This window comes from Halobacteriovorax sp. RT-2-6 (genome assembly GCF_047085025.1).
GTDB lineage: Bacteria > Bdellovibrionota > Bacteriovoracia > Bacteriovoracales > Bacteriovoracaceae > Halobacteriovorax_A.
In genome coordinates, this window is sequence record NZ_JBKIYH010000001.1 from 1,450,492 (window position 1) to 1,565,834 (window position 115,343).

Annotated in this window: 105 protein-coding genes and 2 tRNA genes (2 of these 107 only partly in view); 40 read left to right on the forward strand and 67 right to left on the reverse strand. The window is 36.1% G+C overall.

Annotated features, from left to right (window positions below; translation table 11 throughout):
* From ACMAYS_RS06840 to ACMAYS_RS06930, 19 genes are all read right to left on the reverse strand, one after another.
* Positions 1–420, reverse strand: the 5' portion of a protein-coding gene (locus tag ACMAYS_RS06840; RefSeq protein WP_392990805.1) for a FliI/YscN family ATPase. The gene continues 951 nt to the left of window position 1, outside the view; only the first 420 of its 1,371 coding nucleotides appear in the window; its start codon is at positions 418–420; its stop codon lies beyond the left edge, outside the window.
* The gene (locus tag ACMAYS_RS06845; protein WP_103218951.1) at positions 407–1,222 is read right to left on the reverse strand and encodes a FliH/SctL family protein; all 816 of its coding nucleotides are present in this window, start codon (positions 1,220–1,222) and stop codon (positions 407–409) included. Before ACMAYS_RS06845 ends, ACMAYS_RS06840 begins: the two co-directional genes overlap by 14 nt.
* A gap of 20 nt (positions 1,223–1,242) precedes the next feature.
* Positions 1,243–2,274, reverse strand: a complete 1,032-nt coding sequence (gene fliG, locus ACMAYS_RS06850) for a flagellar motor switch protein FliG (RefSeq protein WP_021266524.1) — start codon at positions 2,272–2,274, stop codon at positions 1,243–1,245.
* A 45-nt stretch (positions 2,275–2,319) separates the two neighbouring features.
* Positions 2,320–3,981, reverse strand: coding sequence for a flagellar basal-body MS-ring/collar protein FliF (gene fliF / locus ACMAYS_RS06855; RefSeq protein ID WP_103218950.1), 1,662 nt, complete (start codon positions 3,979–3,981; stop codon positions 2,320–2,322).
* A gap of 68 nt (positions 3,982–4,049) precedes the next feature.
* Positions 4,050–4,412 (reverse strand): flagellar hook-basal body complex protein FliE, encoded by a 363-nt coding sequence (fliE, locus tag ACMAYS_RS06860; RefSeq protein ID WP_199177570.1) that lies wholly within the window; start codon positions 4,410–4,412, stop codon positions 4,050–4,052.
* A gap of 26 nt (positions 4,413–4,438) precedes the next feature.
* The gene (gene flgC / locus ACMAYS_RS06865; RefSeq protein WP_021265925.1) at positions 4,439–4,882 is read right to left on the reverse strand and encodes a flagellar basal body rod protein FlgC; all 444 of its coding nucleotides are present in this window, start codon (positions 4,880–4,882) and stop codon (positions 4,439–4,441) included.
* 14 nt (positions 4,883–4,896) lie between these two features.
* Complete coding sequence (gene flgB, locus ACMAYS_RS06870) at positions 4,897–5,304, reverse strand: flagellar basal body rod protein FlgB (protein WP_021266076.1); 408 nt, start codon at positions 5,302–5,304, stop codon at positions 4,897–4,899.
* Between the two features lie 9 nt (positions 5,305–5,313).
* Complete coding sequence (locus ACMAYS_RS06875; RefSeq protein WP_103218949.1) at positions 5,314–6,246, reverse strand: sigma-54-dependent transcriptional regulator; 933 nt, start codon at positions 6,244–6,246, stop codon at positions 5,314–5,316.
* Between the two features lie 42 nt (positions 6,247–6,288).
* Positions 6,289–8,964: a tetratricopeptide repeat protein gene (locus ACMAYS_RS06880; protein ID WP_103218948.1), complete on the reverse strand. Its 2,676-nt coding sequence runs from the start codon at positions 8,962–8,964 to the stop codon at positions 6,289–6,291.
* Positions 8,965–9,201: 237 nt separating this feature from the next.
* On the reverse strand, positions 9,202–10,743 hold the full coding sequence (locus ACMAYS_RS06885; RefSeq protein ID WP_412462983.1) for a sigma-54-dependent transcriptional regulator: 1,542 nt from the start codon (positions 10,741–10,743) through the stop codon (positions 9,202–9,204).
* Between the two features lie 152 nt (positions 10,744–10,895).
* On the reverse strand, positions 10,896–11,126 hold the full coding sequence (locus ACMAYS_RS06890) for a hypothetical protein (protein ID WP_103218946.1): 231 nt from the start codon (positions 11,124–11,126) through the stop codon (positions 10,896–10,898).
* Positions 11,127–11,184: 58 nt separating this feature from the next.
* Complete coding sequence (gene metK / locus ACMAYS_RS06895) at positions 11,185–12,351, reverse strand: methionine adenosyltransferase (protein WP_103218945.1); 1,167 nt, start codon at positions 12,349–12,351, stop codon at positions 11,185–11,187.
* Positions 12,352–12,470: 119 nt separating this feature from the next.
* A complete protein-coding gene (locus ACMAYS_RS06900; protein WP_103218944.1) occupies positions 12,471–14,165 on the reverse strand; it encodes a hypothetical protein in 1,695 nt (564 codons plus the stop codon).
* On the reverse strand, positions 14,149–15,573 hold the full coding sequence (locus ACMAYS_RS06905) for a UDP-N-acetylmuramate--L-alanine ligase (protein ID WP_412462984.1): 1,425 nt from the start codon (positions 15,571–15,573) through the stop codon (positions 14,149–14,151). Before ACMAYS_RS06905 ends, ACMAYS_RS06900 begins: the two co-directional genes overlap by 17 nt.
* A gap of 73 nt (positions 15,574–15,646) precedes the next feature.
* The gene (locus ACMAYS_RS06910; RefSeq protein ID WP_392990791.1) at positions 15,647–19,492 is read right to left on the reverse strand and encodes a hypothetical protein; all 3,846 of its coding nucleotides are present in this window, start codon (positions 19,490–19,492) and stop codon (positions 15,647–15,649) included.
* Between the two features lie 14 nt (positions 19,493–19,506).
* On the reverse strand, positions 19,507–21,189 hold the full coding sequence (locus ACMAYS_RS06915; protein WP_412462985.1) for a hypothetical protein: 1,683 nt from the start codon (positions 21,187–21,189) through the stop codon (positions 19,507–19,509).
* Positions 21,190–21,275: 86 nt separating this feature from the next.
* Positions 21,276–22,163, reverse strand: coding sequence for a hypothetical protein (locus tag ACMAYS_RS06920; RefSeq protein ID WP_412462986.1), 888 nt, complete (start codon positions 22,161–22,163; stop codon positions 21,276–21,278).
* The gene (ppdK, locus tag ACMAYS_RS06925; RefSeq protein ID WP_412462987.1) at positions 22,163–24,814 is read right to left on the reverse strand and encodes a pyruvate, phosphate dikinase; all 2,652 of its coding nucleotides are present in this window, start codon (positions 24,812–24,814) and stop codon (positions 22,163–22,165) included. Before ppdK ends, ACMAYS_RS06920 begins: the two co-directional genes overlap by 1 nt.
* Positions 24,815–24,878: 64 nt before the next feature.
* Positions 24,879–26,198 carry a glycine--tRNA ligase gene (locus ACMAYS_RS06930; protein ID WP_304466325.1) on the reverse strand — a complete coding sequence of 440 codons (1,320 nt, stop codon included), beginning with the start codon at positions 26,196–26,198 and terminating at the stop codon, positions 24,879–24,881.
* Positions 26,199–26,513: 315 nt separating this feature from the next.
* Here ACMAYS_RS06930 and ACMAYS_RS06935 point away from each other — a divergent pair, with 315 nt between their 5' ends.
* The 6 genes from ACMAYS_RS06935 to ACMAYS_RS06960 all read left to right on the forward strand — a co-directional run bounded on the left by ACMAYS_RS06935 (position 26,514) and on the right by ACMAYS_RS06960 (position 31,493).
* Entirely contained in the window at positions 26,514–28,967 is a 2,454-nt protein-coding gene (locus tag ACMAYS_RS06935) for a DUF3656 domain-containing U32 family peptidase (protein WP_412462988.1), read from the forward strand.
* Positions 28,967–29,227, forward strand: a complete 261-nt coding sequence (locus tag ACMAYS_RS06940; protein ID WP_103218936.1) for a GIY-YIG nuclease family protein — start codon at positions 28,967–28,969, stop codon at positions 29,225–29,227. Before ACMAYS_RS06935 ends, ACMAYS_RS06940 begins: the two co-directional genes overlap by 1 nt.
* 64 nt (positions 29,228–29,291) lie before the next feature.
* Positions 29,292–29,813: a redoxin family protein gene (locus tag ACMAYS_RS06945; RefSeq protein ID WP_412462989.1), complete on the forward strand. Its 522-nt coding sequence runs from the start codon at positions 29,292–29,294 to the stop codon at positions 29,811–29,813.
* Between the two features lie 2 nt (positions 29,814–29,815).
* Positions 29,816–30,193, forward strand: a complete 378-nt coding sequence (locus ACMAYS_RS06950) for a hypothetical protein (protein WP_412462990.1) — start codon at positions 29,816–29,818, stop codon at positions 30,191–30,193.
* Positions 30,193–30,624: a FixH family protein gene (locus tag ACMAYS_RS06955; protein ID WP_412462991.1), complete on the forward strand. Its 432-nt coding sequence runs from the start codon at positions 30,193–30,195 to the stop codon at positions 30,622–30,624. Before ACMAYS_RS06950 ends, ACMAYS_RS06955 begins: the two co-directional genes overlap by 1 nt.
* Positions 30,606–31,493: a hypothetical protein gene (locus tag ACMAYS_RS06960; RefSeq protein ID WP_412462992.1), complete on the forward strand. Its 888-nt coding sequence runs from the start codon at positions 30,606–30,608 to the stop codon at positions 31,491–31,493. The genes ACMAYS_RS06955 and ACMAYS_RS06960 overlap by 19 nt, the downstream gene beginning before the upstream one ends.
* On the opposite strand, the gene recO is transcribed toward ACMAYS_RS06960, so the two are convergent.
* Together recO and ACMAYS_RS06970 are read right to left on the reverse strand one after the other, a co-directional pair.
* On the reverse strand, positions 31,488–32,285 hold the full coding sequence (recO, locus tag ACMAYS_RS06965) for a DNA repair protein RecO (RefSeq protein ID WP_103218931.1): 798 nt from the start codon (positions 32,283–32,285) through the stop codon (positions 31,488–31,490). The genes ACMAYS_RS06960 and recO overlap by 6 nt on opposite strands.
* Complete coding sequence (locus ACMAYS_RS06970) at positions 32,273–33,235, reverse strand: DEAD/DEAH box helicase (RefSeq protein WP_412462993.1); 963 nt, start codon at positions 33,233–33,235, stop codon at positions 32,273–32,275. Before ACMAYS_RS06970 ends, recO begins: the two co-directional genes overlap by 13 nt.
* A 61-nt stretch (positions 33,236–33,296) precedes the next feature.
* Here ACMAYS_RS06970 and ACMAYS_RS06975 point away from each other — a divergent pair, with 61 nt between their 5' ends.
* Together ACMAYS_RS06975 and ACMAYS_RS06980 are read left to right on the forward strand one after the other, a co-directional pair.
* The gene (locus ACMAYS_RS06975) at positions 33,297–34,001 is read left to right on the forward strand and encodes an RsmE family RNA methyltransferase (protein WP_392990773.1); all 705 of its coding nucleotides are present in this window, start codon (positions 33,297–33,299) and stop codon (positions 33,999–34,001) included.
* A gap of 1 nt (position 34,002) precedes the next feature.
* Positions 34,003–34,257, forward strand: a complete 255-nt coding sequence (locus ACMAYS_RS06980) for a NifU family protein (RefSeq protein ID WP_021266260.1) — start codon at positions 34,003–34,005, stop codon at positions 34,255–34,257.
* 40 nt (positions 34,258–34,297) lie between these two features.
* Here ACMAYS_RS06980 and ACMAYS_RS06985 read toward each other — a convergent pair whose 3' ends face one another.
* The 3 genes from ACMAYS_RS06985 to ACMAYS_RS06995 form a co-directional block, all read right to left on the reverse strand.
* On the reverse strand, positions 34,298–34,480 hold the full coding sequence (locus ACMAYS_RS06985; RefSeq protein ID WP_103218928.1) for a hypothetical protein: 183 nt from the start codon (positions 34,478–34,480) through the stop codon (positions 34,298–34,300).
* 96 nt (positions 34,481–34,576) lie between these two features.
* Positions 34,577–35,383, reverse strand: a complete 807-nt coding sequence (locus tag ACMAYS_RS06990; protein ID WP_412462994.1) for a nitrilase-related carbon-nitrogen hydrolase — start codon at positions 35,381–35,383, stop codon at positions 34,577–34,579.
* Positions 35,383–36,696: a UDP-glucose dehydrogenase family protein gene (locus ACMAYS_RS06995; RefSeq protein WP_103218926.1), complete on the reverse strand. Its 1,314-nt coding sequence runs from the start codon at positions 36,694–36,696 to the stop codon at positions 35,383–35,385. The genes ACMAYS_RS06990 and ACMAYS_RS06995 overlap by 1 nt, the downstream gene beginning before the upstream one ends.
* Before the next feature lie 80 nt (positions 36,697–36,776).
* Between ACMAYS_RS06995 and ACMAYS_RS07000 the strand changes: the two genes are divergently transcribed.
* Positions 36,777–37,769: a lysylphosphatidylglycerol synthase transmembrane domain-containing protein gene (locus tag ACMAYS_RS07000; protein WP_412462995.1), complete on the forward strand. Its 993-nt coding sequence runs from the start codon at positions 36,777–36,779 to the stop codon at positions 37,767–37,769.
* Between the two features lie 5 nt (positions 37,770–37,774).
* On the opposite strand, the gene ACMAYS_RS07005 is transcribed toward ACMAYS_RS07000, so the two are convergent.
* From ACMAYS_RS07005 to ACMAYS_RS07025, 5 genes are all read right to left on the reverse strand, one after another.
* Positions 37,775–38,395 (reverse strand): hypothetical protein, encoded by a 621-nt coding sequence (locus ACMAYS_RS07005; RefSeq protein ID WP_103218924.1) that lies wholly within the window; start codon positions 38,393–38,395, stop codon positions 37,775–37,777.
* 2 nt (positions 38,396–38,397) lie between these two features.
* Positions 38,398–40,221 (reverse strand): translation elongation factor 4, encoded by a 1,824-nt coding sequence (gene lepA, locus ACMAYS_RS07010; RefSeq protein WP_146037906.1) that lies wholly within the window; start codon positions 40,219–40,221, stop codon positions 38,398–38,400.
* Positions 40,222–40,310: 89 nt separating this feature from the next.
* On the reverse strand, positions 40,311–41,543 hold the full coding sequence (locus ACMAYS_RS07015) for a HAMP domain-containing protein (RefSeq protein ID WP_103218923.1): 1,233 nt from the start codon (positions 41,541–41,543) through the stop codon (positions 40,311–40,313).
* 30 nt (positions 41,544–41,573) lie between these two features.
* Complete coding sequence (locus ACMAYS_RS07020; RefSeq protein WP_021266154.1) at positions 41,574–42,269, reverse strand: potassium channel family protein; 696 nt, start codon at positions 42,267–42,269, stop codon at positions 41,574–41,576.
* Positions 42,270–42,289: 20 nt separating this feature from the next.
* Positions 42,290–44,020 carry a TrkH family potassium uptake protein gene (locus ACMAYS_RS07025; RefSeq protein ID WP_158246933.1) on the reverse strand — a complete coding sequence of 577 codons (1,731 nt, stop codon included), beginning with the start codon at positions 44,018–44,020 and terminating at the stop codon, positions 42,290–42,292.
* A gap of 65 nt (positions 44,021–44,085) precedes the next feature.
* Here ACMAYS_RS07025 and ACMAYS_RS07030 point away from each other — a divergent pair, with 65 nt between their 5' ends.
* The 3 genes from ACMAYS_RS07030 to ACMAYS_RS07040 all read left to right on the forward strand — a co-directional run bounded on the left by ACMAYS_RS07030 (position 44,086) and on the right by ACMAYS_RS07040 (position 47,273).
* On the forward strand, positions 44,086–45,234 hold the full coding sequence (locus ACMAYS_RS07030; protein WP_412462996.1) for a class I SAM-dependent RNA methyltransferase: 1,149 nt from the start codon (positions 44,086–44,088) through the stop codon (positions 45,232–45,234).
* Positions 45,235–45,331: 97 nt separating this feature from the next.
* The gene (locus tag ACMAYS_RS07035; RefSeq protein WP_158246932.1) at positions 45,332–46,135 is read left to right on the forward strand and encodes a tetratricopeptide repeat protein; all 804 of its coding nucleotides are present in this window, start codon (positions 45,332–45,334) and stop codon (positions 46,133–46,135) included.
* 16 nt (positions 46,136–46,151) lie between these two features.
* Positions 46,152–47,273 (forward strand): helix-turn-helix domain-containing protein, encoded by a 1,122-nt coding sequence (locus tag ACMAYS_RS07040; RefSeq protein WP_103218919.1) that lies wholly within the window; start codon positions 46,152–46,154, stop codon positions 47,271–47,273.
* Here ACMAYS_RS07040 and ACMAYS_RS07045 read toward each other — a convergent pair.
* Positions 47,270–48,451 (reverse strand): LptF/LptG family permease, encoded by a 1,182-nt coding sequence (locus ACMAYS_RS07045; protein WP_412462997.1) that lies wholly within the window; start codon positions 48,449–48,451, stop codon positions 47,270–47,272. The two genes, ACMAYS_RS07040 and ACMAYS_RS07045, sit on opposite strands and share 4 nt — an antisense overlap.
* Before the next feature lie 101 nt (positions 48,452–48,552).
* Here ACMAYS_RS07045 and ACMAYS_RS07050 point away from each other — a divergent pair, with 101 nt between their 5' ends.
* Together ACMAYS_RS07050 and ACMAYS_RS07055 are read left to right on the forward strand one after the other, a co-directional pair.
* Positions 48,553–50,061 (forward strand): leucyl aminopeptidase, encoded by a 1,509-nt coding sequence (locus ACMAYS_RS07050; RefSeq protein WP_412462998.1) that lies wholly within the window; start codon positions 48,553–48,555, stop codon positions 50,059–50,061.
* Between the two features lie 12 nt (positions 50,062–50,073).
* Entirely contained in the window at positions 50,074–50,550 is a 477-nt protein-coding gene (locus ACMAYS_RS07055) for a tRNA (cytidine(34)-2'-O)-methyltransferase (RefSeq protein WP_233189732.1), read from the forward strand.
* Here the strand turns inward: ACMAYS_RS07055 and ACMAYS_RS07060 are convergent.
* From ACMAYS_RS07060 to ACMAYS_RS07105, 10 genes are all read right to left on the reverse strand, one after another.
* Complete coding sequence (locus ACMAYS_RS07060; protein ID WP_412462999.1) at positions 50,547–51,533, reverse strand: hypothetical protein; 987 nt, start codon at positions 51,531–51,533, stop codon at positions 50,547–50,549. The two genes, ACMAYS_RS07055 and ACMAYS_RS07060, sit on opposite strands and share 4 nt — an antisense overlap.
* 68 nt (positions 51,534–51,601) lie before the next feature.
* Positions 51,602–52,477 carry a hypothetical protein gene (locus ACMAYS_RS07065; protein WP_392990760.1) on the reverse strand — a complete coding sequence of 292 codons (876 nt, stop codon included), beginning with the start codon at positions 52,475–52,477 and terminating at the stop codon, positions 51,602–51,604.
* A 110-nt stretch (positions 52,478–52,587) separates the two neighbouring features.
* Positions 52,588–53,568, reverse strand: a complete 981-nt coding sequence (locus ACMAYS_RS07070) for a hypothetical protein (RefSeq protein ID WP_412463000.1) — start codon at positions 53,566–53,568, stop codon at positions 52,588–52,590.
* A 61-nt stretch (positions 53,569–53,629) separates the two neighbouring features.
* On the reverse strand, positions 53,630–54,625 hold the full coding sequence (locus ACMAYS_RS07075; protein WP_412463001.1) for a hypothetical protein: 996 nt from the start codon (positions 54,623–54,625) through the stop codon (positions 53,630–53,632).
* Between the two features lie 102 nt (positions 54,626–54,727).
* A complete protein-coding gene (locus ACMAYS_RS07080; protein WP_392990757.1) occupies positions 54,728–55,690 on the reverse strand; it encodes a hypothetical protein in 963 nt (320 codons plus the stop codon).
* 161 nt (positions 55,691–55,851) lie between these two features.
* The gene (locus ACMAYS_RS07085) at positions 55,852–56,817 is read right to left on the reverse strand and encodes a porin (RefSeq protein ID WP_412463093.1); all 966 of its coding nucleotides are present in this window, start codon (positions 56,815–56,817) and stop codon (positions 55,852–55,854) included.
* A 183-nt stretch (positions 56,818–57,000) separates the two neighbouring features.
* Positions 57,001–58,182 (reverse strand): hypothetical protein, encoded by a 1,182-nt coding sequence (locus ACMAYS_RS07090; RefSeq protein ID WP_412463002.1) that lies wholly within the window; start codon positions 58,180–58,182, stop codon positions 57,001–57,003.
* 153 nt (positions 58,183–58,335) lie between these two features.
* Complete coding sequence (locus ACMAYS_RS07095) at positions 58,336–59,472, reverse strand: hypothetical protein (RefSeq protein WP_103218909.1); 1,137 nt, start codon at positions 59,470–59,472, stop codon at positions 58,336–58,338.
* Positions 59,473–59,600: 128 nt separating this feature from the next.
* Positions 59,601–61,130, reverse strand: a complete 1,530-nt coding sequence (locus ACMAYS_RS07100; RefSeq protein ID WP_103218908.1) for a lytic transglycosylase domain-containing protein — start codon at positions 61,128–61,130, stop codon at positions 59,601–59,603.
* A gap of 155 nt (positions 61,131–61,285) precedes the next feature.
* Positions 61,286–62,542, reverse strand: coding sequence for a dicarboxylate/amino acid:cation symporter (locus ACMAYS_RS07105; protein WP_392990753.1), 1,257 nt, complete (start codon positions 62,540–62,542; stop codon positions 61,286–61,288).
* Between the two features lie 47 nt (positions 62,543–62,589).
* Here ACMAYS_RS07105 and ACMAYS_RS07110 point away from each other — a divergent pair, with 47 nt between their 5' ends.
* The gene (locus ACMAYS_RS07110; RefSeq protein ID WP_412463003.1) at positions 62,590–63,132 is read left to right on the forward strand and encodes a hypothetical protein; all 543 of its coding nucleotides are present in this window, start codon (positions 62,590–62,592) and stop codon (positions 63,130–63,132) included.
* On the opposite strand, the gene ACMAYS_RS07115 is transcribed toward ACMAYS_RS07110, so the two are convergent.
* Complete coding sequence (locus ACMAYS_RS07115) at positions 63,129–63,938, reverse strand: hypothetical protein (RefSeq protein ID WP_103218905.1); 810 nt, start codon at positions 63,936–63,938, stop codon at positions 63,129–63,131. The two genes, ACMAYS_RS07110 and ACMAYS_RS07115, sit on opposite strands and share 4 nt — an antisense overlap.
* A 245-nt stretch (positions 63,939–64,183) precedes the next feature.
* Between ACMAYS_RS07115 and rplU the strand changes: the two genes are divergently transcribed.
* The 5 genes from rplU (at position 64,184) to ACMAYS_RS07140 (ending at position 66,803) form a co-directional block, all read left to right on the forward strand.
* Positions 64,184–64,489 carry a 50S ribosomal protein L21 gene (gene rplU / locus ACMAYS_RS07120; protein WP_103218904.1) on the forward strand — a complete coding sequence of 102 codons (306 nt, stop codon included), beginning with the start codon at positions 64,184–64,186 and terminating at the stop codon, positions 64,487–64,489.
* A gap of 26 nt (positions 64,490–64,515) precedes the next feature.
* Positions 64,516–64,770, forward strand: coding sequence for a 50S ribosomal protein L27 (gene rpmA, locus ACMAYS_RS07125; protein WP_021266471.1), 255 nt, complete (start codon positions 64,516–64,518; stop codon positions 64,768–64,770).
* A gap of 89 nt (positions 64,771–64,859) precedes the next feature.
* Complete coding sequence (gene obgE, locus ACMAYS_RS07130; protein WP_103218903.1) at positions 64,860–65,861, forward strand: GTPase ObgE; 1,002 nt, start codon at positions 64,860–64,862, stop codon at positions 65,859–65,861.
* A 3-nt stretch (positions 65,862–65,864) separates the two neighbouring features.
* On the forward strand, positions 65,865–66,329 hold the full coding sequence (gene rsfS, locus ACMAYS_RS07135) for a ribosome silencing factor (RefSeq protein WP_103218902.1): 465 nt from the start codon (positions 65,865–65,867) through the stop codon (positions 66,327–66,329).
* Positions 66,330–66,335: 6 nt separating this feature from the next.
* Positions 66,336–66,803 carry a 23S rRNA (pseudouridine(1915)-N(3))-methyltransferase RlmH gene (locus ACMAYS_RS07140; RefSeq protein WP_103218901.1) on the forward strand — a complete coding sequence of 156 codons (468 nt, stop codon included), beginning with the start codon at positions 66,336–66,338 and terminating at the stop codon, positions 66,801–66,803.
* A 3-nt stretch (positions 66,804–66,806) separates the two neighbouring features.
* Here the strand turns inward: ACMAYS_RS07140 and ACMAYS_RS07145 are convergent, their stop codons facing one another.
* A complete protein-coding gene (locus tag ACMAYS_RS07145) occupies positions 66,807–67,814 on the reverse strand; it encodes a tryptophan--tRNA ligase (RefSeq protein WP_199177574.1) in 1,008 nt (335 codons plus the stop codon).
* A 111-nt stretch (positions 67,815–67,925) separates the two neighbouring features.
* A complete protein-coding gene (locus ACMAYS_RS07150) occupies positions 67,926–68,228 on the reverse strand; it encodes a hypothetical protein (RefSeq protein ID WP_393022161.1) in 303 nt (100 codons plus the stop codon).
* 143 nt (positions 68,229–68,371) lie between these two features.
* Here ACMAYS_RS07150 and ACMAYS_RS07155 point away from each other — a divergent pair.
* The 3 genes from ACMAYS_RS07155 to ACMAYS_RS07165 all read left to right on the forward strand — a co-directional run bounded on the left by ACMAYS_RS07155 (position 68,372) and on the right by ACMAYS_RS07165 (position 71,026).
* Positions 68,372–68,447 (forward strand) — tRNA-Met (locus ACMAYS_RS07155).
* A gap of 89 nt (positions 68,448–68,536) precedes the next feature.
* Positions 68,537–69,751 carry a sensor histidine kinase gene (locus ACMAYS_RS07160; protein WP_412463004.1) on the forward strand — a complete coding sequence of 405 codons (1,215 nt, stop codon included), beginning with the start codon at positions 68,537–68,539 and terminating at the stop codon, positions 69,749–69,751.
* A 48-nt stretch (positions 69,752–69,799) separates the two neighbouring features.
* Positions 69,800–71,026, forward strand: a complete 1,227-nt coding sequence (locus ACMAYS_RS07165; RefSeq protein WP_412463005.1) for a sensor histidine kinase — start codon at positions 69,800–69,802, stop codon at positions 71,024–71,026.
* Here the strand turns inward: ACMAYS_RS07165 and ACMAYS_RS07170 are convergent.
* The 3 genes from ACMAYS_RS07170 to alaS form a co-directional block, all read right to left on the reverse strand.
* Positions 71,023–71,322 carry a hypothetical protein gene (locus ACMAYS_RS07170; protein ID WP_103218896.1) on the reverse strand — a complete coding sequence of 100 codons (300 nt, stop codon included), beginning with the start codon at positions 71,320–71,322 and terminating at the stop codon, positions 71,023–71,025. The two genes, ACMAYS_RS07165 and ACMAYS_RS07170, sit on opposite strands and share 4 nt — an antisense overlap.
* A 65-nt stretch (positions 71,323–71,387) precedes the next feature.
* Positions 71,388–71,741 (reverse strand): hypothetical protein, encoded by a 354-nt coding sequence (locus ACMAYS_RS07175; protein ID WP_412463006.1) that lies wholly within the window; start codon positions 71,739–71,741, stop codon positions 71,388–71,390.
* Positions 71,742–71,877: 136 nt separating this feature from the next.
* Complete coding sequence (alaS, locus tag ACMAYS_RS07180) at positions 71,878–74,448, reverse strand: alanine--tRNA ligase (protein WP_412463007.1); 2,571 nt, start codon at positions 74,446–74,448, stop codon at positions 71,878–71,880.
* 232 nt (positions 74,449–74,680) lie between these two features.
* Here alaS and ACMAYS_RS07185 point away from each other — a divergent pair, with 232 nt between their 5' ends.
* The 8 genes from ACMAYS_RS07185 to ACMAYS_RS07220 all read left to right on the forward strand — a co-directional run bounded on the left by ACMAYS_RS07185 (position 74,681) and on the right by ACMAYS_RS07220 (position 82,927).
* The gene (locus ACMAYS_RS07185; RefSeq protein ID WP_392990744.1) at positions 74,681–76,264 is read left to right on the forward strand and encodes a phosphoenolpyruvate carboxykinase (ATP); all 1,584 of its coding nucleotides are present in this window, start codon (positions 74,681–74,683) and stop codon (positions 76,262–76,264) included.
* On the forward strand, positions 76,264–76,800 hold the full coding sequence (locus tag ACMAYS_RS07190; RefSeq protein WP_103218892.1) for a CopD family protein: 537 nt from the start codon (positions 76,264–76,266) through the stop codon (positions 76,798–76,800). Before ACMAYS_RS07185 ends, ACMAYS_RS07190 begins: the two co-directional genes overlap by 1 nt.
* Positions 76,800–77,045 carry a DUF1653 domain-containing protein gene (locus ACMAYS_RS07195; protein ID WP_103218891.1) on the forward strand — a complete coding sequence of 82 codons (246 nt, stop codon included), beginning with the start codon at positions 76,800–76,802 and terminating at the stop codon, positions 77,043–77,045. The genes ACMAYS_RS07190 and ACMAYS_RS07195 overlap by 1 nt, the downstream gene beginning before the upstream one ends.
* Positions 77,042–77,836 carry a 2-oxo acid dehydrogenase subunit E2 gene (locus ACMAYS_RS07200; protein ID WP_392990742.1) on the forward strand — a complete coding sequence of 265 codons (795 nt, stop codon included), beginning with the start codon at positions 77,042–77,044 and terminating at the stop codon, positions 77,834–77,836. Before ACMAYS_RS07195 ends, ACMAYS_RS07200 begins: the two co-directional genes overlap by 4 nt.
* Positions 77,837–77,967: 131 nt before the next feature.
* Complete coding sequence (locus tag ACMAYS_RS07205) at positions 77,968–79,773, forward strand: phospholipase D-like domain-containing protein (protein ID WP_412463008.1); 1,806 nt, start codon at positions 77,968–77,970, stop codon at positions 79,771–79,773.
* 41 nt (positions 79,774–79,814) lie between these two features.
* A complete protein-coding gene (locus tag ACMAYS_RS07210) occupies positions 79,815–80,369 on the forward strand; it encodes a hypothetical protein (protein ID WP_412463009.1) in 555 nt (184 codons plus the stop codon).
* Between the two features lie 64 nt (positions 80,370–80,433).
* Positions 80,434–81,555 (forward strand): hypothetical protein, encoded by a 1,122-nt coding sequence (locus ACMAYS_RS07215; protein WP_412463010.1) that lies wholly within the window; start codon positions 80,434–80,436, stop codon positions 81,553–81,555.
* Position 81,556: 1 nt separating this feature from the next.
* Positions 81,557–82,927 carry a hypothetical protein gene (locus tag ACMAYS_RS07220; RefSeq protein ID WP_412463011.1) on the forward strand — a complete coding sequence of 457 codons (1,371 nt, stop codon included), beginning with the start codon at positions 81,557–81,559 and terminating at the stop codon, positions 82,925–82,927.
* On the opposite strand, the gene ACMAYS_RS07225 is transcribed toward ACMAYS_RS07220, so the two are convergent.
* Positions 82,928–84,664 (reverse strand): ABC-F family ATP-binding cassette domain-containing protein, encoded by a 1,737-nt coding sequence (locus ACMAYS_RS07225; protein WP_412463012.1) that lies wholly within the window; start codon positions 84,662–84,664, stop codon positions 82,928–82,930.
* A 65-nt stretch (positions 84,665–84,729) separates the two neighbouring features.
* Here ACMAYS_RS07225 and typA point away from each other — a divergent pair, with 65 nt between their 5' ends.
* Both typA and ACMAYS_RS07235 read left to right on the forward strand, forming a co-directional pair.
* Positions 84,730–86,571 (forward strand): translational GTPase TypA, encoded by a 1,842-nt coding sequence (typA, locus tag ACMAYS_RS07230; protein ID WP_103218884.1) that lies wholly within the window; start codon positions 84,730–84,732, stop codon positions 86,569–86,571.
* 224 nt (positions 86,572–86,795) lie between these two features.
* Entirely contained in the window at positions 86,796–87,497 is a 702-nt protein-coding gene (locus ACMAYS_RS07235; protein ID WP_103218883.1) for a response regulator transcription factor, read from the forward strand.
* Here the strand turns inward: ACMAYS_RS07235 and ACMAYS_RS07240 are convergent.
* The 17 genes from ACMAYS_RS07240 to ACMAYS_RS07320 all read right to left on the reverse strand — a co-directional run bounded on the left by ACMAYS_RS07240 (position 87,486) and on the right by ACMAYS_RS07320 (position 105,841).
* The gene (locus ACMAYS_RS07240) at positions 87,486–88,553 is read right to left on the reverse strand and encodes a UDP-N-acetylglucosamine--N-acetylmuramyl-(pentapeptide) pyrophosphoryl-undecaprenol N-acetylglucosamine transferase (protein WP_158246928.1); all 1,068 of its coding nucleotides are present in this window, start codon (positions 88,551–88,553) and stop codon (positions 87,486–87,488) included. The two genes, ACMAYS_RS07235 and ACMAYS_RS07240, sit on opposite strands and share 12 nt — an antisense overlap.
* A gap of 7 nt (positions 88,554–88,560) precedes the next feature.
* Entirely contained in the window at positions 88,561–89,718 is a 1,158-nt protein-coding gene (locus tag ACMAYS_RS07245; protein ID WP_412463013.1) for an NAD(P)/FAD-dependent oxidoreductase, read from the reverse strand.
* Positions 89,719–89,722: 4 nt separating this feature from the next.
* Complete coding sequence (locus ACMAYS_RS07250) at positions 89,723–91,534, reverse strand: DEAD/DEAH box helicase (RefSeq protein ID WP_392990730.1); 1,812 nt, start codon at positions 91,532–91,534, stop codon at positions 89,723–89,725.
* A 170-nt stretch (positions 91,535–91,704) separates the two neighbouring features.
* Positions 91,705–92,397, reverse strand: coding sequence for a hypothetical protein (locus ACMAYS_RS07255; RefSeq protein ID WP_103218879.1), 693 nt, complete (start codon positions 92,395–92,397; stop codon positions 91,705–91,707).
* Positions 92,398–92,471: 74 nt separating this feature from the next.
* Positions 92,472–92,861 (reverse strand): hypothetical protein, encoded by a 390-nt coding sequence (locus ACMAYS_RS07260; protein ID WP_103218878.1) that lies wholly within the window; start codon positions 92,859–92,861, stop codon positions 92,472–92,474.
* Between the two features lie 166 nt (positions 92,862–93,027).
* Positions 93,028–93,417, reverse strand: coding sequence for a hypothetical protein (locus tag ACMAYS_RS07265; RefSeq protein ID WP_103218877.1), 390 nt, complete (start codon positions 93,415–93,417; stop codon positions 93,028–93,030).
* Between the two features lie 127 nt (positions 93,418–93,544).
* Positions 93,545–94,384: a hypothetical protein gene (locus ACMAYS_RS07270; protein ID WP_412463014.1), complete on the reverse strand. Its 840-nt coding sequence runs from the start codon at positions 94,382–94,384 to the stop codon at positions 93,545–93,547.
* On the reverse strand, positions 94,326–95,045 hold the full coding sequence (locus ACMAYS_RS07275) for a LysM peptidoglycan-binding domain-containing protein (protein WP_103218875.1): 720 nt from the start codon (positions 95,043–95,045) through the stop codon (positions 94,326–94,328). The genes ACMAYS_RS07270 and ACMAYS_RS07275 overlap by 59 nt, the downstream gene beginning before the upstream one ends.
* A 48-nt stretch (positions 95,046–95,093) precedes the next feature.
* Positions 95,094–96,143: a hypothetical protein gene (locus ACMAYS_RS07280; protein ID WP_412463015.1), complete on the reverse strand. Its 1,050-nt coding sequence runs from the start codon at positions 96,141–96,143 to the stop codon at positions 95,094–95,096.
* A gap of 237 nt (positions 96,144–96,380) precedes the next feature.
* Positions 96,381–96,464: transfer RNA gene (locus tag ACMAYS_RS07285), tRNA-Leu, on the reverse strand.
* An 83-nt stretch (positions 96,465–96,547) separates the two neighbouring features.
* Complete coding sequence (locus ACMAYS_RS07290; RefSeq protein WP_412463016.1) at positions 96,548–98,599, reverse strand: hypothetical protein; 2,052 nt, start codon at positions 98,597–98,599, stop codon at positions 96,548–96,550.
* Positions 98,600–99,430 carry a hypothetical protein gene (locus ACMAYS_RS07295; protein ID WP_146037904.1) on the reverse strand — a complete coding sequence of 277 codons (831 nt, stop codon included), beginning with the start codon at positions 99,428–99,430 and terminating at the stop codon, positions 98,600–98,602.
* 108 nt (positions 99,431–99,538) lie between these two features.
* Positions 99,539–100,411 (reverse strand): ABC transporter permease, encoded by an 873-nt coding sequence (locus ACMAYS_RS07300; RefSeq protein WP_412463017.1) that lies wholly within the window; start codon positions 100,409–100,411, stop codon positions 99,539–99,541.
* Between the two features lie 8 nt (positions 100,412–100,419).
* Positions 100,420–101,361: an ABC transporter permease gene (locus ACMAYS_RS07305; RefSeq protein WP_103218870.1), complete on the reverse strand. Its 942-nt coding sequence runs from the start codon at positions 101,359–101,361 to the stop codon at positions 100,420–100,422.
* 115 nt (positions 101,362–101,476) lie between these two features.
* Positions 101,477–103,240 carry an ABC transporter substrate-binding protein gene (locus tag ACMAYS_RS07310; RefSeq protein WP_103218869.1) on the reverse strand — a complete coding sequence of 588 codons (1,764 nt, stop codon included), beginning with the start codon at positions 103,238–103,240 and terminating at the stop codon, positions 101,477–101,479.
* A gap of 106 nt (positions 103,241–103,346) precedes the next feature.
* The gene (locus ACMAYS_RS07315) at positions 103,347–104,057 is read right to left on the reverse strand and encodes a hypothetical protein (RefSeq protein WP_412463018.1); all 711 of its coding nucleotides are present in this window, start codon (positions 104,055–104,057) and stop codon (positions 103,347–103,349) included.
* On the reverse strand, positions 103,976–105,841 hold the full coding sequence (locus tag ACMAYS_RS07320; RefSeq protein WP_412463019.1) for a tetratricopeptide repeat protein: 1,866 nt from the start codon (positions 105,839–105,841) through the stop codon (positions 103,976–103,978). Before ACMAYS_RS07320 ends, ACMAYS_RS07315 begins: the two co-directional genes overlap by 82 nt.
* Before the next feature lie 491 nt (positions 105,842–106,332).
* On the opposite strand from ACMAYS_RS07320, the gene ACMAYS_RS07325 reads away from it, so the two are divergent.
* The 6 genes from ACMAYS_RS07325 to ACMAYS_RS07350 are packed head-to-tail and all read left to right on the forward strand — an operon-like array spanning position 106,333 to position 111,794.
* Positions 106,333–106,722 carry a polyhydroxyalkanoate synthesis regulator DNA-binding domain-containing protein gene (locus ACMAYS_RS07325; RefSeq protein ID WP_103218866.1) on the forward strand — a complete coding sequence of 130 codons (390 nt, stop codon included), beginning with the start codon at positions 106,333–106,335 and terminating at the stop codon, positions 106,720–106,722.
* Positions 106,723–106,767: 45 nt separating this feature from the next.
* Positions 106,768–107,418, forward strand: coding sequence for an outer membrane beta-barrel protein (locus tag ACMAYS_RS07330; protein WP_103218865.1), 651 nt, complete (start codon positions 106,768–106,770; stop codon positions 107,416–107,418).
* The gene (locus ACMAYS_RS07335) at positions 107,418–108,230 is read left to right on the forward strand and encodes an ArsA-related P-loop ATPase (RefSeq protein WP_412463020.1); all 813 of its coding nucleotides are present in this window, start codon (positions 107,418–107,420) and stop codon (positions 108,228–108,230) included. Before ACMAYS_RS07330 ends, ACMAYS_RS07335 begins: the two co-directional genes overlap by 1 nt.
* 17 nt (positions 108,231–108,247) lie before the next feature.
* Positions 108,248–109,249 (forward strand): ArsA family ATPase, encoded by a 1,002-nt coding sequence (locus ACMAYS_RS07340; protein ID WP_392990715.1) that lies wholly within the window; start codon positions 108,248–108,250, stop codon positions 109,247–109,249.
* A complete protein-coding gene (locus ACMAYS_RS07345; RefSeq protein ID WP_103218862.1) occupies positions 109,246–110,628 on the forward strand; it encodes a pyridoxal-phosphate dependent enzyme in 1,383 nt (460 codons plus the stop codon). Before ACMAYS_RS07340 ends, ACMAYS_RS07345 begins: the two co-directional genes overlap by 4 nt.
* Positions 110,628–111,794 (forward strand): trans-sulfuration enzyme family protein, encoded by a 1,167-nt coding sequence (locus tag ACMAYS_RS07350; RefSeq protein WP_412463021.1) that lies wholly within the window; start codon positions 110,628–110,630, stop codon positions 111,792–111,794. Before ACMAYS_RS07345 ends, ACMAYS_RS07350 begins: the two co-directional genes overlap by 1 nt.
* On the opposite strand, the gene ACMAYS_RS07355 is transcribed toward ACMAYS_RS07350, so the two are convergent.
* Together ACMAYS_RS07355 and ACMAYS_RS07360 are read right to left on the reverse strand one after the other, a co-directional pair.
* Positions 111,791–112,453 (reverse strand): hypothetical protein, encoded by a 663-nt coding sequence (locus tag ACMAYS_RS07355; protein WP_412463022.1) that lies wholly within the window; start codon positions 112,451–112,453, stop codon positions 111,791–111,793. The genes ACMAYS_RS07350 and ACMAYS_RS07355 overlap by 4 nt on opposite strands.
* A complete protein-coding gene (locus ACMAYS_RS07360; RefSeq protein ID WP_103218859.1) occupies positions 112,434–113,504 on the reverse strand; it encodes a hypothetical protein in 1,071 nt (356 codons plus the stop codon). Before ACMAYS_RS07360 ends, ACMAYS_RS07355 begins: the two co-directional genes overlap by 20 nt.
* Positions 113,505–113,689: 185 nt before the next feature.
* Here ACMAYS_RS07360 and ACMAYS_RS07365 point away from each other — a divergent pair, with 185 nt between their 5' ends.
* Positions 113,690–114,502, forward strand: a complete 813-nt coding sequence (locus ACMAYS_RS07365) for an HD-GYP domain-containing protein (protein WP_412463023.1) — start codon at positions 113,690–113,692, stop codon at positions 114,500–114,502.
* On the opposite strand, the gene ACMAYS_RS07370 is transcribed toward ACMAYS_RS07365, so the two are convergent.
* Positions 114,499–115,343, reverse strand: partial view of a hypothetical protein gene (locus tag ACMAYS_RS07370; protein ID WP_412463024.1) — the 3' portion only. The gene runs 634 nt beyond the window's last position; the window shows 845 of its 1,479 coding nt (coding positions 635–1,479); its start codon lies off the right edge, out of view; the stop codon is at positions 114,499–114,501. The two genes, ACMAYS_RS07365 and ACMAYS_RS07370, sit on opposite strands and share 4 nt — an antisense overlap.

Genomic DNA, 115,343 nt, shown 5'->3' on the forward strand with positions numbered 1-115,343 from the left:
TAATGGATTAATAGACTCACCAAAAATAGATCTCACTTCATTAGATCTTTTAATCGGGCCCTTTCCATCGATTGGGTTTCCTTGGAAGTCGATAACACGACCTAGATATTGCTCTCCAACGTTAACCTTTGTAACAAGCTCTTTTAAGTATACTTTTGTTTCTGAGTTAATCCCTGCGATTTCAGAATAAGGCATTGTTAAACATTTTGGGCCATCGATTGAAACAACCTCTCCAAGACAACGATCACCAAATTCAGTAACAAACTCGACGTTTGAACCAATAACGGCACGTGATAGGTTTACTTCATAAAGCATACCCTTTGATGCACAAACCTTCCCTACTTTTTGGTAAGGAGTTGCGTATTCATATGCCTTATGAATTGCTTCAAGGTCTAATGTTGAAAAATTATTGTGATTCATCCGAGTCGTCCTCTGAACTTGCTAAGCCTACTGCTTCAAATAACTTATCTAGACTATCAAGTTGAGTCTTTAAGCTACCATTGACAATACCGTTTTGAGATTCAACGACAATACCAGGTGCCTCGATATCAAAGTCAATTTCGACACGAGTGTTAGTAAGCTCTCCAAGTTTTGCTTGAACAACTTCTAAAACCTCTGGCATTTGTTCGAAATGCTTTTCATTGACTCTAATAAGAAGGTTTTCTTTTGTTTGTGCTTCGACAATAAGCTTTTCAAGAAGACGAATAATATATTCCCCATCATCTTTAAGCTCTTTTAAAACAATCCACTTTGCGATTGTTCTAAGTAGTGTATATGTTTGCATTTTCTGTGCAGAAAGAAGTCCTACTTGAGTACTAAGAACTTCTGAAACCATATCGTTTAAAAGAAGAATCTTCTCTTCCGCTGCTCCAGCAAGTTCAACCTTAACTTCTTCACGTCCTTGCTCTCGTCCAAGCTCTAACCCTTCACGATAAGCGTCCTCTTTAACAGCTTCAACTTGACGGGCCACTTCTTCTTGTACGGCCCTAGCAAAATCATCTTCTTCCTGTGCTCGCACACCTCTATGCTCGTGAACAATTGGATTTAAGTCAAAACCAGTATCTTTGGCCATTTGTCTTTCAACGCGAATAATCTTTTGCTTCTCTTCGATTTCACGAATCGACATTCCTTCGAAATCTTGAAACTCAAAATCCTCAACACTAGAGTTCAGAGGTTTTTGAGAGAAAGAGTGAAATTCATATTCTTTTACTTCACGAGTCATACTAAGCTACTAACCTTATCTTATACAAGGGCATCGCCATCTCCACCACGTGAGATAAACGCCTTACCTTGTTGTTCAAGTTCTTTACATTTGTGAACGATCTCTGCTTGAGCTTTTTCAACATCAGAAAGTTTTGTCGGTCCGAGAGCATCCAAATCTTCCTGTAGAAGAGTTGCTGCACGGTTAGACATATTTCTAAACAGCTTCGCTTTAATTTCTTCAGGTGCCGTTTTAAGAGCAATAACAAGTTTTTGCTGATCAACTTCTTTAAGAAGTGCTTGAATACCACGATCATCAACATAGACAAGGTCTTCGAAAACAAACATAAGCTTACGAATTTCTTCTGCAAGTTCTGGGTCTTTTTCCTCAACTCGTCCCATAATATTCTTCTCAGAATTCTTATCCATAAGGTTAAGCATATCTGCGATAGGTTCAACACCACCAAGTTGATTTGTATCAATTGTTCCAAGTGTAGAAAGTTCAGTCTTAAGTACATCATCAAGTTGTGCAATAAGTTCAGGAGAAACGAAGTCAAGGTTTGCTACCCTTAATACAACTTCGGCTTGAAGTCCCTCAGGAAGACGTCTTAGGACATCAACCTTACGCTCTGCTGATAAGTGAGCAATAATAAGCGCAATTGTTTGTGGGTGCTCGTTAATTAGGAAGTTAGCAAGTGTTCTAGTATCAACTAGCTCCAGTGATTCTAGTGTCTGATTGGCACCAACATCAATGATTTGACCAAGAAGTTGCTTAGCACGATCTTCACCAAGAGCATTAACAATAAAGTCACGAGATGAGTTATCAGAGAAAAGTAGATCATTTTCTTCGTTTAGTTCAGAGTAGAACTCCTCTAAAACACGCTTGATCATCCAAATTGGCGCCTTCTTAACATTAGACATCGCATTGATAAGACGTTTTACGTCGTTATCGCGCATATGTGCGAATATAAGTTGCGTCGTACTCACACCAAGAGAACTAAGCAGAAGTGCTGCTTTGTCCTGTCCTGATAGTAGCGAGTATTCTACATCTGGGTCTAATGATTGATCGGCCACTTTTCTCTCCTCTTCCTTAAAGGGCTCTATTATTTACTATTCTCATTACGCAATCTGCTTATCAGATTCCGTACTATGAATCATATCATGCACAATCTGTGCCGCTTTTGCAGGGTTTCCTTCAACCAGTGAAATAATCTTCTCACGTAGCATATTCCCTTCAATTTTCTCTGGATTAAGCTTTTCTTCAATCTGTGGAAGAGCATCCTCAAGTCCAGGTAGTTTTTGATTTGCTTGAACCTTTTCTAGTTCTTCTAGAGTTCTTGGTAAGAAATCTTCAACAGTTTCTACTGCGTTGTCTGTTACCCACTGGATAAATGGACGAACAACTACGAAGAAGAATAGTGAGATCGTTAAACCAATTGCAAGATACTTGAAGATATTCTTGATTAGCTCTCTATTTTCACGCTCACGCATAAGAGCATCAATGGCCTCAAGATCTTCTTGTTGAAACTCCATATTCTTAATTGTGATTACATCACCACGACGGTTATCAATACCTAGAGTTGAAGCAACGATCGCTTGAAAATTAGCAATATCAGCTTCCGACCATGGCTCATACTTAGTTACCGTCTTACCATCTAGCGATTGTGTTACACGTTTACCGTCAACCATTACTGCAGCAGAGATTTTTCTAACAGATGCAGTTGGTGATTTTGAACGAGTAACTTTCTTTGGAACATTATAGTTACGAGTTGCTAGTTCTTTTTTAACGTCATTTCTTGTCTCAGGAACACCTGGTTGAGGCTGCTCTCCAGGTAGATTTGAACGTGCTCCAGGAATACCTTGTGGAGAAGGACGTGAGCCTTGAAGGTTTTGAGTATTTGTTACTTCAGAGAGAACTGCCTTATTTTCAGAATCGTAAGTTGTTTGAGTCGATACACTTTCAGTAAAGTCCATATCAACAGAAACTTTAGCAATTACCTTTCCTGCACCTACGACTCTCGTTAAAATATCTTCAATTTGTTTTTCATACTTTCTATTTAATTTAGACTCAAGAGCAAGACGATTTGCTGTATTAGCAGTCATAGCATCACCGATATTTTCAGAAAGCTTCTTTCCTCTGTGATCTAAGATGACAACACCTTCTCCTCTCATTCCTTCTACAGATGAAGCAACAAGTGAAGAGATACCTTTAATCTCTTGTTCTGTTAGAGTAACTCCACGATTTAGCTCAAGAACAACTGAGGCCGTTGGTGGTTTCTTCTCAGATACAAACGGAGAAGATTCAGGAATATTTAAGTGAACACGTGCTCTTTTAACACCTCTTAGGTGCTTAATTGTCTTAATCAGCTCACCTTCAAGTGCTCTTTGCTTATTTACTTTTTGAACAAATGAAGTTGTACCAAAAGATTGATTATCAAATACTTCATACCCTACTGTTCCAGAAAATGAAAAACCAGAAGTCATCATTTTAAGACGGACAGTTTCAATCATATCTTCAGGGATACTAATTGTTTTACCATCTGCAGATGTCTTCTTCTCAACATTGTTCTGACTTAAGAAGACTTCAACTTTAGTCATATCTTCTTTATTAAGATCAGAGTAAAGAACTTTATAGTTAGTATGAGTGGCCCAAAGGACAACACCTAGTAGGAAGACTAGAATAACCCCAGTAACAGCAAAGAGAGAAATCTTCTTTCCTGCATCAAGTTCTCCGTAGAACTCTTTGAAGTTTCTAAGCATTTTATCGAAAAAATCTTTCACGTATCCTCCTGACACCTGAAACTCTTAATTCATCCTAAACTAAGAGATCATTAACAACTAGTTATTAACTAGACTTGCATTCTCATTACTTCTTTATAAGCATCAATTACTTTGTTACGAACTTGGTTCATTGTCTTAAAAGCAATTTCAGCTCTTTCAACAGCTAGCATTGTTTCGTGGATATTCTTACTTTCACCACTTACTAATTTTTCAATAGCTGTGTTAGCTTCTTTTTGTAAATTGTTAACATCCATGATCTGATTTGCTAAAAGTTCAGAAAAAGACTGACTCTTCTCAGATGGAGTAACCTTAGATAGCTCATCGAAGCCCTCTAATTTGAATTCTTCCGCGCCACCAGTTGGACTAGTCCACTCGCGCATTTTATGTGAGTTAAAGACGTCATTCATTGTAGTAATATTATTGATCGCCATGGTTTAACCCCTTTCCTTTATACTTCTTAGTTTCCACTTCCAATTTCAAGCGCTTTCATCGCCATACTCTTAGTCGTATTCATTACGTTAATATTCGCTTCATAACTTCTTGAAGCTGAAATCATGTCTGCCATCTCTTCCATTACATTAATATTTGGATAGGCAACATACCCTTGCTCATTTGCATCAGGGTGATTTGGTTCATATTTTAAGATTGGTGGTTTATCGCTCGAAACAACTTCTGTTGCATGAACAGATTGTGCTACTTCGCCCATCTCACCTTCTAAAATATCAGAAAAGCTTTCACGAGCTGGCTCGCTTCCAAAAGCAACTTCTTTCTTACGATATGGACCACCTTCGGCCGTTCTTGTCGTCTGGGCATTTGCAATATTTGAAGAAATCGCGGCCATGCGCTTCTTATTTGCAGCAACACCTGATGAACTAATTTTTAAACTCGTTAGTAAATCCATTATCTCCCCCTACTCTATTTTTCAGAGTTAATTGTATATTTCAGCATCCCAAGTTTCTTATTCAGTAACTTTACCGATGCATCATACAAAATTTTATTTTCTGCCATTTTGGCCATTTCAGCGTCTCTGTCGACAGTATTCCCGTCTTCAGAGACGATTCCATTTGGATCATCATAAATTTCAGGTTGAAGATTTTCAAAACCACCATTGCCAACGTCAAAGTGTTTCTCTTCAGAGGTCAACATTTCAAGATTCCCATCAACGTCTAAAGCTCTTGCAAGTGCTTCTTCAAAGTCAACTCGCTTTGCTTTATAGCCAGGTGTATCTGCATTAGCGATATTCGAAGTTAAGACCTCATGTCGGATCTGCCTTAAATTCAAAGATGCAGCTAGTGCTTTTAATGTCTTATCCTCAACCCTCATGATAAAACCTTATCTTAAGTTAACAAAGTATGAGTTTCCGTCTCCACGGTACTCATTGATTTTGTTTCTTAGTGTTCTAATTGAAACACCAAGAATCTTTGCAGCTTGAGTTCTGTTTTCAGAAGTATGGATAAGTGCCTTCTTGATAAGTAGCTTTTCAGCTTCTTTAAGAGACATTAGTCTGATTCCTTCTGAATCATCTTCAGAGATAACATTTACTGCTTTCTTCTCACCGATCTCTAGGTGTTCAGCTGAAACTTCATCTCCTTCAAAGTTTGCAAGAGCATTTTCAATTACTGCCTTAAGTTCTTTTACATTGTGAGTCCAGTAGTGAGAAAGAATCTTATTCATAGCATCGTCTTGAACGCTAACTTCTGCACCACCAAGAGTAGTTTTGATAATATTTTTTGCGATGTACTCTAGGTCACCTACTCTCTCTCTAAGTGGAGTTAGAGTGATTGAGTTAGATGAAATGAAAGTATATAGTCCACGGTAAAAACGACCTGCACCAACAAGCTTAGATAAGTTCTTAGTTGTTGTAGCAACCATTCTTACATCAATTTCATAATCAGTTAATTCACCAAGAATCTTGTGAAGCTTCTTTTGAAAAGTATCTTCTAGACCATCAACATTAACTAGAACAACAGTTCCACCGTTAGCGTTTTCGAATGCACCTTTAATGAAACGTCCTGTTTCTGGGTCTCTATAACCTAAGATCTCATTCTCAACTTGGTTTGCTTCTGCTGCGCAGTCTACAGTTACAAATGGCTTTCCCTGTCTTGTTGAATTTTCATGGATAAAACCAGCTAGTGTCTTCTTACCAACACCTGCTTCACCAACGATAAGTACTGGTGCTTTTGTAACAGCAACATTGTTTGCAACTTTGAGTGCTTTAACAATTTTAGGATCTTGTCCGAAAATTTCTGCTGTAAACGTATTCATCTGACCTCCTGTCTGTCATTGCCCGATCCGTGGGCTAAAATTTTATAGTGTACGTTTTTTCAAGTTAATTAATGTCAGCTCTGTCCTGGCCAACTCTTTCAGATAATCTTTAGCTTCACTATCTGAAAGTATTTCATTTAATAACTTTTCCCCAGTTGTGAAATCATTCATTCTTAGGCTTTCCTTTCCTAATAAGAACTTCACACGGTTTTTATAAAGAGAAGTTTTATACTCATTTAAGAATGTTCTTGCCTCATCTGCAGCAATCTTATCTGTATTCTTAAATAGGATTTCAATTCTTTGGTAATTTACTCTTTCTCTTAATCCCTCAACAACTGTATCAGCGATCTGGAATGAGCTAGCATCTTTTAGAAGTGCAGTTGATACCTTCAGGTATTTATCGAACTTCTTACTCTCATAGATTGATTCAAGGTAAAACTGGATTGAGTCAACAAGGTCTTTAGCATCAATTGAATTTGCATTTGTTCCACTTGCGTAGAATTTCTCATACTCTTTTTCAGCTTTTGAAAACTCTCCTCTCTTATAGTGAGCTAGAGCTTTATAGAATGTGATCTTTTCGAATCCTGGGTAGTCTTTTTCTGTACTCGCGATAATACGATCTACTGAAGAGTAATTTTTTAGCTTTAGATTTCTTAGAATTTGTAGCTCGTTTTTATACAAGTCCAATTTCTTAACTTCCTTGCGAGAAACCCATAGAGGGAAAGTATGAGCAGTTTCCTTTTTGCTCGCTATCATTTTCTCATACATTTTTTGAAATCCGTCCCACAGTGTAAGATTTATATACGATTTCGCGATAATAAATTGTATTTCAGGGTCTGCACCGATCTTAGCAAAATAAGTATCTTTGTAGATTTCCCAAGCGCGGATAGCACGAGCAAATTTTCCTTCATCAAAGTTAGACTTAATGATCCCGTACACAATTTCTGCACCATCAGCTTCAAAAACCTTCTTTTCACTAATCTTCATTCCTGCAATCGGTAGAGCTGTTAAGAAAGTCAGGGCCTCTTCATACTGTCCATCAACAATGAACGTTCTTAAACGAGTTTGCCAAAGTAGCATTTCGAGTTCTTTATTAAGTTTCTTATCAGTACCCTTATCAAGGAAAACTCTTGTTTCAATATCTTTTGAATCAGGCTTAAACTTTCTAATTGTACGAAGACCTACATAACGAATACGGGCCTCAAGGCTCACTTCTTGGTTTTGAGCTCTATTAATTGCATTCTTATAAAGCTCTAGTACTTCATTCTTTGGACGATCCTGTAGATCAGCAATAAGGGCCATACGAAGTCTTGCTTGAGCCGCTTCACTCACATATGAATATTTAGCGATGAAAGTATCGTAAATTCTAAATGCTTTTTCATATTGAGAAGTTCTAAAGTAAGCTTCAGCTGCGTTATAGTAGATTGACGGTAGGTATTCACCCTTAGTAGTTTTTGCAAAGTTCTCGTAAGCATCAATCACTTTTTCTTCATCATTTTGTCTCAGATAAGTGTACATCTCGTACGCTTTAAGCTTTTGCTTAGAAATGATCTTAACTAATGTCTTATCTTGAATTAAATTTTCTACTTTCTCAACTTGATTAAGGTTTGCAAGAGAAGAAAGAATATACTCTCCCATATACTCTAATTCTTCATAATCAAAATTTTCTTTTGCATCACTAAAGAATCTCTTTGCATACTTAAGGGCCTTAACGAAGTCTTTCTTTTCACGGTAAAACTGTACTAAGTATTTATAAATACCTTTTCTTAAGTCATAAACATCAGTTCTTTCAAGAATATTTGTGTACATTGAAACAGCAGTATCAACTGGCTTAATATCACCTTTTTCTAGTGTTTCTCTTAAAAGAGCATTTGCTTTCATGTAGTCATTGTATGGATTATATGACTTTGGAAATTTCTTCTCATAAAGCTTAATCGACTTATACATAAGTCCCCACTTACCTTTTCTATAAAGATTAAGTGTCAGTTGCATATGAGCTTCTTGTTCGTTCTTATTGTAATCAAAGTTCTTAATTGGAAAGAAGTATTCTGCAGTTTTTCTATTCGTTAAAATTTGTGTCTTTAGCTCTGGTGCAAGTGCTTGATAATCCCAGATAAAAGAGGCTCCATATCTAAAGTCACGATATGGATTCGTTTTTTTAGATGGAGCCTTTTTAACAACATTTTTTCTAACTTTCTTCGGAGCTGGCTTTGCAGCGGAAGCTTTTTTTACAAATTTTGGAGTTGATTCTTGGGCCGAAGCTTCATTCTTTTTCACAAGTGTTGAAACATCTTTAATTGCGGCTTGCTTATTGCTTACGGCACCGTCTTTCCAGAAGTCGACAAAGTAAGCACGATCACGATTTTTATAGAATGAGAAAACCTCTACATCCTTCTTTAACATTAATGTAATCGTGAAAACATTATTTCCAGACGTTGGCTCAGTGTATGAGATTGTCTTGATATACTTAGAAGAAGAGAAGTTCTTCAGCCCATCTTTTACCTTAGAGTAAACATCACCATCTAAAGTCGAAAATGATACCTCTGTGCTTGATTTCGTTACGTTAACTAGTTTCTTATCAATAAAAAACTTAACGCGTAGAAAGTCATTATGAGCTTCTGGAGTAACAATTGTTGCTGATGCGATATTTAGGAAGGCCGTACAAAATACAAGTACGATAAAAGATAATAAATTTTTTGAATTAAAATCTATCTTCATTTGGTAGAAACTTCCTGTTTCAAATTTAATAACGTCAATTATTTGGCAATTTCTTCGTCCTAAAGCATGCCGTGAATTCATTTTACAATATTTTGAAATATTTCAAAGGAAAATTTTTCTCATAGGACGATTTTTCCATGTCAAAGATTTTACATTACAGAATATTAGGCATTTAAAAAGCCGACTGTGAAAGTCGGCTTAAGTATTGGTGTCATAATGGCTTTGTTAAGTAGAAATTTATTGTTGCATATTAACGTCTAAATTTCTCTTCTTCATTTTTTCGATAAGTGTCGTACGATTCATCTGGAGCAGCTTTGAAGCTTGGTTCTTATTACCATTTGTTTTAATAAGAGCTTGCTTAATTAGCGACTCCTCTACTTCATTCATAAAATCTTTTAAATTGATACCGTTTTCTGGAAGACTAACAAGGTCATCTGTATCAATCATCGAACGATTTGTAAGAGCTAAGATTTTAGGCGGTAAATCTTGCGGTCTAATCTTATTCCCACCTCTTAAGATAACAAGTCTTTCAATTAAATTCTCAAGTTCACGAACGTTACCAGGCCATTCATATGACATAAGAATTTCAAAAGTCTCGTCATCTAATTCAATATCGTTTCTTCCGTCTGCACTTACAAAACGAGATAAGAAATATGATATTAAAAGTGGAATATCTTCCCTGCGATCTTTAAGAGCAGGGATTTTTATAGGAATTACGTTTAAACGATAATAGAGATCTTCTCTAAAATTTCCTTGCTGTACAGAATCTTCAAGGTTTCTGTGTGTTGCCGTAATGATACGAACATCAACAGGAGTCGTCGTTGAAGAACCAACTCGCTCGATTTCTCTTTGCTGTAGAACTCTAAGAAGTTTTACTTGAAGTAGTAGTGGCATATCACCAATTTCATCTAAGAAAATTGACCCACCATTAGCAGCTTCAAAGCGTCCCATGCGACTTGATACTGCTCCAGTAAAGGCTCCTTTCTCATGACCGAATAGCTCACTCTCTAAGAGTTCTCCAGGAATGGCACCACAGTTTACATTTACAATTTTATTGTGATTACGATTTGAAGATAAGTGAATGGCCTTCGCTACCAACTCCTTCCCTGTTCCAGAAGGTCCACCAATTAAGATTGTCGAATTAGAAGCAGCAACCTTCTTAATTCTTTCAAAAATCTTTCTCATTGGTTTTGAGCGTCCAATCATCCCACAAAACATATCATCTTCTGTAGGCATCTCTAGCTTGTATCTACTACTAAATGAGCGCTTATCGCTTGATACTGCTGAATTAGCATTAATCTCAAGACTTTCGCGATACTCTAGCTTGTGAACAAGAGCTCTAACAACTAGATCCTTAAGCGCTTCTAACTCAAACGGTTTTGTTAGATAGTGAAAAACACCTTTCTTCGTTGCCGCAATGGCAGTTTCAATTGATGCAAACCCAGTCATCGCTATCGAGCTAAAAGTTAGCCCACGCTCTTTTAAGAGGTCGATTAAGTAAAGCCCATCTGAAGAATTATCTTCAAAACTAATGTCAGTAATTAAACAAAAGCGATCAACTTGATTCTTTGTAATATGCTCGATTGCAAGTGCAGGAGAAGAGAAACTAATAACTTCTAGGTTAATCTTCTTACTTAGATACTTCGTTATCATTGCGGAAAGAGTTTGATCATCTTCCACGACAATAATGACTGGTTTTCTTCCTTGATCGATTTTTACTTCATTATCTGATTCATCATTAGAAAATGTATCAGTTAGAAAACTAAAATCATTCTTCATGTGTCATTGCCTCTCATCGTGTGAGGTTAAAATTGTCCCACTAAAATGGTATCGAATAATTCGTGGACGTGTCAATTTTTTAACACCAAGATAAAACTTCCGAAACTAGCATAAATAGCTAATATTACAGTATTAAACAAAAAGTTTAGTCTCTAAAAGTTTCTTACAATATCTAAGAAATAATGAACAACTTTGTCTGGGCCACCGGCCATTATCCAAATAAAGAGAAAGAAACTTGAGATACAAGAGCAAAGTGCAAAAAATAATGGTGGCAGAGTATAGCCTCTAAGCCAGTAGTAATACGCAAAACGGCCACCGATTATAATAATTGGAATTGACCAAAATGGCGTGTAGCGCAATGTGAACATGAGGAATTCATTCATAAAGGTATTTTAAACTGAAAACAAAAAAAAAGCTCCCTATTGGGAGCTCTTTTTTATATTAAAGGCATAAAGCTTTTAACTTCTCTACGTAAGACAGCTCTTCCCAAGGAAAGAATCCATCTTTAGTTCTACCAAAGTGCCCATAAGCAGCAGTTGGAGAATAGATTGGTCTTAGAAGATCTAGTCTTTCAATGATTGAAGCTGGCTTCATATCAAAGATTTGGTTAACAGCATTGTTAATCTTTGCAACATCAACTTTCTCTGTACCAAAAGTATCAACAAGTAGTGACATTGGCTCAGCAACACCAATTGCGTATGCAACTTGTACTAGAGCTTTTTCAGCTAGACCTGCAGCAACGATGTGCTTAGCAATTTGTCTTGTAGCATAAGCAGCTGAACGGTCAACTTTAGTTGGATCTTTACCAGAGAATGCACCACCACCGTGAGCACCGTGACCACCGTAAGTATCAACGATAATCTTTCTACCAGTAAGACCACAGTCACCCATTGGGCCACCGATAACAAATTTACCAGTTGGGTTAATGAAGTATTTTGTGTTGTTATCAACAAGTGAAGCTGGAACAACTTTATTAACAACTTCTTCTCTTACTGCTTCTTGAACTTGAGCAAGAGTCATGTTGTCTGAGTGTTGAGTAGAAACAACGATTGCATCAATACGTGAAAGTTTACCATCTACGTACTGAGCAGATACTTGTGTCTTACCATCAGCTCTAAGCTCACCTAGAGTTCCATTCTTTCTAACTTCTGAAAGTCTTTCAGCAAGTCTGTGAGAAAGATCAATTGTCATTGGCATAAAACTGTCTGTTTCATTACAAGCGTAACCAAACATTAGACCTTGGTCACCAGCACCTAATTCTGTATAAGTACCTTCACCAACGTTTACACCTTGAGCGATATCTGGTGATTGCTTATCAAGAGCAACCATAACTCCACAAGTGTTAGCATCAAAACCTTTGTCAGAGTGATCGTATCCAATCTCTCTAATTTTATTTCTTACTGTTTCTTGAAAATCGATATTAGCTTTCGAAGTAATCTCACCTGCAAGAACAACTAAACCAGTTGTAATCATAGTCTCACAAGCAACACGAGATTTTGGATCTTGTTCTAACATCGCATCAAGTACCGCATCACTGATTTGATCCGCAATTTTATCAGGGTGCCCTTCTGTTACTGATTCAGAAGTGAATGTAAAATCTTTTAGCACTGCCTCATCTCCTAGCTATAAATAATTAATACACTAATAATTGAATGAATATACTTCTATTAGCACGTTTTAACAACTAGTTTAAGGCACTATTTTCAATAGTTTATACTCAATAAAAATTAGTAATCATCGTTCTTTACGAAGTATTTGAAATAATGAGGATTACGATATTGGTAGAATTTACCAGTCCTCGCAGAATGTACATAAACATTATTTTTATAGCGATAAACATCATATGTTTGCTCGCCACTATCTTTAAATGAATACAAGAAGTTCAAGTTCTTACGATTCAGTAGAGTATTTAATCTTGTCGTATTATGAATTAAAGGCCCAGGCCTTTCTTCCATGCTTGAATATTCATCCCATAGTGATGACATATCCATTCTTCCCAGCATTGATGCTCTCGAAAAATAGCGAGTAGCTTTGAAATCTTTATCAGGGTTATGTAACTCATCTAAAATCATTTTCAAGTTCTTACGCATTAGTTTGCGAGCAGACTTTGATTGATCAGGACAAAAGATTCCTTTAGATGCAGGAATAAAAAAGTAAGTAAAAGAGAATTGTCCCCTTTTAAAAAGTACATTTAACCAAGGATACTTTTGTGTGTCCTTAACTCCAGCATCTAATAGTGACTGATAGAAAGGCTCGTCACTTTCAATAGTATTATAGCCAGGATTATCAACACGATTGATTACAACCTTAGCAACATCTCTTCTTTCACTTCCGTAACTATCGTCAAGGCGACCAACTTCATGAATGAGAATCGTCTCAAGTGCATATAGCTTGCGATAAATTTCTTTTTGTCTTTTCCAAAACTTATAAACTAATGCTTCTTTATCATAGATATACTTACTTAAAGCATAACGTGCTTGATTCTTATCTTCGAAAATTTTCTTTAAGATATCATCTTTCGTTTTACTCTTATTTAAAAGATCAACGTAGTAATCCTCTCGTTCAATGATTTTCTTTTGCCAATAATTTGTTCTAGCAAAAGTTTTCTTATAACCTTGTCTTAAAACGCCATCAAGACGAGAAATTAAATCCGAAATATCATAACGGAGGTCTTCCGTTAAAAATGGCTTATCAAAACCAACAATACGTAAATAAACTGAATCAATTAGTGACCGTAAGCTTAGATCAGATCGACCTTTTTTAGGGTCAACACTCCCATCTTCAACGATCTTCCTTAACAAATAAGCAGAGTTTGACTTCTGCTTACCTTCTGCTGTCTCTATATCTTTCACTTTATCGTATTCACTTCTTAGGTGAAGATGATCAACGGGAAAGCTGAATGACTGTAGAAAGAAAAGACTATTTAAATATACTTCAAGATCTGTTAGAAATTTTTTTATCTCGTTCTTTGATTTTAAAGCGACTAATGATTTAGTTTTTAAGTCTTTTATATAGCGATATTTATAATTGTGGCGCATGGCCTTTTCAAACTGATTTTGAATTTCACGATTTCGCGAAAGAACATTTCTAAACGAACGCATTTTTGAAAGACGTTTATTAACACCCTTAATCCACTCACGTTTCTTTTGCATTAATGGGAGATATTCTTTAATCGTAGCTTCATCAAGTTCACCATTTAGTTTGAACGGAATAAAAATACCATTACCTAAAAAGTTTTTATAAAGCTTTTGTGACTCATTATATATCTTCATTGAGCATGTCGCTTTATACTGGGCGCGATGAAGTTTCATATACTCATTAATAACTTGAGCATCACTAATTTCTTTTGCTTGAACAAACTGATTTGAAAAACTTGTAAAAGCGATTAAAAATGGAAGAGTTGTTTTAAAGTGCTTTAACAAACTCACTACTCCATAAACCGAGACAAGAACTATTGCTCATAACTAATTGAACACTTTGCCCGTTACTATTTTCTTTAATTAAAGAAATTAAAGGCTCTAGCTCAGTGACAACATTTGTTCTAATTCCGCTTTTCTCTAAGTCTGATTGTAACTTATCAACATCTAAATCCCCCTGCCCTTTGGCCGTCGTCGGACGAGATGGTTTGATAATCGTTGCACTGGCAGCCTGTTTTAAAGAATCAGCAAAGCGCTCTTGAAATAGGTCACTTCGAGCTGTTGCTGAGCCTGGCTCTAAATAAGCATGTATCTTCTTACCTGGATATTTTAATGAAATAGCATGTAGTGTTTCCAAAACAGCTGTTGGATGGTGTGCAAAATCATCGATTATCGGAGACTCGTTATATATCCCCTTAACTTCTTGCCTTCTTTGAACCATTCTTAGATCTAGTATTCCTGCTTGAATCTCTTCAGGCTTTTTCCCAGCTTTTAAGGCAACGATAATAACAGAAGCTAAATTTAAAATATTATGATGTCCCATTAGATTTGTTTTGAATTCGTGATCACCCAATGAACATTTCATAGTAAATGTCGTTAAACCATTATCGACATTGATTATTTTCACATTATCACGATCATATTCTGACCAAGACTTATCCGTAACCTTAAGATCGTTAATACTTTTCCATTCAGAGCATGCAATTACTTCGTCCACACTAGGAAGAATTGCTTTAAACTCATTTTTTATATCTTCAATTGATTCAAAAATATCTGCATGGTCGAACTCAAGAGATGTAATAATTAATTTATTAATATAGTAAGAGCGAAATTTTGAGAATTTTTCAAAGTATGCCGAATCGTACTCATCCGATTCAATAAAGAAGTAATCCCCTCTTCCAACTCTTGCAGGTGGGCGCTCGTCCATAACACCACCGATAAGGTAGCCCGGCTCCATCCCCAACTTTTCAAAAAGTTGAACACCGAAGTATGTAGTTGTCGTCTTACCGTGCGTCCCCGAAATACCAACAACAGTTTTATCTTTTAAAACGAGTGCTCCAATAGCGGCCGGAAATGAACAAAAAGGAATTCCTGATTCTTCAATAAATTTTGCATCATCAGAGTTTCTTGCAACGACATTACCTACAACAATTAGATCAAAATCTTTAATTACTTCTTCAATATTATGTTCTTCAAATTTATAGACATCAATACCCGAGTTATCTAGATAGGTACTCATTGGTGGGTAAAACATACGATCCGCACCAGCTACTTCAAAGCCTGCTTCTTTTAGTAAACAAGCAGCTGCTCCCATTCCCGTCCCACAAATGCGGTAAAAGAATACTTTTTTAAATTTATTTGATTCTGTTAATGCAGAAAGTGCATTTATATCTTTATAATTTTCTAAATTCATAACTTACCCTTTATCCGTCAATTTTAACCGTTTTTCGGACAAAGGGTAAGGGTAAATATTTGTAATTAATCAATTACTGTTGAGATAGGAACATTTTAATTACATCCTTACATGTCTTAGTTGAGTTTGCAGATGTAATACCATCCGGGTTAATTTGATTCCACCACTCAAGCACCGCTTTAACTTTGAAATCTTCATTATCATCGGACTGTACCGCAATTCTTTCTAATTCAGTTGGTTTGAGTTGGCGTCCAATCTTTTCCTCAACAGCATCCTGAATTGCTTCAAGATCTCCAGCAGGTTCAATTGAAATAATCTCATCAGGAAAGACAATCAGTGGAATCATCTCTTCTAGCTCATTATAATTTGAAACAAGATTTAATAAGCTCCTATTATTAGACATCTTTAGTGCGGCTATATTTTGCCCTTTAAATTCACTAGCAAAACTATCTGCTACAGATAGGACTGAGCCTGATAAAAATGGAGAACCTAAAGGCTCAACACTATGCCCTTTAAATACTGCGGCCAACGATTGAAATTCAACTGGCATATATTGACCTGACTTTTTACTAATTTTTTTATCAAAGAAAGTTTTTAAAGAACGAAGCCTTCTCGTATAACTTCCCTGATTCTTAGTTAGCATTTTGGCCATAAGGAAGTGTCCACCATCATCTGATTCACGAACAAGATCATCTCCTAGGCCTCTAAAGCTCACAAAGAAGTCATCACTTGGATTTTCAATTTCTTTTAACCATCTTTGCCAAGCTGCAATCTCAGTTGGCTCCATTTGTTCCCATGGCATATAAGCTTCAATAAGTTCTGCCACTTTCTTACGATTACCTGAAGAAATATAATCATCTAATTTGAGATCTTGCGCCTCAAGTGCTTTATGAAGTTCTTTCCATTGTTTGGCCAAACCATTTCGAACAGTCTTTTCAGAACGCACTTTCTTCTTAAGGTTATTTACAATTTTTGACGCGTGTTCTTTTCTCGTATTTGCATATTGCTCAATTTTAGAAAGTGCTTCATCAGCATTTCCTTGGAAGTAGCCTCTCATCATATTAGTTAGCTTATCCATAGCATCTACTTCTGCACGTGCTAAAAACTCACGAGAACGCATTGATCCATGCTTTGCATTTAAAGCTGCTTCGGCCCAAAATACCGGATGTTTCAAGAAGTCGCCATTGCGTGTAATTTGCTCCACATGCATAGCCTCTTCTAAAAGAACCAGAGGATTCTTATATCCTTCCTCAGTAAAGCGTACCTTTATTAGAAGCCCTTTTTCAGGATCAACATCTGGAACAATTTCAGCAAGCTTTCCATCTTCAAGTGTAGCATTCTTTTCAACTACAACTTCATATCTGTAGTTTTTAGCATTTCCTTGTAAGTTAGCTGACTTAATATATTCATTAAAAATATAAACAGGATCTTTATCAAATTGTGCTTTAAATTTTGCATGTGTATCAAAATCGACTAAAAGATCTTTTGTTGATTGGTCTGGTTTAAAAAATGATAAGTGACAGAATTTATCATCAACACAAACATCTGAGTTATTAACAGTAGGTAGGAAATTAAATTTTAAATTACCATTATAAGTAACTTGTGCATCAAGACCAGCTTGCTTAAATGCGGACTGAGAATAAAGATTTACAAGGAAGTCACTGTCAAGACCTACGTATTTTGGAATTGTAACAAATTCCTCAGATGGAGGTCCTCTTATAAAATTGATTTCACAAAACTTAGAAACCTTACTAATTTCTTTTTCTAAGTCAGCAACAACTTCTTTATATTGCTCAACAATAGCATCTGTATCAGCATGAACGTTGATAATAATCTTATCTGTTTTAGGATGCCACTTACCATCAACAAATTTCTTATCGATAGAAATCTTTGGCATATGCCCAAACTCTTCAAGTTTTCTTAAAACATAGCTTGAAACTTCAGATGATTCAGTAATTCTCTTTGTAAAGTAATTATCACTAAAGTTATCAACTGAATCGACTACGGCCTGAATCTCTGCTTCAGAAACATTCTTATTATCCTTTAGCATTGAAAAGACATAATACTTTAATGTATTTGCCTTATTCCCTAGTACTTTATCAATTGTACTTCTCAATATTCCAATGTGGTTATCAGCAGTATTTACTCCTTGAGGAATACCTACTTTGTCTCTATCAAGCATTGCATAGAGAAGTTTATTCAATGAATTTCTTCTTTTTGCACCAGTGGCAGATGCGAGTGTTTCACCTTCAGAATTTAAAACATCTGAAATTAGAAGATAAGCTTGGAGATCATCATCTTGACCATTAAGAATTTTTCTTAAGTGACTTACTTCAACTTCAACAAAATCTGAATGACTAGAACTCTCTGTTAACCACTCATTTGTTTCAATAAAAGGAGAATAAACATGATCAACAGTACCACCGACTTTAGCACCATCAATATCCATAATCGTTCCACGAAGTTTTTTGCTTTCTCCGTCTAAACGAGTATGTGAAGGAATCACAAGATCACCAACACTATAGCCTTTATCAGGAAACGCTCCCGCAGTACCGATATATGTTATATTCTTATGTCCAGTATTCTTTAAGGCCTTAGCAAGTGGAGAGATCTCATCCCCCCAACTGTTAGCAACAACACGCCAAACAACGTCTTCACCTTCAGAATTTTTAAAGACAAGATCAGACATTGAGATAACATAGTTATCATAGTCATATTTCTTAAACTCAAAAGGTTCTATCCCCTTGGCCTTAATTGTCTTTTCTAATTTCGTATAAGCTGTTTCGACATCTTTTTTATTTTTGAAAATATCGTATTTCTTAATATCACCATCAGCCATTAACGCTTTAAAGGAGTCTTTCAATTTATCCGAAATATGTGAAAGCACCAAATCAGGCTCGTCTTCGTAAAGATTTTTAAGTGCACGTACTTTCCATAACGTTTCAAACGTCCTCTCAATAGCACCCTTTTGACCAATGATGACTCTTTCAGATTTTGGTAAATGTCTAAAAATACCTGATAACTCATCCTCCATCATTTTGTGAGTCTCATCCAGATCACCAAAGATTCTCACCTTATTAGTTACTGTGTGACCTCTTTTAGAAAGTCCAAATTGCAACATTAAGTGATTAAGGCGATCTTTCCCACCAATGGCCGTGATAGCGTAGCGATAAGTTGATTCTCCAGGATATTGAACAGCATAAATTTTATTATAATTATTAGCAAAAGGACGGATTTCCTTTAATATCTGACCACCATTTGCCTGAAGATTCTTTAAGAATTCTCTTGAGTTCTCAAGGTGAAATTCTACATCGCGATTACTTTCAACAGCTTCCCAAAATACAGCACGTGTTGTTCGATTAGAAATATAGTGATCCGCATCTAGGGTTAATTCACCATTTTTAATTCCTTGATCAGGAAGAGTGAATTCTGATCGCGGCTCTACTTTAGTAACAGCTGAATCATCTTTTGGTTTAATCTTAGAATCTAGAAGAGTAAAACCTTCATTAAGCTTATTCTTAAAGAAGTTATAACCCCATTCATAGCTTGTTTTTGTCCCAGAAGGCTTCTTACCTAATCGATCTTTTAGAATATCATAAATGATTGCATCATAATTTTTTGCATCAAATATTCTTGAATCGCTTGAATATTTATCGACGATATAATCAAGCTCAACTTTTTTAAGAACATCTAATGATTCCCCATCAATCTTCTTTCCAAAATTATTAACGTACTCGCCGATATAGTAATCAAGTTTATCAACTGCTAATAAAGTCTCTAGCCTCTCCATATCTGCAACAGATGCAGGAGCTCTCGTACTAAAATACGAATATTCAGAGCGATCGACCTGAGTATACTGTGTTAAAACAGTGAGAGTGAGTAGTAAGACGGAAAGTAAACCAAATGCTTTCTTATGCATGTATTCCTCTTTTATTATTGTAAGAAGCTCTTAATAGCGTATAAACAATTATTAATCTTAGGCATTTCATCAATCACTTTTACTTTCCCCTTACTTGAAGAAGAAAATTTATTTTTTAAGTTACTAAAGAAATTACTAATCTTCTTGGCAACTCCAACATTACCTTCTGCCGATCCTGTTAAGTTTGATTTCAACTTTGGAACTAGGTATGCCTTATCATATTCATTGAACTCACTTGAGCGAGACAGAATCTCGTCAGCGATACTAGGCCCTTGTGTATCTCCATAAATCCTAATCATTTCTTTTCTAAGACCGTCATGAAGTGAGTCTTTAATCGCCTCGCGATTTGTCTTCTCCATATAATCTTCATCAAAGAATCCAACCATTTCATCTGGGAAAGTAATTAGTGGAGCAAGGTATTCCATTTCAGACTTAAAACCAGACATTTGATTAAAAATCAGAAGCTCTGGATCGATTAGGAAAGCCCCCATAGCACCTTTTGCATCGGCCACAGTCTTATCATCTGCAATAGAAAAACCAAATGTATATCCAGTATCAAAATTTGAAGTGAAAGAAAGGAATGGGCTTCCTTGCGCTTCAATTGAGTGTTGTTTAAGCATTGTCGTTAAACGAGCTGTTTCGACAAATTTAGAGTCTGCATTACTTGGGTTTGAAGCAATCTTCTTACCATACATCGTCTGTAAAGAACGAAGCCTACGGTTATAGGTCCCTTGATTTCTTGTAAGAATTGTCGACATTGAGCCAAGGTTTGCTTGCTTAACAGCATCCTCATATTCTAGCTCTTGACCATTTACGATTTGTGGAAAAAGTCGATCTCCATAAGTTCCACGATATACTAGAACCTTATCTTTGGCTTCAATAGGGTTTCGCATGCGCTTAAGAATATGATTCCAATACGAATCTTCAATAGGAGTCATTTGCTCCCAAGGAAGATATTTTTCAAGAAGATCTGCAACACCTTTTCGGTCATTACTTTGAATAAGTGCTTTAAGCTGATGATTTTCAGCAGCTTTATCCAGCGCGGCCATTGCATTTTTTCGCGCTGTCTCTTTCGCCTTCATTTCTTTTTTCACAACTTTAAAATCACTTTCAAGTTGAGAGATTCCTTCTTCGATCGTTTTACGATCTTCATCGTAAAGCGCTGAATCACCTAATGCCTTAATTTTTAATTCTTCTAAAGCGATCTTTGCACGAAGGTCTCCATTTTTAGCATTATGTGCAATTTCAAAGAATGAATAGATATTTACGATATTCTTTTTCTCATTAATTTCAGATAGAAAATTGAATAAAAGACTCTTTGAAGATTTAGTGATTGCTTCATTATTTGTTGAACGAATAACTTTTAAAACATGAACACCATTTTCTTCAATAGATGTATCAATTGCAAATGCTTGACCTTCAGGTAAATCCATAGAGTCTAGTGAAATTAAGACGGCCCTTGTTTCACTCGAATCATAAACTCTCTTTTGTAAGTTTACATTGTAATGTGCAACTAGTTCTTCTAAGTTACGGTCAAATAGGTCAGACACCTCTGTAACAGAATTTAAGTAAAGAGCAGGTTGATTACTAATCTCACCATCGACACTTGAGATCGATCGATCTTTTTGCTGACAAGACATTAGTAAGAATGAGAATACTAAAAATAATAATTGAATGCGCTTAAGGACGAGTCCCATTATTCATCTCCGATAAAATACTTGATATTTATCGGCAATTATTAAGAATTTCTTAATTGAAGCTATAAGAGGAACTGTAAATTCAGCTACTTAGAAAAGAAATTATTTGCGATTTCCTTCCTGATTTCACTTAATTTCTGGCGGTCATACCAATACTTAATGACTTCATTCGATAAGATCACCACTCCTTTTTGCGAGTGTGGCTCAATCCAAACTGAAGTACCTGTAAAACCAAGATGACCAAAAGTATCTTTATTGGAATAAATACCTGCAAGAGATGTTTCAGGATTTGTCACGCTATCCCAACCATTAATAAATCGATGATCACTTTCACGATTTGTTTTATTAATTAATTGATAATCATTATTTACTCTTAGAAGTGTTCGGCAAACGCCATCAATGGTTCCAAAGAGCCCAGCATGTGAAACTTTCTGCGCAATAACGAAAGCATTATCATCGTGAACTTCCCCATCAATGATATCTCGGTTTCGACGCCCCGTTGGCACACAGATCTCATCTTCGATATCAAGCCAATGCTTTATTTCTTCATCCCACATTGTTGAAACAAGTTCGTAAAGCCCTTGCTCCTTTTCGATTTCAAGCTGAAGTCTTAGTGCGCCAAAATCAGAATAAAGAGTTTCACTCTCTTTAATCTCATAAGAAAGAATTTGTTCTCTCCAAGTATCGACAGAGAGTCTACCCCAAGAATTCAAACCACCACGATGATTTAAAAGAAGCTTCATATCTTCAGAGAATAGCTCTGGTTTATTTAAATAAGCAAAACCAAGCGTAAGAGGCTTTGTCAGAGAGGCCAAATCAAAATAAACCTTTTGACCTTTTAAAAATGGATTTTCAAAAAAAGAAAATGTTTCATACGTACTTTTTTTGAAGTCAATATAAGCAAAAGCAAGGCAGTTAAAATTATAACTGCCAAACTCTGCTTTTATTTTGTTTGTTAATTCTGTAATCGACATTACTTGTTGCGAATCACGGCCTGTGCTGCTGCAAGACGAGCGATAGGAACTCGGTAAGGAGAACAAGAAACATAGTCTAATCCAATTCTATGACAGAAGTCGATTGATTGTGGCTCACCACCATGCTCTCCGCATATTCCAACGTGAATATCTTTATTGGCACTTCTACCTTGCTCTGTTGCAAACTTAACAAGATAACCAACACCTTCTTGATCAAGAGAAACAAATGGATCATTTGGAAGAACTGATTTTGAAATATATTCAGTTAAGAAACGTCCAGCATCATCACGAGAAAGTCCAAAAGTTGTTTGTGTTAAGTCATTTGTACCAAACGAAAAGAAGTCTGCATGATTTGCAATCTCAGCAGCAGTAATAGCAGCACGAGGAAGCTCAATCATTGTTCCAAGTTTGTATTTGAACTCTTTATCACCTTTTGTCTTATTAATTGTTTCAACAAGAATTTCTCTTAAGATTGATAGTTCTTTTGCTGTTGCAACAAGAGGAATCATAATCTCAGGTCTAACATCAACACCTTCAGCAATAGACTCAAGAGCTGCTTGAGTGATAGCAGTTACCTGCATTGTATAGATTTCTGGATATGTAATTCCTAAACGACAACCACGGTGTCCAAGCATTGGGTTGAACTCGTGAAGTCTTTCACAGCCATCTTCAATTGTTTTAACTTCAACATCAATATACTCAGCAAGTTCTTTTTTCTCTTCATCTGAGTGAGGTAAGAACTCGTGTAGAGGTGGATCAAGAAGTCTGATATTAACAGGCATACCATCAAGGGCCTTGAATATTCCTTTGAAGTCTTCTTTCTGATAAGGAAGAAGTTTTGCAAGTGCTCTTTCTCTTTGAATTGTTGAATCAGCGAAAATCATCTCACGAACTGCAAGGATTCTCTCAGGCTCAAAGAACATATGTTCCGTACGACAAAGTCCAATCCCTTCTGCACCAAATTTAACGGCCGTTTCACTGTCTTCTGGGTTATCAGCATTAGTACGAACTCTAAGTGTTCTAATCTCATCTGCCCAAGTCATAAACTCAGCGAAATCTGCATTGATTTCAGCATCAAGTGTTGGAACCTCACCTTCAATAACTTCACCTGTTCCACCATCAAGTGTGATGAAGTCACCTTCAACATATTTCTTATCGCCAATTATCATCGTGCGATTCTTACTATCAACGAGAATGTCAGAACATCCAGCAACACAAGGCTTCCCCATACCACGAGCAACTACGGCCGCATGTGAAGTCATCCCACCACGAGCAGTTAAGATCGCCTGAGCGGCTGCCATTCCAGCAATATCTTCAGGAGAAGTTTCTTGGCGAACAAGAATAACCTTCACACCATTTTCGTGCATACTAGTGGCATCGTCTGAGTGAAATACAATCTTACCTGCACCAGCTCCTGGAGAAGCAGGAAGACCTTTTGCAATAATATTCTTTGTTGCATCTGGATCAAGTCTCGGGTGAAGAAGTTGGTTAAGTGCTTCAGGATCGATTTGCATAATCGCTTCTTCCTTCGTCACAATTCCTTCTTTCTCAAGATCAACAGCAATCTTTAATGCAGCTGCTGCAGTTCTTTTTCCATTACGAGTTTGAAGAAGATATAGTTTATCTGCTTCAATCGTAAACTCGATATCCTGCATATCTTTGTAATGCTTTTCTAGTTGCTGATAAAGTTCAGTTAATTCAGCAAACGCCTTAGGCATATATTCTTCAAGTGTTTTTTCATTTCTATTTGAATCATTCTTTGAACACTCGTTAATTGGAGCAGGAGTTCTAATTCCCGCAACAACATCTTCCCCTTGAGCATTTACAAGGTATTCACCAAAGAACTTCTTATCCCCAGTAGAAGGATCACGAGTGAAGCAAACACCTGTTGCACAATCATCACCCATATTTCCAAAAACCATGGCCTGTACGTTTACAGCAGTTCCCCAGTCTCCTGGAATATTATTAAGCTGACGGTACTTGATAGCTCTTGGGTTATTCCATGAACCAAAGACTGCTTCAATTGCTAGCCATAGTTGTTCCATTGGATCAGTAGGAAAAGCCTTTCCTGTTTCTTGTGCAATAATTTGCTTATAGACTTTTACTAAATTTTTAAAATCTTTTGCATCTAACTTTGTATCAGAATCAACGCCCTTTGCTTCTTTTAAATCTTCAAGAGTAGATTCTAAGAGTGAGTGGCTCATTCCCATAACAACGTTTGCATACATTTGAATGAATCTTCTATATGAGTCCCAAGCAAATCTCTCGTTATCAGACTTCTTGGCAAGGGCCTCAACAGTTTCGTCATTAAGTCCTAAGTTTAGAACCGTATCCATCATTCCTGGCATCGAAACTCTTGCTCCAGAGCGAACAGAAAATAGTAAAGGGTTGTCTCCACCACCGAAAGTTTTCTCTGTTGAAAGCTCAACAAGCTTTAGAGACTCAATAACTTGGGCCTTAATTTCTTCATTTATTTTATTGGCTTTTTGATAATCGATACAGGCTTCAGTTGTAACTGTAAAACCTGGAGGGACTGGTAATCCAAGAGCAGACATTTCAGCCAGGTTGGCACCTTTACCACCTAGAAGATTTTTCATGCTTCTATTACCTTCAGTTTTTTCCTTTGAAAACGAGTAAACCCATTTACTCATAACTGCGCTCCTTGCTTAGTATAGAAAAAAGGCCACGAACTTGTGGCCCTTCAAAAAATTTATTTTAAATGTAGATTCTATCTCTTAAATAATTCTTAACTTGATCTAGTGCGATTCGCTCTTGATTCATTGAATCGCGATCACGAATCGTAACAGCGTTATCATCTAAAGAGTCAAAGTCAAAAGTGATACAGAATGGAGTACCAATTTCATCTTGACGACGGTAGCGCTTACCAATTGAACCTGCTACATCATATTCAGCTGCAAACTCTTGTTGGAGTTCATTAAATAATTTTGTTGCCGGCTCATCTAATTTCTTCGTTAGTGGAAGAACAGCAACTTTAACAGGAGCAAGAGAAGGGTGGAATTTCATTACAACTCTTTCATTCTCTTTATCACCTTCATTTTCAATTCTGAAAGCATCACATAGAATCGCTAGTAGTGAACGATCACAACCAACAGATGTTTCAAGAACGTAAGGAAGGAATTTCTTATTTCCATCAAGTAGATCTGTGTACTTTAAGTTCTTTCCTGAAAACTCTTCGTGTTGGCGAAGGTCAAAGTCTGTTCTTGAGTGGATACCTTCCATCTCATCCCAACCATGTGGGAATTTATATTCAATATCTTCTGCAGCATCCGCGTAGTGAGCAAGCTCATCACCTAAGTGTGGATGCCATCTTAAGTTTTCTGGACGCAGACCATTTGATAAGTGCCAATTCCAACGAATTTCTTTCCACTGCTCCATTGCCTCAGCTTGAGTTCCTGGCTTAATGAAATATTGCATCTCCATTTGTTCAAACTCACGAGTTCTAAAAATGAAGTTACCTGGAGTAATTTCGTTTCTGAAAGCTTTACCAATTTGAGCAATACCAAATGGAAGCTTCTTTCTCATTGTTGATTGAACATTTAGAAAGTTTACGAAAATCCCCTGAGCCGTTTCAGGTCTTAGGTATACTTTTGAAGATGAATCTTCAACTGGCCCCATTTGTGTATTAAACATTAGGTTAAAATCACGTGGCTCAGTGAACTCACCAACAGCACCACAGTTTTGACAAGGAGCTGATGTATCAATTTTATCTTCGCGGAAACGAGACTTACATGCTTTACAGTCAACCATTGGATCGTTGAAACCATCAACGTGACCAGAAGCTTTCCAAACCATTGGGTGCATGAAAATTGAAGCATCAACACCAACGATATCTGAACGTAAAGTCATGGCCTTCCACCACTTATTCTTTAAGTTTCTTTTTAACTCAATTCCGTATGGGCCGTAATCCCAACAAGAAGATAGACCGCCATAAATTTCCGAACTTTGGAAAATAAATCCACGGCGTTTAGCTAGACTAACAATTTGCTGCATGTCCTTAATATTACTTTCTGACACAATGCCCCCTACTATGGTAAATAATTGCACAAAGTATACCCACTCATTCACCAATCGGCTAATTATTTTCCCATTAAGGTAAACGCCACCTTTTTGTAATATTACTAACTTATGCGTCATTTTTTGTTCAAAAACCGTGATTTTTCAGTCAAATATAAGCAAAAGCTAATAACAGTTCATGCAAGTAATTAGCGATAATTATAATCCAATGATCTAGCTCCAAAATTCAGATAAATATGGCGATTATCTATATATAAATTACTGAAATCACGATTTGATATCGCATACTTTTTGCGCTCGTGCTAAAAGCAGGTCATGAAAAAATCAGAAATTCTCGCCCCAGTGGGCAATATGCAAATGTGCTTAGCAGCAATTCACGGTGGTGCGGACGCCATCTATGTAGGAATGCCTGGCTTCAATGCCCGTGGAAGAACTCACGACCACTCAGTTGGTGAACTAAAAGAGATGATCGACATGTGCCACCTCTATGGAGTTAAGGTTCACGTGGCGTTTAATATTTTAATATTTGAAGAAGAGATAACAGATGCCATCGAAAGATTAAATGAAGTGGTGGTATTAGGTCCCGATGCTCTAATCATTCAAGATATTGGCCTTGCAAATCTTGTTCGCCAAATTTATCCAGATCAAGTAATACACGGCTCAACTCAAATGACTGTGACAAATCATGATCACATCACTTTCTTAGAAGATCTTGATATCAAACGCTTCGTACTAGGGCGCGAAAACTCAATTCCTGAAATAAAAGAAATTCGAGCAAATACTGAGCGAGAGCTTGAAGTCTTCACTCACGGGGCGCTGTGTGTTGCCTACTCTGGCCAGTGCTTTACTTCAGAAAGTATCGGCGGACGTTCGGCTAACCGTGGTCAATGTGCACAGAGCTGTCGCTTCTCTTATGAAATGTTTGTGGATGGTAAAAAAGAAGACCTCACGAAACATGGCCGTAAAATGAGCTATCTTGTGTCTCCTCAAGATCTTTGTGGAATTGAAGAAGTTAACGAACTTCAAGACATGGGCATTGACTCTTTTAAAATTGAAGGCCGTCTTAAAGGTCCTGCATATGTGTCGACAGCAGCAGGTGCTTTTAAAGCAAAACTTGAAGGGAAAGAAGTAAGTCAAAAAGAAATAGATAATATGGCACTTACTTATTCACGTGGCCTGTTTTCTGGTTGGCTTCATGGTGTTGACCATCAACAACTAGTAAAAGGTAACTACGGAGCTCACCGAGGAATTGAACTTGGTAAGATCAAGAGAGTTGATCCTCCATATTTAGAAATCGACACTGATCGCGAATTAGAAAATGGAATGGGCGTTGCAATTTGTGATGACAATAAAGGTATTGAAATTGGCTCATCTATTTTTAGTGTAAAAAGAAAAGGAAAACGAGTTAGCCTTTCTCTTGCTCATGATTTTAAATGGAAGCAAGTTCGCCCAGGTATGGATATCTACCTAAACTCTGACCCAAAGGTTGCAAAAGAGAGCGAGTCTCTAATTAGCGATATTAATAAGCAAAAGCGTATACCTGTTGAAGTAACACTGTTAGCAAATGCAGGAGAAAAGCTTACTTATATTATTACAGATGGCCAATACAAAGTTGTTAGACAAAGTGATGACTTAGTAGAAGAAGCGAGAAAACCAGCTGATCTTGAGAAAGTTGAAAAAGATGCTTGTGCACTTTCGCGTACTATTTATTCTGTTTCAAAATTCGATTTAAAAACAAATGGTAAGTCTCCTTTCATTCACTCAAAGGCACTTAAGAAATTAAGACAAGAAGCTATTGAAGAATTGAATAGTCAAAGAGTTAGTGTCAAAGCACCAAAATCGCAATCATTTAAACTATCTAAAAAAGAAGTTTCAGAAAACGAGATCACACTAAACTTTCTTCTTAGAGATTTTGATCAGGTTAAGCAAGCATACGAAGTATTGAAAAACTGTGATTTTGAAAGACTTCTAATTACTTTAGATTTTGAATTTGGAAAAGACTATAAGCCCTCATTAGAGCTTCTTAAACAACTACCAAACTGCCAAGTTGGTGTTGCGACTAATAGAATTTTAAAACCTAAAGAATACCATCATTTAAATGTTCTGACTCGATTGGATCCGGATTTTATCCTTTGTCGAAATCTAGGGTCGTATCAATATTTAAGATCAAAGACAGATGTTCAATTGAAAGGAGATTTCTCTCTTAACGTTGCAAACTCTCAAACAGCAAATTATTTACTTGATAAAGGTTTTGAAACATTAACTTCATCATATGACTTAAATGCAAAACAACTAGAAAATCTTCTTGCCAATACTGATGCTGGAAAGATTGAAGTTAATATTCATCAGTATATGCCAAGCTTTCACATGGAACACTGTGTGTATGCAGCATTCTTATCAGAAGGTTCTTCGTTTAAGGACTGTGGGAAGCCTTGTGAAAAACATCATGTAGAACTTAAAGATCAATTTGGAAATATGCACTTTATTAAAGCCGATCAAGAGTGTCGAAATACAATGTTCAATGCTATTGCACAAAGCTCAACTGACTTAATTGATGAGTTAATTGCAAAAGGTGTCTCACAGTTTAGAATTGAACTTTTAAATGAGCACGATGACAAACTTAAGAGTAAACTTGAAGGTTATCTAAACTTCTTCAATGGAAAGATTTCAACGAATGAGTTAAAATCAATGTTAGGCACTCAGGAAAAGTACGGAATTGGTACAGGGATGCTAATGAAAGAAGATACTTATCAAGCGAGAAAGAATTAATGGCAAAAGCCAACAAGTGGTTTGTCTATATTATAGAAACTCAAAATGGAAAGCTCTACACAGGTATTACAACTGATGTAGAGCGCCGATTTGAAGAACACAAAAATGATCCGAAAGGAGCAAAATTCACTAAAGCAAACCCTCCTAAAAAAATTCGTTTCACAGAAGAGCACCCTGACCGCTCAAGTGCGAGTAAACGAGAAGCCCAAATAAAAAAATTAACACGTCCCCAAAAACTGACATTAATCAAGAAATCGTAAATATTAATACCTACTAGGGTATTGAATTCTTGTACTTCAATTAGAGATTTTATAAATATCACATATGAAATTACTAATTGCATTTATCTTCTCAAGTATAACTTTTGGGGCATTCACAGAAGTTCGCTACGACTTATCAACACATAAAGAGAAACAAATTTCTCGAACTAAAAATAAGAAAGTTCTTATTTTTCTTTCACCAAGCTGTCCTTGCTCCCAAAAACAATTTGATTACATAAACTCTCTTGCAAAAAAGTTCAATAGTATTGAATTTATTGGTTTTAGTTCTAACAAGCATATAAGTAAAAAGAAGGCCCTTGAGTACTTTGATCAATTCAAAATTAACTTTCCAATCTTTATCGATCAGGATCTTAAGTTTGCAAATAAGATGAATGCATTAAAGACCCCACATATTTTCTTATTAAATGAGAAAGAAGAAGTTATCTATCAAGGAGCTGTGACAAATAAGAGAAGCCCTGAATTATCGACGAAATTTTATTTAAATGATGTGCTAACTGCACTCAAAAATAATAAAGAGCTACCATATAAAGAATCAAAAGCACTTGGTTGCTATATCGCGAGGTAAATATGATTAAGACACTAATTACACTACTTATGACAGCTTCAATTGTTGCATGTCCTTACCAAATAGAATCTCAAAACTTATGTGTTGATCTTGAATGGACTAATGGGCCTTTTGATGGAAAACCATCTACATTTGAAGCCGTTGTCTTTGATAAAGATTCACTAGAGAGAGTGACACCGAAAGATTTAAAAGTATATGTATGGATGATGATGGCCAATGGGCATCAACATGGTGGGCCTGCAATCACTTGGTCATTTAATGAAGAGTCAATAATCAATGGAAATGCTAAGTTCTTCATGGGACATATGAAAGGTTACTGGCAAGTTCGCTTTGAATTAGACGGCGACATTACAGCTATTGATGTGGAGCTTAAGAAGTAATGAAACTATTGTCACTTACACTTCTATTCTTACTATTTACAAGCTGTGGAGATTCTCCCTTTTCCGGTGGTCTTAAAGAGTTAGTTAGTGGAGTTGATAATATTTCTAACGAAATACGTTTTGATACGGAGGCCTTAACTATTTTGAGACAGTGGGATAAAGGCCCAATAGTTTACGATAGTTCAACACTTACAATTACATTTAAAGACTCAGCAAATAACTTGAAAGATCCTGCAGGTGAATTCTCTGCCTACATCTGGATGCCAGATATGGGACATGGCTCATACCCAATTACTGTAACGAGAATAGCTACTGGAGTTTATCAACTTACTGATATCTATTTCACAATGGGTGGCCTCTGGGATTTTCACTTACAATTAAAAGATAACGGAAATTTATACGACTCTATATCATGGCCTCTTACACTTTAATTCTATTTACAATTTTCTTTACTATTAGCACTTATGCGTCTTCATGCTGTGGCGGCGGAGCAAATATACCTAATATTATTCTTGGCGATCACCAATGGGAGGCAAAAATTAATTATGCCAACTCAGCAGTAACAAGTGAAGCCGGAGTAGATGGTAAGATTCATAATATTAATTCTAAAAATGAAGTAACAGAAACAATCGCCTTAAAAGGCAGTTATCTAATTGATAGCTACTTTCAATTTGCCTTTGATATACCAATCAAAAAAAGAACAGTTGAGTCTCCAACCCAAAGAACGAGTACCACAGAGATAGTCGATCCAAGCTTTCAATTTACTTGGGAGTTCTTACCGGAGTTAACTTATAATCTCTTTAAGCCTCGTGGTTTTATATTCTTTAAACAGTTAATTCCAAATGGTAATTCAATATACAGCTATAACGATCCTCTATTGTCAGATTCCCTAGGCCGTGGTGTTTTTGAATCAACTCTAGGTTTTGCATTTTTTAAGGTAGTATACGAATACGATTATTCATTAACACTAGAAGGTCACTACGGTTTTAAAAGAACGATAGACAATAAAGAAGTAGAGCCAGGTTTTGGGTACTCTTCTTCCTTAGGATTTGGTTATAATCCAAATGCAACTATGCGCTTTGGAACTTCTTTAACTTATTGGCAAGACAGTGCCGTTAAGATAGATGGCATCGAAGGTGAAAACAAATACTTCCTTTCAACGAGTTTCAATTACTCATATATGTTTACAAGAAGCTCTATTGTCTTAAATTACTCAGATGAAACAATTTTAAATATTGCAAAGAATACAAATTTAGCTAAGGCCATTTCACTTACATACAAAGTTTTTGAAGATCTATAATAATAAGCTTAGTGACTTATAATGTTCACGCTGCACGTGTTGATGGTAGCAAATATAATTCACTAATTGATTAAGATCCGACTTTTGAATATGTGTACTAACTTTATAATCCGAATACTTACTTGCAGCTACGTTAAGCATTTCGTTTCGAAGGCTCTTTCCCTCTTGCCCATTTACCAATCGTTGCTCTTCGAGACTTAAATGTGAGAAGTGAATAAAGCCACCTTGTTCAATTGAGAGTGACACAAAGTCATTATCACCAATTTCAACACCAGAGACGGCGCATGTTTCAGTTCGAGGAAAAATCCCCAATTCGACCATCGCCTTTACTAGAAAAATAAATAGTTCATGATTAGGATTAAAATCGCTAGCAGTAACTCGACTTTCCAAGCGAAAGATTGCATTTGAAAGAAGTCGAAAAATACCTTCATGACTTTTTTCACTTAAATCAAGATCATCTTTGTGCGTAATCTGTGGAGCAAAAGACTGACAAAGTTCGCAGAAAAAACAAAGAAGGTAGAATGCCATTGGATTATGTGAGATATTTTTATGACACCATTTTTCAACATGATCCTTACTAGTCAGTATTTCGAAACTATTTTTAACTCGGCCAAAGCCAACTTTAAAAAGATAACCAACTTGCAAGATAGAAGATACTTTCCTCTTTCCTCCTCCCTGTCCACCATAGAACATCACAGAAATTTTATTTCCGTTTCTGAGGAGTAAATTTCCAATCAAGTGTTTGTCTTGATATGGAATTTTGTTAATAAGAATGCCTTCTAATTCAACCATAATAATAAATCCTGACTCATTATAAAGAGATAATCACATATCTTGTAGTGAATTCTTTCCCACCACTTCTTCCCCTTTTCAAGAGCTCCAATGTATTGAAATTCCTCTCCAAATCGTCCTCCGCGACCTATCATTTGAAAATTTGTCGATTCATTTGGTTTATAACTAATATAAATATTCTCTATTCCATGTAAATTAACCCCGTGACTTAAGGCGCTAGTTGCAATAATTAAATCAGAGGGTGCCTGATTCTCTCTGACAACAAACTCCTTAACCTCTCCCCCCACGCAATAATCACAAGAAACACCTAATCTTTGAAAGAACTTATTCCAAAAAAAGACTTCTTTTCGTGACGAGCAAAACAGAATTGTTCGTCCCCTCTCAAAGAACAACTGCTCAAAGATAAGCTTCAATAAAAGAAGTGGCCTAATTAACATCCTCTTCTTTTTATACATATTTTTCTTTTGAAAATTTCCGATATTTAGAAAACAAAAATGCCTAAAATTATTTTCAACATCTCTTTCAATCACTCGATAAAGTTCGTCAGTGATTGTCGCACTTAAACCAATCACCTTTGTATTTCCAGAGGAAGAGATTTGATAGAGAAAATCAAGCAAGCGTGGACGAAAAGACTCTCCCCATTCGTAAAAGAGATGAAATTCATCAAGCACAAACAAGGAGTTGGATTTTAAAGCAAACTCTAAATCATCCCGAGAAAGCGACTCCACTGTCGTTAAAAAGATTCCTTTGTCAGAAATATTATTCACAACACAGTCCCTCTCCTTCAAATCTTCCAGTATTGAACGCAGCGGAGAGACAATAATAATCCTTTCAAAGTCCTCTAATAATTGCCAAATAAGTCTTGTTTTCCCCCAGCCCATAGGGGCCATAAATAAAGTGAATGAATGCTCTCTATTGACGATCTGTGACAAAGTTGCTTTAAAATCCATACCCAAGAGGTGCAAGAAGTGGTAAAAGAGTTAAAGCTATAACTCATTAAAATTAAAGAACATGAATTCTGTCATAATTAGAAAAGAGCAAATTCACGATTCAAAAGCTGTTCTCACACAAGAACAGTCGAAGCATTTACTTGAAATTGTAAAAGTAAAAGTTGGCGACGAACTCAAAGGGACAATTCTTGAAGAAGGTCTAACGACTATTACTGTAAGTAATATTAGCGATGGAATTGTTGAAGTAGAAATTGGGCAAGTCAGAAAAGGGCTTCACTTTCCAATTGAGTTGATTATTGCAGCTTCAAGACCTCCTACAATGAAAAAAGTGTTTGAGCACTGTAGTGCTATGGGTGCAAGCCACTTTCATATTTTTAAGGCCATTTTAAGTGATAAGAGCTATCTCACTTCTAAAGTTTATGAGCGCTTTCAAGAACTATCAGAACTTGGCGTTAGTCAGTCTGCTGTTTTCTATAAAGCTCCAACTCTTAAGAAGACTTATCAATATGAGGATATAGAAGCGAAAGGTGTTCAACGATTTATTCTCTCACCTTATGCCACAACAAAGTTAAAAGATGTTAAAATAGATATTGAAAGACCATTACAATTGGCCATAGGCCCAGAGCGTGGATGGACCAACCAAGAAATAACTGAATTTAAAAATCTTGGTTTTGAAGAGATCAGCATAGGTCCTTCAATTATGAGAGTTGAAAATGCCTCAATCGCAATCCTTGGCCACTTAAACCAATTAATGGATAGGAAATAATATGCTTAGAAAAATTGAAAAACTTTTTGATGAACAAGTAAGACCAGCTCTTGCTGCTCACGGTGGTAATATCGAATTAATCGATTACGATAATGATAAACTCTATGTAAAGATGACTGGTGGCTGTCAGGGTTGTTCTGCTTCACAAGCAACGCTTACAGATGGTGTTGCAAGACTTGTTAAGCAAAACTTTCCAGACATAGTAGAAGTTGTGGATGTTACAGATCACTCAAAGGGTGATAATCCGTTTATGTAAAAAAATAGCTCCCAGTCGGGAGCTATCAGCTTATTAAAGTTTAAGCGACTTTAGTATGTTCTTCTAATTCGGACTCGCGCATTCCATAGTCTTCATTTGCATGAGAAATTGATCTTCTCACCCTATCCTCAGTCTCCCAGTAACTTAATCCTGAAAGGATAATACTTCCGCTGGTGGCAAATGCCATGACTGTAGTCACGAGTATAATCTCTAGTAATTCCATATTTGCCTCCTTAATCTAATCATATAGACTTATCGGCAGATAAATGTGGAATACCTCCAAATTCTACTCAATTTTCAATAAATTTAAATACTTAGATTAGAGAATGACCCTTGAACGGGCCTCAAGAATTTGCTCTTTTTTGAGTCTTACAATAGACACACCTTCTTCATTTTTTTGATCAGAAAGAATCTCGCCCCAAGGGTTAATAACAAGGGAGTGTCCGTAAGTGTGAATGCCAGGATTATTTTCACCACTCTGTGCACTGGCCACGACATAACACTGTCCTTCAATTGAACGAGCTCGTAATAGAGTATGCCAATGTGCCTTTCCAGTAGGAACAGTGAACGCTGAAGCAAAAGTAATCAGATCGACCTTATTATCGTAGTAATACTGAAGGAAATTTGGATATCGAAGATCAAAACAAATTGCGATACCAATTTTCCAGCCAAGAATATCAATAATTAAAGGATCATTTCCTGCTGTATAAATATCAGCTTCATTAACTTTCTTATGAATCTCATTTCCCTGTTCATCTACAGTTGTGATGTCACAAGAAAATAAATGGCACTTGTCGTAGCTACCAATAACACAACCTTTAGGATCCAAGTTAATGGCCTTATTATAAATAGCTGTATTACTTTTAAAAGCAACAGAGCCCCCAACAAGGAAGAGCCCAGAATCAATGGCCAATTGCCTGATGTTATCAAAGTGTTCATTGTCCCACTCCACAAGGTATGGACTTGGCATGCGGCCATTTGAGATTGAATAAAAACACTCAGGCAGGAAGGCCACTTGGGCCCCCGCTTCTTTTGCCTGAGATAAGTATTTTTTAATTTTTTTTAGATTCGATTGATAATCGAGAGATGAAGAAATTTGAATATTGGCGATAACCAATTCATTCATTAAATTTTCTTTCCGATCGCGTAGTAAGTGAATCCTTCCGCTAAAACTTTTTCTGTTTTAAATAAGTTTCTTGCATCAAAGATGATTTTACCATTTAAGCGCGACGAGATTTCAGTAAAGTCAGGAGTAGAGAACTCTCTCCATTCAGTTACAGTAACCATAGCGTCACATCCACTTAAACAGTCATACTTATTAGCTACTTGCTCAATAGATGAGTGATACTTTTCATCCACAGCTTTCATGAAGTTTGGTCCACCTTCAGGATCGAAGAAACGAATCTTTGCACCAGCATCGATTAGGTCCTTTGCCATATAAATTGCAGGAGACTCACGAACATCATCAGTATTTGCTTTAAATGCTACACCCCAAAATGCAAAAGTTTTTCCACTTAAGTCTTCACCAAAATGCTTTTTGATTTTTGTTGCCATGTAAAGTTTTTGCTCATCATTTACATCTTCAGTTGATTCAATGACTCTTAGAGTATGCCCATGTTCTTTAGCTGTATAAATTAAGGCCTTCACGTCTTTTGGAAAACATGATCCACCATAACCAGGACCCGGATATAAGAAGTGTGGTCCAATTCTTCGATCACTTGAGATTCCTTGGCGAACCTCATTGATGTCTGCACCAAGAGTGTCACAAAGTCTTGCAATGTCATTAATGAAAGAAATCTTAGTCGCTAGAAAACAGTTTGCCGCATACTTTGTCATCTCTGCTGAAAGATTAGACATCATATAAATTGGGTTACCTTGTTTTACTAATGGCTCGTAAAGCTCTTCCATAGCTTGCGCTGCGTACGGGTCGTTGTGACCGATAACTACACGATCAGGTCTCATGAAGTCTTCAATTGCTGATCCTTCTTTTAAGAACTCTGGGTTATTTACGATATGAAATTTTTTGTCAGTATTTTTTGCAACAATCTCTTTTACTTTTTCACATGTTCCAATTGGAACTGTTGATTTAATAACAATGATTGCATCATCACTAATATTTTTTGCTACATCTTCGGCAGCTTGAAATAAATATGAAAGATTTGCACTTCCATCATCTCCAGAAGGAGTTCCAACCGCAAGAAAGATTGACTTAGAATCTTTTACTGATTCAAGACCTGTTGAGAAAGTTAGTCTCTCTGCTTTAATATTTCTTTCTAGTAGATCGTTAAGTCCTGGTTCAAAAATTGGTGATTCACCACGTCTCATCATTGCAACTTTATTTTCATCGATATCAACACAAGTAACCTTGTGACCGATTTCCGCAAAACAAGTTCCACTTACTAAACCTACATATCCTGTTCCAATAACTGTAATTTTCAAGCTTTTATCCTTTTTAAAAATTGGTACTAGATTAGCACCTTTTATGCTAAGTTTTAAGTCTAAATAAGGACTTCAACAGTATGCTCAAGGCGTCATTCCAGACAATTCTCAAAGTAGTTTTCGCAATTGCTATCCTGACATGGCTTGCAAAGTCAGACAAGCTTGACCTTGGGCTAATAAACAAAGTACTTGAAAATGGGCCATGGGCCCTGATCTCATTTATTCTGTTAGTGTGTGGTTCATTTATTGCAGCTTTTCGCTGGTCACTTCTCCTTAAAACAAAAAGTGAAAAGATTCATATAAAGAAAATTTATCCAATTAATTTGATTGGACAATTCTTTTCCACTTTTCTCCCTGGTGTTGTAACTGGTGACTTCTTAAAACTTCTCTATGTTAGAGATTGTGATCGAAATTTAAAAAGATCATTTCTTTTAAGTACTGCACTTATTGATCGAATCATTGGCCTTATTGGCCTTTTAATTGTCGGTGGCTCCTCTTCGATTTATTTTTATTCGGAACTGATCGTTTTATCACCAAAGGTAAAACCTCTCATTTCATTCAATATTATGCTTCTACTTGGTGCACTTGGTTTTGTCTTAGTACTCTTTATGCCGGTAAGAATTAAAAGACATGTCATTGAATTAATAAAAATTCTACCAATTGTTGGAGATAAGATTGCAAATATTACTGAAACGTTTTGGAAAATTGGTGAAAGTCGAAGCGTGATATTAAAATCAATTGGCCTCTCAGTGATAGTCCACATCTTTGCAATTAGCGCTTTCTGGAGTTTAGTTCATTCTTTCCTAGATACAAATATTGGAATTAAACAACTTTTTAGTATTATCCCTATTGGGCTGATTTCAATAGCTATTCCAATATCTCCTGCAGGAGCAGGTGTTGGCCACCTTGTTTTTGAAGAGCTCTTTAAGGCACTGGGACAAGATAAAGGTGCTTCATTTTTCAATCTCTACTTCTTAGTAGCAATTTCAGTGAATCTTCTAGGTGTCATTCCATACGTTCTTTGGAAAAAGAAGCACACCTTCAAAGAAGCTGAAGCACTTGAAGAAAATTAAGTAAATTAGTTAAAAACAAAAATCTTTTTCGGATCGATATGGCCGTACTGACGCCACTTAGTCTTTAAAGCTTCAATCCTTAAAAGAAATTGCATATCTCTTTTACGATCATTTAGCTTTCTGACTTTCTTAGATTCCTTAACAAGCGGCCCTCTCGCATCATAAGGAAGAACAGAGATATCATCTAATAACATCGTCTTTCCTTCGTGAGAAATTGTTCGAGCAATGAATAAGTCATCTTTTACTAGTTGTAACGTAAACTCATTCTTAGGAATATAGAATTTAGTATTATGTAGAATGTCTTTAAAGACATGCTTTTTAAAAAGATTTTGTCCACGGTATTCAAAAAGAGAATGATTAATACTTAACATTGAATCTTTTTGATTTTCTTCAATTGAGATTTCATTAACAAATTTCTTAATAAGTGGCCCATTATCATCGAAGTCACGTTGAGTGATATACCAGTAAACGAATCCATTCATACGAGATTCGTAATCCTCATCTTCTTCCGATAATTTCCCAGCAAGCTTAAAATACTCTTCTTTTGCTGATCTTAATTTGTCATAGTATTCATTCGACGAAAACTTAGTTACAGCATCGTCTAAAATACTTCTCAATTCTTCCATGTTTATTTTTTCCCACCACTACTTTCTTCATCAACAGCAAGAACGGCCAAGAATGCTTCTTGTGGAACTTCTACGGATCCAACCATCTTCATTCTCTTCTTACCTTCTTTCTGCTTTTCAAGTAGTTTTCTCTTCCTTGAAACGTCACCACCGTAACACTTAGCAAGTACGTTCTTACGAAGTGCCTTTACAGTTTCACGAGCAACAATTTTAGCACCAATTGCAGCCTGAATGGCAATATCAAATTGCTGACGATCAATAATCTTTCTTAATCGCCCTACAAGATCACGACCCTTATAGTATGCATTATCAACGTGACAAATAATTGATAGAGCATCAACTTTCTCACTATTTAAAAGGACATCAACCTTAACAAGTTTTGAGGCTTGATAACCTTTGAACTCGTAATCCATCGATGCATATCCCTTAGTGTAACTTTTTAACTTATCATAGAAGTCAAAAACCATCTCACTTAGTGGAAGATCATAAGTAACCTGCACACGCTCTTCAGTAATATATTTCATATCTGTCTGAATACCGCGCTTTTCCTCACATAGACGAATAATCTTACCAACAAATTCGTTTGGTACGTGAATTGAGATTGAAACAACCGGCTCAGTAATTTCTTCAAATTTTCCAGGCTCAGGCATTGTTGAAGGGTTTTCAACATCAACAATCTCACCGTCATTCATCTTAACTTTATAAGACACAGAAGGTGCAGTTGAAATTAAATTTAAACTAAATTCACGCTCAAGACGTTCTTGAATAATATTCATGTGAAGTAGACCAAGGAATCCACAACGGAAACCAAAGCCTAGTGCCTGAGATGTTTCAGGCTCGTATGTAAATGAAGAATCATTTAGCGCTAGTTTTTCTAGAGCATCTTTTAATACTTCATAATCATGAGATTCAACAGGGAAGATACCACAGAAAACCATTGGCTTTACTTCTTCGTATCCACCTAAACTTGGCGTATCTTTCTTCTTAGCATTAACAACTGTATCCCCAACCTTTACGTCACGAATATTTTTAATACCGCAGATAACCATCCCAACTTCACCGGCACCGAGCTCTTTTACCTCAGTAAAGAACGGAGTGTTCACAGCAAGCTTAAGAACTTCATATTCTTGATCTGAATTCTTAAGATAGATAATATCTTTCTTATTAATCGTACCTTCAACCACTCTGAGTAAGAAGATTACACCCTGATACGGGTCAAACCATGAGTCAAAAATTAGACCCTGAAGATCTTTATTTGGGTCCCCTTTAGGACAAGGGATTTTTTCAATAATCGATTCAAGTAGGTCTTCTACACCAAGTCCTGACTTAGCTGAAACTTCATCAGCATCTAATGCTTCAATACCAACAACATCTTCAATCTCTTGCTTAACACGTTCTGCATCTGCGTGAGGAAGATCAATTTTATTAAGGACAGGCATGATTTCAAGATCATTTTCCATGGCCATATAAACGTTAGCAAGAGTTTGCGCTTCAACACCTTGAGAGGCATCAACAACAAGAAGAGCACCATCACAAGAAGCAAGTGATCTTGAAACTTCATATGAGAAGTCAACGTGACCCGGAGTATCGATGATATTTAGGTAGTAAGTCTGTCCATCGCGGGCCTTGTAGTTCAATCGAACAGTTTGTGCCTTAATGGTAATCCCACGCTCTTTTTCAAGCTCCATATTATCGAGAATACGATCAGATTTCTCGCGATCAGTAATTGAACCTGTTTTTTCAATTAAACGATCCGCAAGAGTCGATTTCCCGTGGTCAATATGTGCAATAATGGAAAAATTTCGAATTAGTTTCCTATCAATCATTGTATCTATAACTCCGCTAAATTCCACGAATCATAGCACATATTTCTAGGGATAACTATATTTTCGAGAGTTTTGAGGCACCTAAATACTTAAGATGCCTGAACTTCTTTTGACATTACCATTAAGTAATAATCTAGTGACGAGTCGCGTCCACGAATTGGAATTACTGACGCATAGCCTTCGTAAATATATTCAACTACTTCCTCGATATCTTCATGAGACTCACCTGCTTCATCCCCTTCGATATCAACCTTTACAGAAATCTTATCTCCAATCTCTTTATCTGATTTAGCTGAGTCATCGCGCTTAGCGATTTTGATTTCCTGGTTTTCAATCTTAGAACGACGCTTAATGGCAAGTTCATATGTTTCAATGATGCATTGAGGAATAATTGAGTCTGTCATCACTTTACCAATTGTATCTTCAGATTGAACCTGAAGAAGTTGGTAAATCTGATTATTCATATACATGAGCTCACCCTTGGCATTTGTTAAAAGAACAGGTCTCTTAACCATATTGGCAAGTACATCAAACTTTCTATTCTCTACAACAATCTTATCTGCACGTAATTCTTCAAACTTTTTGAAAGAGTGAATCATCTTATTCATCTCTTGAGCAATCTCTCCAATCTCGTCATCTTGCGAATAGTAGATCGAAACGTCGAAGTTACAATCTTGTAGCTCTCGAATAGCATCTTTAATCTTCTTAAATGGTAAAGCAATTTTACCAGGGATAACTAGACCTAAAATAATCGTCCAAAGAAATGCAATAATTAGAGTAATCATCATCTTGCGTTTAGTTTCGTTGATGATTCCTTTAATTTTCTCTTCTCTTTCCACATTCTGATAATACTGAATGTCTTGAAACTCAGAGAATGCATCAAGAATTTTATCGGCCAGCTCACCTATGGAAGTCATTCCGATATTATTTCGATGGAATAAAGAAGCTTTACTTAGAATAACCTTCAATGAATCGGTATAAGAGAGCATTTGTCCAATAATCTTTTTAACCTCTGGTTCATCGTAGTGAGTATCAAGTCTTTGAAGTTGTGATGTAAAAGACTCACAAAGGTTTAGAATTCTTTCCACCATCTCTGGAGTTGGTTTTTTTGTGAGAATCCTTCTTTGATTCTTTAAAATCGCAACCGCTGAAATCCTAACCTCGTCAGTAATAAGAGTTACTTTATTTGAACGATCAGTAATCGACTCAATTTCTTTATTGAGGTTATTTAAATGATAAAAAACGATGAACGCTAGAAGAATTACAACTGCTGCTGCAAATGAAAAACTCCAGGCGACTCGATTTCTTAGTGATAAATTCAAAATTATTCCCCTTTATGCGACGTCAAAGACTTATGCATCCTCAAGATCAGCAAAAAGTTTATTAAAATTCTTTTCACTTCCAACTAGAACAACGATGTCATCTGATTCGATAATATCCATCGGCATTGGACAATCGTTAATTTCCATACGATAAGCAGACTTACCGTCTTCAGTGATATATGGAACCTTCTTTTGAAGGGCAACAATATTAAGTGAATAGTTTTGACGAATCTTACTCTCTACCAGAGTCTTTCCTTCAAATTTCTTTCCAAGCTTAAGCTCGACAATAGAATATCCGGCCGCAAAGTTATAACGCTGAAGAACGTGAGGAGCAATAATCTTAGAAGCGACGATTTCCCCCATCTCCTCTTCAACTTTAATAATTTCAGAAGCACCAATTTCATGAAGAACGTGCTCGTGAAGTTTTGAAGTAGCACGGGCAATTACACGACCTACACCAAGCTTTCGAAGCATTGTTACGGCCATAATCGACATCTGAATATTGTCACCAATGGCAACAACCGCAGTATCAACGTCAGAAATATTTACAGATCGAAGAGATCTTTCATCAGTAACATCTAGTGCAACAGCGTGTGTTGTACGGTCTTTAATTTTATCAACGAGCTCATCATTCTTATCAATAGCAATTACCTCGGCTCCCTTTTCAAAAAGTCCAACCGCAGTTTTTGCTCCAAATGTCCCTAGCCCGATAACAGCAACTAGCATATAAAATCCTTTATCTAATTTTAACCAATCATTATTCGTCCGTCAGGGTAGTCTAATTTACCTGAGTATTTCTGTCTCTCACCAATTGCTAAGATTAGAGTTAAAGGACCAATACGTCCAATAAGCATCAGAATAGAAATTGCGACTTTCCCTGCGACTGTTAAAAATGGAGTAACTCCAAGAGTGAGCCCAACTGTTCCCCCTGCACTTAGAACTTCAAAGAAAAGTGGTAAGAAGTTTTGATTTGGCTCTATTTTCATCATGATAAAAATAAATGATGTTGAAACGACAATAGAGATGAACATAAGTGCTGTTGCCTTAACAACAACAGGTCCAGCAATTTTGCGATCAAACATCATAACGTTTTTATCACCTTTTAGTGTTGATATAATAGACTGAACAAGAATAGCAAGAGTCGTCGTCTTAACCCCACCGGCCGTCGAACCTGGTGAACCACCGATGAACATAAACATAGCCATCATATAAATCGTATACGAATGAAGATTCGTCAGAGGAATCGTGTTGAATCCAGCAGTTCTAAGGGTAATTGATTGGAAGACAGAAATCTGAATTTTCTCCCAAAGATTATAGCTATCGAGAGCACCAAGAAACTCTCCAAAGAAAATAAAAATTGCACCACCAACAGTAAGAGCTAATGAAGTTATAAGAACAACTTTAGTGTGCATCCCTAAACGAACAATCGTCTTCTCTCTAGTGACAACTTCCTTTAATTCCTTAAGAGCAATGAAACCAATTCCTCCAAGAGAAATAAGAATTGCAATAGTTCCGTGAATTAAAGGATTAGTAGCATAATTTTCAAGAGAGTTATCAAATAGAGCAAAACCAGCATTACAAAATGCAGAAACACTATGGAAGAATCCGTAGTACATTGCCTGGCCAAATTCAAAGCCTTCGAAAGTGAAACCAATCGTTAAGATAATGGCCCCCCAAAGCTCAATAATAAAAGTATATTTAACAATATTGATAATCATAGCAAAGAGCTCTTCCAGAGAAGAAACATCGAGAAGGTCCTGCATGATGATACGATCTTTCATCTTCATCGATCGACCTAGAACAATGGCCATAGAAGAGTAAAGGGTCATAATGGAAAGACCACCAATTTGAATTAGTCCTAAGATGACCAATTGTCCGACCACACTAAAACTCGTATTCGTTCCAAGTGTTGAAAGTCCTGTAACACAAGTTGCCGAGGTTGCAGTAAAGAGGGCATCCACAAAACTGATACTTACTCCATCTGCAGCAGAGAGAGGAAGCATGAGTAATAAAGTCCCTGCCATGATAACCCCACCAAAGGTGAAGAGAACAAGCTGAGCAGACGTTAATTTGATTTTACTAAAGAGCGTATCAAAACGATTCTTATACTCTCGATTTGTTGGCTCTCCCCCATCATCATATAAAGATAAAATAGTCGAGAGTAAGTGCGCGCTGGCGAGCAAATAGGTAAACTTTAAATCACCCCAAGTAATGAGTGTCGGTATAAATACGAGTAAAGAAAATGAATATCGACGAAAAAAGTCTTCACCATTTTTTGCTTCAATCATGTTCTTAATAACCGTTAAAGCAATGGCAATTGGGACTACCCAAACCATTAAGTCTAGGGTATTCACGATAAACTTTTGATTCCAACTGGCCGGGATCTTCTTATTATCGTAGAGAGTGAATAAGAGGATAAAACTACCGTTGAAAAAAAGTTCAAACAGGAATGACAATTTTTGTAATAATGATGCCATATTCTTTAATAATATTACTAATTTAGCTAAGTTGATACTTATAGCAGATTGAGACATATTTTCCTATGACTAAAAAGAAGAAACCAAACAAAGAGATCAAGTTTCCAAAAACTTTCCCAATCGATTTCAAAGTCGAACACCTCGACTCTCTTGGTCAAGGAGTTTCAAAATCAAATGGAATTGCTTTTATTCAAAAAACACTTCCCGGAGAAGAAGGAAAGGCCCTTGTATACAAGTCTAAGAAAAGTATTCAATTTGCAAGCTTAACCGAGTTAACTAAGAAGTCCCAATTACGTACTGATTCTGAATGTCCTTACTATAGCGAGTGTGGAGGTTGTCACTTCCTACATACTAGTTATGAAAATGAGATTGAGTTTAAAAAGAAAGCTTATCTCGACAACTTTAGTCGCCAATTTAAAATCGACTTAAGTGAATCTCTGATTATTCATAAAGCAGACGAACGCTATAAATATCGAAATCGTATTCAACTTCATTATAATAAGAAGGACAACTCTCTTGGCTTTTTTAACGATTCAAATTCTAAAATCATTACAATTAAAAATTGTTTAATGGCAAATGATGACATTAATAGTGAATTAGCAGTGCTTCATGAAGACTGGCAAAGTGATGCAAAAAAAAGCAAAGGCCATGTTGAATTATTTCAACGAGATGGAAAAATCTTAAAAACATTTGATTCCTACTACTCAGCGGAAGGGTTCTTACAAGTAAATCCACCGATGAATGAACGCCTATTAACACTAGTTAATGAATATATGAGTAAAGTCACAAGTAACTCCTCTATCACTGTTGATTTATTTGGAGGAAGCGGAAATATTACAAAAGCACTCTCACATCGTACTATTGTCATGGATGCAACTCCGACTAAATTTATCAAGTTACAAAATAAAGAGCATCAGGAATATATTGAATTAGATATCTACCACCACACGGCCATAAAGAAGCTAGAGGAAATGGCAATTACAGAAATTGATCTACTTGTAATTGATCCTCCTCGAAGTGGACTTAAAAATATTGATGAATTCACTAAAATCCTAAAGCCAAAACATATCGTATATGTCAGTTGTAATAACCAAACTCTGGCCAGAGATACCCATAAAATTCAATCAGAATATCGTATTGAAGAGTCGCACATGTTCGACTTTTTTCCTGGTACCCGACACTTTGAATCAGTTATCTTCTTTGCGCATAGGTAACGATTGTAAGTTCTTAGATTAACATTGTAATGGGCACTGAAAGCCATTACAATTAAAGAGTATATTCTCTTTTTAATCTAACGTTTTTGGTGAAATGATGAAACGAACTACAGTTACTTTTCTATTTGCAACATTAATTGGAATCATGACGACTTCATGTTCTTCGAATCAGAAAGCAGAACAGTTAAAGAAGGCAGAGCTCTTCTATACATATGGTACTCAAAAAATGATCGATAAGGATTACTCTCAAGCACTTGAAGCTTTAGAGAATGCGAATCAATTAAATCCTAATGATACAAAAACTTTAAACAATCTTGGTCTTGCATACTACTTTAAAAATAGACCAGAAAAAGCAAAGTTCTACTTTAATCAGTCGATTAAAATAGATAATAAAAACTCAGACGCTAGAAATAACCTTGCTTCAATTTATTTCAAAGAAGGTGATTACAATAAAGCAGAAGAGCACTACAAAATTGTTTTAAAAGACCTTATTTATCGCTACAACTATCGAGTTAAGTACAACCTATCTCTTATAGAACTAAAGAGAGGAAACAAAGATGCAGCAGTTAAGTACCTTCAAGAAGTTACTGGCTACACACTAGACTATTGTCCTGCTCCTTATCAATTGGCCCTAATCTATAAGAAAGATGGAAATATCAAAGAGGCCATCAAGAACTTAAATATTGCAACAACAGGTGAATGTAAGAAAGAGATTGCACCAAAGTTTGAACTTGCAGAAATTTATCGTTCTCTTGGTGAAGCTAAGAAGGCACTACCTCTTTACAACGAAATTATTGAGCAGTTCCCAAGAACTGATTATGCGAAAAGAAGCTTAGTAATCAAGAATAATCTAATGAAGAATGTTTATTACTCAAACAAATTTGAAACTGATAATTTATAATTAAAAAGGCGTAATAATGGAACAGGAAGTTGCAAAAGAAGCCCAAAACCTATCTCTAGGAAAATATCTCCAAAAGGCCAGAGATAAGAAAGATCTAAGTATCGAAGCAGTAAGCAGACATACTAGAATCAACCTAACAAACCTTTCGGCACTTGAAGCGGACGACGTCGAGCGACTACCTAACATCGCTTACGTAAGAGGTTTCGTTAAGACACTGGCAAAAACTTATGACATCGATGTCGAAGAAGCAACAAGAAAGCTTGAAGAGCTTTATGGCGAAGCTGCAAGTGAACAGACTCAACCGCTTGAAGCAACAGACTTCCCTCAAGCAAACGTAGAGAAGAAGCAGGATCTTGTTAAAAAGGAAGTTCAAATTTCGGACTCTCTAAAATATAAATTACTAGGTGTTGTTGCAGCCTTCTCTATTGGTATTTTTATTTTTATTAATCTTGATAAATCCAGAGAAGTAGATACTGGTGAAGAAACTAAAGAAGTCGTTGTCGAAGCACAAGTGTTAGATGAGAACACTCCGCTACAAGAAGAAAGCGTTGAAGAGACAGAAACAACTTCACAAGAAGCAACAAGTGAAGATGCTACTGAGCAAGTAGTAGAAGAGACAAAACCTGAAGTTATCGTTGAAACTAAAAAAGAAGAAAAGCCAGAAGAAAAAAAGGTAGAAGAAAAAGAAGAAAAAGAGCTTAATTTCTACAACCTTCCTTCTCCACTCTTTGCATTCAAGGATATCTCAGAAGATGAGAAGAATGAGATTATTCCAGCAAATATCAGAGCTGCATTTGAAGATGGAAAACAAAATATTTTTCTAAAAGCTATGACTGGTGATTCTTGGATTGTTTATCAAAGTGATGAAGATCCAATCAAAAAGTTCACGCTTAAAGAAGGAAGGTATCTTCTAATTAAGGGTGATAAAATTCTACTTCGCCTAGGAAATATTGATGCTCTAAACGTATTTTATAATGGTGAACTACTAGGTATGAATTCTCGCTCAGGGGTCAAAAGCTTAGTTTTCCCTGTTGAAATTGCAAAAGATTACAAGTTACCACTGTTTATTTTTGATAAAAACGGTGGTGTTCAAACATCTAAAGAATATTTAGAACAAAAAGAAAATTCTCAAAACTAAGAATTCCAATCTAATTTTTTATAATAACTAATTCCAATAGCTCCTGTGACTACCGCTGGTAAGAACAGGACTAATGGGATTGGTAAATTACTTTTCTTAGCAACAGACACACCAGAGAAATAAAGGGTGTAATAAACAATCGTTACCAAAAGAGCTAATGCACTAGTATTACGAGTTGCACCTCTCCCCTTTTTTACACCAAAGACAAAGCCTAAAAGAGCAAAAACAATACATTGAATAGGTATCGTAAAACGTTCCCAATACTCAATATTTCCCTTTCTTATATCATCTTCTAGCTTATCCTTTATCTTCTTCGTCTTAGTATTTTTTAATTGGCCCTTTAGCTTTCTAATATGTCTTCTCAGCTCGTTAGATGACATCATACTTGCCTTGTTAACACTCGAAAAACTCTGACCTGTTACTATTGGATATTCATACGTTTCAAAAAGAATTTTTTCTACTTCATGGCCTTCTTTATCAATAGAAATAATACTTCCATTGAAAAAATCAAATCTAATATTTAAACCACTTGAGTCTCCATCAGACTTTGGCTTATTCAAGACTCCTTGTTTGGCCATAATTACTTTATCAACACCATCTTTAGAAGAGATTCTCAAAAAAACATTTTCTAATATCTTTCCATCATCCTTCACATCTTCAGCAAAAAGAATTACCCCAGGAATCTCTGTAAAAAATTGCTCTTTTTTAATATCTGTCAGAATTCCCTTTGATCCAAGTTGCTTAAAAGTATTCCTAAATATTTTCTTTGAAGTAGGAATCATATTCGTATTTAAAGAAACGACAGAGACAGCAATAAGAATTGAGATAATAAAATAAGGAGAAAAAATTCTGTGCTTATTAATTCCCATGGCCCTCAATGCAACAATTTCTGAGTCTTCACTTAATTTATTTAGTGTATAGATCATTGCAAAAAGAATCGATAACGGAGTCGCCATTGGGATGAAACTAATAGAGATATGGCCAAGAATTTCTAAAAATTGAAAAATTCCTACACCTTTTTTTGTCACAAGCCTCATGAATTTGAACAGTTGTGTCGTTAAGAGGAAGGCAACAAAGAAAGTAAGACTCATCGCAAAAGGGATAATAAAGTTTGACGCAAGGTATCTTTGAAATATCTTAGTTGGGATTAAATCTTTGATCTTTTTGACTGCGTCCATGAAAACCCTTAGCGACTGTTGTCATACTTTGTCTTTTTGTATAGTTACTGCTAGTTTATACCCTCTTAAATCACTTTGAAACCCCCTTTTAAGGAGCAAATATGAAATTCACTTTGAATTTAAATTCTAAAGAAAATTCAAGTGCTGATTGTTATGTAATTGGTGCTTATTCAACAAAAACAAAAAAAGGTAAAAAAGAAGTAGAAACTGTAGCTCTTACAGGTTGGCCAAAAGAGCTTAAAGCTACTTTTGAATCAATGAATAGCTCAGTTGATTACAATGGTACAAAAGGTACTACTTATGCTTTCAACCACTATGGTAGCGACGTATTAGTTGTTGGACTTGGTGACAAAACTAAAGTTACAACTGAAGACATTAGAAAAGAGTTAGCGAAAACTTATAAACTTGTTTCTAAGTATAAGAAAGTTGCTGTAGCTTTTGATACGTTTACTTTTAAAACGAAAAAAGAAGAGTCACTAGCAGTTCTAGTTGAAGCTTTTGAAATGTCTGCTTATAAATTTGATAAGTATCTTTCAGAATCAAAGCCAGCTGCTCTTAAAGAAGTAATCATTGATACTGCTGAAAAAGCTGCAAAGAAGAAAGACTTTGATAAAGTTATCAAAGATTCACAATTTGTAACTGAGTCGATCAATGTTGCACGTGACTTTGTTAACGAGCCACCAAACGTTCTACGTTCAACTGAATACGCAAAGCGTGTTAAAAAAGATGTTGAAGGTATCGCAGGTGTAAAGTGTAAGATCCTTGGAAAGAAAGAGCTTAAGAAAGAAAAAATGGATCTTTTCCTATCTGTTAACAACGGTTCTGCATACGATGCTCAACTTGTTCACCTTACTTATACTCCAACAAAAGCTACTAAGAACATGAAGCACATCGCTTTCGTAGGAAAGGGTTTAGTTTTTGATACTGGTGGATATTCACTTAAGCCAGGTGGATCAATGATGAATATGAAGTTTGATATGGCAGGTTCTGCAACTGTTTATGCTGCATTTAGAGCTGCTGCTAAAATGAAACTTCCAGTAAAAATCACTTGTATCCTAGGTATGACTGATAACGCAGTAAACGCTGATGCAACGATGCCAGACTCAATTGTAAAAGCTAGAAATGGTAAAACAGTTGAAATCCTAAACACTGATGCTGAAGGACGTTTAGTTCTTGCTGACTGTCTAGACTATGCTTGTGATCTAAAACCAGATGCAATCATCGACGCTGCAACTCTTACTGGTGCTTGTCTAGTTGCTCTTGGAACTGAAGTTTGTGGTCTTATGTCAAATGACAAAAAGCTTTCTGCAAACCTTCTTAAAGCTGCTGAAACAGCGGATGAGTATATGTGGGAACTTCCAATTATCCCTGAGTGGACAAAAGACATGAAAGGTACAATCTCTGACCTTAAAAATATCGGTGGTTCTTCTTTTGGTGGTACAGCTAAAGCTGCTGCTTTCCTACAAGAATTCATCAAAAATGATATTGCTTGGGCACACCTTGATATCGCAGGTGTTGGTGACTCTCAATCTCACCTACCATACTGTCCACCAAAAGGTGCTTCAGGAACTGTGATTAGATCTCTTGTAGAGTTCTTAAAGCAAAACTAAGAAGTCATCCCAGTGAGTAGTAACGCAATTTTTAACATTGTTCTATATGCGCCAGATATTCCCGGAAATACCGGGAGTATAGGGCGTACTTGTATCGCTCTTGGTGCAAGACTTGTCCTTATTAAGCCTTACGGATTTGATCTTTCAGAGAAAGCCGTCAGACGCGCGGGACTTGATTATTGGAAATATGTTGAAGTTGCAGAATACGAAAACTGGGAAGAATTCATAGAAAATGAAAAGCCAGATGAAGAAAATCTTTTCTTCTATACAAAGACGGCCATAGAAAATCATTTCTATGGACGAAACTACACTAAAGGCTGCTATCTTGTCTTTGGTTCAGAGACAAAAGGGCTACCAAAGCATATCTTTGATAGCTACCCTAATCGTTTATTTTGTCTTCCAATGTTTTCAGAGCATGTGAGATCGTTAAATCTCTCAAACGTGGCCACGACTGTAGCCTACGAAGCATTAAGAGTTATTCAATATTAAAATTGATACCCCATACCAAGTGTAATTCGATATTGATCTAGCTTAATATCTTGATTAGCAATCTCAAGACTACCATCAGCAAGATAGTCAAAAGCTAGAGTTATATCCATCCCCGCTTCACGATATCCAAAATCCACAGAAGTATAGATTTGTTCAGATGATGAGTTATTAATATCAAGTTTTCGATATTCAATACCTGGAGTAACATAGAGATATTTTGTATAAAGAACTTCAAGATCAAAATTAAACTTCATTCTCTTATAATCACCTGAAGCGTATCCATTATCTCCTGACTCATATTCAAAATCAGTATCAAACTCTAAATTACTATGTTTTCTTGTTCCACCAATAAAAAATTCTTTTCTTGTTCCACGATTAAGCTCTTGGCTTTTTGTTTTAATACTAAGACCAGCTTCAGCAGATAGCACTTCATCAAGATAGCCACCAGCAAGTGTTAGATCAGTGTAGTAACCATGCTTTTTTGAATTTGGCTTTACGTATTTATAGGCTCCACCAAAGCTTACACGATTAATATTAAACATAGTTGAAGCTTCAACTTCGAATGTATTGATATTTTTATTTTGAAGGTCTCTTTCAATATTTCTATATCCAAAACCAAAAGAAACTAAATCAACAGGTCTAAATCCCATAAGAAGAACAGCTTCTCTATTGTGGCCAACCTCTGTGATAATTGGCTGAGTCTGTGCAAATCCAACATTGTCATTATATGAAAACTCTGCTGAAAATACACGATTCCCAAAAGCACCATTAATATCAAAGTCTGAACTATCAAGAGTATCGATATCCTGAATCTCTGCACTTCCGCCTTCGAATTGTGTGTTAAAAAATTGTCTACGATCATTTGCTACGGCCATTGAAGAGCTATGTCTCGTTTTACCATCTTTAGAGATCTCAGGCATAACTCGATTTGCAAATGCAGTTGATGTTAATAGTAGTGATAGTGCAAAAATTTGTCTTTTCATAATCCCTCTTAAATAATTTGATTTTATTCTAGAGGATATAAAAAGGGAGGTCAAAACCTCCCTGATATTTAAAAGAAATAAACAGCGTTTACTTTTAAGTTCAGATCTCCACCTAAGAAGAAGTCAGCACCTACAGTTGCGTCAATTTTATCCTTACGATAACCAAAATCACCAGAAACTGCTAAGTTATCGAATTCAAAATCGTAATCCACGATATCCCACATAACACCTGGAGTTACGTAGTATCGATCTTGTACTAAAATTTCAGCATCACCAGTTAGAGAGATTATATTGTCAGAGAAAATATTTAGTCCGTCAGTTGATGAAACAGAAATATCAGCATCGTATTCGATTTGGTCAACGATCATTGTTAAACCACCAAAAAGATTTAATCTATCATCTCGACCTAGATCATCTGATGAAAGCGCATAAGTCATTCCCGCTTCCCAAGTCATTTTCTTATTCACTTGCCCAATACCAGCAGTCGCAGAAAGATAACTTCCATCTACAAATACCAAGTCCTGAGAATTATATGTAACAGATCCACCAACAATAAACTCTTTCCACTTAGTAGAAGCTGCAAACTCAATGGCCATGTCTTTTGCATCAGAATCAAAACTATTAAAATCAATTCCAAGACCAATGGCCAAGTCATCAGAGACCTTCATTCCACCTTTAGCATTGATTGAATTATAACCATCACCAAAATCAACAACACCTTCTGCTGAATAGTTTTTAAATGAATAAGCACCAAATGCTGCTAATCCTGAAGTGTCTTCAGTATCTTCGATCATCGCTCCTGCAAATGTTCTCTGTTGAGTCGAAACTGCGATTGCAGAATTATTAAGAGTTTTTCCATCACGTGAAGTTTCAGGAACTATTGTATTAGCAGCTGCTGATAAAGTTAGTGATGATAATAAAATTGTACTTAGTGTTTTTTTCAAAATTACTCCTTTAATTTTAATAACTTAAAAAAAGAATTATAGAAGAAAATTAAAATAAAAAAAGGGAGGCCAAAGCCTCCCCGTCCACATATAAAATTTATAAATAAATCTTAGAACTTGTAACCAACGTTTAAGTTAAATCCTATACCATCAGCATCAATACCTTCTAACTCACCTGTTGAGTAGCTTAGTCCAAAAGTAGTATCAAGACCATCAGCTCTATAACCGAAATCAGACTTTACGCTAAGAATTGATGAATCAGAGTCAGCGGCTTTAGGTAACGTAGTACTCAAGTGATAAACACCTGGTGTGATATAGAAAGTTGGACCAACTAAGAATTCTGCATCAAGAGAGATTTCAAGTTGAGAATAATCGTTGTCTGTTGCACGATTTTGTAAGTAATCACCATATTCATAAGATAGTGATCCATCTAATTCAACATCATTAACAATCATTGTACCGTTACCAAAAACTCCTAGGCGAGTATCTGCAAGTACAGCATCGTTACCTTTAGTTGTATATTGAATTCCCGTTTCCCAAGAAACAGATTTATCTTGTTTACCAAAAGCAAGAGTAAGAACAGTATAATCTCCTTCAGTTGTAGGAGTATCAATCATATGATGAGCAAGTGAAGCACCTAGGGTAGTTCCATTAACAACCATAGTTCCACCTGCTTCAAGAACAGTATCATCAATAGTTTCAGTCAATTCATCTACAGATAGCCCTAAACCAAGAGTTAGGTTTCCACCAGTTCTAAATCCCATTAATAGATTAAGTTCTGCAAGATCTTGTTCTGCACCCATCGTTTCCATTTTATTTTTTGAATAAGAACCTTCAAATGAAAATGTATCAGTTGAAACTGCACCAAATAAATTTGTAAAAGTAATATCTAGATCAACTGAAGGAGTCGTATCAGTTTCAAGGGCCTGAGAAGTATATTCACCAGCGATATAGCTTCTTTTATCTTGAGAAACAGCAAGTACTGATGTGTTTTTTGTTTTACCATCGCGTGAAATCTCTGGCATTAATACGTTAGCGTATGCTGATGTCGAAAGTGCTGCTAGAGCAACTGCACTAATAAACTTCTTCAAATCTTCCTCCTTGAAGCAATAAAATAAATATTAAGATTTATTATACTTTAAAATAAATTAATTAAAACAAATATCCTACATTTAGTGACCAACCAAGGCCATCGTAGTCGATATCATTTTCTTCACCAACAAAAATATAGCTTGCACCTATTGTTGCATCTAGTCTTTTTGTACGATAGCCAAAATCAGTTTTAAGTCTTACGTCAGAAGTGTCACTTGAGACACCTGGAGCATTTTCGGCCGAATAATTTATTCCCGGAGTAATATAGAAGCTTGATCCTAATAAGAATTCAGCATCAAATTCGAAGTATAGAGCATTAAAGTTATTTCCATCTGATGTATTATCTTCATCTTTTAAGTAGTTTCCAAATTCATATGTAAAGCTACCATCAATTTCAATTCCATTTACTACTTTTGTCATACCACTAAAAAGAGTGAATCTCTTACCAGTCGTTAAATCATCAGAGCCTTCAGTCTTTAGTTGTACACCTGCTTCGACACTATTTTTAGAATCTTGTTGACCAAAGCCTGCACTTAGAACGAAGAATCCACCTTTTGTGGCAGAAGTTTTATTTTCAACATATTCAACAGAACCACCTAAAACCTTGTCATTAACTTTAAGACTTCCACCGGCAGAAATAATGCTTTCATCTGTTGAAATATTTAATTCAGACTTTGTGTAACCAAGCCCTAAAGTTAGCTTCTTATTTACTTGGTATCCACCGAGAAATGAGAAGTTGGTCGCATGATTTTTAGAACCTTCAATATCAAAAGTAGGTATATCAACAGTTAACTGTCCATTGAATCCATTTGAAGAAAATCCACCAAAAACACCTGGAACAGTTTGTTTAATTTCAACGACTGGATTCGTATCACTTTCTACGCTTAAGTATTCATACTTAGCCGCCGCAAAATTTCTCTTTTCTTGCGATGATGCAATAACAGACGTGTTTAAAGTTTTACCATCGCGTGAAATTTCAGGAAGAATAAAATTTGCAGTTACATTGGTACTAATAAGTGAAAGTACACTTAGACATAAGATATTTTTCGACTTCAACTCGAACTCCTAGGGCGTATGAATATTTTATTAGATTATACAAAGAGAAAAGGGAGATGAAAATCTCCCTTTTTATAACAAATATTTGATTAATATCAGTTTTTAAAATAAATAGGCTACATTAACCTTCCACGCCATTTCATCGTAATCGACAGATCCAACTTCGCCAATAACTGCATAATCGACACCGAATGTCGCATCAATTCCGTTCATACGATATCTAAAGTCTGCAGAAAGATCGAGTTGCTTTGTGTCTGTTCCATCATTATCAATAAGTGTATATTCAATACCTGGAGCAATGAAGAACATCTTATGTAGCATAAATTCAGCATCAAAATTTAAATGAAACATAGAGTAGTCACCACCAGCTGTTGTGAAATCTCCAGTTGTGTAATCAATATCACCATCAAGCTCTGTGCTATCTAATACAGTAGTCATTCCCGCAAAGATTTTTGTACGACTAGGAGACTTAATAGCATCATCTTTCTCTTCAAGATCAAACTGAAGTCCCGCTTCCCATGACATATTATCTTTATTTGAACCAACACCTAAGATGATACGATTATGAGAACCATCTATAGTTCCATTATCTTCATCCACAAGACTAAAAGACCCACCAATAATTAGATCATTCATATTAAATGAAGCTGCTATCTCAATAACTGTATCTTCACTATCAGGATCTGTATCAACCATCTGATAGCCGATACCAAGAGCAAATTGATCTGATAACCTGAAGCCTGCTTTAATATCATATGTATTACTATCAGTATCAGTAGCACCAGTATCAACATTTCCAAAATTTAGATCTGCCTCGATTGACATCATCTTATTTGACCAAGCACCGTAAAAATCAAAGTTAGTGGTATCAATATCACCACCACTATCTGGTTCTAAATTTGAAGAGTTATACTCAGCCGCAACAAAAGTTCTCATCTCTTGTGTTACTGCAATTGTTGAATTATTTTTTGTTTTACCGTCACGTGACGTTTCGGGAACTATCGTATTCGCAAACGCTGTCGTTGTAAGCCCAACTAGAGTTGCGGCCATAAAGATATTCTTCATTTATTCCTCCATAAAAGTTGTATATGCAAATTTTCAACTAAGATGAAAAAAATAAAAACTTAATTTAATTTAAAAAAATGATGGCTTGAATGAGTTAGTTAGAAATAAGAAAGGGAGACCTAAGTCTCCCTTCACGTATATTCTAAATTTTAAAATTAAAATTAGAAGTTGTAAGCTACGTTAACTTTCCAAGCCATTGAATCGAAATCAACGTTGTTTTCTTCAGCCATAACAGCATAGTCAATACCAAAAGTAGCATCGATTTTGTTAGCTCTGTAACCGAAGTCAGCAGATAGATCAAGTTGGTTTGTTTCTGAACCAGCTACGTCTTCACTTGAGTAGTTAAGACCTGGAGTGATGTAGAACATTTTCCCAACTAGGAATTCTGCATCAAAGTTAAGTTCTAGGTTAGTGTAGTCACCACCAGCAGTTGCTGAAGCGTCACCAGTTGTGTAAGAAAGATCACCATCTAGTTCGATGTTGTTAACAACTTTAGTCATACCAGCAAATAGTTCAAATTTTGAACCAACATCCATTCCGTTAGCTGCATCGTCTTCTTCCATTGTGTAAGTAAGACCAGCTTCCCATGACATGTTGTTTGCGTTTGAACCAACACCAACAGTTAGAGTGTTGAATGAACCGTCTGTACCAGCATTATCTTCTTCAGAGTTAATTGCAAAAGAAGCACCGATTACTAGGTCATTCATGTTGTATGAACCAGCGATCTCTAGTTTTGTTTGCTCATCATCACTAGCTGTATCTTGAGACATCATTGTGTAACCAAGACCAACTGCAAATTGCTTGTTGATTCTGTATGCAGCTTGTACACCGTATGAATCATTATCTGTATCTGCATTTTCACCCATGTTGATGTCTGCTTCTACAGAGATCATTTTGTTTGACCATGCACCGTAAACATTCATGTTAGTTGTATCAACTTCTGGTGCACCAGCAGTATCAGCTTCTGTAGTTTTTGAGTTATACTCACCAGCTACGAAAGTTCTCATTTCACCAGTTGTAGCGATAACTGAAGAGTTCTTAGTTTTTCCATCACGTGAAGTTTCTGGAACGATTGTGTTTGCAAATGCTGCAGAAGAAAGTACTGCCATTGCGATAATACCTGTCATTTTTTTCAAAACTTACTCCTTGTTTTGTTTTATTTAAACTAGCGTTCTAGTTCGATTTAAAAAAATAATTTACTAAATTATACCCTTTTTGTTTTTCTGTGCAATTTTTTTTTACTTTTTTTTAAGAAAGGCCGTGGTTACACTTCCACGGCCTTTTGTATACAATCAAAAATTTTAAAATAATTAGAAGTTGTACTTCATTGCAACTCTTGAATCAGTGTCTTCACCATTTGTACCAGTGTAAACATCAATATCAACAGTTTTATAAGTTAAAGTAGCACCTACAGCAACTCTTGTAGTGTTTTCAAAAGAAGCATCACCATTTGTGTAAGAACCATTGTAGTTAGCAACAACAGCTGATGCTAAAATATTAGTTGGTCCACCTGTTGCATTTGCAAGGTCAGTAGATTTTGCATTTGAGTAAACAGATTGAGAAACAGAACCTCTTAGAGTTAACCAATCAGTTGCTTTAGTTTCAGCACCAATAATAACTGGAAGATTCATTGTTTCTAGCTTTGCTTTACCAGGAACTGCGTTAAGTTCTACATTGATTACTTGGAATGCAGTTCTTACGAAAACCATTCCACCTTCAACTTTGTATTCTTTACCTGCACCAAGATCTAAACGAGAAAGTTCACCATCTTCAGCACCGAAACCTCTTTCTTGGTCCCAAGAAAATGTTTTATATGAACCGTAGAATTTAGTGTCTTTATTGATTGTGTAAGAACCACCAACTTGAACACCAAGAGTTCCATCAAACTTATTACCTGATAGAAGGTTCTTAGACTCAGACATTAGAGAAACGTTTGCGTATGCATCCCAGTTGTCTTTGTTAACACCAAGCTTAACGGCCATTGCTTCGTCTTCCATTTTATTATTTGTTGTCCCATCAATTGATGTAACGTCTCTGTCTGAAGAAGCATAAACAAAAGCTGCACCCCAGTTAACACCAGCTTTTCCACCAATGAAAAGTTCTAGTTGATTATCTGATGAAGCTAAGTAGTTTGTTGTAGCAGCTGGAGCTGATGCAAGAATTCTTAGAGATGTAGAAATATTTGATTCGTTACCTAGGTAAAGACCATAAGTGAAGTTCCCCATTTTCTTAAAGAATCCACCCATCGCTTTTGGGTCACCATCAGTATCAAGAGTTGCTGATCCAGAACCAATACCTTCTGCACCGTACTCAAGTACAACCATATCTCCATAGTTGTTTACAAATGAAGCGTTAGTGAAGATATAACGATCATCCATTGTGTAGTAGTTGTCTTCAACTTCATCACCAAGAGCAAGAAGTCTTGCTTTTGTAGCATAAGCACTTGTGCTTAAAAGAGCTAAAGTAGCGGCACCTAAAAATACCTTTTTCATATTCCTCTCCTTGAGTGAGTAAATTCCATGAGTTCAAAAAGTAAACTCTTATTAAAAAATGTTAGTTCTTAAATTTTCGAAGGAGATGGGATGAATGTCAACACCCTGAAATTGCTAAAGAATTCGCAATCCCAGGGCTGATATAAGTATTTTTTATTTTATTTTTGCTTGGACAGCGATTCCTCTTGCGAGAAACTTTGACGACATCCAGGAATCTACGAATGTATCATTCTTTGTCGCCGCCTGCTTCAAAGGAGCGTTAAAACTAAAGAAAATAAGGTGATCTTCGTTTAGAGTTCCATCCTCTATTGAAGAATCGTCAATATCCGGACAATAAGAATAGTCTCTTAAAACCACACGCTCTTTTGACTCATTCTCATTAAAAGCGTCAAAATTCTTGGCCAGGTTTTTCTTCAGAAGATTGATTTTTTTAGAAATATCTTCCTCCGTGCTCTCTTCTTTATCGACAAAAGTAACAAATTTGGCCGTTTGAGCATATCCTTCACTTTCAGATTCACAAATCTCACCGATAAAGTGTCCCCAATCGTGCGTAAAAGATAATGGAAAGAAATAAGTTTGCGACTCTTCATCTTTTGTAATTTTCTCTTTTAAGTCTAAGTGAACATAAAGAGAACATGGTGTCGACGTACTTTCACAAAATTCAATGAACTCACTTGAAAGTGTCTTCTTATCTTGAAAGAGCTCTAAAAACTTAGCAGGAGACTCTCCCCAATATAAATTTTCACATTCAATAATTAGACCATTTGTTAGGCATACTTTCCAAAATGCTTGATCAATTAATTCTTCAGGAGTTGTACGATAGATTTCTTTAATTCTAAGATTAAAACTATTAGTTTTAATTCTCTCTAGAAGTCCTTCTTTACTAAGCGATGGAAGAAGTTGCGATGGCGATAATTGAATATGATTATCAATATAACTCTCTTCCCCCCACAGTAGTGGCATCGGCTTTGTACGAGATCCAAACGGGTGAAATTTAGAATCTTTGTAAAAACATGAACTATTGATTGGTGTCTCTTCAACAAGTCCTAGATCTTTTAAGATTGAAATATTTCCTTCACCGCGAATTAGTGACGGTCCCATTAGCTTGAAGTTATCTTCAGTTACTTCTTCTTCAGAAAGAAGCTTTACACTTGTTGCATCCAAATTATTTAAATGATCGAATAGATCAATTGCAAAGATATCACTTCCAACAATCAAATTTTTAATGAATGTCTTCTCTTCTTGTTTTACTTCAACTTTTTTAAGTTTAAGAATATCGCTATAGGCCATAGTACCAGATTCCTTGTGTGTTGTGTTTGGCAATACAATAGCGTATTTTTTTTGGAATTAAAATAGCGAAACCACGCATTAAAGCGTGGTTTCAGGTAATTTCACTATTTTTTTCTTACATTTTTAGATTATTTAATGACGAGCCTATCGCCTGCTCTAATTTGTCTCTTCTTGATAATATTTAAATTTGAAACAATTAGAGTATCAAGGCTTACACCTGTTTTACGTGATACAGACCATAAAGAGTCTCCACGTTGAACAGTGTAGTATTGAGTTGGATTATTAATTTTCTTTCCACGTTGTTTCGCTAATCTGATGCGATTACTATATTTTCTTTTTCTTACAACAGACTTACGAGGTTTATCATAGAGATCTGCGTACATATTATCTTTCTTACTCTGTCCTATTCTAAATGGCAGTGTTACGTAAGATCCGCGCTTAACTCTTGAACGATGTGATTTGTAATCATCGTTTAACCAAGTAAGAACTTCTTTATCTTTAATTTTAAATTTTTGAGCAACATCACTTAAACGAGTTCTCTTACCTCGTACACGATACTTTTGAAAAACATCCTGGCTAGCGACGTAATTCTTTTCAGTACAACAACTTGCCCACTGCTCTCTTTTTCCAACAGGAACTCTTAACGTGTAAGTTTTGTGTGTTGGTGGCGTGAACCATCTTTGAATCTCTGGGTTTAAGTAATGAAGATCATCAAATTCAATATTTAAATCTTTTGCAATTTCGAATAAGTCCGCTCCACCTGGAACAGAGATTTCTTGAAAATCCAGTGGTTCATGCCAATCAATCTCTTCAAAACCAAAAGACTTTAAGTTCTTTCCAATAATAGCTAGCGCCATAATTTTAGGAACATAATTCTTTGTTTCTGGTTTTAAATAACGGCCTTTTCTGATTTGCCAAAAGTTCTTTGTACGATAGCGACGAATCGCACGAGACATCTTTCCTTCACCAGCATTATATGATGCTGCAGCAAGCTCCCAAGAACCAAATTGATTAAAGAGTTTTCTTAAATATTTTGAAGCAGCAATTGAAGACTTGATTGGATCACGTCTCTCGTCAACATACCAGTTAACTTCAAGTCCATAACGACGACCTGTATAAGGCATGAACTGCCAAGGCCCTACCGCTTTTGCCCACGACTTAGCTTTTGTTTGAAATCCAGATTCGGCCATTGCTAAAAAGATTAAGTCTTGTGGTAGACCATTATCCTTTAAAACTTTAGAAAGGATCGGAGCATACCTTCCAGCTCTTGCAGAATATCTCTCAAAGAAGCCACGGCCACGTGTAGTAAAATACTTAATCCATTTCTTAACTGCCGCATTGTAAACAACAGGAATATCAAAATAATTATTTTCTAAATTTAAATGCTCAGCTCCATATAGGAAGTAAGTCTTAAGTTCATGAGTTGTTGGATGTTCAATCTTTGCAGAACCAACAATCTGATCATTCGAGAACTCTGCTCCGTGCTTTGCACTACGAGCGATGATTTTTTCTTCTGAGTATTCCGCATCTGCTTCAATTTCAGCATCTGTTTCAACAACTTCAGAAATGTCCTTCGGGCTCGGGACATCTTTCTCAACAGAGATACATGAAAAGAGCAGTTGGGAGGTTACCAGTAAAATTAATCCATTAATTCTCATCGATCTTCCTTAACTATATGTGCGTATTTCGTTTTCATAAATATTCGGGAACCCAACTTTGGGGTTCCCATATTTTTTCAAATTGTCGTGTCTGAGTCAACGAGGAAAAGATTTTTTCGGTTAAGTACAGTACTGAATTCAATACTTTATATTGTTTACTCTTTATTTTTCAGCATAGAATCAACAACAACTGTTCCCATGGCGTCACCAAAGACGTTAACTGCAGTTCTGAACATGTCCAGAATTCTATCCACAGCTAAGATAAGACCGATCCCCTCAATAGGAAGCCCGACAGCAGAAAGTACGATCGACATTGTAATTAGCCCCGCACCAGGAATTGCTGCTGCTCCGATTGCCGCAAGAGACGCTGTCATAAAAATAATAATCTGCTGAGTTAAACCTAAGTCAAAGCCATAAGCTTGCGCAATGAAGATGGCGGCGACTGACTCATAAAGAGCAGTTCCATCCATATTTACAGTTGCACCTAATGGTAAAACAAATTTTGCAGTATCTTTATCAACGCCTAAATTTTCTTCAACATTCATCATCGTAATAGGTAGAGTTGCTGCTGAAGAAGCAGTTGAAAAAGCAGTAATAATAGCTGGCCCTACACCTTTTAAAATCTCAATAGGTGAAGTCTTTCCGCGAATACTTCCAATAATCAGAAGAAAAATACCATGACAAATCAATCCTAGAATTACTGTCAGCATATACTTAGAAAGAGATATAATTGCGCCAAAACCAGATTTAGCAAGAACCCCTGTCATAAGAACAAAGATTCCATAAGGAGCTAAGCTCATTACTCCCATTGTTAGTTTATTAGAAAGAGATTCAAGAGAACCTACTACTTTAACAAATGGTTCACTATCTTTAGGAATAAATAGCGCAGTCATTCCCATAAGAATTGAGAAGACGATAACTTGTAAAATATTTCCATCGGCCATTGAACCAAATGGATTCGTTGGAATTGCACCTAGAAGAACTTCTTTGATTGAAGCAAACAGTGACGCCCAACCACTTGAACTACTTGCAACTTTCGACTGCATTGCTTCTGAAAGGCCATGAACTCCAGCAGAGCCAAGATCAGCACCAATACCAGGATTGATAAGATTTACAAAAATAATTCCAAATAAAACGGCAATACAAGTTGTAATGAAATAATAAGCAACGGCCCTTACCCCCATTCTTCCTAATGATTCTGGTGTTCCTAAGTGGTACATCGCCATAAAGATAGATGAGAAAACAAGAGGGATAATCACCATTTTAAGAAGAGAGATAAACGCATCTCCTATAGGAGAAATAAATTTTACGTATTCACCCTTTCCAAAATAATGTAACAGAAGACCCAAAATTAATCCGAGTACCATTGCAATACCAATCTTCTGCGCTTCCTTCTTTGCTGCTGGTTGCATTAAATTCCCCTTTTAACTATAAAAATTCAAATCGTTTAAAATAACGTATGGTAAAAAAAATTCTTAACAATATTCTAACTTGTTCATTTATTCTCTTATCATTTTGCATATTTATCAATCCGGCAAAAGCTAAGGTGGAAGAACCGAATTACGACTTCACCTTTGATAAATTCAAACCATTCTATCCTGGACAAAAACTGTCAGATATAAAGAATGAATATAAAGCAATCAGATTAATCAATGACAAGAAACCTCTAGCAACTTATGAAATTCAAATTCGCCATCAGAACTACTTCTTTTCTGTTTTTATTCATGTTAGAGATGAAGTCGTTTTAGATTTCTACGCAAGACTTCCAAATTACTTTCTTCACAATACTTTTCATCAATCACTAATAAATCGCTATGGTAAGCAGGATAAGTTTATCAATAATGACGGCACGTCAGTCTATATTTGGAATGATGAAGCCGGATTCACAATTACATACACAGGAGCATGTACAATTACATGCTTCCCGATATTTATTCATATGATAAAAAAAGATGATGTGAAGAATAAGGATTCTTTTCTCATTAAACTTTTAAAAAACTAACTTAACTCTTTTGCAACATCGTTTAATGCAAATTTGTAACACATAATATTTTTGGCAAGAGTGGCCAGGGCCTGTCTTGTTGCCATTGGCATTCCATTGGCACCAAAATAAGCCGAGTGAATTGCTAAAAATGCCTGTGCATCTTCAAACCTCATCTTAACAGGGCCCAACTTATTAAGAGGATCAAGCTTTATAAAGATCTCTGATTTTCTCAGTTTATGTACTTCACTCATCGTAAATATATTCTGATTACGATAATCGATATAAATAACTTCACCTTTAACATCTGCCATACGGCCAAGAATAATTCCCTGCTTAGTTTTTCTTCCCCATAGGCCAATAATTCCCATAGGAGCTAAAGCCCAAGTTAAAAAGCGATTGATAACGACTCGGCTTTCAAATTCTCTTTCGGTGTGACCAAATTCTGGAAATGTTCCCATTAGCCACTCATTTGAGGCCAAAGACAGAACAATCATCGCCATATTCTTATAGCGATAAACATTGTATCCAGGTTTTTGTACGATCGACTCCTTCCCATACTTGTCATTGTCAAAATTTGATCTAATTTGGGCGGCCACCATCGGTGTCGCTTCATCAATAGTCATAACCTTGGCCAGTTGATTTGACGCTATATTTTGTTGGGCCAGCTCACTTTCTTTCTCACCCAGCTCAGTAAAATTCATAATTTGTAAAAATCCTGCGATTTCCGGATCGAACTCCGCAATACGCAGCCTAATATAAACAGGCAGCGCCTGCTCCTTAGCATATTGATAATATGTGTATTTTTCAGTACTTACAGATTGCATTATCGCCTCCATTCAACTTAATTTTTCGGTATTTTTTCCGACTAAATAAGCTCGAAGTGGTTTCCGCTTAGCGCTAGGCAAAAAATCCTCAAATAAAGGAGTGTAATTGCGTCTTAGTCCTTGACAACAGGCCCAATTATTAATAAAAATCCTAGTTTCATAAAGTTAATTTCAGTCCGAGGGAAAAAAGAGTTAGCGAGAACTATCGAGCAACCCCCAAAGGCTGCCTTTCATTAGGAGAAAGTATGTACGGAGTAGTAGAGATCTCAGGTCACCAGTACAGAGTAGAAGCTGGTATGACTATTGATGTTCAGAAGTTAGAACAAGAAGCTGGATCAACTGTAGAATTTGATAAAGTTCTATTTGTTGGTGGTGAAAGCGCAAAAGTTGGTGCTCCAACTGTTGCTGGTGCTAAAGTTGTTGCTGAAGTAGTAAGACATGATCGTTCAAGAAAAGTTATCGTTTCTAAAAGAAAGCCAGGTAAATACATGAAGAAGAACGGACACAGACAACACTTTACAACTTTAAAAATCAAAGAAGTTAAAGCTTAATTAATTATCAATTTTAGGAGTTAGATATGGCACACAAAAAAGCCGGTGGTTCAACAAGTAACGGTCGTGATTCAAACCCAAACATGTATGGTGTTAAGAAATTTGGTGGTGAAGCTGTTGTTCCAGGAAACATCATTGTAAGACAAGCGGGATCTAAGTTCCACGCTGGTAAAAACGTAAAAGTTGGAAAAGACTTTACTCTATTCGCTACGAAAGAAGGTAAAGTACAATTTGGTTTCTATAACAAGAAGAAGCAAATCGTTTCTGTTGTTGAAGCTTAATTAAAATTACCATTTTACGCTATTAATTAGTTGTAAATATTAAAGGGAGCCTATACATAGTGCTCCCTTTTTTTATATAAGACCTTATTATGAAATTTATCGATGAAGTTAAAATTACAGTAATTTCCGGAAACGGAGGAAACGGATGCGTAAGCTTTCGCCGCGAAAAGTATATCCCATTTGGTGGACCAGATGGTGGTGACGGTGGTGACGGTGGTAGCATCTACTTTGAAGCCGACGAAGGAATGAACACTCTTGTTAACTTCAGAGGTAAAAAACATTACCGCGCCGAACACGGACAGCAAGGTGGTGGCCGTCAAATGTGTGGAGCATTTGGTGACGACCTCACAATCAAAGTTCCTGTTGGAACAATTGTTCGTAATGCAGAAACGAATCAAGTTATCGCGGATCTAACTGATCACGGTATGAGATTAATGGTTGCACAAGGTGGACGTGGTGGTCTTGGAAATATTCACTTCAAGACTGCAACTAATCAGGCTCCACGAAAAGCAACTGCAGGAAAAGAAGGCGTAGAACTTGAAGTAGATCTTGAACTTCGTCTACTTGCTGATATCGCACTTGTTGGATTACCTAATGCTGGTAAATCAACACTTATTTCTTCAATCTCTGCAGCAAGGCCAAAGATTGCAGATTATCCTTTTACGACTCTTGAGCCAAACCTTGGTGTTGTTACACTTGGTGAAGATGACTCATTTGTTGTTGCCGATATCCCAGGGCTAATTGAAGATGCCTCAGAAGGAAAAGGCCTAGGGATTAAATTCCTAAAACATATTGAAAGAACAAAATCTCTTGTTCACCTAGTGGATGTTTCTTGGTGTCTTGATGAATACGAAGCGTTTGAACAATACGTAATTATTCGCCAAGAGCTTGGTCGCTATAGTGAAGATCTTTTAAATAAGAAAGAGCTAATTTGTTTAACAAAAATTGATGCTATGACAGATGAAGAAATTAAGAAGTTCCAAGACTTCTTCGAGGCACAGGTTGATAGAAAGTGTCTTCCAATCTCTTCAGTATCTGGATTAAATATAGACTTACTAAAATCTTTAATGCTTAAAACGATAAAGGACTAATCAATGTCACAAAATGAATTTATCACGAAAAACGTAGATGAAATTGCAGATAATTCAAAGCTTGAATTCCCATTAAATATTGCTATGGCGAGTGCTTGGATTCTTGGTAACTTTAAAGGTGTTAACCTTAAAGTTCTTGATATGAGAAAAACAACTGCACTAGCAGATTTCTTCGTACTTGCATCAGCAACAAACTCTTCAATGGCAAATGCAATGTCTGATGAGATTGCAAAACAAATGAAAAGAAAAGGTCAGACGGTAATCTCTAAAGAAGGTCTACACCAACAAACAGATTGGATTCTAATTGACCTTGGTGACATTATTGTTCACATCTTTGATGAATCAGCTCGCGAAGCATATGACATCGACAATTTATGGTCTGTTCCATCAATTGAAATTCCAAATGAGTACTACTACTCTTCTGAAGAAGCTGGAGCATCTACTGATTCAGATAAAGGTTACTTCTAGTAACTCATGAAAGACAATCATGTTATTGTCATTGGGAAGTTAAAAGATAAGCACCTTATCGCGCTTGAAAATGAATACCTTAAGCGTATTAACTTCCCAAAACTTCACATCCATGAGTGTAAAGGTCATCAAGAAAATATTGATCTTGAACTTAAGGAACTTCTAAATAAAGTCGAATCCATAAAAGCAAAATTTGGAAATCAACACGTAGTTGCAATGACCGAGCATGGAAAAACTTGCGATAGTGAGAAGCTTAGTAAGTATATTTATGATGTTATTGAAACCCAGCAAAAAGGTGTTTGCTTTCTAATCGGTGGAGCAGCAGGCTTTCCTAAAGAGTTTTTAAAGACAGTTGATTACCAACTCTCCTTATCTCCTATGACTTTTCCACATAAGATTGCCCGACTTGTTCTAATCGAACAAATATATCGAGCTCAAACGATCAAGCAAGATCATCCTTATCATAAAAACTAAATATTAGTTTGAAACACCAATAGCTTTCTTAATACGACGTAAGTTCTCTTGAGCGATAGGACGAATCTTAGCAGCACCTTGTGCAAGGATAGCATCGATCTGTGATTTATCGGCCATAAGAGCTTCATACTTTTCACGCATCGGTGTTAGTTCACGGTTTAGGACCTCAAAAAGTTCAAGTTTAGCGTGGCCCCAACCAATTCCTTCTTGATAACGTTTGGCCAAGGCAACTTGTTCTTCTGATGTTGCAAAGAATTTATAGATATCAAAGATTAATGATTCGTCAGGATTCTTTGGAGCCTCAGGAGGAGTTGAGTCTGTTGTGATTTTATTAATCATTTTCTTAAGCTTCTTCTCTGGAACAAAGCATGGAATATGGTTTCCATACGACTTACTCATTTTACGTCCATCTAGACCTGGAAGAAGTTTATTTTCGGCCTTGCTTACAATAGCTTCAGGAAGAGTAAGAAGATCACCAAATTTGTGATTAAAGCTTGAAGCGATATCTCGCGCAATTTCGATATGCTGTAGCTGATCCTCACCTACTGGTACATAATCAGTATTCATAAAAAGAATATCTGCGGCCATAAGAACAGGATAAGAAAATAGACCCATATTAATACCAAAGTCTTCATCGCGATTTTCTTCAGCATTCTTATCTTTCTTTGCTTTATATGCATGAGCGCGATTCATTAATCCCTTTGAAGCAAAACATGAAATAATCCAATTTAGCTCTGTAATCTCTGGAATATCACTTTGCTTATAAAGAATTGCTTTATTTGGATCAAGTCCAGCAGCTAGCCAAGTCGCGGCCACTTCATAAATATCATTTCGAAGAATTTCTCCATCGTGAATAGTTATAAGAGAATGATAATCAGCAATAAAGAAGTAGCCTTCCATATCTGATTTATTAACATTATCAATAGCAGGTTTAATTGCACCGATATAGTTTCCTAAATGTGGCATTCCTGTTGGTTTAACACCTGTAAGACAAATTTTCTTTTTACTTATGTCACTCATTTTCAAAGCCTACTTCTTAAAGTTCACAGTCTGTTATAGCTAAATTTTTGACAAAAAAAAAGGGCCCATTGCAGGCCCTTTATCTCTAATTATGTAATTCTATTAATTGTCGTACTTTACTAAAGAAGAAGACTCCATAAGCTCAGTTAGAAGCTCAATAGAAAACTCTAAAGCTTGATCTCCGTATGGAATTTTTGAATTCTCTTGGCAAAATTTCGACTGTTTTACTAGTGAAGCGCAAATTCTCATCACTTCCGCAGTCCCATCAAAAAAGTCTGCTTCATCTTCTGTTGTCACAATATGTGCCATTAGCATATTAATCGTTTTAATTGCGCGAAGCTGTGCAGGTGTAAGCTCTGAAGTATCGATATCAATCGTTAACTTACTATGATTTTGCATTTCCATCGTCTAAACTCCAAAAAATTTATTTTTTAACATCCCTCATACAGAGTTCATATCGGAGCGTCTTCTAGAAATTTTAGTAATTTATGTCTGACAAATTTAATTTGACATAAGACCTTTCTGATAATATATTGATTTTACTTTGTCGCGGGGTGGAGCAGTTGGTAGCTCGTCGGGCTCATAACCCGAAGGTCGTTGGTTCGAATCCAGCCCCCGCAACCAATTTCTTACTTAAAAAATCCCAGTCATTTTCAACTAAATAAAATATCGTCATAGCCGACAATCTTTTATATTATTTATATTTAGTAATTATGAAAGATCGTTTTAATACACTTCTTATTCACTTCACTAATGTCATGGCGATGATCTCATTACTTGCCTATGCCTTTAGACACCATCATTTTATCAATGATAATGTTTTGTATTATTTTGTTTTACCAATCTCAACTCTTTACCTTGCCTTCTATTATTTTGACTTTAAAGGGCAACATACACTTAGAAATATTTCGAGCCTCTTTCCTTCTATCGCAATAACATTGGTATTAATTACTTCTTTTGGTGGTATTCACGCTCCAGGAGTCTTCTGGATTGCAGGGTTCCCAATTTTCTTTGCAATATTTTTTAGAAAAAGAGGGATGATTATTGGCATCTCACTCATGCTTGCTATCTATACTGTCTTCTATGCCTTTGAGACGCAAATTCTATCGATGACAGTTAATGTGTCACCAGAGCTTTATATGCAAGAAAAGAGGATGAATGTTATTCACTTCTCGATTGTTATTACTCTTTTCTTTCTATACTACACTTGGCTTGAGCAACAAACGCGAGATGAAATTGAACAATCAAAAGAGCAACTGGACACCCTTTTACATGTTGTTCTTCACGATCTTTCTAATCCAATTACAATTTTAAAGTTAAAACTTTCAAATTTGAAAAGACGGTTTCAAATTAAAGATAATGAAACAAAGCAAATCAAAGAAGCTTTTTCTAAAATTGAAGAGATTATACAAAATATTAGAAGCTTTCAAATGAGTTCTGAAAACTTACAAGAAGATAGAAGAATAATCGAATCAACAGAGTTGAAATCATATCTTTCAGAGCAGTTTAGATTAATTAATAAGAAACACTTAAAATTAATTTTTAAAGATGAAGGAGGCTTTAAGATAAAATGTTCTCCCTCTATTCTTAAAGACCATATACTAAGTAATTTACTTACTAATGCTGTGAAATTTAGCCATCCCGAAGATATCATTGAAGTAACTTTTAGCATCCAAGGAGACTCTGCACTGCTCAGTATTCGAGATGAAGGTATTGGTATTCCAGAAGAACTTATGGAATCGATTTTTGAATTTGATAAGAAAACCACAAGGCCTGGAACAATTGGCGAAGCTGGTACCGGTTACGGGCTTCCAATCGTACACTATTTTGTAGAGCTTTCAGGTGCAAAAATTTTCGTTCACTCGCCTACAAGTAATGAAAATGGCACGGAGTTTACCCTAAGTTTTCCCTTGAGAAATCATAAATAAATTTCACTTTGCTAGCATAAGATCACAATTTGATTTAAAGTGGCCTCGATGAAACTAAAATTCAAAAGCGAGAACCTTATTCAGCGCTATCTGATTGTTTTTACGCTTATCATGGTATCAATTACAGTCAGTTACTACTATCTGGCGTACCCTAATGTTCTCTTTCATAAGATTCCGAAAGAGTTCTTTTATACGTATACGACGGCCCAGGTTTTATTTTTTATTATTGCCTGTGTACTAGGAAAGCATGGTCTCGCCAAGGCGATTTGTGTTCTGCCATCTATTCTAATCATGATAATCATTGTCTTCACTTTTGGAGGCGTAAAGTCTCCTGGGATTATTTGGATAACAGGAACGCCTATTTTTTTCGGAGTTTTCTATAATAGATCAGGGCTTCTTTTTGGTGTATTTGTGATGATCTCCACATTTGCATCTTTTTTTATGCTTGATCATACTATCGCATCTCTATCTTACCCTTTAACGAATACTCAATACTATTCTCTATTGAAATTTAATATCGTACAATTCTCTATTCTCACGACAATATATTTTTTCTTCTATGTTTGGCTGGAGTCCAACTCTAGACTAAAACTTGCACTTTCAAATAAGCAACTTGATACACTACTTCATGTAGTCCTTCACGATCTTTCAAATCCAGTTACTATTTTGAAATTAAAAATTTCAAGCCTACTTAGAAAGAGCGTAATTGATGAGTCTTCTTACATACAAATCAACACCTCTCTAAAGAAGGTTCAAGAGATCATTTCAAATGTAAGAAGCTTCCAATTGGATTCAGAGAGTCTCTTCTCACATAAAAGTAAAATCGACTCTGAGCTAATTAAAAACTTCTCTGAACAGCATTTTAAACTCTTAAATGATAAAAACTTAAAACTACACTTTGATATTCTCACAGAGAAAAGCTTTTTTTGTGAAAAGAAGATTTTCTGCGATCATATATTAAGTAATCTTATCTCAAATGCGATTAAATTCAGTCATGAAGGGCAAGACGTGCTTATAAAGTTTTATGATGAAGCTGGTCGTATTTATATCGATATTGTCGACAAGGGAATAGGTATTCCAAGTGACATCATTGACGGCCTTTTTCACTTTGAGCGAAAGACTAGCCGCCTAGGGACAAAAGGAGAAGTTGGCACAGGTTATGGCCTACCTATTGTGAAATACTTCACTGATTTCTCAAATGGAAAAATCAATATAAGCTCTGATGTAAATATCGGAACCCGTGTAACACTCTCATTTCATATAGCAAAGAATTAATGCAGGCTTTGATTTGGCAGCATTAGTAACTCACTCCAAAAATTAAGGTGTTCTTTAGCTTTATCATTTAAAGTAAAAGATTCCTGGCAGATGCTCTTATAACATTCGATCCAGCATTCGCGTATTTTTTCAGCAATATCGACAGGTATGATATTGGCCTCAAGATAAGCTTTATCTAAATGCTTTAGTGATGAAAAATAAAATACATCGTTTACACGCGAGCGCTGTTCTCGCGTGTAGTGAATTGCTACAACAATTTTTTGTGCAAATGAAACTCTAGGGTCAAAATCTCTCATAAGTTACTCCAAATCTCTCAGAAATTTTTCGGAGCAAAGTTAACAAATAGTTAATTATGAACAGGTTATGCAGAGATTTTATTGAATCGATGAACAATTCCTTCAAAACGATCTTTGATCACTTTTAGACGTAGTTCATTCTTTTGAGGAAAACGGCTAATTCCCTTACTAAGTAGATTGATTTCGGCTTGGACAAAGCGCTTCTTTAAGTTAGTTTTTCTAATTCCTTTCAATTTCCCAAGGTAATTGATATTTGAAGAAGTCATATCACTCATTTTTAGAATAATAGACTTTTCAACAATCTCTCTCTTTTCTTCGATTTCGGCAGCATCAAGATGATTCTCAATGATTTCAAGTTGCATTGTTAAACGACGAAGCTCACGAGAAAGAGCATCTGTAGGTAAATTGGTTTTAATCACGTCTACACTCCATAAATTTAAGACAAATTCTTTATACATCAGAATTTGTTTCTAACGACTATGGAGTGAAATTAAGTATAGGGATGTTAGGAAATTAGACACAGGTTTGTCGAACCTGTGTCTATTATAGAAATCTTTATAAACTTTCAATAAATTCAAGCACTTGAGCCCCAGAGTTTACATCTGGTGCACCACCTTGAGCAAAGTTAGGGCGTCCGCCACCACGTCCAGCGACAGGCTCTAGGATCTTCTTTAAGAAGTCCCCTGCCTTAACATCAGAGTTAGACCATACAAATGATTTCATCCCCTTATCATCCTTCGAAATGAGGCAGATAAGCTGTACTTCACCCTTGTTGATCATATTATCACCAATTTCTTTAACCGCTTTAGCATCAGCATCCAAAGTAGCAGCAAATAGCTTAAACCCTTCATAGTCACGCTTAACTTCTTTGATAAAGTCAGTTGATCCATTTTGAGCTGCTTTAGCACTCGCTTCCTTGATCTTCTTTTTCATCTCTGTACGAAGATCCTTAATACGAGCTGGAACCTCTTGAGGTTTCGTACTAAGTTCTTTTGCCGCAGCATTAAGTAGTGCCGTTCTTTCCTGCATCACACGAACTGCTTCAGTTCCTGTTACGGCCTCAATACGACGAATACCTTTTGCAACAGAAGTTTCCTGAGTAATTACGAAAAGACCAATATCACCAGTGCGTCCTACGTGAGTCCCACCACAAAGTTCAACACTTTCCTTTCCGAATGCAATTACGCGAACATCGCTATCGTATTTTTCACCAAATAATGCCATCGCACCATTATCAATTGCTTCTTCGTATGAACAAAGCTTTGTTGTACGTGAATCATTTTGCATAATCCACTTATTTACTAAAGCCTCTACTTTAATCAGTTCTTCGTTAGATACTGCTTGAGGGTTTTGAAAGTCAAAGCGTAGACGCTCTGAAGTAACCATTGAACCTTTTTGAATAGCGTGTTTTCCAATAACTTCGTGAAGAGCAGCATGTAGTAAGTGAGTCGCAGAGTGGTTTCTCATTGAAGCTTTTCTATTTTCACCATCAACTACCAACTCAATCTTTTCACCTGTTTCAATTTCACCAGAAATAATCTTAGCGATATGAACATGAGTATTTTTTACTTTCATTGTATCGATAATCTGAAGCTCACCAGTAGATGTTCTAGCAGTTCCGATATCACCGGCTTGTCCACCAGACTCACCATAGAATGGTGTTTCTTTTGTCGCAAAGTAGATCTCATCTTCAGTACGGTAAATTTTTAAAATTTCACTATCTGTCTCAAGAGAGTCATATCCAGTAAACTCAGTATCAGCTACTTCGATAAACTCAAGTTCAATTCTCTCCTGGTCTGCACCAACAGAGCTCTTGCGAGAAATTACACGAGAAGCTTTTCTGTGAGCTTCGTAACACTCGTTATATTCAATTTCAGCAAATTCAATTTTCTTTGAAGCAAGCTCAGCTTTAATTACTTCTAAAGGAAGTCCATGAGTTGTTACAAGTTCAAATGCAACATGCCCTGGAAATAGTTCTTTTGATTTAGAGTTTGTTGAAAGCTCTTCTTCAATTTTCTTTAGACCATTTTCAACGATTGGAACGAACTCATTAATTTCTTGTTCCATATTATAGATGATTGCTTCACGAGCTGACTTAAGCTGTGGGTAGTAATCACCAAGCATCTCAATTGTTTTTTGAATGTGCTTATTAAAGTTAGGTTTCACACCTCTTGAAATACAAGCGGCTACACACTTACGAATAAGACGACGTGGAATATATCCTTGTCCTTCGTTTCCAGGCATAACACCTTCAGCAAGAATCATAATACTTGCACGCATGTGATCTGAAATCATACGCTCAGTTTGAATATCTGTATTCTTACCTAAAAGCTCTTTTGAAAATGCCATAAGTGGTGCGAGTAAATCAGTTTCATAAACAGAATCGCAACCATTCATAACCATTGCAAGTCTCTCAAGTCCAGAACCTGTATCAACGGACTTAAGTGGTAGAGGCTCAAATGTTCCGTCTTTTTGCTTGTTAAGCTCCATGAAAACACCGGCATTCCAAATTTCAATGTAACGACTTACATCATCAAAATGTCCACCCGGCTTATACTCAGGCCCATACTCTGCACCTGTGTCATAGAATACTTCAGTACATGGTCCACATGGCCCATGGTCCCCTGCTGGTCCCCAGAAGTTATCTTCACCAAGAACGACAATATGATCCTCAGGAACACCACACTTCTTCCAAGCCTCAATAGACTCAGTATCTGGTTTAATCCCTAGATCATCATTTCCACCATAAACAGTGAAGTAAAGTCTCTTTGGATCGAAGTCTAGTTCATGAACTAGTAAGTCGTAAGCAAGCTTACATGCTTTTTCTTTGTAATAGTCACCTATTGACCAAGAACCGAGCATTTCAAAAATTGTTAAGTGGTGACGGTCACCAACATCATCAATATCTTTTGTACGAATACATGGTTGATAATTTGCTAGCCTTGGAGATGGAGGAGTCTCTTTTCCAAGAAAGTAATTCTTTAACGGGGCCATCCCAGAGTTGATAAAAAGTAGTGTCGGGTCGTTTTGAGGAACGATTGAAGATGCACTAATTTTTAAGTGATCCATCTTTTCAAAGTAATCTAGGAATCTCTCTCTAATCTCGCGAGATGATAATGGCTGCATATTTTCTTCCTTATAATTCAAAGCACAACTAAGTGCATCATATCTATTGTGTATAAGTCCCCAAAATATACTATAAAATCGTTATTCCGACTACTTCTTAGCGTTAAAAAATATGAGCTGAATTAGGATAAAAATGGTTATCAATACAGGTTAAAAAGCATATATTTAGTGGCATAAAAGAACTAATAACAAGAACTATTATGGACTGTAAAAAACGAACCGGAGATGATGTATGACGCAATTTTATACAGACATGGGAATTAACATGGAGCGACCAAATAATAAGATATTTGTAAACTCTGCAAGAAGCTTTTTAATTCAAGAAACAGTAGCTCGTGGCATTGGAAAGCTAACTAAAGACGGTGCTCTAGTAGTTGAGACAGGAAAGCATACGGGGCGCAGCGCCAATGACCGTTATATCGTTCGCGATGAAACAACAGAAAATACAATCTGGTGGGACAATAATTTTAAGGCCATGACACCGGAGACTTTTGCAAAGTTAAAGTCACATATAACTAATTACCTAAATGAAGATCGTGATCTTTTCATTACTGAAAGAAGCGTTGGTGCTGACGAAGTTCACAACCTTGGTGCAAGACTTGTAACAACTAATCCTAATCATGCACTTTTCTCAACTCACCTATTTCGTGAAAAGATGAGAGACTTTAATGAAAATGATTTTACGATTCTTCACGCTCCAGAACTTCAACTGGATCCAGCTGAATTTGATTTAAGATCAGAGACTGCAATTGTAACTTGTATCAAATCTAAAATTACAATTATTGCAGGAACACTTTATGCGGGTGAAATTAAGAAGAGTATGTTTGCAGCGATGAACTATCTTCTACCTGAGTCGAATATTATGCCAACTCACTCAGGGGCATCTCGCCTTGATAACGGTGAAGTTTCAATCTTCTTTGGTCTTTCGGGAACAGGAAAAACAACTCTTTCAACAGATGTTGGTACTTATCTAATTGGTGATGATGAGCACGGAATTAGTGAAGCGGGTACTTTCAATTTTGAGGGTGGATGCTATGCTAAAACTTATAAGCTTTCTCAAGAAGGTGAACCAGAAATTTACGCGGCTTCAAATCGCTTCGGATCACTTCTTGAAAACGTTGTTCTAGACGAGAATACTGGACTTGTTGATTTCTATGATAAGTCACTTTCTGAGAATGGACGTGCTTCATATCCTTTAGAGTTCATCGATGAACTTGAAAAGACTTCACGTGGTGATATTCCTAAACACGTATTCTTCTTATCTGCTGACGCCTTTGGTGTTTTACCTCCAGTTGCAAAACTGACAAAAGAACAAGCGATGTTCTACTTTGTTCTAGGTTACACAGCGAAGCTTGCTGGAACAGAAATTGGAGTAAAAGAGCCAACGGCCACTTTCTCATCTTGTTTTGGAGCTCCTTTCATGCTTCGTCATCCAAGTGAATACGCAAAACTTCTTGGTGAGTATATTGACAAGCTAGGCTTTAATGTTTGGATGGTGAACACTGGTTGGACTGGTGGTGCATATGGTACTGGACAACGTTTCCCTCTAAATATTACAAGACAGATTATTCGTAACATCCAAGCTAATAATCTACATAACGTTGAAACTGAACAAGACCCTATCTTTGGTCTAAATATTCCAAAAGTTGTGGGAGAAATTCCAAGTACAATTTTAAATCCTCAAAAATCGTGGGAAGATCATGATGCTTATACAACTAAGGCGCAAGAGCTTGCCGTTAGCTTCCATAAGCAAATGAGTACATTCGGTAATTTCTATGAAGAAAATATCGCTGGTGCTCCAACATTTGGAAAATAATGAGTTACGAGTATTTAAAAGCACTACATTTAATTAGTATCGTTTGTTGGTTCGCAGGACTTTTTTATATTGTCCGCCTCTTTATCTATCATACTGAGGCCCAAGATAAGAGCGACAGTGAACGAGATATTTTAAGTGCTCAGTTTAAAATTATGTCTCGCAGGCTATGGTATGGAATTACCTGGCCTGCTTGTATTGCTACGGTGATCTTTGGCGCTTCATTGGTTTATACTACTTACTGGCCAATGAAAGGACACTACTGGCTACATTTAAAATTAACACTAGTCGTTTTACTGCTAATGTACCAATTTAAGTGTCATAAGATTTTTAAAGCACTTCAAAATGACAATTTTCCTCATACCGCAAAATTCTTACGTATATGGAATGAAGTTGCGACACTCTTCCTTTTTGCGATTGTCTTTCTTGCTGTAATAAAAAGTTTAGAAGGAATTCTCTACGGAGTTGGCGGAATTATTGCTTTAGGAGTTGTTCTTATGGCGGCAATAAAATTTTATAGAAAAGTAAGGAAGGACTAATGAGTAAGATCGTCAAAGGTGGGTTATACCAACACTACAAAGGTATGAATTATATCGTTCATGATATTGTTCGCCATTCGGAAACATTAGAAGAGTTAGTCTACTACGAATGTCTATATGAGAATGATCTTGGAAAACTCTGGGTTCGTCCTCTAGAGATGTTTATTGAATCTATTGTTATTGATGGAGTTGAAACTCCTCGTTTCAAATACATTGGTGATCAGAAGGCAAATTCTCGCTTATGAGACATATTAAACTTACTAAGGTCAAACGCCTTTCTTCTTGGCGCAAAGTTTCTATGAATACATGGAAAACGCCTGTTGATCCTTCGACATTTGGCCTTTTAAAATTTGATGCGACTAATTTCAAAAAATACACAAAAGATAAAGGAGTAACTCCTACCCATCTTTTCACAAAAATAATTGCACAAGTATTCCACGAAAATCCGCAAATTAATCGAATGATTCGTGGCCCTCATCTTTATCAAAGAGAGAGTGTCGATATCTTTTTACAAGTCTCAGTAGATCATAGTGGAAAGGACCTTTCAGGAACAGTCATTAGGAATGCTGACAAGAAAAGTGTTTTTGATATCAAGAAAGAACTGATGAAAAGTGCGAATAATATTCGAAACGACAAAGATAAATCTTTTAAAAAAGTTAAAAAGGTTGTGGAGCTTATTCCTAACTTTCTTGCGAGACCTGCCCTTACACTACTAGACTTTGCTATGTATCGACTCAATCTTTACACGAAACTCTTCAGTGTAAAACGTGATCCATTTGGATCTTGTATGATTACAAGTGTTGGTAACTTTGGTGCTGAATTTGCATTTGCTCCAATTCCCACAATCTCTCACGTGCCAATTGTTTTGAGCTTATTTAAAGTCAAAGAAGAGGCCATCGTAGAAAAAGGTGAGATTATTGCCAGAGAAACATTAACTGTTGGAGCTACACTCGATCACAGAATCATTGATGGAGTCTATGCGAGCAAGATCATTGCCGGAATAAAGAAATACGTTGAGCACCCGCAACTACTCTAAATTACGTCTGTTTTCTTTTTAAACAGAACGGTAGTTATTTCAAAAATCAATATTTTTTCATTAATCCAACATAAAATATGAGCATGTCTCATATATTAGTAAGATCCATAAGATCTGCACTCATATTAACTTTGGCCACTAATGTCCTAGCGCTGCAAATTCCTTTTGTAGATCAAGACTATGTTATCAATCAGGCAAGTGCTGACAGAGCAACATACAGCTATAAGACAGATGAGTATGGAAGGCTTGAGAATACAAAGTGGTATGAGCTGACTTGGCATCTCTTACAAGAAGATTACCAAACTGATTATGATGCCTATATAGAAAAGTATGGGGGCACAACTTTTAATGAAGCAAAGATCAATTACTACTCACAATTTAATTTTTCAAATGAGAATAGACATCATCTCGTAGATGTATACCCATTAAAAGAATGGGGTTTTTTAAATCATCCACCAATTAGAAAGAAAATAGCTAACCTATCTTTATTCTCAGAAGATTTTAAAAGGATTAATTTTAATACGATTGAACATTCCTTTTTTACATCAGCATTTCAAATAGAAATGGATAAGGTTTCAAAATCTCAACTTAGCTTTGGCAATAATGTAGAACTTCTTGAAAATCATTATTCATATAAAAAGAAACTAGAGCTTATTAAGAGCGCAAAGTCTGAGATCTTAATGTCGTCTTTGAGTTTTGTTTGCGACTCTTCTGTAAAGATACTAGTTAATGAGTTAATTAAAGCTCACCAAAGAGGCGTCAAGGTCTATATTATGGACGATAAAATGATGTCTAAAGCACTAGGACATAATGAATGTCCAAATAAGCTTAAAGATAAGGGTATTCAATTTATACGAGCAAATGATTTTTGGAAACATGAAGGACGTACAGTCTATCATCACAAGAAATTAGTCGTGGATGGAAAAATTGCTATCGTTGGCGGTCAAAATCAACTGAATGCTGACAATCTTTCCCAAGATACTGACTTCAAAAACAAAGATATTGATATCATGGTTCAAGGTCCCCTTGTCACCGATATTGCAATTGGCTTTCTAAAAGACTGGCAATATTTTAAGAAAAAAAATACTCGAAATATTAGAGGAAGAAACGGCGCTATCATCAGACACACTGGTAAGAATATCGCAAACCTAGAAAAGGAACTCGACTTTTACCTCACAAGACTAGAATGGGAAGAAAAGAATGAGCTGAGAGGGCAAGGACAATATGACAAAATATTAAATAATAAAGACACAAGAATGAAGGGAGTCTGTCGTTTTATACAACAGTCACCTTATGAATATCGAACAAATATTGGTGATGCCTACCTCCTTGCACTTAATTATACAAATACATACCTAGGAGTTATGGATCCGATTCGTTCAGATACATACTATAATTCAGTATTTAAAGATGCTCCTTTAATAGAGAAGTTTGATACATTTAAGATGTTTAAAAAATTACATCAAAAAGTAGAAGAGCTTCAAAAGAGCGGCATATCTCTAGACTTCATTACGACAGGTACTGATATGACTGGTAATGAGATTATTGACATAAAGAATGAAGAAATAAAAGAATTACTACTTAATGAAACACTTAGTGATAAATCACTACAGAAAAAAATCAGAAAAAAACTCAAAAGTATAAAAAAGTGGAATGACTATTTTGGAGAGGCCCATTTCTCTAATCTTTTAAAAGATTATGCTAGATTTGACTCAACTCGAGTCTGGTTACATCTGAGTTTTCTGCATTCTAAAGTATTTTATTTTGATAGAATATTATCAAGTATTGGAAGCTATAACTTCCAACACAACGCTACAGATCACTCTTATGAAAATACTCTGCTTTGCTTAGATAAAGACTTAAATAATGCTTTGGACGAAGTATTTGTAAGAGATATGGCAAACTCAGTTCCACTTAAATTTAATAATTTAGAATAAATTCCGATGAGCTACTTAGGAAACTTTTCTTAGGTGGTAATATGAGACTTAAAATTGTCTTAAATTCTTCATTAGTCATTTTATTTGCATTTGCAATTCACGCTTCTGAAATGAAGATAAAGCTTAACAAAAGCTTTTTTCCTAAGAAAGAAATTACAATAGATGCAGATTCTCCTGATCGAATTATTGTTGAATATGACCTACTTTACTATATTAGTGACGGCTGTGCCGCAGATGTCATTACTTCATATAAGTTAGGAGGTTGTCCACGTAAGAAATACAAAACACTTAGAAAAGAAAGTAAATACATAATCGAGCTAGAGGATTCAAGTGCAAGAAAAGGTAAAGGGCCACAAACTATTAGACTTTCAGTAAAACAAGAAGAAAAAGACTCATATGATATTGTACCCGTTATCACTATTCTAGATGGTAATGAAGACCAAATTAAGATTGAAGATCCTTGGTTTAGTGCGACGAAAGTTACTTTAAAATCACGTGATCGTGTTATCAACCAATCTCAAAGTAATCAAAAAGGTGAAGTTGAAAACAACCAGTCTAATCGTAAAAACAACAATGTGAAATCACATAATCAATAAGAATTTTAAATACTTAGATTAGAACGCTTTTGCTCAAGTAATTGCCCCTCATTACCGATAAGAATTGAGTAATGAGAGAAAGGGAATTATCGTAATGATTTATTCAAAGAAAAAAATTTTAAAACTATGTAGTCTCATAGCACCGCTACTCTTTTCAAATCCTTTGTTTGCAAATGATGACAAAATTGTAGATCAAATTATTGAAGGTCATGAATTCTACGAAGCAAGTGTTCATGGCTCTAAGATCAATATTCTTGAGTCTGATGCATATAAGAAGGCTTTTACTGATCATTTAAAAGCACGCTTAACTGAAGTAATTATGGAAAAGGCCGATCCTCTCTTACAAGAGGAAAAAGCTTTAATGGATAAAATAGCTAAAGGTGATAGTTCTGTAAGCACTAGAGATAGCTTAAGTAATGTACGTGCAAGATTAGATATCTATCGTGATCGTGAAGAAGTTAGAAAAATCTATCGAGAAGTCAAAGAGATAGAAGTAAATAAAGAAAGTAATTATTGCTACGATAGCTCTCAAGCTACACTTAGAATTGTTTCAGGTGGAGAGATGACGATTCGTTGTATTACGAATGAAAGTGCTCGCAATATTGTAAAAGTTGCCCTTTTAAATCCAAAAGATCGCGGAGCTATTGAAGTTAAGACGTCATCTGCGACAAAACCAGAGCCTGTTGAGATTGACACTCAAACACCTGAGATCGAAAGAAAATTTTATTTTTGTTACGAAAGAACAAAAAACATTTTAGCAAAAGAAAGTAACTGCCGTCCCAAAAGGCTAAAGCTTTCCGAAGATGAGCTTGAAAAAGTTGGACGTAGCAACTGTTATCCTATCGATCAAAGTTATAGGTATAAACCAGAAGACGGATTTACTCCAACGGCCAAGCTTTATGGTAAATGTCGAGATGAGATATGTACAAATGAAGACGAGCAAATTGACTTTGCAAAATTCGAACTTATATCATTCTCACAAGAAGATCCAAAACAGTGTATCAATGACAATTCAAACTCTAGAGTTTGTGCTCAAACTTATAAATGTAAAAATCAAACTTATCAGATCACATGTGAATTTAATGATGAAGAATCAATTGGAGATAACTCTTGTCATGTGAAATCCATTTCAAATTCTACAATTGAGAATAAGTGTAGTGTTATTGAATTAGGAACGGAGGTATAAGATGAAATATTTAATTTCTGTTCTATTCACTATTACTTCATTTTTTAACACGTATGCTTTTACAGTACCAACAGTATACAATACAGGTAAGTTAATAAATATTACGAAAGAACACTATTTAATCCAAACTAAGTCGAAAAAATATATAATGGTGAAACCATTTTTAAACAATCCTAAAGTAGGGATTCAGGTAACCTACCCTATTTCAACGACCGACATTGCTGTATCAGATAACTATATTTATCAACAAGCTTTAAAAATGTTACCGCAAAGTGAATACACATCGGATATTATCGAAGCTTATTTGAAGACACTTGCTGAAGTTTCACGAAATGGACTCTACAAGGTTGAAAGTACAAATGGTGGAAAATATTCATTTAACTTTGTCATCGATATGCTAATCCCAACAGCTTGCGCTGAAGGGCAAGAGTGTAACAATATGTGCTACTTTGGTGGTTGGGCATCAACGAGAAAAGGTAGCTATTGTCAGGCTCCTTGGAAAGTTTCTGGTTTAGATAAAGTTCAAAGTGTTGATTCAGAAGTTTATACTAATAGTTATAGTTGTGGTGGAAAAAACCTATTTCGCTGTAATCCGAAAATTTTTGGTGGCTATGACTCTAGTCTCGACCCACTACCATTTGTAGCTACAAAAAACTCAAAAAGAAATAGCGAAGCCGGAATTTGTATTAAAGTCTCACCTTCATATGCTTATGCGACTTCTCAATGTCTAGAAGCTTCTGCAAAAGTTCCTAATTTCAAAGAGTCTTTGAAAGAGCGCTATAATAACAATAAAGAAACATTTGAAAAAATCATTGATAATGTAAATTGTTTTTGTGAAGCAAAGAGTACACCTAAAAAGGCATTTAGCTGTAATGCTCTAAAAGAGAGGCTTGCAACAATTTTTGAAAAGCCTGAGCAACCAGAAAGTCCTAAAGTAGAGGAAAAAGAACCAGAGCCTACACCAGAAGCTATTCCAGTAATTCCACGTGATGACGACGGAAGAGAGAAAGCAATTCCTCGAGAAGCAGATGGTGGCGATGAAGAAAAATTTGTTCCTGTACAGGTAGAAGTCGAACAAGAAGAGGAGCTTCTTCCTGATGATTTAATCTATTACAATTGTAACTTTGATTCGAATGAAAAATTATTTGAAGGAAAGAATGCTAATTGCTCAAATAAGGGAGTGTGTCTTAAGAAGTTAATCTGCGAAGCCCACTCTGAAAAGCAAAAGAAGTTCGATATTAAATCTAAACTTCTTGCATACTGTCCTTGTGATGAAAATGATGCCACTCAATGTGCCAATGCGAAAGCCGACAAGGCCATTCGTACAAGTGCTCCTGATTCGTCTAACTCATCATCAGCACAAGAACAATAATTATAGTAACTCTAGTAACTCATCGATTTTTGCATTAACTAGTTCAAGCTCATGGCCTGCGCTAGTTATTGCATCGGTGTCACCCGCCGCTGAAGCATTCTGAATTTTCTCTTCTAAAACAGACTGATACTTTTCTAATGTTTCAATCTGGGCCATGATCTCTTCTTCTTTATATTTATTTCCTGATACCTTATGCTCTTCTTTTTTTACTGGTTCTACTTTTATCGGAGCAGGCTTTTCTTTTATTGGCTTTACATCTTCTTCCCAACCAATTTTTTCAAGAAATTCGTCATAAGTACCCTCAAAGAACTCGGCACCATCTTTTCTAAAGATTACAAGTTTGTTAACACAAGAGCGCAGAAGATCCTCATTGTGAGTTACAATCAAGCATGCACCCTCATAGTCATTGATCGCTTCACCTAGAGACTCAATACTCTCCATATCTAAGTGGTTTGTTGGTTCATCTAGAAAAAGTAAGTTCGTTTTCTTTGCCAGAATTTTTCCAAGCATAACCCTAGCTTTTTCTCCACCAGATAAAACAGAAATTCTCTTGTCTGAATCTTCACCAGTAAAAAGCATAGTTCCGGCAATTGCCTTTACTCTCGTAATAGGTAGTTCCGTATTAACTTCTTGGATTTCTTGAGCAATTGTATTCTCTGCATGAAGACGTTTCACATTTGTTTGACCAAAGTGTCCTAGGGCAAGACTTGGGTGTTCCCAAATCTCTCCTGTTCTCTGTTTAAGCTCATGAGAGAGAACATTGAGAAGAGTCGACTTACCTTTACCATTTTTTCCAATAATCCCAATTCGATCTTCACGGTCTACTTCAAAACTCACACCAGAAAATAAATTCTCTTCATCATAACCAAAGCTCAAATCATTAACCTTCATGATTTGCTTACCTGGGCATGAAACGTGATTAAAAGAAAAATCAAGATCAGCTATCTTTTCTAGTTGCTTCATATCTTGCATCTTTTCAATTGCCTTTAAACGCGACTGAGCTTGAGATGCACCTCTGGCACTTACACGGTACTTATCCACGTAATCCATCATATGCTTTATTTTCTTCTCTTGATTCACACGAGTTTGTTCATAAATAATCTCATCTTGCTCAAGCTGCTCGTAGTACTTCTTTGTTGGCCCTTTTATTTTTCTAAGCTTTCCACGATGAACACCCATCGTATGAGTCGTTACCGAATCCATAAATGAACGATCGTGAGTAATGATAATTACTTCACCTTGGAAGGTTCTTAGAAATGAACGAAGCCACTGAAGTGAGACGATATCAAGGTAATTTGTTGGCTCATCTAATAAGAGGCAGTTCGGCTCAGTAAGAAGAGTTTTGACGAGATTAATTCGTATCTGATAACCACCTGAAAAACTCTGGGGACTTTTCACAAAATCTTCATCAGAAAAGCCTAGTCCAGTTAAGAGTTTTTCTGCTCGGTAAGTTTCATATTCAAACTCAGGCCCTAGTGCTGACATACACTCGGCCAAGACAGTCTCATGCGAGAAGTGAATATGTTGATCTAAGGTACCGATTTTATAAGACTTTGGAATCTTTACTTCGCCACTATCATAGGACTCGATCCCCATAATGACCTTAAATAAAGTCGATTTACCAGTACCGTTTCGTCCCACTAGGCCTATTCTTTCACCCATATTGAGTGAGAACGTCACTTCTTCAAAAAGCGTTCGGCCACCAAAAGATTTAGTTACATTTACAAGCTGAATCATATATATTGTGTAGCAAATAAATTCATTAATAGAAAGCAGATTAGACAGACAAGAAAGGGCACACAATGAGTCAATTTGAGAAATTAAAAAACATCGCAGTAGTTGCGCACGTTGACCACGGTAAAACAACCATGGTTGATGAAATCCTTAAGCAATCAAACACTTTTGACGAACGCGCTGAAGTTGAAGAGAGAGTAATGGACTCTGGCGAAATCGAAAAAGAACGCGGGATTACAATTACAGCTAAAAACTGTTCTTTCTTTTACAAAGACACAAAAATTAACCTACTTGATACTCCAGGCCACGCGGACTTTGGTGGAGAAGTAGAAAGATCACTAATGATGGTAGATGGTGTACTACTTCTAGTCGACGCTTCAGAAGGGCCACTTCCACAAACTCGTTTTGTACTTAGAAAAGCTCTTTCAAGAGGACTAAAAGTTGCCGTTATTATCAATAAGGTTGACCGTCCAGACCAAAGAATTGAAGAAGTAAAAGGTGAATGTGAAGACCTACTTCTAGAAATCGCAACTGAACTTGAAGTTGAAGACTTTGATATTGATATCCCTTTTATCTACGCTTCTGCAAAGAATGGTTGGGCAGCAATGGAGCCAGGTGTAGTAAGGGAGGATATGATTCCGGTACTGGATTTCATGGTTTCAGACTACTTCCCAGAACCAAAACAAGACATCGATTCTCCTCTACAATTACTCGTTTCAAATCTTACATACTCAAAATTTCTAGGACAACAATTTGTTGGACGTATTCACCAAGGTACAATTGTTAAGAACCAACAATTTACTTGTATCGGTGATGGAAAATCTAAGAACTTCAAAGTTTCAAATATTCAAACTTACTCAGGACTTCAAACAGTTGAAGTTAACGAAGCTCACGCTGGTGAGATCGTTATTTGTGCAGGTATTGAAGAAGTTCATATTGGAGATACAATCACTCCAACTACTGCTCAAAACCCACTAGAAAGAATTGAAGTAGAGCCACCAACTGTTGCGGTTAACGTTTCTGTTTCAACTTCTCCAATGAGTGGTCAAGAAGGTGAATACCTAACTTCAAGAAAGCTTGAAGAATTCTTACAAGATGCTTGTCGTCTAAACGTTGCTCTTCAATATGAAGGAACTGACGATGCAAAAGTATACAAACTAAAAGGTCGTGGAGAGCTTCAAATCGCTATCGTTTTCGAAGAACTAAGACGTAAAGGTTTTGAGCTAATGGTTTCAAGACCAGAAGTACTTTTCCAAGATATCGATGGGCAAAAGCACGAGCCATATGAATTAGCAGTTCTTGATGTACCAGATGATTTTACTGGTGTTGTAACTGAAAAACTTTCAATCAGAAAAGGAATCATGTCTTCAATGATGCCAATCGGTGAAGGTCGTACAAGAATTGAATTCGAAATTCCATCACGTGGTCTAATCGGTTACCGTGGTGCTTTCATGACAGATACTCGTGGAGAAGGGATCCTTTCAACAGAATTCCTAGGTTACCGTCCATTTGCAGGTGAAATGCTTGCTCGTCAAAATGGTGCCATCATTTCAGATAGAGCTGGTAAAGTTACTGGATACGCTGTCTTCAACCTACTTAACAACGGTGAGTTCTTTGTTGAGCCAGGTGATATGGTTTACGAAGGGATGGTTATCGGTGAAAGTAAAAAAGAAAACGATGCCAACGTTAACATTTGTCGTGGGAAACAACTAACTTCAGTTCGTACTGCAGGTAAAGATGAAAACATCATTCTTCCACCAGTAAGACCAAGAACTCTAGAGTGGGCACTTGACTGGATTGATAACGATGAATGGGTAGAAGTAACTCCTCAAAATATCCGTATTAGAAAGAAAGAGCTTGCTGCTAATAAACGTTCAGTTGTTAGAAAAGAAAAGAAGAGCAAGGACTAATTGCCAATTAAAAAGCTTAAAATACCCAATATAGGCCCCTGGACAAGAACTAGGGGCTTTTTTTTTCCACAATTACGAACTCTTAAGTACCTATAATTAAAGAAATTATCTAAATAATTCCAAAAAGACGCGTCGAGCATATATTTATCTTATTGACGAGCATATGAACCAACCTTTAAAATCAATACGTTATAGTTCAAAACTAAAGAACGAGAAGTTGAATCATGTCAAAAATTTTAAAGGCCCAGAAGCCACACGTAACAATCGTTGACGATGACAGCGATAACTTAGAAAACTACCAAGATCTTCTAGAAGATGAGTTTGATTTAGAACTTATTCAAAATCCTCTCGAGCTTCTAAGTTTCTTGAACACAAACAAGACAGACATTATGGTACTGGATCTTCACATGCCGGAAGTAAATGGTTTCGAACTATTTAGTAAGGCCAGAGAACTTGCTCCGCGTACTCCTGTAATTTTCTTAACTGGTGACCCATCAGAAGAAGCCTGTGTTAAGGGACTTGAAATTGGAGCACAAGACTTTATTGTTAAGCCAGTAACTATTAATGAACTAGTGGCCCGTATTAAAAATAAAGTAGAAGCAAAGAAGAATAAGCATCGTCGTAAAAAGAAGAATGAAATCAACTTTGAAGATCATAATTTCTCAATCAATCTCGATCAGCAAAATGTTGTTCTAGAAGGGAAAGAAATTAAACTTACGACAACTGAGTATAAAATCATCACTCTATTAGCTTCAAACCCTAACAAAATATTCTCAAGAGATCATATCTCTCAAGTTGTTTGGGCCGATAGTGATGTTAACTCACAAAATATTGATACTCACCTATCAAACCTAAGAAGAAAGATTAAGCCTTTCTCAAACTACATCAAGACAATTAAGTCTCGTGGTGTACTTCTAAGACTGTAATATTTCTTTTAATATAATCTCACTCGCATGCTCCCTATCCTGAGGGATAGCATGTGATGGGATATTTTTTATTTCTTCTAATAAGTCACAACGACCAAACTCATCTTCAGTAATTACGATAGAACCTAAGAGGCGGTTTGCTTCCATCGCATTGTGATATTGCTCGTTCTTTTGTGCAATTTTTAATGGAATATAAAGACTAGGTTTACCAATTGCAATCAACTCAGCAACTGTTCCTGCGCCAGAGCGTGAAATAATGTACTTTGCTGCCTTCATTAGATCAGGCATTTCATCACCTAAGAAAGCGACTGGAAAATAGCGACTACTTTCAAGAGATTTATACTCCTCAATATACTGACTTCCAACTTGATGTATAACGACAAATTGTTTCGTTAACGGCCCTAAGTTTTCTTTAATTTTATCATTCAATAATTTCGAACCATTTCCACCACCAGTAATGAAAAATATTGGCGCATCTGAATCCTTAAGCTCAATACCTTTGAAAGTACGAGTCTTTAGTTGAGTTGTTTTAAACTCATCTCTTACAGGGTATCCAGAATATCGAACGATCTTTTGAGGAAAATATTTTAAAGAATCTTTGAAACTAACGAACACACGATGAGCAAATAATGATGCAATTTTATTAGCAAGCCCTACTCGTGACGTTTGCTCATGAACAATAATTTTATAACCAAGAAGTTTACCTGCAACAACAGTTGGGACACTCACAAATCCCCCCATCGATACAATAGTATTTGCACGTAAACGAATATGAGCAAGATAATAAAAGCATTGAATTAGTCCGATCATTAGACGAAAAATATCTGTAATATTTTGCCAATCGAGATATCTTCTAAGCTTTCCTGTTGAAACACCAATATAGCGATCAACCTTACCTTTCGTTAACTTTGACTCAATTCCAGTATATGAACCAATATAGTAAATCCTAACAGAATCTTCTTTTAACTTATCAATTAAAGTTAGAGCAGGAACAACATGTCCACCACTTCCACCACCAGTAAATACAACAGCTTTTTCTTTCTTCTTATTTCTCATAGAGAAATTATACATATTTTGCGGCTACATAGCCAGAGGACCAGGCCCATTGGAAGTTATATCCTCCAAGAAGTCCTGTAACATCAAGAACTTCACCAACAAAGTAAAGATTCTTTTGCAATCGACTCTCCATTGTTTTGGAGCTTACCTGATTTGTATCCACACCACCTCTTGTAACCTCGGCCTTACGATAGCCTTCGGTTCCATTAGGGACAAAAGTCCAGTGATGCATTACTTCTATTAGCTTTTCTTTTTGTGCTCCAGAGAGTTCTGCACAATTTCTATTTAAGGGAAGATCGTGCTGGGCCAACCAAAGCTCAATAAAACGACTTGGTAAATGTCCCTTTAAAGCATTAACTAGATTTTTCTTCTTATGTTCTTTAAGAATTTCGTAAAGATCACTTTTAGGTAAGAAATTAATCTTAACCTCGTCCTTAATATTCCAATAAAGTGATGCTTTTAAAATCGATGGACCACTTAGACCCTTATGAGTCCATAAGATATTTTCAAGAAACTTCTTACTTCCTACCTTCACCTCTGATTCAATAGCAATACCTGCTAAATTTGCATTCACTTTGTCTAAAGTAAAAGGCACTAGTGCAGGTGTCGTCTCGATTAATTTATGACCAAATTTTTTCGCCACACGATAGCCGATATCAGTTGCTCCAAGTCCAGGAAATGAAAGACCTCCTGTTGCAAGAACAAGAGTTTCACTTAAAAATTCAGTGCCATCAGATAAAGTGACTTTATATTCTTCTTCATGCTCAACATCAACAACACGACTATTAACTCTTAGCTCACAATTTTTAGGTATAGACTTCAGTAGTGCTTCTAAAATTCCACGTGACTTTTGATCACAAAATAGCTGACCTAACGTCTTTTCTGTATAAGTTAAATTGTATTCAGATATAAAAGAGATAAAATCCCAATTTGTATATTGGCTTAATGCTGACTTACAGAAATGAGGATTATTAGAAACATAGAAATTTGGAGTGACGTCAAGATTCGTAAAGTTACAGCGCCCGCCTCCAGAGACAAGAATCTTCTTTCCAGGGCCTTTTGCACCTTCAAGAATTAAAACACTTCTTCCTCTTTTGGAAGCATGAATGCCGCAGAATAAACCTGCGGCACCAGCACCAATGATTATGACATCATATTTTTTCATTTAATTAGATTTGGCTACGAGAGTTTCCTCTATTTCCGTTTGAGCGCCCAGTGCTGCTACGACGGTTTCCAAAACCACCACGGCCACCTCTTTCAGAGCGTCCACCACGATCTCCACCGCGTCCGCCACGGTCACCGCCACGGCTAAAACGACCACCGCGATCACCACTGCGTCCACCATCACGAGAACGTTCTTTAGTTGCTTCAAATCTTAGTTTCTTGTTACCGATGAATACTTGTTCTTCACCGTTGATTAGAAGCTTTCCACTTTCAATTGGAATATCAATGAAAGAGAACTTATCTTTAAGCTGAACGTTACGGATCTTTCTTTGATCAATTTTAAGCTCACCTGCAATTGCATCTAAGAAAGAAGCAATTTGAGCACCGTCATCACGTCCGTAGTTTACGAAACAACGAATATTACCACGGTTATCTGCTCTAACTTCACCACGTGCACCACGCTCACCTCTTTCACCTCTTTGCTTAGGCTCCATATCGATGATTGGATTCATTTCAAAACGCTTCAGATTGTCAGCAAATAGTGACATATACATTGCTCTAAGAACTTGCTCTTTTTCAAGATGATCAAAGTTCTCAGCAAAGATGCTAAAGCTATCGTCTAAAGAATCATCTCCCTCAAGTTCTTCAAAAATCTCCTCAAAGTGGTTTAGCTTACGGCGAACCATAGCTCCTTTAAGAGTATCAACTGAAGGAATTCTTTCTCTTTCAATTTTAGCTTTTGTTAGTCTTTCTAGTGCAGAAATCTTTCTAATTTCACTTGGTGAAACGACAGAAAGAGCTAGTCCTTTTTGACCCGCGCGTCCTGTACGACCAATACGGTGTACATAAGACTCTAGATCTTGCGGAAGTCCATAGTTGAATACGTGAGTTAGGTGATCAACATCAATCCCACGAGCTGCAACGTCTGTACATACAAGAAGCTTTACTTTCTTATCTTTAAACTTTCTCATCGTTACATCACGATGTTTCTGATCCATATCTCCGTGAAGAGAATCCGCAAGGTAACCTCTAAGGTTTAGTTCATCACAAAGAGAGCTTGCTTCAAGCTTTGTCTTTGTAAAGATGATCCCGTAGTAATCCTCAACAGCATCAAGAAGACGACAAACTGCTTCTCTCATATTTTGATCACGTACAAGGTAGAACTTTTGCGTAATATTATCATTCGAAAGAGTTTTCTTTTGAACTCTAACAATTTCTGGTTCATCAAGATAATTCTTAATTAAATCAAGAATTGCAGGTGGCATTGTTGCTGAGAACATCCACGTTTTCTTATTTTCAGCTTGAGCAAGAATTTCCTTAACATCATCAAGGAATCCCATGTCTAGCATCTCATCAGCTTCATCAAGTACTGCATACTTAACTTTTTCAAGCTTTAGAACACCACGATTAATTAGATCAAGAACACGTCCTGGCGTACCAACAACAATTTGCGGCTTAATTTTCTTTAGGTTTCTGATTTGGTTATCAATTGCAGTACCACCGTAAACCGACATCGTCTTTACAGTTTCAAATGTTGAAAACTTTTTAATTTCATCGTTGATTTGGTTAGCAAGCTCTCTTGTAGGTGAAAGAATAATTGCTTGAATATTCTTTTCACTTCCATCAATACGATGAAGAAGTGGAAGAGAGAAAGCAGCAGTCTTACCTGTCCCAGTTTGGGCCTGACCAACAAAGTCAGTGTCTTTTTCAATTAATAATGGAATAGCTTGAGACTGGATATCTGTTGCCGATTCGAACCCTCTATCTTCGAGTGCACGAAGCAGCGATTCCTTAAGTGGAATTTCGTTAAAATTCAATTTTGACTCCTTAAACGCAAGCCTAGAATGCAGGCCACGGATGTTTGCTCGATCTTGAGCTGAAATAATGACTAGTGACCGTCATTTATAAATAGGCGTATTTTCTTAATTTCCGGGACTCTAACACGCTAGACGCTGTGTTTCAAGGGCCATGGAAATAATACAATTGTTCAATTTTTAATTGTATTGAACTCATCTCTCAAATTTTTGGCCATGTTACTAAAAAATGTTGAAACCGTGATGGATTTATTAAGTAACCAATGGTCAGTGCTACACGTAAATGTGTACGTATAACGTGTCCTGCCTCCAGCGGCCGGCATTATGTAATAAACCCCACCAGATGTTTGCATCACACTGTTATTACTAAGGGGAGACGAGATATAACTCTTTGAAAGCTTGTCATCCATCATCTCCATCGTAATTTTAAAGCCATCCATATAGCGATAAACACGTATCAAATCATTATATGTATAAAGGCCACGATTATAGGATCTACGCTTAACGACAAAGCGCTTGATTTCATTTTTATCGAGTTTTTTTATTTTGAGATCATTTACAATGACAGACTCAATTAATGAGTCACTAGAAAATGGACATTTTTTAAATTTATTTGAGAGAGTGCGTTTATCACTAAGTTCATTATTACAACGTTTATCAAAGGCCAAGACTGTGTCTAAGACAGTATTTACAGGTAGAGCTAGAACATCACTAATGGTTCCTTGATAGAAACGAATTCCATCTTTCTTTCCCGAAATCATAGCGACATCGAATTCTTTCGATTTTACACGATGATCAATATCAAATTTTTTAATATTGATGGCATATGCTGAAACCGCAAAAAATATAAGAATAAGAGTCTTCATGCCTTTTATTTACCATCATTTGAAAATTTGGGCAAAGACTAAGAGGACTTTCTATAAAAGATCAAAAATTCTAATTACTCTCTATTATCTTTATGGTCTTCATAAAAACGATCGATTACCTCTTGCCTCTCATCAGTACTTAGTTCCAAAAGAATATTCAATGTTTCTAAGACTTCTTTCTCCTCTTGTGAGGAGCTATCTTTGTAATCAAGACGATCTTCAAGTTTACTTATAACATGCTGTAATGCCGTCTCTTCTACTAAAATTTGTCTCTTTAAAAGCAGATTATTAAGGCTCTTTTGCTTTTTAAGAATAACAATATCTAGTGCCGAGCTCTCCTGCTCTTGATGATAGATCTCATTTTTAATTGTATTTAGCCTTTCCTCTAGCTCACTATCAACATTACCTGCAAAAGTACTAGCAGATAGAAGTAGGGCCGATAGAATAACCAATAGTGTTTTCATGATATTTTCCTTAAATTTAATTTTGAATTAATTCAAGTTAACATCAACAAACTGTATTTTGATTACGATTGAAAGCATTACAAGCGGTGTATGAAATATACACATGAAATATTTAGATCTTAAGGCCCATTCCCAAGAGAAGGAGCCCTAAGCTACTGATTTTATATTATAGATCGCGAAAGACTTCGTCCTCTATGAATTCATTTGTTTCAAAGTTCTTAAACCAAAGCCTAGCTGAGACTGTTTTTATAATCTCACCAGTTTTCACGTCCTCGATCCCAATAGCAAGATGTGCAATATCATCTGCTATATCGTAGCACTCTTCTTTTGTCGTATTCTCAATAATGCGCTTTTCAGTCCACTCTTGAAATACTCTACTCATTTTTATTCTAATTGGTAGATTTTCACCAAAATTTCCCTGAACCATACAAGCAGTACTTAACGGAACTGGCATTGGCTCTGTTGATGAATCAGCGTCAGTTTGATCATTGGCAAAAATACTAAGACTCGCTAGAAGTGCAAATAGACAAAGACTTCCTTTTAACATTTTAGGCATAAATTCCCCCTCTCATAGAATTCAAATATTTCGATATGGGCAAACCTATCAATAACGAGGTGCCTCGACAAACCTACTTCATACAAATTGAGAAAGATTAAGAAAAACTTAACCGCAGTTAACTGTCTTAGAAGTCTGTCATAGGTGAAATTGGGAAAATAATTTCAGACATTTTTGAATACCTAGAGCTACCGCCCCAGTAATCAAGATATTTGTAGCGAAAATAATAACGGCCATCACGCGAACTATGCCAACAAAACTCTGATCGATCGGCCCAAATCTCACGTACCATTTTCTTCTTATCAATATCACGATAAATTTCTATAAAGTACTTCTTTGCAGTTGAGTAACTAGGAAGATCCACTTTGTAACAATTTCTTTTTGAAACAAATTTCATCACATAACTACTCATACTTTTTGGATTACTATTTTCTGGCGCAGTAAGAGAAAAACTTCTTTCACCAAATGATATCAATTGCCCATTTTCGATTTGAGAAACCTTAATTTTATAGATTCCGACAGTGTTTTGTTTAAAGACAAATTGTGAGTTCACAGTCTCTTCTTTTAACACCCTTTGGTTCTCTCTATTAAGAATTTCGATTACATATTTCACGGAGGCACTTGCTTTCTTCGTTGTGCTCCAAGTGAAAGTTTCAATAATTAAATCTTTTTGTTGCTTTCGCTCTCCAGTAGTAATTTCAATTTTTTGAACTTCCAATATCTTCGGAATTATTACTGGCTCAACTTCTTCAACTTTTACTTTCTTTGCTACAACTGACTCAGAGGGTGGAGGTGATATACTTTGAACTGTTGTAACGATAACAGATTGCTTTGATTCTATTTCTTTATTTTGAAATATAAAGATCGTAAGAGCAATGAAAGCTCCAACGATCATTATGATAGAACTTCTATTGCTTAATAATTTTTTCAGAACTGATCTCTCTTCTTTTTGGATTTGAAAAATCATACTTCGCTCTTACTGCACGATATTCTTTCTTAACCGTTGCATAATCTTTGTAATATAAAGTGAAGCCTGGAAAAATTAAATCGTAATCATCAATGATCTCTTTATTATTATCCCAAATATTAATCCAGAATCGACTATTACCTTCGTAAACTCCTTGAGAAATTTTCCCAAGGGTATCATCCTTTTTTATAAGGTATGGCTCACCTTCTGGTCTTACATAATTTAAATTTTCAGGAATTCGAGGAACCTTAATTGTTTGCCCAACATACATATCTACTGATCCATTTAAATCCCTAATTTCTTTCCATTTACGAATATCTTTATAAAGATAAAATGCAACTTTCATGGCGGTATCAAACTCTTGAACTTCATATAGGTCATAACTCAGATCAGACGAAGCAGGAGTTCTTGATCCCTTCATTGAAATTTCTTTTTCAATAAGATTACTTTTAGGAATATCTTCATAGATTGTATCAGAGCGAAGAAGTTTAGTTTTTTCACTAACAGTACCTAGATTAAAAACTAGATCATCCTGAGTAAGGACAAGGGTATCATCCTCAATAGACGAATCCTCTTCAGAAACAAATTTGTAAACATCAATTGAACAAGATTGAAAAATAAGATTAATAAACAAAATTGAAATAAGATTGATTTTTTTCACATACACCTCAATACATATTGTCGGTATCAGTAAAAAAAAGTTTAAATTTTATAAAATATAACCAAAACCGAGACCAACCCTTAAAGTTGTAATATTAGAGGGCCCACTCATCCAATGATACTTAATCAAACTATGGGCGAAAAAGTTATTCCCGACGTTTTTAAACAGGTAAAAAAGAATCTTACTACCTGTAAAGCTTTGAGTATTTTCAGCATTTACTAAACTAGAGCTCCTCTCAGATGCTATAGACTGGGAATAACTCAATTTTGCAAAGAGCTTTTGACCAAATAAATTTACAGAGCGAGAAGCTCCTAACGTAGCATATAGGACTTGATTAGTATCAAAGCTTACAAGGTCATTCTTTTTCAGGTTTTCAAGATTGAATGTATTAAATTCTTCGTAATCAAGACCAGCATATAATGAAATAGCAGGTGAATTTAAACGATATGAAAAATAAAGATTTCCTCCAATCTCAGGATCTACATTTATCTTATCATTAGTATAATCATCTATTTCGGCCGTTGTTAGATATGAATAATAAATACTACCTGAAATATTAAAAGGTCTATCCTTTGGATAATAAGATGTACTAAGCCCTAAAGATACAGGTGAGTTCTGTAGAAAGCTCACATCAGCGTAAGCAGGATTATCTTGAGCAAACTTACCATATGAGGCCATATAGAACACAGAAGAGCGAAACGTTCTCTCGCCTAATTGCTCTTTAATCCTTTTCATGCTGTTTTGATCAATCCTCCCTGCTTTATTTAACTGGCGTTGATAAACAGAGAATTTATTATAATCCAATAACTCAACTGAAATATATAATTGCAGAACACTATCTTTTTTAAGCTTCGAAAAATCCACTTCATTAGCTTTCATCGTGCGCTGAACCATTGGGTGCTTTGCACTTACAACAGCATCATCAAGAATAAACCTTTTATAAATCTCAGAGAGTCTCTCACCACTAAAGTTTATTCGATAAGGAAACTTGATAAAATCGACTTTCTTATTTTTAAGTACTTCTTGAAAATCTATTGGCTCTGCACTGACAAAGTTGATGTAAAAGAATGCTAGTAATATGACTTTAATAATTTTCACTTTAATCCAATCGCTACGACAAAATATATTTAATTATAGCAAATGATTGATTTGAAGCAACCGCCTGCGGGAAAAGATGCCCAAAGGCATGTTTTCGTGCAGAGTGGAACCTAGGATCGTAGAAAAGAGTAATACGACCAATCCATCTTACGAAGTTGAGAGCAAGATAAAAATAAATTTTAATTAAAGTTGAAAAAAGGCAAAAAAAAAGACCGCGAAAGCGATCTACCAAAAAGATGGTGCCCAGAAGAGGACTTGAACCTCCACGCCAAAGGCACTAGATCCTAAGTCTAGCGTGTCTACCAATTTCACCATCTGGGCACAATTAAAAATTTTTCAAAAATTTCATTGGTAAGGCGTGAGAATATTTATAAGGGACTTCACTCAATATGGCAAGAAAAAAATTACGCTGCTGATTTATTTTTATTATTAAGCTTTCTCTCTAAGTCTTTAATTTTATTTGAAAGGATTTTATTTTCCTGATTTATTTTATGATTATCTTTTTTAAGAGAAGAAATTTCTGTTTCCATCTTAGATTTAAGCTTATTTTGTTTATCCATTAGCTTTTCAAGATGGGCTATTTTCTTATTATTTGCACCACCAGCTGCAGCAGCCTTCTTAGCTTTCTCTAATGTTTGAATCTGAGACTGAGCAAACTTAAGTCTTTGCTTGTACATCTTGATCTCAATATTTGCATCTTTAAGTTTTGTCTCAAGATCTTCACCTGTACCAGAAGTATTAGAAGTGTCGCCTTTAAACTTGGCTAACTCTTTTTCTAAGTCTTCTACTTTTAAGATTTCTTCTTTAAGCTTTTGTTGTGCCAGACTAAGCTCTTGCTTATCTTCTGCGGCCGATAGGTTAGCTGCATCAACTTTCTGGCTCATGACCTCTATCGAGTCACCTTTTATTTCTAACTCTTTTGAAAGCTGTTTAACTTTCTCTTCAAGATCCTGAATTGCTCTTTGCTCACCCATTGCTCCAAGAGGAGATTGACCATCTTCTTCAACTAGCACGTCTTGAACTTCTAGAGCAGGAGTTTGCTTTGCCTTTTCTAACTCGGCTTGCATCTTATCGAATAAGTGGCTCATACGAGCAACTTTCTCTTTCATTGCATAGTATTCAGACTCTCTAATAAATTGCTCTACAGACTTTCCAGTCTTCTCTAATACTTCTTCAGCAATATTACCTTCAACACCGTCTTTTACAGTTTCAAAGTCTTCTTTAGGAACGTTATATGTTTCTTCAACATATCCTTGTACTGAATTTAAGTAATCATTATAAGTTTCAAGCTCTCTTTCATTTAAGATCTTATTTTTAACTTCTTCTTTTAAAGCATCGTTATCAATTGGCCAATTCTCTGCCTTAACAAGATCTTTTAAAGTTTGTCTATCAACCTTATTAAAAAAGTTCTCATTGAACTCTTCTCTACTTTGTTCATTAAAGCTGTTAGTCACAGTCAGTCTAATGGCTTCCTTTAGGCTCTCAGCTTTTTCCTTATTTAATACAGACTTTTTAATAAATTCAATTTCATCATCAACTAAGACCTTAAGCATTTCTTTATCTGGATATGCCTCTAGGTTATCTAGAAAGTCATCTTGAGAGACTTCTCTCTTTGAGAGAAAATCAATTATTCTCTTTAACTCTTTTAATGATGCCTTTTTTATAATTGGATCGTGATAATTGCTATGATCGACAATTCTCTCACTTGAATCTTTTACGAGCTCTTCACTAGAATTAGCTCTTGAAGAGTTTACTTCATAGTCGAAACGAGCAATATACGATTTCTTTTTTTGAAGCGAGAACCTTAGATCCATCTTCCCTTTTTTTCGATTAATTCTCAAACAAAGATAAGAGAAGTCACTAGAAATGAATCGATAAATTTCATTAATCAATTCATCATCAACAAAGATAGATGAAATCTTCATATTTATAAGAAGCTCTTCATCGCTAAAAAGCATCTCTAATTCAACAGGAGCGCATTGTCTCTTGAGAACAATAGCATTTAAAATTCCCTGTAAGCCAACAGAAAGTTTTTCAATATCAAATGAATTCTCATGAGCCTTGAGGTTTGCAAGGTCACAATAATAACCGACACTAAAACGAGAGAGAATTTTATATTGCTTAACTTTCGTAAACTGTGGGAATGTACGATTTTTAGGGGTTTGTAGAACGCCGAAGTAGTTTTCAATTTCATTTAGAATAAATGAATTCTCAGTATAGACGGCGTCAGGAGTAAGACTTACCACACCAGATTTTATCTCTTCACTGATATAGACAACTCTTCCCATTGGGTTCGAATTCTTATAGCTAATATCATTAACTATTATATTTCTCTTATCTGAAAGCTCTTCAATACTTTCAACTTGAGTAAAATTTAAGTCTTCACACATTAGCTCACTCAGCTTCTCAAAAAGCTCTTGATCGATAAATGTATAAACCTCAATTCTATTACTCACCTACGCGCTCCTCCCAATATCTTCTTGAGAGAAGATTTCATTGAAGTAGCGATAGTCTTTTACATTATCTAAGATTGATTTAAAAATGACTTCAATATCATTGGAGTCAAATTCTAGCTCTAAGGCGAACACCTGATCGTGAACTTTATGCCATAGCTCACTAATATCATCATCTAAGTTATAATCGAGTTCAAAAAAGTCTCGACTTAGGCTCTTAAGATACTCAACATTACCGTATGACTCCTCTAAGCTTGCTAACTTATCCACAACATTTGTTCCATTACGGCAAACATAAGAAAAATAAGTCATTAGAATGGTATTGAAAACTTCTTTTAAAAAGTTGAAATCAAGATACCCCGAAATCAAGGCCAAATATACAACAGATGAAGAAATGACTTGTGCCTTTTTAAATGTAATAGCACTAGTTTTAATAAACTCTTCTTCAAGGTTAATATTGTCATGATTAAACTCGTAGAAAGTTTCATGACAAATAAAAACGAAGTCTAGTGTCGAAGACTTTTTCTCACCTTTTAAAATACGATAAAAGTCCACCAGAATAAGATTTCGATAACGAAGCTTCACTTCCTCTAATTGAGCCTTTTGTAGATCCATAAAGTGATCGACGACTTTTGAAACGCGCTCTTCATCAATGATTATTTTTTGAAAGAATTGATCATTTTGTTGCGAAAGTTTTTCAACTAACTCGAGATTAGCAAACTCTCCAGCACGGCCTATAAGAAGGCGCCTGCCACTTGGTCGTGACCAATACAACTCTCCTTTGAGTAGAGGATTGTTTTGAATTTGCTGGAAACTTAAGTTTATCTCTCTCATAATCCCGTAAGCTAATAAAATTAGGGCCTAATAATAGGCCCTCTTAACAATATTTATCGGAATGTTGAGTAAATAAATTAAGCTATTTTTTAATAGTCGAGCGTTTTCCTACGCTTTCCCTTTAAGCTTAGGATCTAGAGAGTCACGAAGAGCATCTCCAAGTAGATTTAATGCTAGAACTAGAACAAACATAGCTAGTGTAGCTGCAGAAAGTTGCCACCAAACACCACGTGCAAGTTCAAGTTTTGAGTCATCAATCATTGTTCCCCAAGAAGGCTGACCTTGTACTCCAAGACCTAAATAAGAAAGGATTACCTCAGATTTAATTGCCTGTTGGAATCTTAGTGAGAATTGAATGATAACAATGTGGAAGATATTTGGAAGAATATGCTTAAACATTCTTCTCATATTTCCTGCACCCAGAGCAGCTGCTGCCTGAACATACTCTCTTTCCTTGTGGCGTAGAACTTCACCACGAACAAGACGACATAGACCAACCCAAGAAGTTACCCCAAGAGCTAAGAATAGTGATGATGTCCCTTTTCCAAGTACCATAGTTACTGCAAAAAGAAGCATGATATAAGGAATTGAAGCTAGTGAAGTATAAAACCAAACAATGATTTCATCAACTTTACCACCAAAGTATCCGGCCATAAGCCCCAGAGTCACACCAATTACAGTTGAGATCATAGCTGTTGAGAAACCAATCCCAATTGCCATTTCTGCACCTTTAAGAGTTTTATATACTACAGAGCGACCAAAGATATCTGTTCCAAATAGTGCATCTGCACTTGGAGGCATATACGATGCTCCAATCTCTTTTGACCATTCACCTGCAATAACACCAAAGAATGTAAGTGCTGCAAGTATTACATATAATCCAATAACAACCATACTAAAGACTGCAGCTTTATCATTTTTAAGCTCCGTCCAAGCATGTCCCCATAGTGATTTTGATTCGCTTGAATGATTTATTGACATGACAACTCCTACTTTAGCCTTACTCTTGGATCAACGATTGTATATAGAATATCTGTAATTACCGTAAAGATAATGTAGGCCATTGCCGAAAGAATCGTCATCGCCTTAATAACTGGGAAGTCATTATCAAATACAGCTTTTACAGTTAATCCACCTAGCCCTGGAATTGAGAAGAAACTCTCAAGTAATAGAGCACCTAAAATAAGGAAAGGGATTTGGATAACTACATATGTAATAATTGGAATTAAAGAGTTCTTTAATACGTGCTTTAGAAGAACAACTTTTTCACTTAGACCTTTTGCACGTGCAGTACGTACATAGTCTTGATAAATATCATCTAGAATAACTGTTCTAAAGTAACGAAGATCCGGACCAAGGTTTAAAACAACCATGATGATAACCGGAAGTATTACGTAAGGAATAAAGTATGGGAAACCATGCTCATAACCAGAAATTTCAAACCACCCTAACTCATAAGCAAAAAACTTCTGGAAGAAGAGGATATAAGCAAGAGATGGAATACTCATTAAACATACACAGATAATGACAAGTGTACGGTCAATTAGCTTTCCTCTAAAAAATGCTACGATGATCGCAAGTAAAATAGAGAAAACTGTCGAAATTAAAAACGCTGGAAAAGTTAGCGTTAGTGATGGTACTGCACCTTCTTTAATCATATCGATAATACTTTGCTTTGTTGCCCAAGAGCGACCAAAGTCAAAAGTAAAAGCCGACTTTACAATACCGATATATTGCTCAAGTAACGGACGATCAAGACCAAGCTCATGTCTAACTTCTGCAATTTGCTTTGCTGAAGCGTGCTTCCCAAGCAGTAACTGAGCAGGATCATATCCCGATAAGTTAAAGATAGCGAAAATAATTAAACAAACACCCAAAATAATTGGGATCGTATAAAGTAGTCTTCTTAAAATATATGACCAAGTATTCACAAAAACAGCTCCTTAGCTCGAACTTAACTAGCGTATCGCTTATTTAAAAAAGCAACCATTAAGATTGCTTCATTAAATAAGCGCTGAAGTAAACTCCAGCGCTAACATTTATCAATTATAATTTTGATTGCATGTCTTTTTTAATTTTTAAATCAACATCTAAGTACTGATCTTGACCAGCTTCAAAGTCTGTTGAAATGTAATTCTTTAACCAGCTGTGCTTAATTAAGTATGACTGACGGTGAACACCATATAGCCATGGAACTTCTTCAGCTGCCATTTTGTTAAGAGTTTCATAGATAGCAGTTCTCTCTGGAGAATCTTGCATAACTGAAGCCTTAGCAAATAGTTTGTTGAATTCAGCATTATCATAACCAGATCCGTTAGCACCTGGAGATTTATTTGGTCCATAAAGTAGTTGTAGGAAGTTTTCTGCATCTGGGTAATCTGCACCCCATGCGATTCCGTAAAGCATTACCTGACGAGCAGTAATTTTCTTTTGTAGCTCTGGCCAAGAGTTTTGAACAACTTTGATATTTACACCAATTTCTGCCATTTGCTTTTTGAAAAGCTCACCAATCTGTCTTGAAGTTGAAGTACTTGGACAGTCATAAGTAATTTCAGGAAGACCTTTACCTTCAGGGTAACCAGCTTTTGCTAGAAGTGCTTTTGCTTTTTCTAGGTCACGGTTACGGTAAGGGTTTACATAATCTGGCATGTAACCAGCAATCCCCGGAGGAACAACTGATTGTGCTGGAAGAGCTGTATCATTATAGAAAAGCTTATTAAACTCTTTTACATCGTAAGCAAGTGCAAGCGCTCTTCTCAGATCAACGTTATTGAATAGTTTAAGGTCGTGATTAAAAGCAGTATAAGTAACATCTAGTGATGGTGATACTGATAGATCAATACCTTTCTTAGCAAATTCTTCTCCAAGACCTTTACCTGGAGTAACAGCTGATTCAAAGTTATCTTTTGGGATACCAATATAATCAACACGTCCTTTAAGGAAGTTTAGCCATCTTGGTTGATCTTCTTTAATGATGTTTACTTCAATCTTTTCTACGAAAGGAACTGGCTTACCAGCATATGCAAGCATGTGTTTGAATTCATCACTTGCTTCAGATGGGAAAAGCTTCTTTCTGAAGTTAGGGTTTCTATCGTAAGTAAACTTCTTTGAAGATTGGCTAAACTCTTTCAGCATGAAAGGACCTGTACCAACTGGGTGGTTTAGGAATTCTTTCCCATAGTGATCAACAACTTCTTTTGCAACTACAAATGTAAATGGCATTGCAAGAGAGTATAGGAATTGTGGGAATTGCTTCTTAAGTTTGAACTGAAGAGTGTACTTGTCTAGAGTCTTTAGACCCTCAACAACTTCTGTATAATCAACAGAATCTTTCTTAGAGTTCTTCTCACGCCACTCATCAAGACCAACAATCTTATCTTGAAGTAGCCACCAACCTAGACCTTGTAGTTTTGGGTCTGCAAGTCTCTTGATTGAATATACAAAGTCTTCTGCAACAAGCTCACGCCCTTTACCATCTTTGAAGGCAGCGTTGTCTTGAAATAAAACACCTTGTCTAATTTTAAAAGTATAAGTTAGACCATCTTCTGAAACTTCAGGAAGAGCTTCTGCAAGATTTGGTACAAGTGTGTATGGTCTCTTTAAGTAGTGGTACTCTAATAGACCTTCGTAAACACGACCAACTTCATTTGAAGAATACTTGTCGTTTGCATAAATTGGATCCATTCCCTTCACTTCTGAAGTAACGGCCAGGTGTAGAACTTTTTCACTAAGATCCACTTTTTTTGTACATGAAACTGTTAAAGCTAATAGCCCCATGATTAAAAATGAAACAAGATTCCTTGATTTCATAAACCATCCTTTGTTCAAAAAATTATTGCATAGAATAATACTAGAGTAATTTATACAAGAGATAAGATAAATTTACTAGAATTTATTAGGAAGCGTTGTTGCGCTGCTAGATAGATCCGCAGCTATCAACGATAAGGTCCAAGGCGAGGACTCTTTGCTTTTTATTTGTTTTTTTAGAGTTGTGAATTCCCTCTAAACGAATAAATTTATATTCGTTTTCTTGTAACTGAGAGAATGATGCGTTGAATTCATAATTGCCAATCATCGGCGTCTTATATTCAACAGTCCCATCACTGTAATGTTTAATATCACCTTCAAGACACCCTCTGTCACAATAATTGCTATCGATATTCTTTATCTCACTAAAGAAAAGTCGGTTTCTTAAGAGAAAGTCATTTAATATTTTAAGTGATGAATAACGCTTTGCCTTTACTAACTCTGTAGAAATTTTCTTATAGAGAGTTCCTGAAATATCAGCTGCTAACTCTTCACTTGCATCGAGTGGAAGAATTAAGGTTTCTTGCCCTTTGAATGGAACATCAATGGCAAGGCTAAATGTTTCTTTATTTAAAATGGCATTATAAGTGAAGCGCTCTTGATTCTTGCCAAACTTCAAACGGCCACGGCCTTTAAATTCTTGGCAAATACCACTCGTTAAAAGCTTATGGGCCTCAACTTTATTCGTTGAAGCTCCAGCCTTATCTGATAAATCTTTTGGATTTGTTGTACAAGATATTAACGTGAAGCCGGCAAACGCACAGAGTCCAGCTTTTCGATATAATTTAGAATTTCTTCGCGTTCGTTTACTTTCGTACAATTTTTAAGTGCCTCGACGTAATATTGACGAGCCTTTTCTGGCTTCTTTAAAGAAGTATATATGAGCCCTAAGTGCTTTGCAATGACCACATCGTCACTTACTAAAGCAAAGGCTTTTTTAATTTCGCGGTAAGCTTTCTGATATTCTCCAGTTTTGTAATAGTACCAACCTAAAGAATCACGGATATATCCATCTTGAGGGTTAAGCTGAACAGCTCTCTTAATATAAGCATAGGCTTTATCCATATGAACACCTTGCTCTAGGTATGTATAACCTAAGAAGTTCAGAGCATGTGAGTTATTTGGATCACGCTTTAAGATATCTAACATAATCTTTTCGGCTTTTGTGAATGCCTTATCTTTTTCATATAAAGATGCAAGATAATAAGCATGTCCATCTGTATAGCTATCGTGCTCAATATGAGATTCCATTAAAGCGATAGCTCGGCTTAGATCTTTTCGATTTTCATAGTAACCTGCAAGAATTACTTCTAATTTAAAACGTAACTCTTTTGATGCTTTTGAACGCTCTTTTACAAATTCTACAAGACGCTTTTCTTGCGCAGGATCTTTTTGTGCATATGTATTCAAAATATTTGCGATCTGAATATTTGACTCATGAAAAAGTGAGCTATCTTCTTTAATTCTTGAAAAATATGTTACCGCAAGATCACCTTCGTTAGACTGCTGATAAAGACTTGCTAGGTAATAAAGAACTTTATCTGAATCTGGGATAACAGTAAGAATTTCTTTAAAGATTCCTTTTGCATCCTCAATCTTATTAGTCTCTGTATAAATAACTCCCAATCTAACCTTTAAATTTAAATTCTCAGGATCTAGAGCTAGTAACTTCTCTAAGTAAGGAACAACTTCTTTATACTCACCATCTGTAAAAAGTAGATTTACGTATTTTCCAAGTGCAGTGTAATTATTTGGATCGTATTTCAAAAACTTCTGATAAAGAACCTTTGCAGATTTAAAATCACCTTGTTGTTCGTAAATCATTCCAAGCAGAATAGTACTTTGCTGATTAGTTGGATCAAGCTTTAAAGAATTATTAAAATACTTTTTGGCCTTCTTATAATCAGATTTTTCAAAGTGGATTTTGCCAGTATGAAAGGCATAAATACTGCGATTTTCGCGATCTTTTTGTGAGCAATAACTTAGCGTTCCAACAGCTTTCTTGAATTTCTTTTCATCCACATAAGCTTTTGAAAGATAAATACAAGCTTCACTTAAAATTGGTCTCGTTTTATAGACTAGTTCACGATATAGCTTGATTGACTGCTTTGATTTTCCCAATGCACCATATACGCCTGCAAGTAAGAGTCTTGCCTTAATTTTAATATCTTTGTCCGCATGTTTAATAAGGTACTTTAGCTCCCTTTTTCCATCTTCTAACTGACTCGACTTAATAAGTTCAACCGCATATTTTTTTCTTAGATAAATATCTTTAGGTTTTAAATCAACAACGTGTTTTAAGATAAGTGATGCCGAAACAGAATCACCACTCAAAGAAGCGTCTGCAGCTTTTAAGAAAAGGTCACTAGCGACATAATTTACCGTAGCGTCGCCCTTCGTTTTTGCTTCTTCTACAATCTCGCTAAGAGACTGATCAACAAACTCTTGCGCTCGCTTCGCCTTTTCAAAATCAGAAATGGTATTTGAAAGCTGTGAATCTTCATTGATATTAGACTCATCTTCAACATTATTGGTCGTTGCACAACCAATGAGTGTTACTAGCGCTATCGTATAGAGTGAATTTTGAATGAAATTTTTAAACATCTAATATCCTTGGCCTTACTGCCTCAGTCTCTCATCGACCTAAATAGATATTTCTTAAAGAAAATTAATCCTTAATTTCGTAGGGGCAACATTAGGTAGAACTTAAGTATCAATGACTTGCATTAGTTCGACCTAATGCACGATAAATAGCTGAAATCATGGCAAATAAATGGATTCTCTTTGAATTTAGATAAAATTAAGAAGCCTATCCCTTGACAGTTACTGTCATTGACTGTTACTTCTCTGATGCAAATTTCAAAACGCTTAGCAATAGACACAGCGGGAATCAATAAAATATATGAACACCAACCTGTCTTTTGTTCAAAGTTGAACTTATAAGTAATTAATTTTACTGGACATAGCTTAACGGTGAAATTTATACAAAAAGCTTAACTATTACAAAGCGTCGTGTTAATTATTAACTCGTTTTAGCTCAAGAGAATTCTAAAATTAAACTTGAGATATATTCGTAAACCAATAGGGGTAGTAGAATGAATGATGTAAGAATTATTAAAAGGTACCAAAACAGAAAACTTTATGACACACACCAAAGTTGCTATGTAACACTTGAAGAGATCGCTCAAATCATCAGAGAAGGTCACGAGATTCAAGTAATCGATAACAAAACTAAAAATGACATCACTTACATGACTCAAATCCAACTTCTTTTTGATCAAGAGAAAAAGTCAACTAAGCCAGGTGACGTTGAACTTCTTAAGAGAGTTATCCGTGGTGAAGAAGGTACTTTCACTGGATATATTAGAGGCTTAGAAGGTATTGAAGCTCCAGTTGTTGAAGAAGCACCAGCTCAAACTTTCAACTCTTTCAACAGCGCAGCAAACCTAAACTCTTCTGTTGAAACTACGACTACTTTAAACTAATATAAGGCAGTTATTACTGCATATATATTTAGTTTAGAGGGTGAAATGATTTTTCAAATTTCAAAATCTATATTAAGGCCTGCAGTTATTCTAGCAGGCCTTTTTATTTTTGGTGTTCAAACACAAGCACAAACAGTTAAGCAATTGACTTCTTCTAAGTCAGCAAAGAAGAATTCAGATGCGGCAGCAGCGGCAGCTCTTCTTAGTGGCCAAGAGCTTCACATTCACTCAGTTGGGATCGGAATTGGTCAAACACTTCTAATGAGTGATCTTAAAGATAACGGTGAAGATAAAATTACGGCTGAATTATTTTATAATTACAAGGCTTCTTACTCGTTTGATTTTTACGCCAACCTACATTATTCAAAACATGAATATGAGAATACTTATTCGAAGACTGCAGGACTTCTTTTTGGAGCGAAAGGAAAGCTATTTCATTATGATGCATTCCAACCATTCCTTGCAGCAGGTCTTGGTTTCTTTAGGCCACAAATAAAGACTGATTCGTATAAGTCAGATGCAAAGACAGTATTTGGTTATCAACTAGGTGCTGGTGCAGACTTTGATTTAAATAGAAAAATCACAGTTGGTGCTATGGCCACATTCAACGATCCGTTTGATGTAGATCAAGAGAATCGCTCAGATGTTGAGGGATACTACTTTAAAGTTCTACTTACGGTATTCTACAAATTCTAATGAAGTTTAAAGACTTATATATCGTCACGGGAAAAGGAGGCGTTGGAAAAAGCCTCACTTCCGTGGCGCTTACTAAGTCGATTTCTGAACTTAATCATAATAAGAATGTATATTATTTCTCATTTGAACAAAATGAGGACAAAGAGCTAATCAAATCACTTAATATCAAAACTGTTGAGCTAACTCACTTAAGCTCAGTTCAAGAATATATTGCTCGTAAACTAAATTCAAAAACAATTGCCAAGTGGATTGTTTCAACTTCATTCTTTAAGGCCTTATTTGATATGGTCCCAAGTTTTGGTCAACTGATCTTCCTTGGACACATTATTGACCTTGCAAAAGAAGAAGAAAATATTGTGATTGTTGATGCTCCAGCATCTGGTCACCTACTTTCAACAATACACTCTCCAAAGGTCTTTAAAGATATTTTTAAAATAGGACCGATTGCAAATGATATCGATAAGATGCATAACTTCTTAACGAATAAAGAACACACTCAATGCATTGTTGTTAGTATTCCGACAGAGCTTGCTGTTGAAGAAGGTATTGAATTAAGAACTGAACTTACTAATGAGTATAGTATTTCAACAATCGAAATCCTCAATTGTGATTTAACTCTGAACAAATTCCCAGAAGATGACACGCCTGACTTTATAAAGGTAAAGATTGAGAATCAAAGACACTTACAAGATAAGTTTCAGGTAAAATATGATCTCCACTTTCCACAGATCATTGCACAGACGCAAGAGCAACAGGTTGAGGAATTAAGTGATATGATCATTGAAAAGATGGATATCTTTAAAACAAAATAAAAAGTAGGCTGTGACGAGTGAAGGACTTTAAGAAAATTGAGATTTTTTGTGGAACAGGAGGAGTTGGAAAAACAACGATTTCTGCATCCCGCGCTTTTTCTTTAGCGGCAATGAATAAGAAAGTTCTACTTATTACTATTGATCCAGCTAAACGCTTAAGACAACTCCTCAATCTCAAAGATCAGTCTGAGATAGTTGAGTTCAAAAACGAAGAAATCTCTTTCGACGTTCTTCTTCTTGACTGCAAATCTTCATTTGAAAAGATTTTAGGTGCAAAGGTTGATAATAAGATTTTAGAAAACTTAACGAGTTCACGCGGTGGACTTAATGAGATTCTTGCAGTCCTTGAAATTCAGTCTCAAATTAATCGCAATATCTATGATGCGATCGTAGTGGATACAGCACCAGGAAAGAACTTTTTAGACTTCCTTAATTCCTCAAAGAAGATCAATCGCTTCTTTAATAAGACATTTGCGGAAGCATTTAATTATATTACAAATCAAAATAAACCAGGGCGTTTTTTCAACCGCATTATCTCAACGGGGATTGAAAAGTTCCTTAGTTACCTTGAAAGTGTAACGGGACAAGGATTTATCAACGACTTCCTTGAGGCGATCTCAATTCTCTACGGTAATCGAGAGAAGTTTATCGATGGATTAAGTGTAGAAAAAACATTAAATGATCCTGCTCACTCGAGGTGGTATTTAGTAACTTCAGCAGAGCACATGAAAGAGGTCGAAACGAAGCAAATCTTTGACTCAATTCAAGCTCAAATGAACACCGAACGTTACCTCATTATCAATAAATCATGGTATAACAATCTCGCATCGTGGCAGCCTAAAACGACACAGATGCAAGAATTTAAAGAAACAATAATTAAACAAGAAGAAATAAAAACTTCCATTTCGAAGAAGTCCAATATCGAAACTCTTACGTTTCCAGATCTTGTGACTTTTGACCCGATAGAGCAACTAAGGGCCCTACAGGACAACTGGAAGAAAACGGAGAAAGAAGTATGATGAAAGGTGCTAAGGCAAACGTTGTTGAAGCAATTGGTAATACACCAATCGTAAAATTAAATAGTATTGGTAAAGATACAAATTGTGAATTCTACGTGAAGTTAGAATATATGAACCCGGGTGGGTCAACAAAAGATCGTATCGGTGCTTATATGCTTGATCGTGCAGTTGAAGAAGGTGTTCTAAAGCCAGGTGGAACAATTATTGAAGGAACATCTGGAAATACAGGTGTTGGACTTGCAATGTGGGCAGCAGTTCACGGTTACAAATGTATCTTCGTTCTAGCTGACAAACAATCAAAAGAGAAAATTGATAACCTAAGAGCTTTCGGTGCAAAAGTTGTTGTATGTCCAACAAATGTTGAGCCTGAAGATCCTCGTTCTTACTACTCTGTTTCTAAAAAACTTTCAGAAACAATTCCAAACTCATTTTATGTAAATCAATACGATAACCTACATAACAGAAATACTCACTATACATGGACTGCTCCAGAAATGTATGAGCAAACTCAAGGTGATTTTGATGTATTCATGGCAGCTGTAGGTACAGGTGGAACAATTTCTGGTTGTGGACGCTACTTCAAAGAGAAAATGGATAAAGTAGAAATCATTGGTGTTGACTGTGTTGGTTCAATTATCGCGGGTTACCACAAGACTGGTGAAATGGGTCAAGCACACTCATATGTTCTTGAGGGTGTTGGTGAAGACTTTATTCCTGAAAACTATGACTTTGACTTAATTGATGACTTTGAAGTTATTAACGATAAAGAATCATTTCTTATGACAAGAAGACTTCTTAAAGAAGAAGGAATTTATGCTGGTGGTTCAGCTGGTGCCGTAATTGAAGGTGCTTTAAAGTATGCAGCAAAACAAACTGAACCAAAGAAAATCCTTATCCTACTACACGATTCAGGAAACCGTTATGCTTCAAAAATCTATAATGATGATTGGATGAGTGATGGTGGTTACCTTGATTCTTCTTTTAACGTTCAAATTTCAGAAGTACTAAACACTCTTGGAAAGAATGGAAATATCATCACTGTTGAAGACACAACAACAATTGGCGAAGCAATTACACTTATGGAAGAAAAGAATATTTCTCAGCTTCCTGTAGTTAATAAAGGTGGAGATATTCTAGGTCTTTGTACAGAGAAGAACCTAATTAAGCCTGTTATCATGGGCGAGTTCCAAAAAGACGACAATATCTCTCTTGCAATCTCTAATAACTACCGCGTAGTTGATTGTAACGAACTTCTTGAAACTGTAGCAGATGCACTTTTAAAGAAAGAAGTTGCTATCATTACTAAGAATGGAAAAGTTTCAGATGTACTTTCTGAAATCGACGTTCTTCAGTATATGTCTGAGAAAGGCTCAAAGTAATGAAAAAGGCCAAGCTTAAACAAGCGGCCAAAGCCTCGGTGTGTATTCACGCCGGGGCATATCCTGATAAAGAAACAGGTGCGGTTATTCCACCTATTTATCAAACTACGACCTATGCTCAATCTAGTCCTGGTGAGCACCAAGGTTACGAATACTCAAGATGTCACAATCCAACACGAACAAGACTTGAAGAAGCTCTAGCTGCACTTGAAAATTCAAAGTATGCATTGGCCACGTCAAGTGGGGTCTCAATAGAGATGCTTATTATGCATACGCTACCAGCAGGCTCGACAATTTTATGTGGAGATGATGTATATGGTGGCACTTACCGTCTCTTTACAACAGTCTTTAACTCAATTCACAATTTTATCTTTGTCGACACAACTGATGTAAATAAAGTTGAAGCTGCACTAAAAGAACACAAACCAAAGCTCTTGTGGGTAGAAACACCAACAAATCCACTCTTAAAAATATCCGATATTAAAAAAGTATCTGGGTTAGCTAAAAAGCATAAGGCCATAACAGTTGTCGATAATACTTTTATGAGTCCTTATTTTCAAAACCCTCTTGATTTAGGTGCTGATATTGTTATGCATTCAGTAACTAAATATATAAATGGCCACTCTGACGTTGTCGGAGGTGCTTGTATGCTTAACAATAAGAAACTCTATGAGAAATTGTGGACACTACAGAAATCACTAGGGCCAACACAATCCCCTTTTGACTCATGGCTAGTTCTTCGCGGTATAAAAACTCTTGCTATAAGAATGGAAGCTCATGCAAAGAATGCGATGAAAATTGCTAAGTATCTTGAGGACCATCCTAAAGTCGAAAAGGTCATGTACCCAGGACTTAAGTCTCACCCACAACACTCAATTGCAAAGAAGCAAATGTCAGGCTTTGGCGGAATGATTACATTCTTTTTAAAAGGTGATATCAAGCAGTCGAAGAGATTTTTACAAAAAGTTGAAATGTTTTCACTAGCAGAAAGCCTTGGTGGAGTTGAAAGCCTTATTGAACATCCAGCTATTATGACTCATGCTTCTGTTCCAAAAAATGTTCGTGAAAGTATTGGTCTGACAGATAACCTGATTAGATTATCTGTCGGTATAGAAGATGCTAACGATCTTATTGCAGATTTAGAAACAGCATTTAAATCAGTTTAAAAAGTTCCTGGACCAGCGCTTTCATCAATTTGAAAGTCACCAGATGATTCAATTTTAGGTTGCTCTTGGCCATTATCTTCTTTAACTTCAGTTTTTTCTACTACAGGTTTAAACTCTGCTCTTTTTCTTTTTAAATCTTCTGGTATTCTAGCAATTGGCTTTCTAATCATTATGTAGTCATAGTTTCCATTGCGACTAAATACTGTATTAGCATTTAAGTATTCTTCTACTAGAAGTTTTGCACAGAAAACACGTCCATGATCATCATTAAGACTATTTTTTGCACCAGAAGCAAAGATGAGACCGTCATCTTCAATTATTTTTTTAATTGTCTTATATTCGTCACAGAATTCGTTTGAAGTTGCATGACACTCACCTTCTTTACGAAAGACATCTACTGAATTTGAAGTCGACTTAACGTGAATTGGATCGCGACAAATATCAATAAGCCAATTACGATTCATATACTTATATTGATTATGGGCGATCTCAATTTCGCACTCTTTCTTACTAATAGTTATAGTCTTATTCAAAAGACCAAATGGTGCTGATTTGTGTTTTACAGAAACATCAAATGAAGACTGAAAGCACTCAGTTCCAGTAAAGGCAATTGCCTGAGCTGTGATAAAGAAAACGATACTAGATTTTAGAAATTGCATTTTTATCTACCTCTACCATTAGGATGGTTTGATCATTTGGTAAAAAATCATCTTCATTATATCCCTTTTTACTTTGAAATGTTAATTCACTAATTAACTCAACTGGAGATGACCAGTTTTTCTTAATAAAAGAAATATACTCTTCGCCATTAACAATATGGTCGTTATTCTTGAAATATCCAGGCGATAGTAAAAGAACTCCCTTCCCCTTTTCTAATTGAACACTCTGCTTCTTAACTTCATATGAGTTTGGAAAGCTATATTCATTTGATGAAATTAAAATATCATTTTGAGAAAGAATCTCATGGGCACCAATATTAATACTCTCGAGAGTAAGATCAGCTAGTGTTAATTTAGCGACTAGAATAGATGCCTCTCCGAACTCCGAGAAATCCTCAGTACGCTCTTCAAGTTGGCCAAGAATCTTATCCATTGTAAGGCTGCCTTCAGCTTTCCATCCTTCAATCATCGTTAAGAAACTCCCAATGAGCATATATGATGTAGCGTGCAGGGAGATAATCCAAACATCACCACCTACTTTAAAAAAATCGAAGAATTCACCACCATTAGATGTTCCCGCACAAAAACGTGACGTAATCCCAACTCCTCGAATCTTTTCACTTCTAAAAGGGGCCATATTCTTATGCATTTCTCTAATGCTTTCAACTTGTCCAACAAGTCCTTCCATGACGCTATTCATTTTATAAAGCAGCTTTTTTTGAAGCTCCATTGCTTTTAGGCCTTCAATTGCATTCTTCATATTTAGTAAGTTCTCTTCAACTGATTTATCAGCAAAGAAAACACCTAGACACATTTCATTTTCAAGAATTGATTTATCAATCTGATCTCCATCATGAAAAACAATGATAAAGTACTCATCATTAGCAATATCATTTTGTGATTTTGTAAAGGCCACTTGACTTGCAGCTGATTCGTTATTTTCTTCTGAAACATCTTGATTAAAATCTGAAAGCTCTAGCAATTTTAGTAGATTATTGAGCTTATCTACGGCAATTTTGTCGATATTAGACTCGACGATACGAATACGCATAACTCTTCCTAAGTATTTAAAATTAAATAGTGATGACACGATTTTTTGGCATCTTGAAAATCCATTTTAGCATATTAAGCGACCAATATCATATAAATGAGCCGATTAAATTAAAGATTCCTTAAGAATGACCCGAAGAATTATTAGAATATGGGTATAACCCGACTGTAACACTAGGTCTTATAATGAAGAAGAGTAAAATCGTAAATTTGGGAGAGAGGCGTAAGAAAGCAAGTACTCGTAAAAGTACTGCGACAAAGAAGTCTCAATCCGCAGTCATCTCTGAAAAAACCGTTGTTAATGCAAGGGGTACAACTGATGATCCAACAAAAAGGCTAGAAGCTGAGAATAAAGCACTTAAGCTTGAGCAAAAGAAGATTTGCGAAATGGCCGCGAGAACAATTCTTCATGCACTAGATTGCAAAGACCACTACACTTACGGACACAGTACACGTGTTGCTTATTTTAGTTTAACACTTGGAAAAGAAATCGGACTTAATGAAGACGAATTATATGACTTAGAACTTTCTGCACTTTTCCACGACATTGGAAAAATTGGTGTACCAGATGAGGTTTTAAATAAGCCTTCAAGACTTACTGAAGACGAATTTCTTCAGATGAAAAGTCATCCAGAAAAATCATTTGAAATCCTCCAAGGATTTACTCATTTTGAAAAAGTCGCTACATTTGCAAAATATCACCATGAAAGATGGGATGGACGAGGATACCCTGAAGGACTTAAGGGTGAAGATATTCCATTATTCTCTAGAATTATTCTAATTGCAGATACTTTCGATGCAATGACTTCAACGCGTGTTTATCGTAAGGGACTAGACTACGAAGTTGCTTATGCTGAGCTTGAAGAATTCTCTGGATCACAATTTGACCCAGAGTTAGCACGAGCATTTGTAAGAGCGATGAAAAAAGAAGAAGCGAAACAAGAAAAAACGTTCACGCTTACAATCATCGACGGCCTCTTTAAGAAAGACGCCGCCTAATTACAATTTGGCGTTTCAGCAACAGTATTAATATAATACATCTGTAAAGTTCTACAGTCGTACTCTGATGCTAAAACCTTAGAGGTTGCACATTCGTTAGGTTTCCCTTCTTGTAGTGCCCATTTCATATTAGCTTCACACTTAAGATAGGCTTTGCGATCAACACATGCCCAGTGTTTTCCTTTACAATTATATACTAGACCTTGGCCAAACTCTGTATACTTAGGAGGCTCAACATACTCTAGTCTTTCAACAACCTCTTTCTTTTCCTCTTCCAACTTATCAACAATTTTATCAAGTTGATTATCAAGAGAATCTGACTTCACATCATCTTCATCTTTTTCTCCAAAGCTACCTGTAGTATCGACCTGCGTTTGAGGAACGACAATGGGCTCAGGATTAACTTCAGTATTCTTCTCTCCCACATCTAATACTGTCTCTTCAACTTTTTCCTCAACTTGAGGTTCCGTTATTGTTTCAACTGGTGCTACTGCAGGTTCTACAACTTGCGGCTCAGGCTGTACCTGTGGCACTGGCTCTGGTTGAGGCGCTGGTTCAGGTTGAGTCTCTGGTTGAACAGAAGGCTGAGTTTCAGCTTGTTGTGATTGAGCATTTTGAGTCTCTTGTACTTGTTGAGACTGTTCCGTCGTTTGCTCTTGAGCTTTCTTTGGCTTCTTCTTACGAGGCTTTTTCTGTCTCTTTACTGGTGGAACTTCCGGAACTTCATTGTCACTCTCATCTGTTAAAACAAATTGATCTATGGCAAGGAGAACAACTGCAACAATTAAGACAAGCTTAATTAACTTACTCTTATCAGAGTCCTTTTTCTTATTTTCATCTT

What these genes read in the sequence shown, in the direction of transcription:
- ACMAYS_RS06845 (WP_103218951.1), bottom strand. Translation starts at nt 1,222, where the DNA reads ATGACTCGTGAAGTAAAAGAATATGAATTTCACTCTTTCTCTCAAAAA.
- fliE (WP_199177570.1), bottom strand. Translation starts at nt 4,412, where the DNA reads ATGGCGATCAATAATATTACTACAATGAATGACGTCTTTAACTCACAT.
- flgC (WP_021265925.1), bottom strand. Translation starts at nt 4,882, where the DNA reads ATGGATTTACTAACGAGTTTAAAAATTAGTTCATCAGGTGTTGCTGCA.
- flgB (WP_021266076.1), bottom strand. Translation starts at nt 5,304, where the DNA reads ATGAGGGTTGAGGATAAGACATTAAAAGCACTAGCTGCATCTTTGAAT.
- ACMAYS_RS06875 (WP_103218949.1), bottom strand. Translation starts at nt 6,246, where the DNA reads ATGAATACGTTTACAGCAGAAATTTTCGGACAAGATCCTAAAATTGTT.
- ACMAYS_RS06880 (WP_103218948.1), bottom strand. Translation starts at nt 8,964, where the DNA reads ATGAAGATAGATTTTAATTCAAAAAATTTATTATCTTTTATCGTACTT.
- ACMAYS_RS06885 (WP_412462983.1), bottom strand. Translation starts at nt 10,743, where the DNA reads ATGAAGAATGATTTTAGTTTTCTAACTGATACATTTTCTAATGATGAA.
- ACMAYS_RS06890 (WP_103218946.1), bottom strand. Translation starts at nt 11,126, where the DNA reads ATGAATGAATTCCTCATGTTCACATTGCGCTACACGCCATTTTGGTCA.
- ACMAYS_RS06905 (WP_412462984.1), bottom strand. Translation starts at nt 15,573, where the DNA reads ATGAATTTAGAAAATTATAAAGATATAAATGCACTTTCTGCATTAACA.
- ACMAYS_RS06910 (WP_392990791.1), bottom strand. Translation starts at nt 19,492, where the DNA reads ATGCATAAGAAAGCATTTGGTTTACTTTCCGTCTTACTACTCACTCTC.
- ACMAYS_RS06915 (WP_412462985.1), bottom strand. Translation starts at nt 21,189, where the DNA reads ATGGGACTCGTCCTTAAGCGCATTCAATTATTATTTTTAGTATTCTCA.
- ACMAYS_RS06920 (WP_412462986.1), bottom strand. Translation starts at nt 22,163, where the DNA reads ATGTCGATTACAGAATTAACAAACAAAATAAAAGCAGAGTTTGGCAGT.
- ppdK (WP_412462987.1), bottom strand. Translation starts at nt 24,814, where the DNA reads ATGAGTAAATGGGTTTACTCGTTTTCAAAGGAAAAAACTGAAGGTAAT.
- ACMAYS_RS06935 (WP_412462988.1), top strand. Translation starts at nt 26,514, where the DNA reads ATGAAAAAATCAGAAATTCTCGCCCCAGTGGGCAATATGCAAATGTGC.
- ACMAYS_RS06940 (WP_103218936.1), top strand. Translation starts at nt 28,967, where the DNA reads ATGGCAAAAGCCAACAAGTGGTTTGTCTATATTATAGAAACTCAAAAT.
- ACMAYS_RS06945 (WP_412462989.1), top strand. Translation starts at nt 29,292, where the DNA reads ATGAAATTACTAATTGCATTTATCTTCTCAAGTATAACTTTTGGGGCA.
- ACMAYS_RS06950 (WP_412462990.1), top strand. Translation starts at nt 29,816, where the DNA reads ATGATTAAGACACTAATTACACTACTTATGACAGCTTCAATTGTTGCA.
- ACMAYS_RS06955 (WP_412462991.1), top strand. Translation starts at nt 30,193, where the DNA reads ATGAAACTATTGTCACTTACACTTCTATTCTTACTATTTACAAGCTGT.
- ACMAYS_RS06960 (WP_412462992.1), top strand. Translation starts at nt 30,606, where the DNA reads ATGGCCTCTTACACTTTAATTCTATTTACAATTTTCTTTACTATTAGC.
- recO (WP_103218931.1), bottom strand. Translation starts at nt 32,285, where the DNA reads ATGGTTGAATTAGAAGGCATTCTTATTAACAAAATTCCATATCAAGAC.
- ACMAYS_RS06970 (WP_412462993.1), bottom strand. Translation starts at nt 33,235, where the DNA reads ATGGATTTTAAAGCAACTTTGTCACAGATCGTCAATAGAGAGCATTCA.
- ACMAYS_RS06975 (WP_392990773.1), top strand. Translation starts at nt 33,297, where the DNA reads ATGAATTCTGTCATAATTAGAAAAGAGCAAATTCACGATTCAAAAGCT.
- ACMAYS_RS06980 (WP_021266260.1), top strand. Translation starts at nt 34,003, where the DNA reads ATGCTTAGAAAAATTGAAAAACTTTTTGATGAACAAGTAAGACCAGCT.
- ACMAYS_RS06985 (WP_103218928.1), bottom strand. Translation starts at nt 34,480, where the DNA reads ATGGAATTACTAGAGATTATACTCGTGACTACAGTCATGGCATTTGCC.
- ACMAYS_RS06990 (WP_412462994.1), bottom strand. Translation starts at nt 35,383, where the DNA reads ATGAATGAATTGGTTATCGCCAATATTCAAATTTCTTCATCTCTCGAT.
- ACMAYS_RS07000 (WP_412462995.1), top strand. Translation starts at nt 36,777, where the DNA reads ATGCTCAAGGCGTCATTCCAGACAATTCTCAAAGTAGTTTTCGCAATT.
- ACMAYS_RS07005 (WP_103218924.1), bottom strand. Translation starts at nt 38,395, where the DNA reads ATGGAAGAATTGAGAAGTATTTTAGACGATGCTGTAACTAAGTTTTCG.
- lepA (WP_146037906.1), bottom strand. Translation starts at nt 40,221, where the DNA reads ATGATTGATAGGAAACTAATTCGAAATTTTTCCATTATTGCACATATT.
- ACMAYS_RS07020 (WP_021266154.1), bottom strand. Translation starts at nt 42,269, where the DNA reads ATGCTAGTTGCTGTTATCGGGCTAGGGACATTTGGAGCAAAAACTGCG.
- ACMAYS_RS07025 (WP_158246933.1), bottom strand. Translation starts at nt 44,020, where the DNA reads ATGGCATCATTATTACAAAAATTGTCATTCCTGTTTGAACTTTTTTTC.
- ACMAYS_RS07030 (WP_412462996.1), top strand. Translation starts at nt 44,086, where the DNA reads ATGACTAAAAAGAAGAAACCAAACAAAGAGATCAAGTTTCCAAAAACT.
- ACMAYS_RS07035 (WP_158246932.1), top strand. Translation starts at nt 45,332, where the DNA reads ATGAAACGAACTACAGTTACTTTTCTATTTGCAACATTAATTGGAATC.
- ACMAYS_RS07040 (WP_103218919.1), top strand. Translation starts at nt 46,152, where the DNA reads ATGGAACAGGAAGTTGCAAAAGAAGCCCAAAACCTATCTCTAGGAAAA.
- ACMAYS_RS07045 (WP_412462997.1), bottom strand. Translation starts at nt 48,451, where the DNA reads ATGGACGCAGTCAAAAAGATCAAAGATTTAATCCCAACTAAGATATTT.
- ACMAYS_RS07050 (WP_412462998.1), top strand. Translation starts at nt 48,553, where the DNA reads ATGAAATTCACTTTGAATTTAAATTCTAAAGAAAATTCAAGTGCTGAT.
- ACMAYS_RS07060 (WP_412462999.1), bottom strand. Translation starts at nt 51,533, where the DNA reads ATGAAAAGACAAATTTTTGCACTATCACTACTATTAACATCAACTGCA.
- ACMAYS_RS07080 (WP_392990757.1), bottom strand. Translation starts at nt 55,690, where the DNA reads ATGAAGAATATCTTTATGGCCGCAACTCTAGTTGGGCTTACAACGACA.
- ACMAYS_RS07085 (WP_412463093.1), bottom strand. Translation starts at nt 56,817, where the DNA reads ATGACAGGTATTATCGCAATGGCAGTACTTTCTTCTGCAGCATTTGCA.
- ACMAYS_RS07090 (WP_412463002.1), bottom strand. Translation starts at nt 58,182, where the DNA reads ATGAAAAAGGTATTTTTAGGTGCCGCTACTTTAGCTCTTTTAAGCACA.
- ACMAYS_RS07095 (WP_103218909.1), bottom strand. Translation starts at nt 59,472, where the DNA reads ATGGCCTATAGCGATATTCTTAAACTTAAAAAAGTTGAAGTAAAACAA.
- ACMAYS_RS07100 (WP_103218908.1), bottom strand. Translation starts at nt 61,130, where the DNA reads ATGAGAATTAATGGATTAATTTTACTGGTAACCTCCCAACTGCTCTTT.
- ACMAYS_RS07105 (WP_392990753.1), bottom strand. Translation starts at nt 62,542, where the DNA reads ATGCAACCAGCAGCAAAGAAGGAAGCGCAGAAGATTGGTATTGCAATG.
- ACMAYS_RS07110 (WP_412463003.1), top strand. Translation starts at nt 62,590, where the DNA reads ATGGTAAAAAAAATTCTTAACAATATTCTAACTTGTTCATTTATTCTC.
- ACMAYS_RS07115 (WP_103218905.1), bottom strand. Translation starts at nt 63,938, where the DNA reads ATGCAATCTGTAAGTACTGAAAAATACACATATTATCAATATGCTAAG.
- rplU (WP_103218904.1), top strand. Translation starts at nt 64,184, where the DNA reads ATGTACGGAGTAGTAGAGATCTCAGGTCACCAGTACAGAGTAGAAGCT.
- rpmA (WP_021266471.1), top strand. Translation starts at nt 64,516, where the DNA reads ATGGCACACAAAAAAGCCGGTGGTTCAACAAGTAACGGTCGTGATTCA.
- obgE (WP_103218903.1), top strand. Translation starts at nt 64,860, where the DNA reads ATGAAATTTATCGATGAAGTTAAAATTACAGTAATTTCCGGAAACGGA.
- rsfS (WP_103218902.1), top strand. Translation starts at nt 65,865, where the DNA reads ATGTCACAAAATGAATTTATCACGAAAAACGTAGATGAAATTGCAGAT.
- ACMAYS_RS07140 (WP_103218901.1), top strand. Translation starts at nt 66,336, where the DNA reads ATGAAAGACAATCATGTTATTGTCATTGGGAAGTTAAAAGATAAGCAC.
- ACMAYS_RS07150 (WP_393022161.1), bottom strand. Translation starts at nt 68,228, where the DNA reads ATGGAAATGCAAAATCATAGTAAGTTAACGATTGATATCGATACTTCA.
- ACMAYS_RS07160 (WP_412463004.1), top strand. Translation starts at nt 68,537, where the DNA reads ATGAAAGATCGTTTTAATACACTTCTTATTCACTTCACTAATGTCATG.
- ACMAYS_RS07165 (WP_412463005.1), top strand. Translation starts at nt 69,800, where the DNA reads ATGAAACTAAAATTCAAAAGCGAGAACCTTATTCAGCGCTATCTGATT.
- ACMAYS_RS07170 (WP_103218896.1), bottom strand. Translation starts at nt 71,322, where the DNA reads ATGAGAGATTTTGACCCTAGAGTTTCATTTGCACAAAAAATTGTTGTA.
- alaS (WP_412463007.1), bottom strand. Translation starts at nt 74,448, where the DNA reads ATGCAGCCATTATCATCTCGCGAGATTAGAGAGAGATTCCTAGATTAC.
- ACMAYS_RS07185 (WP_392990744.1), top strand. Translation starts at nt 74,681, where the DNA reads ATGACGCAATTTTATACAGACATGGGAATTAACATGGAGCGACCAAAT.
- ACMAYS_RS07190 (WP_103218892.1), top strand. Translation starts at nt 76,264, where the DNA reads ATGAGTTACGAGTATTTAAAAGCACTACATTTAATTAGTATCGTTTGT.
- ACMAYS_RS07195 (WP_103218891.1), top strand. Translation starts at nt 76,800, where the DNA reads ATGAGTAAGATCGTCAAAGGTGGGTTATACCAACACTACAAAGGTATG.
- ACMAYS_RS07200 (WP_392990742.1), top strand. Translation starts at nt 77,042, where the DNA reads ATGAGACATATTAAACTTACTAAGGTCAAACGCCTTTCTTCTTGGCGC.
- ACMAYS_RS07210 (WP_412463009.1), top strand. Translation starts at nt 79,815, where the DNA reads ATGAGACTTAAAATTGTCTTAAATTCTTCATTAGTCATTTTATTTGCA.
- ACMAYS_RS07220 (WP_412463011.1), top strand. Translation starts at nt 81,557, where the DNA reads ATGAAATATTTAATTTCTGTTCTATTCACTATTACTTCATTTTTTAAC.
- ACMAYS_RS07225 (WP_412463012.1), bottom strand. Translation starts at nt 84,664, where the DNA reads ATGATTCAGCTTGTAAATGTAACTAAATCTTTTGGTGGCCGAACGCTT.
- typA (WP_103218884.1), top strand. Translation starts at nt 84,730, where the DNA reads ATGAGTCAATTTGAGAAATTAAAAAACATCGCAGTAGTTGCGCACGTT.
- ACMAYS_RS07235 (WP_103218883.1), top strand. Translation starts at nt 86,796, where the DNA reads ATGTCAAAAATTTTAAAGGCCCAGAAGCCACACGTAACAATCGTTGAC.
- ACMAYS_RS07240 (WP_158246928.1), bottom strand. Translation starts at nt 88,553, where the DNA reads ATGAGAAATAAGAAGAAAGAAAAAGCTGTTGTATTTACTGGTGGTGGA.
- ACMAYS_RS07245 (WP_412463013.1), bottom strand. Translation starts at nt 89,718, where the DNA reads ATGAAAAAATATGATGTCATAATCATTGGTGCTGGTGCCGCAGGTTTA.
- ACMAYS_RS07255 (WP_103218879.1), bottom strand. Translation starts at nt 92,397, where the DNA reads ATGAAGACTCTTATTCTTATATTTTTTGCGGTTTCAGCATATGCCATC.
- ACMAYS_RS07260 (WP_103218878.1), bottom strand. Translation starts at nt 92,861, where the DNA reads ATGAAAACACTATTGGTTATTCTATCGGCCCTACTTCTATCTGCTAGT.
- ACMAYS_RS07265 (WP_103218877.1), bottom strand. Translation starts at nt 93,417, where the DNA reads ATGCCTAAAATGTTAAAAGGAAGTCTTTGTCTATTTGCACTTCTAGCG.
- ACMAYS_RS07270 (WP_412463014.1), bottom strand. Translation starts at nt 94,384, where the DNA reads ATGATTTTTCAAATCCAAAAAGAAGAGAGATCAGTTCTGAAAAAATTA.
- ACMAYS_RS07295 (WP_146037904.1), bottom strand. Translation starts at nt 99,430, where the DNA reads ATGAGAGAGATAAACTTAAGTTTCCAGCAAATTCAAAACAATCCTCTA.
- ACMAYS_RS07300 (WP_412463017.1), bottom strand. Translation starts at nt 100,411, where the DNA reads ATGTCAATAAATCATTCAAGCGAATCAAAATCACTATGGGGACATGCT.
- ACMAYS_RS07310 (WP_103218869.1), bottom strand. Translation starts at nt 103,240, where the DNA reads ATGAAATCAAGGAATCTTGTTTCATTTTTAATCATGGGGCTATTAGCT.
- ACMAYS_RS07320 (WP_412463019.1), bottom strand. Translation starts at nt 105,841, where the DNA reads ATGTTTAAAAATTTCATTCAAAATTCACTCTATACGATAGCGCTAGTA.
- ACMAYS_RS07325 (WP_103218866.1), top strand. Translation starts at nt 106,333, where the DNA reads ATGAATGATGTAAGAATTATTAAAAGGTACCAAAACAGAAAACTTTAT.
- ACMAYS_RS07330 (WP_103218865.1), top strand. Translation starts at nt 106,768, where the DNA reads ATGATTTTTCAAATTTCAAAATCTATATTAAGGCCTGCAGTTATTCTA.
- ACMAYS_RS07335 (WP_412463020.1), top strand. Translation starts at nt 107,418, where the DNA reads ATGAAGTTTAAAGACTTATATATCGTCACGGGAAAAGGAGGCGTTGGA.
- ACMAYS_RS07345 (WP_103218862.1), top strand. Translation starts at nt 109,246, where the DNA reads ATGATGAAAGGTGCTAAGGCAAACGTTGTTGAAGCAATTGGTAATACA.
- ACMAYS_RS07350 (WP_412463021.1), top strand. Translation starts at nt 110,628, where the DNA reads ATGAAAAAGGCCAAGCTTAAACAAGCGGCCAAAGCCTCGGTGTGTATT.
- ACMAYS_RS07355 (WP_412463022.1), bottom strand. Translation starts at nt 112,453, where the DNA reads ATGCAATTTCTAAAATCTAGTATCGTTTTCTTTATCACAGCTCAGGCA.
- ACMAYS_RS07360 (WP_103218859.1), bottom strand. Translation starts at nt 113,504, where the DNA reads ATGCGTATTCGTATCGTCGAGTCTAATATCGACAAAATTGCCGTAGAT.
- ACMAYS_RS07365 (WP_412463023.1), top strand. Translation starts at nt 113,690, where the DNA reads ATGAAGAAGAGTAAAATCGTAAATTTGGGAGAGAGGCGTAAGAAAGCA.